This is a genomic window from Bacteroides sp. AR20, assembly GCF_964250605.1.
GTDB lineage: Bacteria > Bacteroidota > Bacteroidia > Bacteroidales > Bacteroidaceae > Bacteroides > Bacteroides uniformis.
This window is the reverse complement of sequence record NZ_CAXUGK010000018.1, coordinates 1-98072: the sequence shown is the minus strand read 5'-3', so window position 1 is coordinate 98072 and position 98072 is coordinate 1. Positions and strand designations below refer to the sequence as shown.

General features: G+C 46.6%; 86 protein-coding genes. 46 read left to right on the top strand and 40 right to left on the bottom strand.

The window, feature by feature from the left end:
- Positions 1-130 precede the first annotated feature (130 nt).
- The 14 genes from ACESTD_RS11045 to ACESTD_RS10980 all read right to left on the bottom strand — a co-directional run bounded on the left by ACESTD_RS11045 (position 131) and on the right by ACESTD_RS10980 (position 15063).
- Positions 131-358: a transposase gene (locus tag ACESTD_RS11045; protein ID WP_373170072.1), complete on the bottom strand. Its 228-nt coding sequence runs from the start codon at positions 356-358 to the stop codon at positions 131-133.
- A gap of 270 nt (positions 359-628) precedes the next feature.
- Positions 629-1465, bottom strand: coding sequence for a glycosyltransferase family 2 protein (locus ACESTD_RS11040; RefSeq protein WP_195288791.1), 837 nt, complete (start codon positions 1463-1465; stop codon positions 629-631).
- Positions 1452-2444: a DUF6625 family protein gene (locus ACESTD_RS11035; RefSeq protein WP_008664405.1), complete on the bottom strand. Its 993-nt coding sequence runs from the start codon at positions 2442-2444 to the stop codon at positions 1452-1454. Before ACESTD_RS11035 ends, ACESTD_RS11040 begins: the two co-directional genes overlap by 14 nt.
- Before the next feature lie 5 nt (positions 2445-2449).
- Entirely contained in the window at positions 2450-3637 is a 1188-nt protein-coding gene (locus tag ACESTD_RS11030) for a glycosyltransferase family 4 protein (RefSeq protein ID WP_008664403.1), read from the bottom strand.
- 11 nt (positions 3638-3648) lie between these two features.
- Positions 3649-4623, bottom strand: a complete 975-nt coding sequence (locus tag ACESTD_RS11025; protein WP_329779489.1) for an acyltransferase — start codon at positions 4621-4623, stop codon at positions 3649-3651.
- An 11-nt stretch (positions 4624-4634) separates the two neighbouring features.
- The gene (locus ACESTD_RS11020) at positions 4635-6017 is read right to left on the bottom strand and encodes an O-antigen polymerase (protein ID WP_008664399.1); all 1383 of its coding nucleotides are present in this window, start codon (positions 6015-6017) and stop codon (positions 4635-4637) included.
- Positions 6014-7210 carry a glycosyltransferase gene (locus ACESTD_RS11015; RefSeq protein WP_195288789.1) on the bottom strand — a complete coding sequence of 399 codons (1197 nt, stop codon included), beginning with the start codon at positions 7208-7210 and terminating at the stop codon, positions 6014-6016. Before ACESTD_RS11015 ends, ACESTD_RS11020 begins: the two co-directional genes overlap by 4 nt.
- 5 nt (positions 7211-7215) lie before the next feature.
- Complete coding sequence (locus tag ACESTD_RS11010; RefSeq protein ID WP_195288788.1) at positions 7216-8760, bottom strand: lipopolysaccharide biosynthesis protein; 1545 nt, start codon at positions 8758-8760, stop codon at positions 7216-7218.
- Between the two features lie 244 nt (positions 8761-9004).
- Positions 9005-10327 (bottom strand): UDP-glucose/GDP-mannose dehydrogenase family protein, encoded by a 1323-nt coding sequence (locus tag ACESTD_RS11005; protein WP_373158858.1) that lies wholly within the window; start codon positions 10325-10327, stop codon positions 9005-9007.
- Positions 10328-10349: 22 nt separating this feature from the next.
- Positions 10350-11402: an NAD-dependent epimerase gene (locus ACESTD_RS11000; RefSeq protein ID WP_373158859.1), complete on the bottom strand. Its 1053-nt coding sequence runs from the start codon at positions 11400-11402 to the stop codon at positions 10350-10352.
- A 425-nt stretch (positions 11403-11827) separates the two neighbouring features.
- The gene (locus ACESTD_RS10995; RefSeq protein WP_195657482.1) at positions 11828-12196 is read right to left on the bottom strand and encodes a hypothetical protein; all 369 of its coding nucleotides are present in this window, start codon (positions 12194-12196) and stop codon (positions 11828-11830) included.
- A 132-nt stretch (positions 12197-12328) separates the two neighbouring features.
- Complete coding sequence (locus ACESTD_RS10990) at positions 12329-13897, bottom strand: ATP-binding protein (RefSeq protein ID WP_373158860.1); 1569 nt, start codon at positions 13895-13897, stop codon at positions 12329-12331.
- 73 nt (positions 13898-13970) lie between these two features.
- Positions 13971-14456: a UpxZ family transcription anti-terminator antagonist gene (locus ACESTD_RS10985; RefSeq protein ID WP_195288783.1), complete on the bottom strand. Its 486-nt coding sequence runs from the start codon at positions 14454-14456 to the stop codon at positions 13971-13973.
- A 70-nt stretch (positions 14457-14526) separates the two neighbouring features.
- Positions 14527-15063: a UpxY family transcription antiterminator gene (locus ACESTD_RS10980; RefSeq protein ID WP_034529747.1), complete on the bottom strand. Its 537-nt coding sequence runs from the start codon at positions 15061-15063 to the stop codon at positions 14527-14529.
- 615 nt (positions 15064-15678) lie between these two features.
- On the opposite strand from ACESTD_RS10980, the gene ACESTD_RS10975 reads away from it, so the two are divergent.
- The 11 genes from ACESTD_RS10975 (at position 15679) to ACESTD_RS10925 (ending at position 26870) form a co-directional block, all read left to right on the top strand.
- The gene (locus ACESTD_RS10975; RefSeq protein WP_373158861.1) at positions 15679-15930 is read left to right on the top strand and encodes a hypothetical protein; all 252 of its coding nucleotides are present in this window, start codon (positions 15679-15681) and stop codon (positions 15928-15930) included.
- 287 nt (positions 15931-16217) lie between these two features.
- Positions 16218-16583: an SH3 beta-barrel fold-containing protein gene (locus tag ACESTD_RS10970; RefSeq protein ID WP_195288782.1), complete on the top strand. Its 366-nt coding sequence runs from the start codon at positions 16218-16220 to the stop codon at positions 16581-16583.
- A 24-nt stretch (positions 16584-16607) separates the two neighbouring features.
- Positions 16608-17309 (top strand): Lin1244/Lin1753 domain-containing protein, encoded by a 702-nt coding sequence (locus ACESTD_RS10965; protein WP_117990768.1) that lies wholly within the window; start codon positions 16608-16610, stop codon positions 17307-17309.
- Between the two features lie 59 nt (positions 17310-17368).
- Positions 17369-18133: a glycerophosphodiester phosphodiesterase family protein gene (locus ACESTD_RS10960; protein ID WP_005837303.1), complete on the top strand. Its 765-nt coding sequence runs from the start codon at positions 17369-17371 to the stop codon at positions 18131-18133.
- A gap of 340 nt (positions 18134-18473) precedes the next feature.
- Positions 18474-19322, top strand: coding sequence for a diaminopimelate epimerase (dapF, locus tag ACESTD_RS10955; RefSeq protein WP_117990767.1), 849 nt, complete (start codon positions 18474-18476; stop codon positions 19320-19322).
- A gap of 27 nt (positions 19323-19349) precedes the next feature.
- A complete protein-coding gene (locus ACESTD_RS10950) occupies positions 19350-20582 on the top strand; it encodes an LL-diaminopimelate aminotransferase (protein WP_117951993.1) in 1233 nt (410 codons plus the stop codon).
- 85 nt (positions 20583-20667) lie between these two features.
- Positions 20668-21393 carry a hypothetical protein gene (locus tag ACESTD_RS10945; RefSeq protein WP_373158862.1) on the top strand — a complete coding sequence of 242 codons (726 nt, stop codon included), beginning with the start codon at positions 20668-20670 and terminating at the stop codon, positions 21391-21393.
- Positions 21394-21471: 78 nt separating this feature from the next.
- Positions 21472-21828: a P-II family nitrogen regulator gene (locus tag ACESTD_RS10940; RefSeq protein WP_005827548.1), complete on the top strand. Its 357-nt coding sequence runs from the start codon at positions 21472-21474 to the stop codon at positions 21826-21828.
- 58 nt (positions 21829-21886) lie between these two features.
- Positions 21887-23155 (top strand): ammonium transporter, encoded by a 1269-nt coding sequence (locus ACESTD_RS10935; protein WP_005837308.1) that lies wholly within the window; start codon positions 21887-21889, stop codon positions 23153-23155.
- A gap of 45 nt (positions 23156-23200) precedes the next feature.
- Entirely contained in the window at positions 23201-25390 is a 2190-nt protein-coding gene (locus ACESTD_RS10930) for a glutamine synthetase III (RefSeq protein ID WP_005837309.1), read from the top strand.
- Between the two features lie 181 nt (positions 25391-25571).
- Positions 25572-26870 carry a S28 family serine protease gene (locus tag ACESTD_RS10925; RefSeq protein ID WP_061412400.1) on the top strand — a complete coding sequence of 433 codons (1299 nt, stop codon included), beginning with the start codon at positions 25572-25574 and terminating at the stop codon, positions 26868-26870.
- A gap of 85 nt (positions 26871-26955) precedes the next feature.
- Here ACESTD_RS10925 and ACESTD_RS10920 read toward each other — a convergent pair whose 3' ends face one another.
- Positions 26956-27531, bottom strand: coding sequence for an HdeD family acid-resistance protein (locus ACESTD_RS10920; protein WP_061412397.1), 576 nt, complete (start codon positions 27529-27531; stop codon positions 26956-26958).
- Positions 27532-28159: 628 nt separating this feature from the next.
- Between ACESTD_RS10920 and trpB the strand changes: the two genes are divergently transcribed.
- The 26 genes from trpB (at position 28160) to ACESTD_RS10790 (ending at position 56345) form a co-directional block, all read left to right on the top strand.
- Positions 28160-29335 (top strand): tryptophan synthase subunit beta, encoded by a 1176-nt coding sequence (gene trpB / locus ACESTD_RS10915; RefSeq protein WP_171030456.1) that lies wholly within the window; start codon positions 28160-28162, stop codon positions 29333-29335.
- A gap of 62 nt (positions 29336-29397) precedes the next feature.
- Positions 29398-30798 carry an anthranilate synthase component I family protein gene (locus ACESTD_RS10910; RefSeq protein WP_061412391.1) on the top strand — a complete coding sequence of 467 codons (1401 nt, stop codon included), beginning with the start codon at positions 29398-29400 and terminating at the stop codon, positions 30796-30798.
- A 146-nt stretch (positions 30799-30944) separates the two neighbouring features.
- Positions 30945-31592 carry an aminodeoxychorismate/anthranilate synthase component II gene (locus ACESTD_RS10905; protein ID WP_061412388.1) on the top strand — a complete coding sequence of 216 codons (648 nt, stop codon included), beginning with the start codon at positions 30945-30947 and terminating at the stop codon, positions 31590-31592.
- A gap of 64 nt (positions 31593-31656) precedes the next feature.
- Entirely contained in the window at positions 31657-32652 is a 996-nt protein-coding gene (trpD, locus tag ACESTD_RS10900) for an anthranilate phosphoribosyltransferase (protein WP_061412385.1), read from the top strand.
- A gap of 4 nt (positions 32653-32656) precedes the next feature.
- Positions 32657-33484: an indole-3-glycerol phosphate synthase TrpC gene (trpC, locus tag ACESTD_RS10895; RefSeq protein ID WP_061412382.1), complete on the top strand. Its 828-nt coding sequence runs from the start codon at positions 32657-32659 to the stop codon at positions 33482-33484.
- A 96-nt stretch (positions 33485-33580) separates the two neighbouring features.
- Entirely contained in the window at positions 33581-34204 is a 624-nt protein-coding gene (locus ACESTD_RS10890) for a phosphoribosylanthranilate isomerase (RefSeq protein ID WP_061412379.1), read from the top strand.
- 191 nt (positions 34205-34395) lie between these two features.
- A complete protein-coding gene (trpA, locus tag ACESTD_RS10885; protein WP_009038310.1) occupies positions 34396-35175 on the top strand; it encodes a tryptophan synthase subunit alpha in 780 nt (259 codons plus the stop codon).
- A 141-nt stretch (positions 35176-35316) separates the two neighbouring features.
- Entirely contained in the window at positions 35317-36357 is a 1041-nt protein-coding gene (gene ansA, locus ACESTD_RS10880) for an asparaginase (RefSeq protein ID WP_005827512.1), read from the top strand.
- Between the two features lie 180 nt (positions 36358-36537).
- Entirely contained in the window at positions 36538-38823 is a 2286-nt protein-coding gene (locus ACESTD_RS10875) for an LruC domain-containing protein (RefSeq protein ID WP_061412377.1), read from the top strand.
- Positions 38824-38854: 31 nt separating this feature from the next.
- A complete protein-coding gene (locus tag ACESTD_RS10870; RefSeq protein WP_016273897.1) occupies positions 38855-39214 on the top strand; it encodes a PleD family two-component system response regulator in 360 nt (119 codons plus the stop codon).
- 18 nt (positions 39215-39232) lie between these two features.
- Positions 39233-40399: a sugar transferase gene (locus ACESTD_RS10865; protein WP_035458053.1), complete on the top strand. Its 1167-nt coding sequence runs from the start codon at positions 39233-39235 to the stop codon at positions 40397-40399.
- Positions 40400-40433: 34 nt separating this feature from the next.
- Positions 40434-41270, top strand: a complete 837-nt coding sequence (locus ACESTD_RS10860; RefSeq protein WP_035449302.1) for a TolC family protein — start codon at positions 40434-40436, stop codon at positions 41268-41270.
- 6 nt (positions 41271-41276) lie between these two features.
- Positions 41277-43436 (top strand): hypothetical protein, encoded by a 2160-nt coding sequence (locus tag ACESTD_RS10855; RefSeq protein ID WP_117703265.1) that lies wholly within the window; start codon positions 41277-41279, stop codon positions 43434-43436.
- 11 nt (positions 43437-43447) lie between these two features.
- Positions 43448-44905 carry an O-antigen ligase gene (locus tag ACESTD_RS10850; protein ID WP_165859890.1) on the top strand — a complete coding sequence of 486 codons (1458 nt, stop codon included), beginning with the start codon at positions 43448-43450 and terminating at the stop codon, positions 44903-44905.
- Positions 44906-44919: 14 nt separating this feature from the next.
- The gene (locus tag ACESTD_RS10845; protein WP_035448697.1) at positions 44920-46146 is read left to right on the top strand and encodes a glycosyltransferase family 2 protein; all 1227 of its coding nucleotides are present in this window, start codon (positions 44920-44922) and stop codon (positions 46144-46146) included.
- On the top strand, positions 46130-47266 hold the full coding sequence (locus tag ACESTD_RS10840; protein ID WP_035448699.1) for a glycosyltransferase family 1 protein: 1137 nt from the start codon (positions 46130-46132) through the stop codon (positions 47264-47266). The genes ACESTD_RS10845 and ACESTD_RS10840 overlap by 17 nt, the downstream gene beginning before the upstream one ends.
- A gap of 15 nt (positions 47267-47281) precedes the next feature.
- Positions 47282-48481 carry a glycosyltransferase gene (locus tag ACESTD_RS10835; RefSeq protein ID WP_044467798.1) on the top strand — a complete coding sequence of 400 codons (1200 nt, stop codon included), beginning with the start codon at positions 47282-47284 and terminating at the stop codon, positions 48479-48481.
- Positions 48478-49425, top strand: a complete 948-nt coding sequence (locus ACESTD_RS10830; protein ID WP_035448703.1) for a phosphoribosyltransferase — start codon at positions 48478-48480, stop codon at positions 49423-49425. The genes ACESTD_RS10835 and ACESTD_RS10830 overlap by 4 nt, the downstream gene beginning before the upstream one ends.
- A 520-nt stretch (positions 49426-49945) precedes the next feature.
- A complete protein-coding gene (locus ACESTD_RS10825) occupies positions 49946-51070 on the top strand; it encodes a DUF4373 domain-containing protein (protein ID WP_044467799.1) in 1125 nt (374 codons plus the stop codon).
- Positions 51013-51204 (top strand): hypothetical protein, encoded by a 192-nt coding sequence (locus ACESTD_RS10820; RefSeq protein WP_133303830.1) that lies wholly within the window; start codon positions 51013-51015, stop codon positions 51202-51204. The genes ACESTD_RS10825 and ACESTD_RS10820 overlap by 58 nt, the downstream gene beginning before the upstream one ends.
- Positions 51205-51298: 94 nt before the next feature.
- Positions 51299-53113: a DnaB-like helicase C-terminal domain-containing protein gene (locus tag ACESTD_RS10815; protein WP_373158863.1), complete on the top strand. Its 1815-nt coding sequence runs from the start codon at positions 51299-51301 to the stop codon at positions 53111-53113.
- A gap of 130 nt (positions 53114-53243) precedes the next feature.
- Positions 53244-53492 carry a DUF4248 domain-containing protein gene (locus ACESTD_RS10810; protein ID WP_005827481.1) on the top strand — a complete coding sequence of 83 codons (249 nt, stop codon included), beginning with the start codon at positions 53244-53246 and terminating at the stop codon, positions 53490-53492.
- Positions 53493-53897: 405 nt separating this feature from the next.
- The gene (locus tag ACESTD_RS10805; RefSeq protein ID WP_005837337.1) at positions 53898-54413 is read left to right on the top strand and encodes an HU family DNA-binding protein; all 516 of its coding nucleotides are present in this window, start codon (positions 53898-53900) and stop codon (positions 54411-54413) included.
- 82 nt (positions 54414-54495) lie between these two features.
- Positions 54496-54609 (top strand): smalltalk protein, encoded by a 114-nt coding sequence (locus ACESTD_RS10800; protein WP_005837338.1) that lies wholly within the window; start codon positions 54496-54498, stop codon positions 54607-54609.
- 33 nt (positions 54610-54642) lie between these two features.
- Complete coding sequence (locus ACESTD_RS10795) at positions 54643-55086, top strand: N-acetylmuramoyl-L-alanine amidase (RefSeq protein ID WP_117589620.1); 444 nt, start codon at positions 54643-54645, stop codon at positions 55084-55086.
- A 107-nt stretch (positions 55087-55193) separates the two neighbouring features.
- The gene (locus tag ACESTD_RS10790) at positions 55194-56345 is read left to right on the top strand and encodes an AAA family ATPase (protein WP_182424322.1); all 1152 of its coding nucleotides are present in this window, start codon (positions 55194-55196) and stop codon (positions 56343-56345) included.
- A 23-nt stretch (positions 56346-56368) separates the two neighbouring features.
- On the opposite strand, the gene ACESTD_RS10785 is transcribed toward ACESTD_RS10790, so the two are convergent.
- The 12 genes from ACESTD_RS10785 to ACESTD_RS10730 form a co-directional block, all read right to left on the bottom strand.
- Complete coding sequence (locus ACESTD_RS10785; protein ID WP_118264506.1) at positions 56369-57436, bottom strand: glycosyltransferase family 2 protein; 1068 nt, start codon at positions 57434-57436, stop codon at positions 56369-56371.
- Entirely contained in the window at positions 57421-58407 is a 987-nt protein-coding gene (locus ACESTD_RS10780) for a glycosyltransferase (protein ID WP_044467804.1), read from the bottom strand. Before ACESTD_RS10780 ends, ACESTD_RS10785 begins: the two co-directional genes overlap by 16 nt.
- A gap of 8 nt (positions 58408-58415) precedes the next feature.
- Complete coding sequence (locus tag ACESTD_RS10775; RefSeq protein WP_118264510.1) at positions 58416-59582, bottom strand: glycosyltransferase family 4 protein; 1167 nt, start codon at positions 59580-59582, stop codon at positions 58416-58418.
- A gap of 153 nt (positions 59583-59735) precedes the next feature.
- Positions 59736-61265: a lipopolysaccharide biosynthesis protein gene (locus tag ACESTD_RS10770; protein ID WP_117703256.1), complete on the bottom strand. Its 1530-nt coding sequence runs from the start codon at positions 61263-61265 to the stop codon at positions 59736-59738.
- Entirely contained in the window at positions 61259-62200 is a 942-nt protein-coding gene (locus ACESTD_RS10765) for a glycosyltransferase family A protein (RefSeq protein ID WP_051642933.1), read from the bottom strand. The genes ACESTD_RS10770 and ACESTD_RS10765 overlap by 7 nt, the downstream gene beginning before the upstream one ends.
- A gap of 17 nt (positions 62201-62217) precedes the next feature.
- Positions 62218-63246: a glycosyltransferase family 2 protein gene (locus ACESTD_RS10760; RefSeq protein WP_373158864.1), complete on the bottom strand. Its 1029-nt coding sequence runs from the start codon at positions 63244-63246 to the stop codon at positions 62218-62220.
- Between the two features lie 6 nt (positions 63247-63252).
- The gene (locus ACESTD_RS10755) at positions 63253-64287 is read right to left on the bottom strand and encodes a glycosyltransferase family 2 protein (RefSeq protein WP_234146026.1); all 1035 of its coding nucleotides are present in this window, start codon (positions 64285-64287) and stop codon (positions 63253-63255) included.
- 16 nt (positions 64288-64303) lie between these two features.
- Positions 64304-66205, bottom strand: coding sequence for an asparagine synthase-related protein (locus ACESTD_RS10750; protein WP_373158865.1), 1902 nt, complete (start codon positions 66203-66205; stop codon positions 64304-64306).
- A gap of 37 nt (positions 66206-66242) precedes the next feature.
- A complete protein-coding gene (locus ACESTD_RS10745) occupies positions 66243-67415 on the bottom strand; it encodes a glycosyltransferase family 2 protein (RefSeq protein WP_288675970.1) in 1173 nt (390 codons plus the stop codon).
- A gap of 640 nt (positions 67416-68055) precedes the next feature.
- Positions 68056-68724 (bottom strand): bifunctional 4-hydroxy-2-oxoglutarate aldolase/2-dehydro-3-deoxy-phosphogluconate aldolase, encoded by a 669-nt coding sequence (locus ACESTD_RS10740; protein ID WP_005827446.1) that lies wholly within the window; start codon positions 68722-68724, stop codon positions 68056-68058.
- An 86-nt stretch (positions 68725-68810) separates the two neighbouring features.
- Complete coding sequence (locus ACESTD_RS10735; protein ID WP_080650799.1) at positions 68811-69176, bottom strand: four helix bundle protein; 366 nt, start codon at positions 69174-69176, stop codon at positions 68811-68813.
- 51 nt (positions 69177-69227) lie between these two features.
- Complete coding sequence (locus tag ACESTD_RS10730) at positions 69228-70253, bottom strand: sugar kinase (protein WP_005837352.1); 1026 nt, start codon at positions 70251-70253, stop codon at positions 69228-69230.
- A 341-nt stretch (positions 70254-70594) separates the two neighbouring features.
- Between ACESTD_RS10730 and ACESTD_RS10725 the strand changes: the two genes are divergently transcribed.
- The 5 genes from ACESTD_RS10725 (at position 70595) to ACESTD_RS10705 (ending at position 76710) form a co-directional block, all read left to right on the top strand.
- Positions 70595-71650, top strand: coding sequence for a LacI family DNA-binding transcriptional regulator (locus ACESTD_RS10725; RefSeq protein WP_005837354.1), 1056 nt, complete (start codon positions 70595-70597; stop codon positions 71648-71650).
- 115 nt (positions 71651-71765) lie between these two features.
- Positions 71766-73277: a UxaA family hydrolase gene (locus ACESTD_RS10720; protein ID WP_005827433.1), complete on the top strand. Its 1512-nt coding sequence runs from the start codon at positions 71766-71768 to the stop codon at positions 73275-73277.
- A gap of 176 nt (positions 73278-73453) precedes the next feature.
- On the top strand, positions 73454-74764 hold the full coding sequence (locus tag ACESTD_RS10715) for a Na+/H+ antiporter NhaC family protein (RefSeq protein ID WP_098032253.1): 1311 nt from the start codon (positions 73454-73456) through the stop codon (positions 74762-74764).
- A gap of 176 nt (positions 74765-74940) precedes the next feature.
- A complete protein-coding gene (locus ACESTD_RS10710; RefSeq protein WP_005837359.1) occupies positions 74941-75489 on the top strand; it encodes a 30S ribosomal protein S16 in 549 nt (182 codons plus the stop codon).
- Positions 75490-75612: 123 nt separating this feature from the next.
- On the top strand, positions 75613-76710 hold the full coding sequence (locus ACESTD_RS10705) for a TlpA disulfide reductase family protein (RefSeq protein WP_005827423.1): 1098 nt from the start codon (positions 75613-75615) through the stop codon (positions 76708-76710).
- A 178-nt stretch (positions 76711-76888) separates the two neighbouring features.
- On the opposite strand, the gene ACESTD_RS10700 is transcribed toward ACESTD_RS10705, so the two are convergent.
- Positions 76889-77860, bottom strand: a complete 972-nt coding sequence (locus ACESTD_RS10700; RefSeq protein ID WP_005827419.1) for a hypothetical protein — start codon at positions 77858-77860, stop codon at positions 76889-76891.
- Between the two features lie 419 nt (positions 77861-78279).
- Between ACESTD_RS10700 and ACESTD_RS10695 the strand changes: the two genes are divergently transcribed.
- Positions 78280-80487 (top strand): anaerobic ribonucleoside triphosphate reductase, encoded by a 2208-nt coding sequence (locus tag ACESTD_RS10695; RefSeq protein WP_098032254.1) that lies wholly within the window; start codon positions 78280-78282, stop codon positions 80485-80487.
- Between the two features lie 137 nt (positions 80488-80624).
- Positions 80625-81131 (top strand): anaerobic ribonucleoside-triphosphate reductase activating protein, encoded by a 507-nt coding sequence (nrdG, locus tag ACESTD_RS10690; RefSeq protein WP_057097859.1) that lies wholly within the window; start codon positions 80625-80627, stop codon positions 81129-81131.
- A 164-nt stretch (positions 81132-81295) separates the two neighbouring features.
- On the opposite strand, the gene ACESTD_RS10685 is transcribed toward nrdG, so the two are convergent.
- Positions 81296-82642 carry a threonine/serine exporter ThrE family protein gene (locus ACESTD_RS10685; protein WP_005827410.1) on the bottom strand — a complete coding sequence of 449 codons (1347 nt, stop codon included), beginning with the start codon at positions 82640-82642 and terminating at the stop codon, positions 81296-81298.
- Positions 82643-82754: 112 nt separating this feature from the next.
- On the opposite strand from ACESTD_RS10685, the gene ACESTD_RS10680 reads away from it, so the two are divergent.
- Entirely contained in the window at positions 82755-83477 is a 723-nt protein-coding gene (locus ACESTD_RS10680; RefSeq protein WP_117963452.1) for a DUF6064 family protein, read from the top strand.
- 28 nt (positions 83478-83505) lie between these two features.
- Here ACESTD_RS10680 and gpmA read toward each other — a convergent pair whose 3' ends face one another.
- On the bottom strand, positions 83506-84252 hold the full coding sequence (gene gpmA / locus ACESTD_RS10675; protein ID WP_373158866.1) for a 2,3-diphosphoglycerate-dependent phosphoglycerate mutase: 747 nt from the start codon (positions 84250-84252) through the stop codon (positions 83506-83508).
- A gap of 36 nt (positions 84253-84288) precedes the next feature.
- A complete protein-coding gene (locus ACESTD_RS10670) occupies positions 84289-84585 on the bottom strand; it encodes a hypothetical protein (RefSeq protein ID WP_005837364.1) in 297 nt (98 codons plus the stop codon).
- 243 nt (positions 84586-84828) lie between these two features.
- On the opposite strand from ACESTD_RS10670, the gene fldA reads away from it, so the two are divergent.
- On the top strand, positions 84829-85335 hold the full coding sequence (fldA, locus tag ACESTD_RS10665) for a flavodoxin FldA (RefSeq protein ID WP_008664319.1): 507 nt from the start codon (positions 84829-84831) through the stop codon (positions 85333-85335).
- A 125-nt stretch (positions 85336-85460) separates the two neighbouring features.
- Here fldA and ACESTD_RS10660 read toward each other — a convergent pair whose 3' ends face one another.
- The 9 genes from ACESTD_RS10660 to ACESTD_RS10620 all read right to left on the bottom strand — a co-directional run bounded on the left by ACESTD_RS10660 (position 85461) and on the right by ACESTD_RS10620 (position 97701).
- A complete protein-coding gene (locus ACESTD_RS10660) occupies positions 85461-88025 on the bottom strand; it encodes a glycosyltransferase family 1 protein (RefSeq protein ID WP_005827401.1) in 2565 nt (854 codons plus the stop codon).
- 30 nt (positions 88026-88055) lie between these two features.
- Complete coding sequence (locus ACESTD_RS10655) at positions 88056-89717, bottom strand: glycogen/starch synthase (RefSeq protein WP_005827398.1); 1662 nt, start codon at positions 89715-89717, stop codon at positions 88056-88058.
- 295 nt (positions 89718-90012) lie between these two features.
- Positions 90013-90432, bottom strand: coding sequence for an ATPase (locus ACESTD_RS10650; protein ID WP_005827396.1), 420 nt, complete (start codon positions 90430-90432; stop codon positions 90013-90015).
- A 33-nt stretch (positions 90433-90465) separates the two neighbouring features.
- Positions 90466-92292: a V-type ATP synthase subunit I gene (locus tag ACESTD_RS10645; RefSeq protein ID WP_008664313.1), complete on the bottom strand. Its 1827-nt coding sequence runs from the start codon at positions 92290-92292 to the stop codon at positions 90466-90468.
- On the bottom strand, positions 92289-92894 hold the full coding sequence (locus ACESTD_RS10640; RefSeq protein ID WP_005827391.1) for a V-type ATP synthase subunit D: 606 nt from the start codon (positions 92892-92894) through the stop codon (positions 92289-92291). Before ACESTD_RS10640 ends, ACESTD_RS10645 begins: the two co-directional genes overlap by 4 nt.
- A 120-nt stretch (positions 92895-93014) precedes the next feature.
- Positions 93015-94340 carry a V-type ATP synthase subunit B gene (locus ACESTD_RS10635; RefSeq protein ID WP_005827389.1) on the bottom strand — a complete coding sequence of 442 codons (1326 nt, stop codon included), beginning with the start codon at positions 94338-94340 and terminating at the stop codon, positions 93015-93017.
- Between the two features lie 140 nt (positions 94341-94480).
- Positions 94481-96235, bottom strand: coding sequence for a V-type ATP synthase subunit A (locus tag ACESTD_RS10630; protein ID WP_005837368.1), 1755 nt, complete (start codon positions 96233-96235; stop codon positions 94481-94483).
- 19 nt (positions 96236-96254) lie between these two features.
- A complete protein-coding gene (locus ACESTD_RS10625; RefSeq protein WP_005837370.1) occupies positions 96255-97094 on the bottom strand; it encodes a DUF2764 domain-containing protein in 840 nt (279 codons plus the stop codon).
- 16 nt (positions 97095-97110) lie between these two features.
- Complete coding sequence (locus ACESTD_RS10620; RefSeq protein WP_005827382.1) at positions 97111-97701, bottom strand: hypothetical protein; 591 nt, start codon at positions 97699-97701, stop codon at positions 97111-97113.
- Positions 97702-98072 lie beyond the last annotated feature (371 nt).

Below are 98072 nucleotides of genomic sequence, written 5' to 3'. Positions count from 1 at the left end.
TATACATAAATTCTAAAATTTTTGTTCGCAGCGAAGATAGAGGTTGCAATCAATAGCCATTTTTTGACTGCTTACAATTATTTTGCAATATTCATTAGCAGAAGTGCCATGTAATCTGTTTCTCCAGATACTAATTTTCGTAAAACATCCGCAATGTATTGTTATCAATTTCCGCCTGACCACTATTGACATAACGGCATATAGCCGCCCATTCGTTCACGGCATAACGAACTGCTTTGATGAAAATATTAGTCGCTAAATCTTGGGGCTCATCATATATCGGCTTGAGAACTTGCCATAATTGGGATAAGAAGAATCTCCAAATTACAGCGGCCTTTACCAAGAAAGATAAAAACATCACCCGTATCAGGAGAATTCTCTTTAGGAACATCGGTTACCGTAAGAGGACTCAAACGAATCTCCTCCATCCATTTGATAACGGAATAAAAATTCACTGTAAAATTCACTCATATTCATAATCTCGAAAAATCAAATTATGAAGCAAAAATTACAATCGATTAAAAAAGAGTCAAGTGCCATACAGTGAGTGATTACCTTTCATCTTACCTCTCTATTATACTCAAAAACAAGAACCATTTGAAATAATTTTGGCTTCATAATTTATTTTCTATATGTTTACACTTACCTCACTCAGCCATAGTTCTTTCGGCAACTGCCTCCTTTTTCTCATACCCACCAAATAATCCATTTTTCCTATAGCAGCAAAGAACAGATAAACAGCATCCTTTATATATGTAGACATAATTGATTTAAGATACCATGCAAATGATTTTCCATATCGCTTGTAACCACGATAGATATAGCGTTGCGCCTGATGAGCTTTCAGATTTTTCTTCAAGGACGGTATACCAAATTCACGGTAGAACAGCAACGGACGTTCTATGTTGTAAAAATTGCTGCTGCCTGCCGTCCGAAGCCAGAGTTCACAGTCTTGGCATCTACGACATTTCTCATTATACTTGTTTCTACGAAACCATTCTGTCCTCCCACAAACCGTAGGATGTATAAACCCAGTAGAAACACCGCTCATATCAGAGGAACGTATAATATTATTTTTATCATCAATTATCATTGCTGACGCCCCCACTACATCAACGTCCGGATGTTCCAACAGGTACTCCACTTGCGTTTCCACTCTGTCCGCAACCATAATGTCATCATCATCCATACGGACATATATCTCACCTTTGGCCAACTCTACACTTTCATTAAGACGAGAGGGAAGCCCGTGATTCTCGTTATCACTAACCAATCGTATTCTTTTGTCTTTTGCTGCAAATTTTTCAGCAATTTTACGTGAACCGTCTGTTCCGTTGTCATCCATCAGCAATAATTCCCAGTTTATATAAGTCTGGTTCACAACTGACTGAATGGCATCAGCAAGGAAACACTCAGAATTATAAAAAGGAATTGCTATGGTTACGAATATATTATGGTCTCTCATGCACAAAAAATCTTTTGATGCTGTTCTTTAATTTGAATTTCAGGTTTTTATATCGTAACTTAAAATATTGCGGATACATGTATCTGCAATATTTTGTATGTTTGCGAACAAAAGCCAAGTCAATCTTATTAGGGGTATCTATATACGCATTCGGTACGATGCAGAATCTGATGGTTTCAGAAACCTTATCCTTCATGCATCTCTTCTGAAAATGCACATAGCCTAATTCCCGAGATGTCAAGGAACCATCTTTATGAAGTATCCAGTCTGTCAGGATTCCTGAATTCCACTCGAAAACATGCTTCCCTTCAGATGGCCCTTTATATATGAAACGTTCATCGTATTTGCCTGTCACAAAATTTTTCTCAGAGGCTTTTATATCAGCGTACATTTCATCAAAACGTTTTATTCTCCATCCGTACTCCATGTATATGGTGTTTATACTTATAGGATTCAGCTCGTCAAAAGCCCAATTACGTTCCGACCCCAAAATTTCTTTTAGATTGTTTTTTCGGAATGACACGTCCTCAAATATTCTATGGTTCACTTCATCGGTGTTCCTATATATGGTCATATGGCCAAGATACAGGAACTTGTCCGCACCAGTAAGGAACTCGTCAGTCAAAAACTTACGCAAATTTCCAAAAATACAATCCGTCATGTCACAGTGTCCCCAATAGTCATAACCTTTGGTGTATTCAGGGAATATATAACCATACGCCGGTTTATAGTCACATAATTTATATGGATGGTCAAGATATATAGGAAAGTCAAACATCTTTTGCACCTGTTGCTTTATAGCTTCCAAGGTTGTATAAACCACCTTCACATTTGACGGGTATTTCAACTCTTCCGTATAATCGTCCGTCAGTATCAACCAATTGATAGTAGGGTTCTTTTCGCATGACAACAACCACAACTTCATGTGAGCAATTGGCAGTTTACCGAAATACGGACATATAAAAAGTATTGTTTTCATATACGCTAATATTTGTTGCTCTTCACTTGTTGCTGCAAAACTTTGTGTATTATACTTTCCATTTTTTTCACAGCTGTACGCCTACGACAATTTTCAAAAGCATATTGCTTTCCTTCTTTACCCAGCCTGGCACGTTCTTTGTCATTACCTAACATTGCATCTATTGTCAAGTGCATATCACGTATGTCATCCACAACTATGCCACCAGGTAGTTGATGAGCATTTCCCACATTAGTACTTATAAACGGCAATGACCTTGCCATTGCCTCTATTACAGATATAGAAAATTCTTCATGTGTACTGGAAACCAAGTAGGCAGAAGCCTTGTCCAAGATGTAGGGAAAATACTTACGGTCTATTCCGGTAAACATAAAGACCGAACGCTCACCATACTGTCTGTCAAATTTAGCTTTTGCCTTTTGCAACTCATAGTAATAAGGAGTTTTCTTTGAACCTATCATGACAAGGGCGTATTCCTTGTGCTTTGATTTGTAGAACTGACGCATCATTTCTATCTGGTTCTTTACCACCGTATAATTGGCTATGCTAATCAGATATGGTCGTCCATCAGTAGGCAATTCATATTGTTCCTCTGCCTTCTCAAAAAATGCGTCATCAGCCGCATTACAAAGCACATAATTACTTTGAATATTCTTAGTGACATAATCAAATCCCGAATCGCAATCAGTCAAGCTAATGGATGCCGCAAAATATTTACATTGACGCTTGAAAGTATAGCCGTAGTAAATCTGCATACGCAACCAATTATATGTGCCGCCAATGGTATGCTTGAAGTCAGACTTTAAGCCGAATGGCTTACAAAGCAATCCCGATAAACCATGGGCGTGAAGAATGCACGGAACTTTTATCTGGCTCATTATGGGCAACAGAGCATCAGTTGTCATTGCCTGTCCACACTCTATTATAACAACATCAAAGGAACCGTTAAGTACAAAACTTCGGATACCCAATAAATCGCCTTTCACCCTCTTGGCTATGTTGTGCCACAGAAGAAAACGCCGGATATGCACCCCATTATATTCATCCCCGACAGGCAATTCTTCTGTCGGAGAAATTGATGTAGCAACAGTTACTTCATTATCAACCGCAAGACCTTCGGCCAGATATTTCACCACCATCGGCACACCACTTTGATATGGATAATAACTTTCGGAAACAAACAGTATTTTCATCTATTTTTGTTTTATTCTAAACCTGTCATGATGCGCAACACCTTAAAACGTTTCTCTACCAATAGAGCTATATACGAGAATAGCGTCATCAAAACAGATATTAACAGCCATTCTACATAGTGGCTGCATGGAAAATCAAGATGCAAGTGCGAAACGATTGCTATCGTCACCATTGCCGTTTGAATATGGTTGAGGTAATATTGCAAAGAATATTTTCCAAAATGAAAAATCCCCAGCTTTCCAAAGACCTTTTTATCCCCCCCATTAAAATCATAAAGTATTGTATAGCACATAGTTACAAACAACACAACACCTGCCATACGACCTATAAACATTTCTTTTTCTTCAAACATATAAGCCAAAACAAAGCCCACCAATGAAACAGCAAAAATTGGCAAACGATATTCTGATACAAACTTTCTGATTACCGAATAGTTTCTACGCATATAGATGCCTGCGATAAAGAATGGGGTATAAAGGAAATATCTCCACATATTGGTCGGCATATCGCTTATTGACAAACGGCATATCACAGCTATCGTTGCAAGCAGTATCAATCCCCCCTTAAAACTACGGAACAACCTTGTTGTAATCATTACCAGCAAAAGGTCGTAAAGAAACCAATAATGACCACCTGTAAATAAAGCCACTATCTCATCGGCAATATCGTAACCCCCCGACCTTGTGAATCCTGCAAGAACAGAATGAGTAAACTGCATGATGCACCAAAACGACACATAAGGTATCATTAGCCGCTTAAATTTCTTACTAAAAAAAGTCCTCCAATCCAACGTTTCTGAAAACAAAAAACCACTTGCAATGAAAAACATCGACATCTGGGGCTCAACGATTATATAGCGCAATATCGGGCTGATTTCAGTGTCTAAGTTTAAAACTGGAGTCAACGAATGCCCCATTATAACAAACAGAATTGCAATACCTTTGAGGCAGGTAATTTCAGGATAATAGGGTTTGGAATTTACCATAGCAACTGACTTTATGTATTATGTATAATTTTCCTTTTTTTATAACATTGAACAAATAGGAATACCAATAAAACGGCATAATCCCAACTTAAAAACAATATAGAAAATGAGCCTCTACAAAGGGAATGAAATTGTGAAAAGACACAAAATGAAAGAATTAAAAAATACGGAGACTTATCAGCCACAAAAGTTCCATATTCCAAATAGTGAATAAATCGACCTAAAAAAAAGAAAATGACTATAATTCCAAGAATTCCGAATGAAATATAAACATCTGCAATACATGAAGAGCCGAATCCCCATCCCCAATCTGGCATATTTTCACCAAAATACATTTTTGTTATCGTTTCTCCAGACGGTTCTGCAACCCCATGTGTAATTCTACTTAAACCAGGTACTAAAACCGAAAAACCATTAATAAACGAAGTTCCCCAATTATAATTTTGTTTAATAGGAACATTTGCTAAAACGAGATGAACCGTATTAACACTACCTGATAATTCAACTGTTAAAGGTGAAATTGTTTCCTTTGCAGAAATCAACGAAGATATTTCATTCAAATTTTTTGTCTCTTGCATTCTTATGATGCCAATAAGAGTCATCGAAAAAGCCCCTATAATAAAAAGCACAAATATTCTCTTATAATTAACACCATCCTTTGCAATGTATACGTAAGATGCTAATAACATAAGACACACTTTTATTGCACCACCTCTATTACCTGTAGCAAAATATACAAAGAGATAAAATAAAATTAATGACAATGGAAATAAAAAATATAAAATTCTTATACTTTTTGCATTGACTTTATTCTTATACTCATAAGAATAAATTACTACAATTGCCAACAAGACAGCTTGAGCAACCATCAAAAAACCCATATTCTCATCTTCTGAATGCTTTGAAAAATCACCAATACCTGTCAATGCAACATATACGAATAGCAACCCGAATCCGCTTGTTACCAAAAAATACTTACTACGAAACTTATATGTGTATATACAGTCCTTCAACAGCCTTGGGCTATAGCAATGATACCCAAACAAAAAAGTACTTAAAGCTAAAAGAGCAAGAGCACTTGCTTTACTGACAACAGAAGGAACGTAAGCCCATATCAAATCGTATACAGAAATCGAATCCTGATCTATTATGCCTAAAGAAAAATCAGTAGCCCTTTGAAAGAATACAATAAAAAAAAATATCAGAAATATAGTAGAATGTCTTAAATAAATTTTCTTTAATTCTTTGTCTGTACAATAGCCTTTTATTTGTAATACAATTAAGAATATGGCTATTATTGTACAAAACCCCATAAATGGTCTTGACGGATAATTAGGGGCCGTATAAAAAAATACTAATGAAATTAATAACACAATTAGAGATATTAGTTTCATCTCAGAATATCTTTTTGATGTAATACCTCTTCAAACACACTTATCCACTTATCAGCAATCTTATCAGCAGCAAAACACTGTGTCTTCTTATAAGCCTCATCTGCCATATCATTCAACTTTTGTGGATTTTCCGCAAGCCACAACACCTTATCTGCCATTGTCTTGCAATCCACGTTTAGTATAAGGCAACCATTCTTACCATCGTCAACAATATCAAAAATACTTGAATAAGTACTCATGACCACAGGTACGCATTTATATTGCATAGCCTCAGTCAGAGTAAGCCCCCATCCTTCATAATCAGAAGTCATCAGGAATATTTTTGAACACTTATAAAAATCTATGGGATTCTTGAACCCATGAAATGTAACACGTTCCAAGTTAAGTTTGTCGGAAAGTCGTTTCAATCGGTCAAGTAAGTTGCCATCACCCACTACATCAATCGACCAGCCAGGCAATTTTTTATATATTTCCTTCCACACATACAAAGCCCTTTCCGGCCTTTTTTGAGGGGACACTCTGGCACAAAAAAGAATTTTATTATCCTTCGTACAATCTACATCTTTCCTCTCAAAAGATAGCATGTTGTTTATTGCACATAGTTTTTTAGTGTTTTTCAACCTGCCAACTTTTGCATACTCCGGAATGTTCCTTTCACTAAGTAGCACTACACGATTACTCTCTTCATACAATCTACGATAATGCTTTTTTACGTTTTTCATTGTGAACAAACAAAATGGATATTTATAGGCAATTCCCTTTAACAGACGAAGACAATTCTCCCTGAACGAAAACATGTTCCAGTCTATAGGATGTCTATATATCAAGTTTCTTATCGTTGGGCAAAAATGCAAGGCTGAAATATATTTCACAGATGTGCCTTGCACCACCTTCCATACGAGTTCGTGCGAAGCCAACGAATGGGCATCTTGATTAAGAACAACATCTATGTTTTGTTCTGCCAATATTCTTTTAAACTCTTTTATATTGTTTACAGATGTAGCATCCTCATCCGGTAGAAAAAACATCGGTACTGGAGTCCTATACTCTATATTGTATTGTGATTTATGCACAGCAACAAAAATCACATTGACATCACGTTTAATCAAACTTCTTGTTAGGGATATTGACACGCGCTCAATGCCACCTATATACTCGTTAAATTCTTGATAATTATAAATAGCTATGTTCATTTTGTCTATGCATTTTGTCTTGTCCAATTAAAATTGAGCCACCGCATCACGGTCTTTATAGGTAGTATCACATCCAAGGCATCCAAATCCTCTGCATTAATGAATATTGGCGCAACACACAAAGCTACTAACAATGCCAACACACCCTCAACCAATAACGTAAACAGATTGGAAGCATTTATAAAGTAATCTATTGCAAAGGAAAGCCCAAATACCAACGCAAAATAAGCACAACACCTCCATAGTCTGACATATACTTTGGGCATAGACTGAGGATAGATGTGGCTGTATATGGCAATGTGAAGCACAGCCCCCTGCATAATTGCAGCTACAGCACCAATAATCAGGAACGCAGTCATATTAACACCAAGTTCCAATAATACTACGCTTGTCCCAACATATATAACGGCAATAGCCAAACTCCACAATGCACTGCTTCTCACATTATTCCAAAGATTATAAATAATACTGTATGTAGACCCAAATGTGGTTATCGGGATTATAAACATCTTGATTACAAGCCATAACCAGTAATGCGAGATTTCATCGTTAAGCCATACTTTCAGAATGGGAACTGATAATCCCATAACTATGCCACAAAGCAAACTTGAAATCAGTCCAACAATATATGCCCCGTCAACAACAGTACGCACAAGATCATCATGTCTACCCTCAGAATAGGCTATAAGCATAAGCGGACGGTACAGTACACCTATAACGCCCGTTATACTTATGCAATAAGACCCGAATTCAGATATAGCCCCCAAAATACCTGTATTATATAGACCAAAATAATTATTTACAAGAATTGCATCAATCTTATAGATAAAAACTCCCGAAAAACTCATCAATGACACCCATGTCAGCATCTTGGCAATCGGCTTCATTGCTTTAAAACTAACGAATCGTCTGCCAAACTGTATTTCCTTACTTTTTGTTATCTTATAGAATATGATACTTATAACCAATACCAACAATTCAGCAAGCACAGATGCCAATCCTACATTCGACACATCTGTTGTCAAAAATGTAAATAGCATAATATTGAAAACTAACTTTGCGAGATTCCTCAGTATTTTAAGATAGTTGATAAGGTCGAGTCGATTGTCTGAATAAATTGTAATATTGACACAATTACTGCAAACTGCCACAAACAGACTTGCTACAGTGTAAGCAATCAATAGTCCAGCAGAATGAAAAAATTTATCCGGAATATGCAGCAAAGCTTCAATCTGCGGCAAAAGACAAAAAATAACAGGCAAAACAATAACAGCAAGCAATATTGTTATAGCTATAGCTGATGAAAAGTAAACCGATGCTTTTTTGTAATTCTTTTGCCTATACTCTAAAGAATAGAACCTCGTAACCGAACTTTGAAGCGAGTCGGTCAAGATAATAATATATTGATTTACCACCAATGCTATCGGTAACACTCCGTATGTGACTACCCCTAACTCCTTTACGAGATAAGGAGTATAAAACAGTCCTACCAATACGTTAGCTATAAGACACATCACATTGGTAATTAAGTTTTTTCTGATTTGTGTCATCTTAACTTTAAACTCGGTTCTCCCAAATCTGGTATAGTAGTTAATCTATCCGTTGATCATTGGGCTTATTTTATCCACAATGTCATCAATTCCGCTAAAAGAGCAACGATTCAGATTAAGTTCCCTTATTTTGTCCCTTATCTTCATCGCTGATTTCTTGCACTCCTCTTATACTCTCACACAAGCGGAAGATTCCTTTCCGCAAATCAGTCTTACCATTAAAAAGGCCAAATATCTAACTTGATTATTTACCGCCATTACCTATACTATAATACTCAAACTCTAATTCCTGCAACTCCGACTTCTCATAAATATTACGTCCATCAACCACCACAGCCTGCCGCATCGTCTTCTTCACTACACCCCAACTCGGCATCCTGAATTCCTTCCACTCCGTTACAAGCAGTAAAGCATCTGCATCCAATACGGCATCATACATATCCGTAGCATAGACGACTTTATCACCTATCCTGCGTTTACACTCATTCATTGCAATAGGGTCATAAACCTTCACTGACGCACCAGCTTCCACCAGCCTATCAATTAAAACCAAGGCGGGCGCCTCCCGCATATCAGCCGTTTCAGGTTTGAAAGCCAAACCCCACAAAGCTATTTGTTTGCCTTTCAAGTCACCTTTATAATGGTTCAACAATTTGTTAAAGAGAATACTCTTCTGACGTCCGTTCACCTCCTCCACTGCTTTCAAAACACGCATCGGATAACCGTTCTTTTCAGCGGTTTTTATCAAGGCCTTCACATCCTTGGGGAAACAAGAGCCACCATACCCACAACCCGGATACAGAAATTTACTTCCGATACGGCTGTCCGAACCGATACCCTTACGAACCATATTCACATCGGCACCTACCAGTTCGCAAAGATTGGCGATGTCATTCATGAAACTAATGCGCGTGGCCAACATCGAATTAGCAGCATACTTTATCATCTCAGCACTCGGGATATCCGTAAATATCAGACGGTAATTATTCATCATGAACGGCTTGTAAAGGCGTTCCATCATCAACTTGGCCTTTTCTGATTCCACACCTACAACCACACGGTCAGGCTTCATGAAATCATCCACCGCATCACCCTCTTTCAGAAACTCTGGATTGGAAGCCACGTCAAACTCTATCTTCGCATTACGCTTGTCAAGCTCTTCCTGAATGGCGCACTTCACCTTTTGGGCTGTACCCACCGGAACTGTGCTCTTCGTCACAACCAATACATACTTGTTCATCGTACGACCAATGGTACGCGCCACTGTCAATACATAACTCAAATCGGCACTACCATCTTCGTCAGGCGGGGTTCCAACAGCACTGAACACAACTTCCACCTCATCCAGACAATCCGTCAAGTTTGTAGTGAATTTCAGACGGCCGGCAGTATAGTTACGATGAACCATATCCTCCAGACCCGGCTCATAGATAGGAATAATACCCTTTTTCAGATTTTCTATCTTACTTTCCTGCACATCTACACAAGTCACATCGACACCCATTTCCGAGAAACAAGTACCTGTAACCAGCCCTACATAGCCAGTACCAACAATCGCTATTTTCATGCTATTTTCGTTTTGCTTTTAACTATAATTTATAAAAAGAGCGATACCACTCTACCGTTTCACGAACTCCGTCCTTAATCGATTTGTTGGGTTTGAAACCCAATTCCTGTTGCAAGGCCGTAGTGTCCGCGTCCGTCTGATAAACATCACCCGGTTGCATCGGAAGATACACTTTCTCCGCCGGATGACCTATCACCTCTTCGATAGCCTGAATAAAATCCATCAGCTTCACCGGATGAGAATTGCCGATATTATAAATCTTATAAGGAGCAGTTGAAGAACTGGGATCGGGAGCTTGTGCACTCCAATGGGGATTGGGAACAGGAATATGGTCTATCACCCGAAGTACGCCTTCAACAATATCATCGATATAAGTGAAATCGCGTAAAATATCGCCATGATTGAAAACCTTTATGGCACGACCGTGCAACATAGCATCGGTGAAAAGGAAAGGGGACATGTCCGGACGCCCCCAAGGACCATAAACCGTGAAAAAGCGCAGACCGGTAGAAGGAATACCATACAAATGGCTGTAAGTATGCGCCATCAGTTCATTGGATTTCTTCGTGGCTGCATAAAGGCTTACCGGATGCGCAATGCTGTCCTTTTCCGAGAAGGGAACTTTTCCATTCAGCCCATAGACGCTGCTGGAGCTAGCATAAACCAAATGTTTCACCTGATAGTGACGACAGCCTTCCAACACATTTAGGAAGCCGTCTATATTGCTCTCCACATAGGCATACGGATTTTCAAGGGAATAGCGCACTCCGGCCTGAGCGGCAAGGTTCACAACCTTGTCAAAATGCTCATTGGCGAAAAGCATCTGCATAACTTGTTTGTCTTCCAGATTCATGCGGATAAAGCGAAAATTCTCAAAAAAATAGATTTCGACAAACTTATACCAGTCCACAAGCTCCTGCTGAATACCTAAGGTAGAAAGACGGCCATATTTCAAACCGACATCGTAGTATGTATTGATATTATCCAATCCTACTACGATATCTCCCCTATCCAGCAAACGTTTACAAACATAGAAGCCTATAAATCCGGCTACACCGGTCACTAAAATTTTCATGATTTATTTAATAGTAAGTACTTAATTTAGAGACAAATACCCTATTTAGGGCATCTCCCGTAAGCACTCACTGCGTGGCTATAATGCCCGTAAAGGTATTGTAGCCCACTTTGAGTTATATTTTTGATTAATAATTAGTTAATTTACCAATGATAAAACAGATTCGGTTCTTTTTCTGCAAGATAGCCCAACCAATAGTGGGCAGCGACCAAGCCTTTTCTCCAAAATCTTTCGTATTTCTTGCTGATAGCAGGCAGAAAACTGGTAAAGAGTACTTTATCCCGTCTGTCTCTTACCACTCTGGGTCTGAAAGTAAAGCCCAAGTAATCTTCAGACTGGCTGATGAAAGAGAAATAATCTTCGTGAATTTTCCCTTCTAACGTCCATATGGGTAAGCTATAATACATTATTTTTTAAATCCAGCATCAATCCTCCCCATCCCAAAAGCGATGCAATGCCATCCGCATCCGGATTTCCTTTGCCGAAGGTATCGGCTGGCCGGCATTTATATAATTCATAAACTGCGGGACAAAGTCCGCGAGGGAATCTCGTACAGAGTCAGGCATCAGCATGTGCCATTCACCTTTAGCATCATCCTCGTATGTCAGCACAAGACCGAACTTCTGGAGTTTATAGAGAGTTTTGCGTATCTTGCGTACCACGTATGCATTGGCACTAGCCGTGACAAACACCTCGAGCAACTGATGTTCTGCCTTGCAAAGGGAACACATGATATTCACCGGAGCAGAAAGAATTCCCTCAGCCACCCGCCGGGCTGTCTCTTCCTTCTTCAAGTTAGGACTTACATACAAGTCCAGTTTCTTCGCAATTCCAGCATCCGCTGCTTTGCCATGCAATTGTAGATGGCGGCAAGGCTAATATTAGAACCGTATTCCTTATTTTTAATGGTAACCATATTTCCAATTTTAGAAAACACAATCTTCCACAATATATCTGTCTACATTCCGCTTTTCCTTACTGAAGTTCACCCCCACCTTGACAAGATGCCTCCCGTCCAGCGTATAAGGAATCAGATACCCTTTTTCGTCAATCTGCCGTAAAGCCTCCTCAGCACTGCCGTTCAGTTTAAACTCAAAAACATAAATGGTATCTTTCGTCTTCACCACGGCATCGGCACGACCGCGGGCACTACGGATTTCCGTTTCAACAAATTGTCCCATCAAAGTGAAAACCACATAAAAGATAGCCTGGTAGTGACGCTCCGTATTATCGCTCAAATCGTATAGCATACCGGCAAAGAACACTTGCAGACGTTCCATGAAAGCATCCACATCACCGGAACGGAGTTCACGCATAAACTTGGCTATGTGGAAACCGGTTTCATCATCAGTCACTCCTGTATAATAAGGTACCAAGAAATTCAAGAAACCATAGCGTACCTCATCATTGGGAAAACCCAAAGTGTACAATAAAACATCCCTATCGTAGTCTTTGATGGTCAGATAACCACTTTGATAAATCATGGGAAGCGGATTCTTTACTTCTGCACGATACTCAAAAAAGGCGGAAGCCGTCACTTCAACTCCCTCAATCAGAAGGCGCAAATCATAATCACTCTCTTTCAATAAATTTACCAAATAGGTAGGAGTACCGGTCTGAAACCAGAAATTATCCAAAATCTTCGACTTGCATGCATTCAACACACTGAAAGGATTAAAAACCCCTTCACAATGAGGGTAAAAATGATAACCGTCATACAGCTTCGTCATCTGCTCCAAAGTTGTATCAAAGTCCATTCCATTGGAAACACCCAAACGTTCTATCTCCGGAGTAAACGTTGTGAGCAGTTCTTCCTTAGTAATACCACATAAAGAAGAATAGTCGGGCCATGTACTGATGTCCTGCAACTGATTTAAATCACTGAACACGCTAATCTGCGCAAACTTCGTCACACCCGTCAAGAAAACAAAACGGAGATAACGGTCGGCACTTTTCAGTACCCCATAAAAGGCTTTCAATATCCGACGATATTCTTCCGTTAGCTTTTCATCCGAAAGAGCTTGAAGCAAAGGCTTATCGTATTCATCAATCAACACTACCACTTGCTTACCCGTCTGGGCATACGCCTGCTCTATCACATAGGCAAAGCGCTCTTCGGGACTACGCTCCTGCTTTTCCGCACCATATTTCAATTCCCACTTTTCCAGATATTGATTAAGCATGGCTACCAAATCTCCGGCTGTTTCATATTTACGGGCATTCAAGTCCAGATGCAATACAGGATATTCCTCCCACCGGGTTTCCAGTTTTTCGATGGCAAGTCCGTGAAACAAATCTTTACGTCCTTGAAAGTAAGCTTCGAAGGTAGATATAAGCAAACTCTTACCGAAACGGCGAGGACGGCTCAAAAAATAGGGAGTGGAATTGGATGCTATCTTATAGACCATTGCTGTTTTGTCTACATAAAGATAATTTTCTTCACGCAGCTTTTCAAAAGTCTGTATACCAATCGGCAGTTTACGCATCTGTTCCATCTTATTTCTCTTTTTTAGAAGCTATATGCAAATATACGTTTTTTCTTCAAAGAGAAATTCTATTTATACATTTTTATTCCATTTCCTCCCATGGATAAGGATTATCCACCACATTCTGAAACTCATCAACTGCTTCCTGCTGCTCGGCAGTCAGTGATGCAACACTCCAGGAAGCAATGATAGAACGGCCCTCGTCGGCCAAAGGCTCATCGAAAACCTCTCCATAACAAGCCGTAAGCAAACGGAGTTTCAACAAAGAGGAAGGAAGGGCATCAAGGGTATCCCAGCAACGCCTCAATACCTCCTGCACATGCTGCTGTTTTTCTCCATGGTCAATGAACGAGGCACTATACCCCTTCAAGAGCGCAAGACATACATTTGCCTGCTCCTCCACCGTGGTGCCCCAGCTGCCGGAATTATACAAAGTTGTGGTTAAGCGATAAACTTCGCTGTTACGACGAGACAAGTCATCACTATAGATAGGACTGCCGTCCATACCCAAATACATCAGATCGTGCGCAGCACGCTGAAGGAGGAGTGCTTCTTCTAAAAGAGACATGCTATTTTGATTTATGATTTCAGAGTTATGATTTATCTATCACCAATGACTAATCATTGATTATCGACGATTATTTGATTACTTCGATGAGGTCTGGATGGATGGTCGCCATGGCAACGGCGATGATACCTTGTATAGCAATCACTACACGACGATCACGGGCACCTTTTACCTTTAGAAAAACACCTTCTTGACCCTCGAAGTCGCCACCGGTGATACGGACTTTCGTACCTTTGGAGAGATTCAGTTCTTCGGGTTGGAAATAGAGAAGATGGTCATTGTAGGTACCGGCGACGGCTATGAAACGCTGCATATCATGGTCGGGAATGATTATTTTCTGACCGCTACGGGTATCAGTAATATATTGCAAATAAGTAATTTGAGACTTAAATCGCTGCACTTCGGAAGGACGTGCGTGGACAAAAACCAGATTACGGATGACGGGAACCAAAGCACGGACTTTCCTGCCCCTACAGATACTTATCTTATATTGCATGGGAATGAAACAGCCAATATTTGCCTTTTCGAGAAGATGCATAGCTTCAAGCTCCCTGCGGTATGTGGCACGCATAGCAAACCAAACTTCGGTCTCTTTATCCATTTCTATTCTTGCTAATTTTACTTAGAAAAAGGTATTCCTTGGGGGCTTTGAACTACTATTACAGAACTGTAGTTCAATCACTTGCGAGCATTTTATGGGAAGTTTGACAAGCACTATGCCCTTCTTGTCAACAGATTCTCTGCGGTTGTTCATTACCTTTTGGTAAGAGACTATAAACAAACGTATTAGAAACAAAAAAGCGTTTTTTAATCGTACGTTTAAAAAACAGCTATTTCGAACTTATACAAGACATACTCAAAGAGCTAAAAATAAGAAGATTTTAACTGATTACATATATTGCATATACTGCTGAAATTCAATGTAATATACTTATCATTATTTATTATTAGGAACATTTTTCTATCAAACATTTTGCCATTACAAAAAACGTCTCTATCTTTGCGTTCATTAAACGTACGTTTTTTAAACAGCATATCATCTTATATATCAACCATTTACAACTCACCCTTCACATTTCCCTCCAAAATTCCCTTATTTCTCCCACACTTTTTATACTTTCGCATTTTTTAACCAGAATAAAAAACAGTTAAACGAACGAAGAATTACACAAATGAAAGAACTCAAAAAAAGAAGCATCTCAACAGTAACGAGCAGAGAAGCATGTCGTATCAATCTGATACACAGAAGATAAGAACAACGAAAGTAAAGGAACACAGCTCCATAGTGGACGAAAAGCTATTGGCAGAACGGGTTTACTACGGAGACCAGACCCATGTTTATGTAGGTTACTTAAGAGCCTTTAAATCAGGCTATTTTGAAGGCACAAAAATTAGAAAAATAACGGATATAGCCAAACTGCTCGTAGCATCCGAAAACTTCACAAGAGAGCCAGAGGAGAGCAAAAGCCTTTGACTTACAGTACGATAATCACCGAATTGGAGAAGGTATGGGCCATCATAAAACGGGAAGACACCACACTGATTGACCCATACGGATATGATGTAAGGATAAATCACTGATAGTTCAGTACCTGGAAAGGCAGTAATTTTGCCGCCGTCAGCAACCGGACAGAAGGGCTACACCTTTCTTGTCGGATGGTGTAGCCTCAACAAGGCAAGGGCGTAGCCATCCGTACTGAAAGGAGTAGCCCTTTTTCATTGCTGATTATCATACATTTACTAACCCTAAAAACATAAAAAATGGGAAAAGAAAAAACTGAATTTGAGGAGAAATTTGTATCCAAAACAGAAAAAACAAAAAAGCTATGGGAAAAACGGATTACGGAAAACACGACATTGAGCATGGAGTCTGTACAATGGATGGCACAACGCATAAATTCCCTATTGGAATACATGCGATACGGATATGCATTGATAGCCTACCGAAAGCAGGACGGCAGCTTCTACATGGGAAGAGGAACCCTTGTTTCCTACGAAAGCGACTTCAAAAAGAAACATGACATGACAAGCATTAAAGTTCACGTAGCCTATTGGGACGCGGAACAACAAGGCTGGCGGACTTTTCTGATTGAGAATTTTATGGAGTGGAGACCGATAGTAAACTAACAAAAAACATCAATATCAAAAGCTATGGAGGCTTATTTACTACATGATGCCAATGCCGGCAGCAACCTAAAATTAATGATTATGATACAAGAAGAAGGTATGAAAGGATATGGCATTTACTGGACAGTGCTCGAATTCCTCAGATTGCAGAATGAATATAAAGCCAGCCTGAAAGTGATTCCCATACTGGCACAAAAAGCAAGGGTGACAACCGCCACACTGAAGCGAATCATCTATGACTATGCGCTGTTCGAGGTGAACGAGACAAGCTTCTCATCCCCCGGACTAAGCCGCCGCATGGAGCCATGGGACGCCCAACAAGAAGCTAAAAAAGAGGCCGGACGTCGCGGTGGACTGGTTAACCAGCAGAGAATCAGGGATGCCAAGGCAAGCAGCGCTTTAGCAAATAAACTAAATAAAGAGAATAAAGAAAACCCCTCTCTATCTCCCCAAGGGGAGACGGGAAGAAAGAAGGAGGAGATTCTTCTGACTCCACCGGAGTACACGCTCAACAGACAGACGCATAATTACCAAGGCCTGATGGAAGAACTGGCAAGGCAGAAAGTAACCGACATCCACGATTTGAATGCCATCCTGAGACTGACGGATTTTGGAAAACTGGGAGGGAAAATCTGGAAAATCCTATATGAGTTGAACAGCTCACCCCAACTGAAAGCCCGCATCGTGATGCCCGGAAAGTATATACTGAAATTACTCAGGGGTTAGATTTAATAAAAGAAATATAATACTTATCTTTGTGTCCATAACAAAACACCCTAATCATTATGAATCTGAAAAAACTATTTTTTGCTTCCGCCCTGCTCTTTGCTGCATGCGGCACTATCCAGGCCCAGGAAGTCATTGCCCACCGTGGTTTCTGGACTACGGACGGCTCGGCCCAGAACTCCCTTGCCGCACTTGTAAAGGCTGATTCTATCCACTGCTACGGCTCCGAGTTCGACGTTTGGCTCACCACAGACAATCAGCTGGTTGTCAATCATGACGCCACCTTTAAAGGCGTAACTATGCAAGATGCCACAGCCAAGGTATGCACCGCCGTACAACTGGACAACGGCGAACAACTCCCTACCCTGCAACAGTATCTGGACAAGGCAAAAAGCCTGAAAACCCGCCTTATCCTCGAACTGAAAGCCCACAAGACCCCCGAACAGGAAACACGAGCCGTAGAGGGTATCGTAAAAATGATAAAGGACAAAGGACTGGAGGACCGTACGGAATATATCACCTTCTCCCAACATGCCACCAAGGAGTTTATCCGTCTGGCACCCAAAGGCACCCCCGTCTACTACCTGACCGGTGACCTTACCCCCAAGGAGTTGAAAGCATGGGGTTGTGCCGGTCCCGACTATCACTTCAGTGTCTTCCAAAAACATCCTGAATGGATAAAGGAATGCCACGACCTCGGCATGAAAGTAAACGCCTGGACCGTAAACGAAGCCAAAGACATGGAATGGCTCATCAGCCAAGGAGTAGATTTCATTACAACCAATGAGCCGGTAGTGCTGGAAGAAATTTTAAAGAAAAAATAGCCGCTCCTTATACATTTAGAAACAAAAACCAAACAAACCGCTTCATTATGTCCGCAATGGAGCGGTTTATTGTTTTCAAAAAGATAGCAATTAGCCCTATAAAAAATCTTTTTTCTTATTTTGAATCAAACTAAACTTTCACATGGATTACAATTTATATAAAAACAAAGCCATATGCTTTTAAATTGAAAGCCTGACAGTAGATATTCTCATTGAATGAAAGTTTCGCTAAAAAATAATAGAAAATAGATATGCTTTACAGTTAATTATAAAACAAAACGTCGTATATTTGCATCGAAATAAAACAAAAGGATATATTAACCAACCGATAAAGGACAAAATGACAAGAGCTATAAAATTCACCAAGATGCACGGTGCCGGAAACGACTACATTTATGTAGATACGACCCAATATCCTATCAGCCATCCGGAAGAACTTGCGAGGGCATGGAGTGCACCGCATACGGGAATTGGAAGTGACGGTCTGGTACTTATCGGTTCTTCGGACAAGGCCGATTTCAGCATGCGGATATTCAATGCCGACGGCTCGGAGGCCCGGATGTGCGGCAATGCAAGCCGCTGCATCGGAAAATATCTTTTTGACTACGGACTGACCTCCAAAACAGAAATCGCACTCGATACACTGTCAGGTATAAGGATGCTAAACCTGCACTTGGCAGACGGAAAGGTCAACTCTGTAACCGTAGACATGGGCATACCTGCCGACGAACCGGCAGACTACGACGGCAAAGGAGCCAAACCGATGAAAGAACAGCCCATCGAAGTGGACGGAGAACGATATGTAGGGACCACCGTATCCATGGGAAACCCGCATCTGGTAATCTTTGTCAATGATATTGAAGCCATCGACCTTACAGTCATCGGTCCCAAACTGGAGAATCACCCTCTCTTCCCCGGACGCATCAATGTAGAATTTGCCCAGATATTGGGAGAAGGAAAAATAAGGATGCGTGTCTGGGAACGAGGCTCGGGCATCACCCAAGCCTGCGGAACCGGAGCTTGTGCCACCGCCGTGGCAGCCTTCCTCACCGAACGCGCAGGAAGGGAATCCATCATCGTCATGGACGGAGGCTCACTCACCATCCGATGGGACATCGCCACCAGGCATGTACTGATGACGGGAGAAGCCACCAAAGTATTCGACGGCAAAATTGAATTAATTGACTAACCACCAACTATCAACCAAGAAAAGATTATGGCATTAGTAAACGAACATTTTTTAAAGCTACCGGGCAGTTATCTGTTTTCAGACATAGCCAAGAAGGTAAATACTTTCAGGATAACACATCCCAAGCAAGAGGTCATCCGTCTGGGTATCGGAGACGTTACCCGGCCACTGCCACCGGTCTGCATCGAAGCGATGCACAAGGCAGTGGAGGAGATGGCTGACGCACGGACATTCCGTGGATATGGTCCCGAGCAGGGATACGACTTCCTGATAGAAGCCATCCTCAAGCACGATTACCTTCCGCGAGGCATCCATTTCGGTCCTACGGAAATCTTCGTGAACGACGGAGCAAAGAGCGACACGGGAAACATCGGCGACATTCTCCGCCACGACAACAGCGTAGGCGTGACCGACCCTATTTATCCGGTCTATATAGACAGCAACGTGATGTGCGGACGTGCCGGAGTACTGGAGGAAAACGGCCAGTGGAGCAACGTCACCTACATGCCTTGTACCGCCGAGAACGACTTCATCCCGGAGATTCCGGACAAGCGCATCGACATCGTCTACCTCTGCTACCCCAACAACCCCACGGGCACCACCTTGACCAAGCCCGAGCTGAAGAAATGGGTGGACTATGCGCTCGCCAACGACACGCTGATTCTGTTCGATGCCGCCTACGAAGCCTTCATCCGCGAAGACGACGTGCCCCACTCCATCTACGAGATAAAGGGAGCGAAGAAATGCGCCATCGAGTTCCGCAGCTTCTCGAAGACTGCCGGATTCACGGGAGTACGCTGCGGCTACACCGTTGTGCCGAAAGAACTCACTGCCGCCACGCTGGAAGGCGAACGCATCCCGCTGAACAAGCTCTGGAACCGCCGCCAATCTACCAAGTTCAACGGCACCAGCTACATCACCCAGCGGGCGGCGGAAGCCATCTACACACCGGAGGGACAGCGGCAGATAAAGGAAACGATAGATTATTATATGGACAATGCCCGGACCATGAAGCAGGGCCTTGAAGCGGCCGGGCTGAAAGTCTACGGCGGTGTGAACGCTCCTTACATCTGGCTGAAAACACCTGACGGAACGGGCTCCTGGCGGTTCTTCGAACAGATGCTGTACGAAGCCAATGTAGTGGGCACACCGGGTGTAGGTTTCGGCCCCAGCGGTGAAGGATATATCCGGCTGACGGCCTTCGGCAAGCACGAAGACTGCGTGGAAGCCATGAAGCGCATCCGGAAGTGGCTGAAATAAAAAAACAATTGAATTAGCGAGGTACTTGCTATAATCGAGTCGGACTGATCATCCGGAATTTTTCTAAACTTAAAGGTAAAAAGGTATGAAAACAAAAAGTGTAAAATGGGGAATAATGGCAATGGCGCTGTTATCAATGGCAATGCCTTTCACGGCAAAGGCTCAGGATAAAGTGGAAGCGTCGGCAGGTGTCGACCTCGTAAGCGGTTACGTGTGGCGTGGCCAGGATTTGGGAGGGGTAAGTCTCCAGCCGAGCGCATCCATCGCCTACAAAGGTTTCTCTCTGGGAGCTTGGGGCTCCGTAGGCATCGAGAGTTCGGACACGAAAGAGTTCGACCTCATACTGGGATATTCAACCGGAGGCTTCAGCGTATCGGTGACGGACTACTGGTACAATGTGACCGGAGATGGGGTGACAGCCAAATACTTCCAGTACGGTGCACACAATGCTGCCAACTCACATCTGTTCGAGGCGCAAATCGGCTATGATTTCGGCCCCGTAGCCGTAAACTGGTACACCAACTTTGCAGGCGACGACGGTGTTGACAAAGACGGTGATCGTGCTTATTCATCCTACATCTCCGTGGCAACCCCCTTCACACTGGGCGGTCTGGACTGGACGGCCGAGATAGGCGCTACCCCTTGGGCCACGGACTTCTATGGAGCCAACGGATTTGCCGTATGCGACGTCAGCCTGGGAGTATCAAAAGACATCAAAATCGCCGATTCCTTCTCCCTCCCGTTGTTTGCCAAAGCAACCTGGAATCCAAGGTCTGAAGGTGCCTATTTCGTAGTCGGACTAAGTTTCTAAGATGAAAAACCTATGATTTACACACACCGAAAGGCAAATAGTAAATCGTAAATTGTCTAATCGTAAATTATTTAAGGTATGAAAAAGATTGAAGCTATTATCCGAAAGACCAAGTTCGAGGACGTGAAGGACGCGCTGCTCGAAGCGGACATCGAATGGTTCTCCTATTATGATGTACGGGGCATCGGGAAATCCAGACAAGCCCGTATCTACCGTGGTGTCATGTACGACACCAGTTCCATCGAGCGCATCCTTATCTCCATCGTGGTGCGCGACAAGAATGCGGAAAAGACCGTACAAGCCATCATCAAATCTGCACAAACCGGTGAAATCGGCGACGGACGTATCTTCGTCATCCCCATTGAGGATGCCATACGCATACGTACTGCAGAGAGAGGCGACATCGCACTCTACAATGCCGAACAAGAAAGATAACGGGCAGCTACAAACCACAACCAAGAAAATACAATACAACTAAAAGCAACAAGAAATTATGGATAAACTTATTTTAAGTGAACTGACCAACGGACTGAACACTGTATGGATGCTGCTTGCAGCCATGCTGGTATTCTTCATGCAGCCGGGCTTTGCACTGGTCGAAGCCGGTTTCACCAGAGTAAAAAATACGGCCAATATCCTGATGAAGAACTTCGTTGACTTCATGTTTGGCAGTCTGCTCTACTGGTTCATCGGTTTCGGACTGATGTTCGGTGCAGGCGGATTCATAGGAATGCCCCATTTCTTCGACCTCTCGTTCTACGACGGCGGCGGGCTTCCCACAGAAGGTTTCCTGGTATTCCAGACTGTATTCTGCGCAACGGCTGCCACCATCGTGTCCGGCGCTATGGCAGAACGTACCAAATTCTCCATGTACCTGGTTTACACCATCTTCATCAGTGTGCTGATTTATCCCGTTTCCGGTCACTGGACTTGGGGCGGCGGCTGGCTGATGAACGGTGAGGCAGGTTCCTTCATGATGGAAACATTCGGAACAACTTTCCATGACTTCGCAGGTTCCACCATCGTCCACTCCGTAGGCGGCTGGATTGCCCTGGTAGGTGCGGCCATCCTCGGCCCGCGCATCGGGAAATACGGCAAAGACGGCAAGTCAAGAGCCATTCCGGGACATAACCTCACGATTGCGGCACTGGGTGTATTCATCCTTTGGTTCGGATGGTTCGGCTTCAACCCCGGTTCACAGTTGGCAGCAGCCACTACAGACGATGCAAGGGCCATCTCGCATGTATTCCTCACCACCAATCTGGCAGCCTGCGCAGGCGGTTTCTTTGCATTGGCGGTAAGCTGGATGAAATATGGCAAACCCTCCTTGTCTCTGACACTGAATGGCATTCTGGCCGGATTGGTAGGCATCACGGCCGGTTGTGACATGGTTTCTCCTTTCGGGGCGGTAATCATCGGCACCATCTGCGGCATCCTGATGATTTATTCGGTGGAATTCATCGACCGGACACTGAAAATTGACGACCCCGTAGGGGCCAGTTCCGTACACGGCGTCTGCGGTTTCACGGGAACCATCCTCACCGGACTGTTTTCCACCAGTGAGGGACTGTTTTACGGTGCAGGCTGGAGCTTTCTCGGAGCGCAGGTATTCGGTGCACTCGTAGTAGGCGCATGGGCAGCAGGCATGGGATTCATCATCTTCAAAGGACTCGACAAAATCCACGGCCTCCGCGTTTCCAAACGTGTGGAGGAAGAAGGACTCGACATTTACGAACACGGCGAGTCTGCCTACGGTGCATAATGATTTCATATTTTATTAAACCAACAATTACAACTCTAAGGTATTATGTCAAAATTGAGATTCAGAGTAGTAGAAACGGCGTTCAAGAAGAAACCCGTTGCAGTGGCAGTCCCGGCGGAACGTCCGTCAGAGTATTTTGCCAAGTATGTATTCAACAAGGAGAAGATGTTCCGCTATCTGCCGAGCAAGGTGTATGCCAAACTGACGGATGTGATTGACAACGGAGCTCCGCTGGACCGCAGCATAGCCGACGAGGTTGCCGCAGGTATGAAGAAATGGGCGGTTGAAATGGGGGCGACCCACTATACGCACTGGTTTCATCCGCTGACCGAAGGTACTGCCGAAAAGCACGATGCTTTTGTGGAACACGACGGCAAAGGCGGCGTGATGGAGGAATTCACCGGCAAACTGCTCGTGCAGCAGGAACCGGACGCTTCCAGTTTCCCGAACGGCGGTATCCGCAATACGTTCGAGGCACGTGGCTACTCGGCATGGGACCCCTCCTCCCCGGCATTCATCGTAGACGACACGCTCTGCATCCCGACTATTTTCATCGCCTATACCGGTGAGTCTCTGGACTACAAGGCACCGTTGCTGAAAGCCCTGCGTGCCGTAGACAAGGCTGCCGTCGACGTATGCCACTATTTCAATCCGGAAGTAAAGAAAGTGGTTGCCTATCTGGGCTGGGAGCAGGAATATTTTCTGGTTGACGAAGGGTTGTACGCCGCACGCCCCGACCTGCTGATGACCGGACGCACGCTGATGGGCCATGACAGCGCCAAGAACCAGCAGTTGGAAGACCACTACTTCGGGGCTATCCCCAGCCGTGTGGCCGCTTTCATGAAGGAACTGGAAATCGAAGCGCTGAAACTCGGCATCCCCGTCAAGACCCGTCACAACGAAGTGGCTCCCAACCAGTTCGAGCTGGCTCCCGTCTTCGAGGAATGCAACCTGGCGGTAGACCACAACATGCTCATCATGGCCTTGATGCGTAAAGTGGCACGTAACCACGGTTTCCGCGTACTGCTGCACGAAAAGCCCTTCAAGGGTGTCAACGGTAGCGGCAAGCATAATAACTGGTCGCTGGGTACGGACACCGGTATCCTGCTCCACGCACCCGGCAAACTGCCCGAAGAGAACCTGCGTTTCATCACCTTCGTAGTGAATACGCTGATGGCCGTATACCGTCACAACGGATTGCTGAAAGCCTCCATCTCCAGTGCGACGAACGCCCACCGGCTGGGTGCCAACGAAGCGCCTCCGGCCATCATCTCTTCCTTCCTGGGCAAGCAGTTGAGCCAGGTGCTGGAACACATCGAAGAGAGCACCAAGGACGACCTCGTCAGCCTCAGCGGCAAGCAAGGCATGAAGCTGGACATCCCGCAGATTCCGGAACTGATGATAGACAATACCGACCGCAACCGCACCAGCCCGTTCGCCTTCACCGGCAACCGCTTCGAGTTCCGCGCCGTGGGTTCCGAGGCCAACTGCGCCAGTGCCATGATTGCGCTGAACTCCGCCCTTGCCGAGCAGTTGGTGGAATTCAAGAAAGATGTGGACGAACTGATTGAAAAGGGGGAGCCGAAAATCTCCGCCATCCTCGAAGTCATCCGCCGGTACATCAAAGTCTGCAAACCCATCCACTTTGACGGCAACGGTTACAGCGATGAATGGAAAGCCGAAGCAGCCCGCCGCGGTCTGGACTGCGAGACAAGTGTTCCCGTCATTTTCGACAACTACCTGAAACCGGAGAGCATCCGGATGTTCGAGTCCATCGGTGTCATGACGAAGAAGGAACTGGAAGCCCGCAACGAGGTGAAATGGGAAATGTACACCAAGAAAATACAGATTGAAGCCCGCGTGCTCGGAGATTTGGCCATGAACCACATTATCCCCGTAGCTACACAGTATCAGTCGGATTTGATTGACAACGTCTACAAGATGAAAGACCTGTTCCCCGCAGAGAAGGCTGCAAAACTGTCTGCCAAGAATCTGGAACTCATCGAAGAGATTGCCGACCGCACCGCCTTCATCAAGGAGCATGTGGATGCCATGATCGAGGCGCGCAAAGTGGCCAACAAAATTGAGAGTGAACGTGAAAAAGCCATCGCCTACCACGACAACATCGTACCGATGATGGAGGAAATCCGTTACCACATCGACAAGCTGGAACTCATCGTCGACAATCAGATGTGGACGTTGCCCAAATATCGCGAGTTACTGTTTATAAGATGAAAAATGAAGGATGAAGGATGAATCCTTAATCCCTATCTCATTCTTTTGTTGGTTGTTTTAAGTTTGCAGGGGGGAGAGGTGCCGCGAGGCAGTTCTCTCTCTTTTTTTCGTCCATGCCAACTGTTGGCGGTAAGCGGGAAATAACCTATCTTTGCCCGTCAGATAAAACAATCCTGTCATCATGAAGAATTTACGTAACTGCTATGCAGCGTTCCTGCTGTTTGCCTTGCTGTCCGTTTCGGCTGCCGCCCCGGCACAAACCGATCTGCAGCAAAAACTGGGTCGGATTTCCACCATTACGGAAACCCGTCCGTTGGAGTCCACCCGGTTCTCCGAGAAGTATGTAACCTATTTTACCCAGCCGTTGGACCACCGTCGTCCCGAAAAGGGCAGTTTCCGCCAGCGTGTGATTGTCTCCCACGTCGGCTTCGACCGTCCCACGGTGATTGTAACCGAAGGCTATGGAGCCGCCTATGCCCTCAATCCCAAGTATCGCGAGGAACTTTCCGAGCTGCTCGATGCCAACATGATTTTTGTGGAATACCGTTATTTCCTGGAATCCACCCCTGAGCCTAAAGACTGGCAATACCTCACCGCCGAGAATTCTGCAGACGACCTGCACGCCGTCCGCAACGCCTTTAAAAGCATCTATCCCGGCAAATGGATTGCGACCGGCATCAGCAAGGGCGGACAGACTACCCTGCTCTACCGCACGTTCTATCCGGACGACGTGGATATTTCCGTGCCTTATGTAGCTCCGCTCTGCTACGGGGCGGAAGACGGACGCCACGAGCCTTTCCTCAGGAAAGTGTCTACTCCGGAGGACCGCAAACGGATTGAGGACTTCCAGTTGGAAGTGTTGAAACGGAAAGCCGCACTGCTCCCCCGCTTTGAGAAATATTGCAATGAAAAAGGACTCAAGTTCCGTGCGCCCGTTGAAGAGATATACGACTATTGCGTGCTGGAGTATTCTTTTGCCCTTTGGCAGTGGGGAACTCCCGTCAGCAGCATCCCTGCCACCACGGCCTCGGACGATGAGATATTTGCCCATCTGCTCGACATCAGTAATCCCGACTACTTCATTGCCGACAGTCCCACAGCCTCATTCTTCGTGCAGGCCGCCCGCGAACTGGGCTATTACGGCTACGATACGAAGCCTTTCAAGAAGTATCTTTCCATCCAATCGAGCAAGGATTACCTGCACCGCCTCATGCTCCCCGAAGAGCTGAAAGACATGCCCTTCGACAAGACCCTAAGCAAGAAAATCACGAAGTTCCTGAAAGAGAATGACCCGAAAATGATATTCATCTACGGCGAGAACGACCCGTGGACGGCTGCCGGAGTGACCTGGCTGAAAGGAAAGAAAAACATCCATGTATTCGTAGAGCCCGGCGGAAGCCATCGGGCACGCATCGGCACACTGCCCGAAGAGGAAAAGAAGCAAGTGATGGAGCTGATAAATGAATGGTTGAAACAATAAAAACGGATGGTCCGTGTGGCATGAACAGACCATCCGTTTACTCCTGACAGACCATCTGTTCAACCTCAACAGATGGTCTGTTTTTTTATTCTATAATTTGTGCATCCTCAATATCGTCCACTGCCTTTACTGAAGCATCCGGTGTCTTCGGGCGGCGACGCGTAAACTTGAACCAGTTCAGCAGTTCCGAAGCCGCATAGACCAGACTGCTGATACCGATAATGATAAATGCCGTGGAGCGTACTCCCGTAGGATTGAACAGCGCAACCAAGCCGGCAAGCAGAATCAATACCGGAACCACATAAAAACCTCCCGGTACCGGCATCCAGCGACGGGCAGCGGAAAGCGAGGCAATCTGTTGCACTCCTCCCATCACCAGGATAAATCCCAATACAAATGTCAGCAAATCGGCAAAGAAACCGGGCATGATAATCAGCCACAAGCCAAACAGCAGGCTGCCCACCCCCTCGACAGGGAAACGGCTGCGCATCTCCGTGCTCTGTGCAAAGTAGCCTATGATGCTGATAAGCGAAGGCACCAGGAAAATGACACCTATCGTAATCACAAAGTAATCACCCGCCTGGTCGGGAAACATCACCAGCACCAAACCTATAACCAGCGCACATATAGCACGCAAAAATGAATAACTTAATCCTTTCATGAGTCTATGTTTTTTTGCGAAGATACATCTTTATCCGAATAACTCCACACGAAAATCCCGAAAAATCAGTTTACATTCAGCCAGGCATTCATATCTTCGGCCACAAAAAGCCAGTATAATAACAACAGTACAGCAATAACCACGCCTATGGCAACTAAATGTTTTCTATTCATAGTTTGTTCCTTTCTTTTTTTGAATGAATATTCGTTTTTACTACACTTATAAGAACAATATTTCAAGAAAAATGTTTTAATCCGGGAAAAAAGTCATATTTATTTTGGCAGTTAAAACAAAGTGCTTATATTTGTCGCGAAAACGAAGACAGGCTGCACCTCAGCATAAAAAATGAACAAGTTCATTTTATTATACATTCGGTTTGTACTGTCTTTGCCCCCGATAAAACAAAAAAAGTCAATGAAAACAATGTTAGTAAATACATATTGGTGGTGGCACCCGTTACAACTCCGACAGTCGTAAGGGAGCAGCGCTCGTATGTATATATGTAATATATAGTAAAAAACAAAAAGAGCCCTGTCGCACCAAGCGACGGGGCTTTTTTCGTTTAAGCAATAATGCGTTTTGATTTCTGAAATAGTAAATAGTAAATCGTCAAATAGTAAATAACATGATGAATTTCTTAGTTGACAAAGAAGGTTATTACGGAGAGTTCGGCGGGGCATACGTTCCCGAAATCCTCCACAAATGTGTAGAAGAGTTGCAGAACACCTACCTCAAGGTGCTGCAAAGTGAGGACTTCAAGCGTGAATACGACCAGTTGCTGCGCGACTACGTGGGACGCCCTTCCCCACTCTACTTGGCACACCGCTTGTCCGAGAAGTACGGTTGCCGGATTTACCTCAAGCGTGAAGACCTGAACCACACCGGTGCCCACAAAATCAACAACAGCATCGGGCAGGTGTTGCTGGCACGCCGCATGGGCAAGCGCCGCATCATCGCCGAAACCGGAGCCGGACAGCACGGTGTGGCCACAGCCACCGTCTGCGCCTTGATGAACATGGAATGCATCGTCTACATGGGTAAGACCGACGTAGAGCGCCAGCGCGTCAATGTGGAGAAGATGAAGATGCTCGGCGCCACCGTCGTTCCCGTCACCAGTGGTAATATGACGTTGAAGGACGCCACCAACGAAGCCATCCGCGACTGGTGCTGCCATCCGTCGGACACCTACTACGTGATAGGTTCCACCGTCGGCCCGCATCCCTACCCCGACATGGTGGCACGCCTGCAGTCTGTCATCAGCGAAGAAATAAGGAAGCAGCTCCTTGAACACGAGGGACGCGAATGCCCCGACTACCTCATCGCCTGCGTAGGCGGAGGAAGCAATGCAGCCGGCACCATCTATCACTACGTCAACGACCCGCACGTGCAAATCGTCCTCGCCGAAGCCGGAGGAAAAGGCATTGAAACGGGAATGACAGCCGCCACCATCGCCCTCGGCAAGATGGGCATCATCCACGGCTCGCGCACCTACGTCATCCAGAACGAGGACGGACAGATAGAAGAGCCCTATTCCATCTCTGCCGGACTGGACTATCCGGGCATCGGCCCCATGCACGCCAACCTTGCCAAGCAGAAACGTGCCATCGTCCTCGCCGTCAACGACGATGAAGCCATCCGCGCCGCCTACGAACTGACCCGGCTCGAAGGCATCATCCCCGCATTGGAAAGTGCCCACGCACTGGGTGCGCTGGAGAAGATGAAGTTCAAGCCGACGGACGTGGTGGTGCTGACGGTGTCGGGACGGGGGGATAAGGATATAGAGACGTATTTGAGTGATGAGTGATGAGTTATAAGTGATGAGTTATTTGAAAATACGAGATACAATGAAATAAAATACAAGATACAATGAAACAATATGATTATAAAACAATCAGCCGCACCATGCTCGGTGACTTGCATACGCCGGTGAGCACGTATCTGAAGGTGCGTGACATCTTTCCGCAGAGCGCACTTATGGAGAGTTCCGACTATCACGGCAGTGAGAACAACCGTTCGTTCATCGCTCTGTGTCCGCTGGCTAGTGTCAGCATAGACCACGGCACGGCTATCTTCCGCCTGCCGGACGACAGCCGCGAAGAGCATCCCATAACCGATGCATACCGGGTGGAGAATGCCTTGAACGATTTCCGCGCCCGCTTCCGCGTGGAGGGCGAATACAGCAATTACTGCGGACTCTACGGATACACCTCCTTCAATGCTGTCCGCTACTTCGAGAATATCCCCGTGAAGGACAGCCGCGAAGCTACCAACGATGCGCCGGACATGCTGTACATATTATATAAGTACCTCATCGTCTTCAACGACTTCAAGAATGAGATGCTGCTCCTCGAGATGCTGGCGCCCGGCGAGACCAGCGAACTGGACCAGGTGCAGAAGGCCATCCATAACCGCAACTACACCGCCTATGATTTCCGCGCCATCGGCCCCACCACCTCTCCGCTTACGGACGAGGAGCACAAGGCGAATATCCGCCGGGGCATCGCCCACTGTCTGCGCGGCGACGTTTTCCAGATAGTCCTCTCCCGCCGGTTCGAGCAGCGTTTCACGGGCGATGACTTCAAGCTCTACCGTGCCCTGCGCAGCATCAACCCTTCTCCCTATCTGTTCTATTTCGACTTCGGGGGCTTCCGCATTTTCGGCTCGTCTCCCGAAACCCATTGCCGCATCGAAGGCCGCCATGCCTATATCGACCCCATTGCCGGAACCACGAAGCGCACCGGCGATGCAGAGCAGGACGCCCTCAATGCCCGGTACCTGCACGACGACCCCAAAGAGAACGCCGAACACGTGATGCTTGTGGACCTTGCCCGCAACGACCTCTCCCGCAACTGCCACGATGTAAAGGTGGACTTCTATAAGGAGATGCAGTATTACAGCCATGTCATCCACCTCGTCAGCCGTGTCAGCGGAACGCTCCGCGAAGAGGCCGACCCCGTCAAGGCCTTCATCGACACCTTCCCTGCCGGTACCCTGAGCGGCGCCCCCAAGGTACGCGCCATGCAACTCATCAGCCAGCTGGAACCGCACAACCGTGGAGCCTACGGCGGCTGCATCGGTTTCATCGGACTGAACGGCTCGCTGAACCAGGCAATTACGATTCGTACTTTTGTCAGCCGCAACGGTGTCCTCTGGTTCCAGGCAGGCGGCGGTATCGTAGCCAAGAGCAACGACGAGTACGAACTGCAAGAGGTGAACAACAAGCTCGGCGCACTGAAAAAGGCGATTGAGATGGCAGAAAAAATGTGAGTTTATGTACGATTTGACGATTTACGATGTACGATTTGCCATGCGGCGTACATTGCGCAGCCAAATCGTACATCGTAAATAAAGTAACTTCAATCGTACATCGTAAATCGTCAAATAGTAAATAAAATAGATTGTAAATACAAAAGATGAAAACAGTTATCATAGACAATTACGACTCCTTCACCTACAACCTTGCCCATCTGGTGAAAGAGCTTGGCGCAGAAGTGGATGTGCTGCGCAACGATAAATTCCGGCTCGAAGAATTGGAGCCATACGATAAAATCATCCTCTCACCCGGCCCCGGTGTCCCCGAGGAAGCCGGACTGTTGCTGGATGTCATCCGTACCTATGCCGGACGGAAACCCATACTCGGTGTCTGTCTGGGCGAACAAGCCATCGGACAAGCGTTCGGCGGAAAGCTGGTCAATCTGAAAGAGGTATTCCATGGGGTACAGACGGAGATAAGGATTAGGAGTGAGGGATTAGGGACGAGGGAGGAAGGATTAGGGATTAGTGATGAAGGATTGGGGGGAAAGGATTATGAAGGTATTTCTCTCGAAGAAGACTATATCTTCTGCGGTTTACCCAATAGGATTCCCGTCGGACGATACCACTCCTGGGTGGTCGATACGGAGGACTTTCCCGAAGCGCTGGCCATTACCGCCATCAGCCCCGAAGGACAAATCATGGCGCTGAAACATCGGGAATATGACATACACGGCATCCAGTTCCATCCTGAATCGGTACTGACACCCGACGGAAAAACAATCGTAAAAAACTGGCTTTTCAAATGAGGCACTTCAGAAAAAGAGTAAATTCAATCGTCAAATCGTAAATCGTCAAATCGTAAATAAAAAGATGAAAGCAATACTCACCCGTCTCTTCAATCACGAAGAGCTCACGTCGGAGGAAACCAAACAAATCCTCCTCAACATCACCAAGGAAATGTATCCTGAGGCGCAGATAGCAGCCTTGCTCACTGCCTTCCAGATGCGGAGCATCACTGTGGACGAGCTTATCGGTTTCCGCGAAGCACTGATGGAGACACGCCTTCCCATCGACTTCGCCCCCTATCGCCCCATCGACATTGTAGGTACGGGCGGCGACGGAAAGAACACCTTCAACATCTCCACCTGCGCTTGCTTCGTGGTGGCGGGAGCCGGCTACAAGGTTGCCAAGCACGGCAACTACGGAGCCACTTCCGTGAGCGGAGCCAGCAATGTCATCGAGCAGCACGGCGTACGCTTCACCAACAACCCCGACACGCTGAAACGCAGCATGGAGGAGTGCAACATCGCTTACCTTCATGCCCAGCTTTTCAATCCGGCGATGAAGTTTGTCGGTCCCGTACGCAAGACGTTGGGAGTGCGCACCTTGTTCAATCTGCTCGGCCCGTTGGTGAATCCATGCTGTCCGGCATACCAGCTGCTCGGTGTGGCAGACCTCTCGCAGATGCGCCTATACACCAACGTATTCTATAAACTCGGCATTGACTTTGCCGTGGTCAACAGCCTCGACAGCTACGACGAAATCTCCCTGACGGACGAGTTCAAGGTGATGACCCGCAGCTACGAGCGCATCTACCGTCCGCAGGCTCTCGGCTTCAAGGATGCCCGTCCCGAAGAACTCTTCGGCGGCGCATGCAAGGAAGATGCCGCCCGCATCTTCGACAATATCCTTACGGGGCATGCCACACCTGCACAAACGCAATGCGTCATTGTCAACGCCGCCTTTGCCATCCAGGTGATGGAGCCGCAGAAAGAGATTGAAGAGTGCATCGCCATCGCACGCGAATCGCTGGATAGCGGACGGGCGCTGGCGACACTGAAAAAATTTATCGAGATTAATAAATGAAGCAATGAAAGATATACTGTCCGAAATCATCGCCCATAAGCAAACAGAGATTGAACTGCAAAAGCAGACCGTCTCTCCGGAACAGTTGCAGGAGCAAGCCGGAATCATCATCCGGGAGAATGCGGCCCACCGCCGCAGCATGAAGCAGGCCCTTGCCGCTTCTCCTACAGGAATCATCTCCGAGTTCAAACGCCGTTCACCCTCTAAAGGCTGGATAAACGAGGCTGCCCAAGCAGAGGAAATACCCGCCTCCTACGAAGCCGCCGGCGCCGCCGCCCTCTCCATCCTGACGGATGAGAGGTTCTTCGGCGGTACGCTGCGCGACATCCGCACGGCCCGTCCGCTCGTCCGCATCCCCATCCTGCGCAAAGACTTCATCATCGACGAGTACCAGCTTCTGCAAGCCTGCATTGTAGGTGCCGATGCCGTATTGCTCATTGCCTCCTGCCTCAGTCCGGAGCAGTGCAGCACCCTCACCGCCCAAGCCCACGAACTCGGGCTGGAGGTATTGCTCGAAATCCACAGCCCTTCGGAACTCTCCTATATAAATAAGGAGGTCGACATGGTGGGTGTCAACAACCGCAACCTCGGCTCTTTCGTCACCGATGTGGAAAACTCCTTCCGGATAGCCCGGCAACTGCGCGAAGCCACCCACGGACCGGCATCCCCGCTCCTTGTCTCCGAAAGCGGCATCTCCGACCCCGAAACCATCTGCCGCCTGCGTGCCGCCGGCTTCCGCGGTTTCCTCATCGGCGAAACCTTCATGAAAACAGCCAATCCGGGCGAAACCCTGAAAGAGTTCATCCAAGACAGTCTCTTAATTGATAATTAAAAGTTGAAAGTTGATAATTGTAAATACAAAAGTCTCTCATACAGCGTTACATCGCGCAGCCAAATTGTAAATAGTAAATTGTAAATCGTAAATAAAATGTCTCCTCTCATCAAAGTATGCGGAATGACCGAAGCAGAAAACATCCGCAATGTAGAACTGCAAGGTGTAGATATGATTGGTTTTATCTTCTACCCCAAATCTCCCCGTTGTCTGTGCCAAATGCCCGGGTATCTGCCAGCCTGCGCCAAGCGTGTCGGTGTCTTTGTCAACGAAAGTAAGGAAAACATCCTGATGTATGCCGACCGTTTCAGCCTGGACTACATCCAGCTGCATGGCAATGAGGCTCCCGAGTACTGCCGTTCCCTGCGCAATGCAGGCCTGCACCTCATCAAGGCTTTCTCCATCTTGCTGCCCAAGGACCTGCTTTCCGTATCTGCCTACAATGGTCTGTGCGACTATTACCTCTTCGACACCAAGACCCCGCAGTACGGCGGTTCCGGCAACCAGTTCGACTGGAACCTCCTGCACCGCTACAACGGTCCCACCCCGTTCCTGCTCAGCGGTGGCATCAACCCCTACAGCGTAAAAGCCCTCCGGGAGTTCCGCCATCCCTATTTCGCAGGTATCGACATCAACAGCCGCTTCGAAACGGCACCGGGAATAAAGGATGTGGAACGCATCGCAAACTTCCTGAAAGAACTCAAGGGAGGTACGATTTGACGATTTACTATTTACTATTTGGCTGCGCAATATACGCCACATGGCAAATTGTACATTGTACATGGTAAATAGTAAATAGTAAATAGTAAATTGTAAAATTGTAAATCGTAAAATTGTAAATCGTACCATGCAGCATATATTGCGCAGCCAAATAGTAAATTGTAAATTGTAAAATTGTAAATAGAAATAGTATGTTGAACCGCATTAACCAACTTTTCCAGGACAGCCCCAAGAATCTGCTGTCCATTTACTTTTGTGCAGGCTGTCCCACCCTCGACGGTACAGCCGACGTTATCCGTGCCCTCGAAAGAAACGGAGTCAGCATGATTGAAATCGGAATTCCGTTCAGTGACCCCATGGCCGACGGCATTGTCATCCAGAATGCCGCCACCCGCGCCCTGCATAACGGCATGTCCCTCCGTCTGCTTTTCGAACAATTGCGCGACATCCGTCGCGATGTCCGCATCCCGCTTGTCCTTATGGGATACCTCAATCCCATCATGCAGTTCGGCTTCGAAGCCTTCTGCCAGAAGTGCGTGGAATGCGGCATCGATGGCGTCATCATTCCCGACCTCCCTTTCCGCGATTACGAAGAGAGTTACAAAGCCATCGCCTCGAAGTATGACATCCGTGTCATCATGCTCATTACCCCCGAAACCAGCGAAGCCCGCGTCCGCGAAATAGACGCCCACACCGACGGCTTCATCTATCTGGTGTCCAGTGCCGCTACCACCGGTGCCCAGAAAGACTTCGACACCCGGAAGCAAGCCTACTTCAAGAAGATAGAGGATATGAACCTGCGCAATCCACGCATGGTAGGCTTCGGCATCAGCAACAAGCAGACATTCGATGCCGCTTGCGCCCACTCATCCGGTGCCATCATCGGCAGCCGCTTCGTCACGCTGCTCAACGAGAAGGAAGGAGATGCGGAAAAGGCTATCAGGCAGTTGAAGGAAGATTTGAAACAGTGAGCTTATTCAAATTTCATACAATATATTTTTCGCAATGAAAAAATAAAAGAGACAAAATCTGCAAAGACTTGTCTCTTTTATTTTCTCCCCATCTCATATTTCACTATCTTTGTACCCGAAAAAAGCTCTAATACGAATATCATGAAAGTCGATTGCCCTTCCGTACTATTGATTTACACTGGCGGAACTATCGGAATGATAGAAAATCCCGAGACCGGTGCGCTTGAGAACTTCAACTTCGACCAACTGCTACAGCATGTTCCCGAACTGAAGCGCTTCAACTACCGCATCTCTTCCTATCAGTTCGACCCACCGATCGACTCTTCCGACATGGAGCCTTCCCTCTGGGCAAAGATTGTAAAAATCATCAACTACAACTACGACAATTTCGACGGCTTCGTCATCCTGCACGGTACCGATACGATGGCCTATACAGCCTCCGCCCTCAGTTTCATGCTCGAGAACCTTTCCAAGCCGGTCATCCTCACCGGTTCCCAGCTTCCCATCGGCACCCTGCGCACCGACGGGAAAGAGAACCTCATCACCGCCATTGAAATAGCCGCCGCCAAGCATCCGGACGGTACTCCTATCGTCCCTGAAGTGTGCATCTTCTTCGAGAACGAGCTGATGCGGGGCAACCGTACCACCAAAATCAATGCCGAGAATTTCAATGCTTTCCGCTCCTTCAACTATCCCGCACTGGCAAAGGCAGGCATCCATATCCGTTATAACGAGCACCTCATCCACCGTCCCGACCCGTCACGCCCCATGAAGCCGCACTACCTTTTCGACACCAATGTCGTAGTGCTCACCCTCTTTCCCGGCATCCAGGAAAGCATCATCAACTCCGTGCTCCATGTTCCCGGCCTGAAAGCTGTTGTCCTCAAGACCTTCGGTTCCGGCAATGCCCCCCAGAAAGAATGGTTCATCCGCCAGCTGAAAGAAGCCAGCGAACGTGGCATTGTCATCGTCAACATCACCCAATGCCAAAGTGGCGCCGTCGAGATGGGACGTTACGAAACCGGTCTGCAACTTCTCCAGGCAGGTGTCATCAGCGGCTATGACAGTACCCCCGAATGTGCCGTCACCAAACTCATGTTCCTCCTGGGGCATGGACTGGACCAAGCCGAAATCCGCCACCGCATGAATTCCGACCTGGCAGGAGAAATCACCAAGATTTAGTAAAGCGGCAATACAGAGGGCATTTAGTAATATTGATAATTTTCAAGACAAACTTGCATTATCTATCCATGCAAAATCGTTAAAAAGCGTTAACCAACACGCTTTTATCCCCCATTAATAAAGCTTATTAGTTTAAATAAACGTACTTTTGCTTACAATCAAGCAAAACAAATGTAAAATATGGGAGAAAATACCCTATACAAACGCTTTCTGCCGCTTGTTATTCTTACAGTAGGCATACTGCTGCAGGGTTGTAAAGACGATGTTTTTAACCCCGAAAAAGTGAAAGCAGCCTATCAGGATAGGTTTCCGGTCAAGAACATAGACCCGGCTATGGATTGGAAAATGACTCAGCAGGTCCGGGTCAATGTTTCTGTATCCGAAGATACCGGCATCGACTATACCATACGTATTTACGACAAGAACCCCTTAATCAGCCGGTCATCTGCCAAACTGCTGGCAGAAGGCACTGCCAATAATACAACAGTATTTACTACCGTCATGGACTGCCCTTCTGTGCTGACGAGCGCTTTTGTGTGCCGCACCGATGCACACAGCCGCAACATAGTAAAATACGTATCCATCCAAAACGGTCAGCTCCACGCCGCTTTCGGCAGTTCCCCTGCAACTACACGTGCCGCATGGACACGCAGTGTCAGCATCGAGACCTATTCACCGGAAAAGTCCGAGGCGGAAATCACCGCAATGCTATCAAGTGCCGAAGAAATAAGGCCGAATACCGATTTTCAAAACGGAAAAGCCTACAAAATCTCCAAAGACAATATATATAGGAATAAAATCAGCAAGGACGGCATGGGAAGTGACAATCCGGCCATCATCATCATTGAAGGCAGCTGGGAACCCAATGGAAACAACATGACCGTTGAACGAGGCTTCGAATTCTATGTGATTGACGGAGGGGAAATCGTGATACCGGACGAGCACACCTTCACTTTAGTGCAATCCAGCCGGTTTATCGTCTACGCGGGTGGAACCATCAAAGGGAACGACATCGAATTGACCAATGCATCCGGAGGCAGCTACAACTACAATGCCGGCACTATGGAAATAGATGATTTCCATGTCAGCCAGGGAGGAGCATTCTATAATTGCGGTACCGTACGTGTCGATGAAATGAATTTCGACAGCGGATGCAAATTCATCAACCAGGGCAAAGCCTATATCGGGAAAACCGACAGCAACATCACTATAGACAACGGATGCTATCTATATGCGGAAGAATTTGTAGGCACACTGAACATGGGAGACACCTCTTCTGCAGAGATAGAGGATTTCGGGGACCATAGCAACAATTACAACACCCAAATCACGATGGGTGACAACTCCATGATAACCGTACTTGATGAAGCAGAATTGTCACAAGCACAATTTATGGGTCCAAACAATGAATATGCACTGGTAAAAATCAATAAAATTGAAGATATAGGGAATTTCTCCAGCCAGGGAAACATTCATTATGAAGTGAAAGAAATTGACGATGATATCACCGAGGACATCTGGTGGGAAGCCAAATTCCTTGATGCCATCAAGAACACCGAAGGAACCATATCCAAATGGGGAGAATCCCCCATCACCATTCCTGCCGGAGACTGTACCGGTGAAGGCAACACTCCCAGCGACTCCGGCTCAGAGACACCTACCGACCCTATCCCTTATACATACGTGTTCGAGGATAATTTTCCGTTGGTAGGCGACTATGACTTCAACGACGTGGTTTTAGACGTAGAAACAATTCTTCATACTGAGGGAAAGACAAACCACATCAAGCGCATCCAGCTCGATGTGACCCTTGCTGCTGCCGGAGCGTCCAAAGCTCTTGGTGTAGGCCTTCGTATAGTAGGTATCAGCAAATCCGACATTAAAGAAATTACCACCGGAGGAGCCGACAGACGATTCCAGACATCGTTCGACGACCCGTACAGTCTGTTTAACTACAACAGTGGCACACACATGGAAGATGGGGATCCCAGTGTCGTTATCCCTATTGCGGGTGAAGTACACAACGTATTCGGTAGAAGCCCCGGAACTATGATTAATACCGGAGGAACCAGTATCACAGCCAATATGTATACCTATGAAATAATCATTGAACTGGCAGACCAGACGAAGACCGAACCCCTGTTTTCCAAAGACAACCTCGATTTCTTCATCTGTTACCAATATAAAAGTATGCAGCAGCGCATGGAAGTCCACCTCTACGAGTTCTGGGGATATGGAGCCACCGCTGCCGGAACCGTACAACAGGAAAATCTTGATTTGGCAGGTAACAACACATGGGCTATCTGCGTACCTTACGGATTCCGTTATCCGATAGAGACTATCAACATTTCACGTACAGACAACCCTACGGCCAGCGCCTATCCGGATTTCATTTATTGGGCAAAGAATCGCAGCAGCCATCAGGATTGGTACACAAATCCGGTGAAAGCAAATGTATATAGATAATATGAAAAACAGCAAACAATTAGCATAAACAATGAAGAAAATATTATTTGTAGATGACAAACCTGCCATAGGCAAGGTACTCTCGGTGTATTTAGGTAAAGAAAACGAACTGGTATATTTTGAAGATCCCCTCCGGGCGATAGAATGGTTGAATGAAGGGAATGAACCTGCTCTCATCATTTCAGACATCCGCATGCCCAGAATGAACGGCAGTGAATTCCTGCACTACCTGAAGGGAAACGCACTTTTCAGACACATCCCGGTCGTTATGCTTTCCAGCGAAGAGAGTACCACCGAACGCATCAACCTGCTTGAAGCCGGAGCTGAAGACTTCATTCTGAAACCCTTCAACCCTATGGAACTGAAAGCCCGTATCAAGAAATACCTCTAACACACACAACAAATGGATATGTTATATTATATTTACATAGGTAATGACCGGTCCACCATCAATCACTTGAGCAAAGTGACAGGAGGCATGTTCATGGCTGTTTCCTCCAGCAACAAGGCAGCAAAGGTCATCGACAGCATACGCGAGCGATATAACACTTCCATTCTTTACGAGCAGAACGAACCTCTAAAAGACAGCCAAGACATTAGCTTCCTGCACAAACGTTTCCCGCGCGTCTATATCATCCTCATCACTCCGGGGCTGCAGACAGAAAGCCGCAAGGTTTATTTGCAGGCAGGGGTCAACAATACCCTCCCCCCCCAAGCTGATGAAGAGAGCATCCGGCAGATGACAAAATTTCTCCAACTGCGCAAAGAACATAAGCTACAAGAGTTCAGCCAGTCGCACCGCAAGATATTCAATACCTTCCACCTGCCTATGTGGAAACGTATCTTCGATATACTGTTTGCGTGTGCAGTACTCATTGTGCTTTCTCCGCTACTCATTGCCACAGCAATAGCTATCCGCATGGAGAGTAAAGGTAAAGTGATTTACAAATCCCAGCGCGTGGGAAGCAACTATCAGATATTCAATTTTCTGAAGTTCCGTTCCATGTACACCAATGCAGACAAGCGCCTGAAAGAGTTGAATGCCCTCAATCAGTATAGGATAGAAGAAACGTTGACGGACGAACAACCGGACATTCGTTTCGACGACCTGACAGGCACTTCTGAAGAAGAGGCTTCATTGCTCATTTCGGATGATTTTGTCATCACCGAAGAAGATTTTCTAAAAAAGAAAGCTCAAGAGAAGCAAAATACATTTATAAAAATAGAAAACGATCCCCGCGTCACCCGCGTAGGCCGTTTCATCCGGAAATACAGTATTGACGAGCTGCCGCAACTGTTCAACGTCCTCAAGGGCGATATGAGTATTGTAGGCAACCGCCCCCTGCCCCTCTACGAAGCAGAACTGCTGACCAGCGACGCATATATCGAGCGCTTCATGGCCCCCGCCGGACTGACAGGGCTGTGGCAAGTGGAGAAACGAGGCGGCGCCGGAAAAATGTCTGCCGAGGAGCGCAAGCAACTGGACATTAAATATACCAAAGAATTTTCATTCTGGCTGGACATGAAGATATTGTGCAAGACGCTGACAGCGTTTGTGCAGAAAGAGAATGTATAAAAATAAAGATAACAGGAATTATATGGCTTTAGAGATGATAAAAAGATATATCACGTCCATCATTTACAGTGTAATCCTCTTAGGATTGTTGGGGGTACCTTTGTCTGTGGCTGCGCAGCAGGAGTTGACACGGGAGGAGCGCATCAAGATATTGGAAGCCTTAAAAGCCGAAGATGAAAAAACAAATATCAGTACAGTTGGTCTGATAACTTCAAGTATGCCTACGGAAATAGACAAATTAGAGCTTCCTCCCCTTTCTGTTTTTTTGGATGCTGTGATAGAAAATGCAACGGTAAAGCGTGCCCAATCACAAGTAGAACAAGTCAGAAACCAATACCGCCTGCAAAAGCGGAATTGGTGGAATTATTTCCGATTCAACGGGAATTATTCTTACGGACGATATAATGTGATTGGTAATGCTAGCGATGAATTCACCCCAATGTACCAAACAACGATGTCAAGTGCCCAACATAATTTTAACGTAGGCGCCAGTGTCGGTATCAGTTTAGGAGAATTGTTCAATCGTCCGTTAAAGCTCAAAGATTACCGTTATCAAATAGAACAACTCCAATATTCACAAGAAGAAGTGATGGAACAACGAAAGCTGAGAGTGTTGGAAGCCTATAATGCAGTTACCGAACAACTGGCAACCATCAAAGCGAAGGCCGAATCGGCTGCATTATACAATGCACAAATGAAGATTTCAGAGAATAATTTCATACAAGGCACTATTGACATAATCTCATTGTCTCTAGAACGTGCCCGCCGTTCCGGCGCCGTTGTTTCTTATGAGCAGGCCCGGGTAGCTTTGCACAACTCTATCGTTCTACTAGAAATGTTGACAAATGTAAAGGTCATTAAAGATAAATAACTCTTTATGGATATAGTACAATTTTTAACCCAATTCTTTTACCGCATCCGTTATTGGTTGCTGTGGGGAAGTCTCATAGTTACCGCATTGGTAATCTATTTTACCCAGTTCCTTCCCTTCAACTATACGGTAAATAGCAGTCTCTATGCTGGTATAACCAACAGCACCAATCTGGATGGAACAGAATTGTTGAATATAAATAGTACCTTTGACAATATCATCAATATTGCCAAATCCAAAAGTACATTGGAAAAAGTTTCCATCCGTCTGCTCGCCACCAACTTGGTCCATGGCGATGAATGGAAAGACAATATGTATATTCAAGCCAAACATTATCGCCAACTCATTCAGGCCACTCCCAAAGAGGTTCTTGCCTTAGTCAATCGTTCGTCTGTAGACAAAACAACAGAAAACCTCACAAAATATCGCAAGGAAAGTGGACAGAATTATATTTATGCAATCTTCAGCCGTCCCACTGCCTACTACAGCTATGCAGCATTGAACACGATTGACGTAAAGCGGTTGGGAACCAGCGACTTGATAGAAATCAATTACACAACTACCGATCCGGGTATTGCCCAAAATACGGTCAAGATACTGGAGGACGAATTAATGAAAGCTTATGAAATTCTGCGTTTCAGTGCCACAAACAATGTCATTGCCTATTTTGAGGAGGAAGTCAGAAAAGCTAAAGCCCTTTTGACAAGAGAAGAAGATGATTTAACTGATTACAGCGTTAAGGAGCAAGTCATCAACTATAACGAGCAATCGAAAGCATTGGCTCTGACCAAATATGCTGCTGATGACCGCATAGAGGCCTCTCAACGTACTTATGAGAGTGCTGTGGCATTACGCAAGATGTTGGAAGAGAAAATGGACATTCGTGCCAAAATAATCCGTACCAATACAAATCTGCTGCAAGAGTTGGAGAAAGTCAGCAATTTGAATCAGAGTATTATGGAGCATGAAATTTTCACAACAGAGAAAAGCCAACAGAGCAGTGAAAAGCTCCTCAAAGAAAAAGAAAATCTTAAAAAGGCGGAAGAGAAAATCAGCCATCTTTCCGACAATTTGAACGAATATAGTTTTTCCAAGGAAGGAGTAGGTATTAAAAACATGGTGGATGAATGGCTTATGGCTTGTATTAACGAAGCAAAAGCTAAAGCAGAATTGCAGGTACTTTCAAATCGCCAAATTGATATCATCAACGAATACGCTCATTTCTCTCCTATAGGTACCCAAGTAAAACGAAAAGAACGTGCCATAGGCATTGCCGAAGATACCTATCGCCAGCAGTTAAAAGGATTGGCAGATGCACACTTGCGTTTGCAAAATATAAAAATGACCACCGCTAACCTACAGATTATTTCAGATCCCAATTATCCGTTGACAGATAACGGTCGAAAAAGAGCCGTTATTATTATAGCAGCATTCTTTGGCAGCCTGATATTTATTACCGCCTACTTCCTGCTCATCGAGTTACTGGACCGTACCCTTCGCGACCCCATACGCAGCAAACGTCTGACGGGATTACCTGTTATTGCTGCCTTCAACGGTATCAGCAATTTAAAATATCGTGGTTTCCTTAAGGCATGCAACCGTTTGGCAGCCGCATACAGTTGTCGTCAATTAAATAACTATTTGCAGCCCGGACGTCCCACTATAATAAATCTGCTCAGCATGAACGCCCGCGAAGGTAAATCATTTCTTGCCAAATACTTTATCCAGTACTGGGAATCGGAAGGTATTCGGGTACGCCTTGTAGAACATAACCATGATTTTGAAATAAAAGACAAAATATATGTACAGGCTCAAGAACTTTCCGATTTTTGGCAATTAAATGAAGCAGAAGAAATACCGGATGTCATACTGGTAGAATACCCTTCCGTCAATGTAGCATCACTGCCTATACCCGTTCTGAAAAAAGCGGATTTTAATCTATTGATAGCCAATGCCTGCCGTTTGTGGGGTAAGGATGACGACAATCGTTTAAAACCGTTGAAAGACGAACTGGCAGACACTCCATTATTCCTTTATCTGAACAATGCCGACCGTGAAGTTGTAGAAGCCTTCACCGGAGAACTGCCTCCGAAGACTCCGGTACACTCCTTCTTCAGCCGATTGGCACAATTAGGCCTGACTTCAAAACCAGCAGCCGTTAAATAATGACCAGAAATATGGGAATTGCAACAAGACACATATCTCCACAAATAGCTTTATCCGCCGTGCTTTTTATCGGTCTGGCGGCTATAGCCTATCATGCACTAAATGACCAATTGCTGAAGGCATTTCTTGTTGTCCTCATCCCCATTGCCATAATTTATATTATATTGTCGATAAAACGTCCTTTGATTGCACTTATCACTTATGGAACGCTCTGCTATTTCTGGGGAGTCATTTATCGCACCTTTATCCGAGTCAACGGCATCAGCATACTCTTGGACATCGGAATGTTATTCTTTCTATTTTGCATGATATTGCATTCCCCTTATTCCAAAGACATCAAGTGGAGACGTTCTTTCAATGTGGTTACGGTAGCTTACGCTATTTGGTTTGTCTTTTGTTTTCTGGAAATAGTCAATCCCAACGGATTGACAGAGGCATGGGTAAACTCCAGAGCCATGTATCCTGCCACACTGATATTCATCATCCTGCTGACAGCTTTCTTTACGCGTTTTAAATTAGTAAAGGCATTGATAATGATTATAGCCATATTTACAACCATATCATTTATCAAGCTAATGATACAAAGATACATAGGCTGGGACCAGTATGAGACAACCTGGCTCTATTCATCCGAAAGTTACCGTACCCACCTTCTCCGCACCGGTATCCGATATTTCTCTACATTTACCGATGCGGGCAATCATGGTTCAAACATGGGCAATATAGCACTGGTATACAGCATCATCTTTTTTTATACCAAAGGGGAAAAAATACGTTGGTTCTATCTGGCAATCGCTATAATGGGAGTTATCGGGCTATTCATGTCCGGCACACGCGGTGCAATGATTGTCCCATTAGGAGGATTAGTCCTTTTCTGCCTAATCAATAAAAGTATAAAGTTCACATTGGCAAGTGCCATAGTAGGAATCGGAATATACATTTTCTTTGCCTTCACCTATATCGGTGAAAGCAATGCTATGATCAGCCGTATGAGAACTGCCTTTAAACCCACCCAGGACGCATCCTTCAATGTACGTATTGAGAACCAGAAGAAGATGGCCGAGTACATGAAAGACAGGCCGTTCGGCGAGGGAATAGGATTGGCCGGAGTAGAAGCGCGGAAATATGGAAACCGATATATCACAACCTTCCCGGTAGATTCATATTATGTCAAAATATGGGTACAAACCGGCATTGTGGGACTTATATTGCATATTGCCGTATTATTAATTTGTCTGTTTTGGGGATGTTATCTCATCATGTTCAAAGTGAGGAATACAGAATTTCGAGGTATACTTACCGCTTTTATATGCGGACTATTTGGATTAATGTTAAGTGCATACGGAAATCAGTTTTTCGGACAGCCCAATACGCAATTTATCCTATGGACATTCTTTGCATGTATCGTCAATAGTCCTTATATTGACAAGCAACTCCTCGAAGAGAAACGACAATTATTAACGAAATAATAAACAGTAACTATATGAACGAAATCTTTTCCATATTCAATCCGGACTGGTGGATGGACGAAAACAACAATGCCCTGCAAATGGGAGATGCTATCTTGTTTTTGATTTTCCTGCTCCCCATTGCCTATTTGTTCATCTATTCTCTCGCTTCTCTGAGAAAGTACAAGAATCCCTATCCCCATGCAAATATACAACACCGTTTTCTTGTTGTATTCACCGTCCTGCGTGACGGCAAAGAGGTTATCAGCAGTATCAACACTTTCCTTGACACGCAAAACTATCCGCGCGAGAAATATGACATTGCGGTCGCTGCCACCCAACTACCCGAGGAGGATCTTATCACACTTCTTCAGATGCCGGTCAATATTGTAGTGCCCGATAAGGAAAGTTGTACCAAAGTATACGCTATCCAGCAGGTCATGGAACGTTATTCTCCACACGAATATGATATGGTAGTTATTTTCAACTCCGACAACCGTGTAGTGCCCAACGCACTTGACTTATTCAACAATGCATATTATTCGGGATGCGATTCCATCCAGGCACACCGTATGGCTGAGAACCTGAATACCAGTATTGCTGTCCTTACGGCTGCCAGTGAAGAAATCAACAACCATATATTCCGCAAGGGTCAAGTAACTCTGGGATTCTCTTCAGCCCTAATCGGTTCGGGGATGGCTTTTGATTTTGCGATGTTCCATGAAATAGCTCCTACATTGAAAGGAAGCGACTTCAGCAAAGCAATGGAAGTAGCTTTGCTGGAACAAAACATATATACAGAATACTTGGAAGAAATTGTCTGTTACAGCAAGAAGAAGGACAATGCGTACGGCTATAACGAAGAGCGCCAGCGCTGGATTGCCTCCCAGTACAGCAGCACTTTCCTGGCATTGAAGCGCCTTCCCCTTGCCTTCCTGCAAGGGCGGTGGGATTATTGCAATAAACTGGTACAGTGGATTATGCCTTCTCGCCTGCTACTTATCGGACTTACCGTCCTCATAGCTATAGGGATGACTTTCTTGGACTGGACACTCTGCTTTAAATGGTATATACTGCTGTTAGCCATTGGCGTCACCTTCCTTATGGCAATGCCCGAAGGGGAAATAGCCCGCCATTTCCGTAAAGCAGTTTGGGCCATGCCTATACTGATATTCTCAAGTATATTCAGCCATATAGGACGCTTTTTCGGCAAAAAAAAGAAAAAGATAACAAGCATCAGTAACCATGAAAATAGCGATTGAAGCTCAACGCATCTTCCGCAGTGACAAGCACGGAATGGACTTTGTCATTCTGGAAACTCTAAAAGAGTTGCAGAAGCGTAAGGACGGGAACCACTATTATGTGCTGGTTTCTGCGGGCGAAGACCGCTGTCTGGAAGAATCGGAGAACCTAAGCATCATAGAAGTGCATTGTCCCTCTTATCCATTATGGGAGCAAGTGGCATTACCTTATACTGTACAGCAATTGCAGGCAGACCTGCTACATTGTACATCCAATACAGCTCCGTTGTGGTGCCCGGTCCCCTTGGTACTGACATTGCATGACATCATCTATCTGGAACCGCGGCAGCACCGCAGCCCTTCGCTCTATCAGGAAATGGGATGGCACTACCGACGGATGGTTGTTCCAAGAATATTGAAGAAGTGTAAAAAGATAATCACAGTGTCACATTTCGAATGCAACCGCATCCGGGAAGCGTTGCACCTGCCGGAGCAACAGATAACAGCTGTATACAACGGATACAATAAACACTTTATCCCTCGGACACCCCACTCCAACATCATCAAAAAATACATCCCACAAGAAGGTTTTCTGTTCTTCTTGGGCAATACCGACCCCAAGAAAAATGCAGCACGCACACTGAAGGCTTATGCCCTCTATCTGGAAAAATCGGCTGTGAAACGTCCGTTGCTGATAGCCGATTTGAAAGAGGAATATATTGACGCCCTCCTCCGGCAAGAGCAAATCACAGAAATAAAGAAACAGTTGTTTTATCCGGGCTACATTGACAACCAAGATTTGGCAGCCCTTTATAATACAGCCTTCACCTTTTTATACCCTTCCCTGCGCGAAAGTTTCGGCATTCCCATACTCGAAGCCATGGCTTGCGGCACTCCCGTCATTACAAGCCACACTTCGGCCATGCCCGAAGTGGCAGGTGAAGGAGCAGTTCTTATCAATCCGGAACAACCGCAACAAATAGCCGATGCCCTGATTAAATTGGAAAATGACGCGGACTTCTATCAAAAACAAGTAGACTATGGGCTGGAACGTGTGAAACTCTTTTCATGGAGGAATACAGCTGAAGCATATTCGAAGATTTATCGCGAAATACAGAAGAAACAATCATTAGAAACCTAAATAAAAGCCATAGGTATGAAAGACTTTATCATTACCAGCCTGCAGACGTGGGACATTGAAATAGGAAGCACCATCAAGAATACGGCGCTAGAAATTTCAAAGCAGAACCGAGTGCTCTACATCAATACACCTATGGACTATTCCACCCGGCTGAAAGGCAACAAGCAAGCTCCCTCCTACATACGCCGTATGTCTGTCATCAAAGGAGAAGCTTCTCCCCTGCGGCAAATCAACAAAAACATGTGGGTACTGGACTGCCCGTTCACACTTTTGTCCGTAAACTTTCTACCCGCTCCCTTGTTCAACTTCTTCAACAGACAGAACAACCGCCGTATCGGCCGGTGGATTGTGCAGCAAGCTGCACAACTCGGTTTTAAGGACTACATCCATCTTATTGATACGGACATCTACCGCAGCCGGTATCTGAAGGAATACATTCATCCGGTGCTATCCATCTACTACCGTCGCGATTACATCATCGGAGAAGCCTATTGGCGCAAGCACGGTACCCGCCTCGAGCCAGAGCTGGCCGCTTCTGCAGACATTGTATTGGCGAACTCCAGCCGCTTCGCTGCAGAATTGCTAGCCTATAATCCGGAGACATATCCGATAGAAACCGGAGTGAACATAGAGCTGTATGATGCTTCCCGAAGCTACGGCATACCCGCCGACATAAAAGGAATTCCCCACCCCATCATCGGATACATGGGTACTGTAAACAGTACCCGCCTGGACGGAGATTTGCTCTATGAAATAATCAGACAACGCCCCGAATACAACTTTGTGTTCACCGGACCGGAAGATAACGGATTCCGCCAACACCGTATCCACACACTGAAGAACGTCCATTTTCTCGGGCAAAAAAAAACAAGTGAATTGCCTGCATATATTGCCACCTATGACGTTTGCATAAACCCACAAATAATAAACGACATCACCGATGGCAACTACCCGCTGAAAATTGACGAATATCTGGCAATGGGCAAACCGACCGTGGCAACCAGTACCCACACCATGCGCAACATCTTTGCAGGCTACACGCACTTGGCCACGAACCCGCAAGAGTGGCTTTCTGCCATTGACCACGCCATAACCGAATCCGATGACAAAAAATTGGCACAACAACGCATATCCTTCGCTGAAACCCACAGTTGGGGGCACAGCGTGAAGAAAATTTATAGAATCATTGAGCATTTCAATAATAGAATATTATGAATTATCGCAACATCGATGACTTGAACCACTGCATCCTGCAACATCTCAGCATACTGCCACGTGATTTTGACCTGATAGTGGGCATCCCCCGCAGTGGCATGTTTCCCGCCAACCTGCTGGCACTCTATTTGAATCTGCCAGTAACAGACTTGGACTCATTCCGCAACGGACACATCTATCAGACCGGAGAACGTGGCAAAACTTTCAACATGACCCACATCCGCAAAGTATTAGTGGTAGATGACAGCATTGCCACCGGAAACGCCATAAATAAATGCCGAACATTGCTGAAAGCTCTCAATGACAACTATGAAATAAAATATTGTGCCATTTACAGTGTGCCTGAACATACCAGAAGCGTGGATTATCATTTTGAGATTCTGGATTATCCCCGTTTCTTCCAGTGGAACATAATGAACCATGGAATCCTGAAAAAAGCATGTTTGGATATTGACGGGGTTCTTTGCGTAGATCCTACTCCCGAAGAAAATGATGACGGACCACGCTACCGCGAATTCCTACTGAACGCCCAACCCTTATTCATTCCCCGTACCGAAGTAGGTACGCTGGTCACTTCACGTTTAGAGAAATACCGCCCGGAAACCATGGCCTGGTTAAAGAAAAACCATGTAAAATATGATAAACTGGTCATGCTAGACCTGCCCAACAAAGAAGCCCGCCAACGTGCCAACTGCCATGCCTCATTTAAAGCCAAAGAATATAAATTATCCACCACCTACATGCTTTTTGTAGAAAGTTCCCTACAACAAGCCATAGAAATCAATCGTCTGACCAAGAAGCCAGTACTCTGTACGGAAACTTTTCAAATGATTTACGATTCAAAATCCATCTACTATAATCTAAAGTCTGGAGAAACTTTCCCTTGGCTACGACGTTTCCTCATCTCAAAGCGTGACAAGCTAAAAAGGCTGCTAAACAAATAAGCTTTATACAATATTATGACTACCTTTGCATCTTTTTAAAAACAAATAATCATGACTAAAAATTTAATTTAGCCCTTACCGTAGATGGGCAAAAGTTCTGGAGTTTTAACGGAACAACCAAACATGCAGAAGAAAGACTGGTAATAGCCGAAGTTATTAAACAAGTCATTCGGACAATCTTCAAGAGTGACCGGAAAGCCAGCTTCAGGGAAAGCAAGGAACTCATCCCCATAGAGAACCGGATAAAAAAAATAAAACAAGTTTCTGAACAAGAGAAAGAATAAAAAGCTTTCAATTTACATTTATTAAGACAAGTACGGTTTCCATAAGTTTAGAAACCGTAACTTGTTGTTTGTCAACAAAAACAACGTATGCAGACCGTACCTATTCGGGCTGCACCACTATTTTATTATCCCTACCTTTGCACCATAAAACAAAGAGAAAACGCTACGAAAAACGCCGTCGCAACAACAAGCAACCACGCTTTACGCAATACTTTTCCTTGCAAAAAACAATTAAAATGAAAAGAAATTTCTATTTACAACATCCCTTGATGGCCATGTGCGACCCCAGAATGCAACAACTGACAGAAAAAGAAGGCTTGAGAGGATTGGGTGCCTATTGGGTCATCATCGAGAAACTGGGAATGCTGCCCGAACCTCGCGCACGACAAGAATACCTCCGTCCCCATTGCGACGGGAAGAAAGTAACGCTTGCCTACCTCCTGAAAATTATCCGGGAATACGGACTCTTCGAACTCGAGGAAGACGGATATTTCACGCCGAAAGAGCTGAATCCCCCACGCAAAAAAGACGAAAAAACGGCAAAAAAGGGGGAGGCAAAGCCGTATTCCAAGGCAAAAAATGACGAAAAATGGCAAAAAACACCGAGGGAAAACGCCGAAAAACAAGCCCTAGAAACAATCAATCCACTAGAAAACAGCGAATTACCGAAAGCGACAGAGGGAAATAATAAAGAGAATATAAATAATCATATAAAAACAACAGCAGCATCAGCAGCAGAAGAAGAAACTGCCGCTGATGCCGATAGGCCTCTTCCGCCGTCGGATGCCGGAGGAGTGCCACCGTCAACGTCCGGAGGAGCGCAGACCACTTGCGACGGCAACGATGACGACGACAACGACGATGGCAGCGACCGGTCGCAAGACCCGGGACACCCCGTACGACCATGGCGCGAAATGGTGGATAACCTCACCCTCGAAAGCTCCTGGCTGGACATCGCCTGCATGAAAAGCGGCTACGGATGCCTGCTGAAACGCCACATCCGGGAAGCGGTGAAAATATTCAAGCAACACATCGAAGCCTACGGCAAAGGAGGTAATCTACTGGAAATAAGTGATGTGCAAGGATATTTCGTCAACTATGTCAGTGCCGGAAGCCGGACCTCACACGCCCTGCACGAGGCTCTCTGCTCCCTGGACACCAAGCAGCAGGCGACAGCACCTCCCGACCCCTACCGCTACGAGCAGCTTGTGGACGGACGGCGCACCTACCTGGGCTGCCCCATCCCCGACGGAGCGCCACCCCGACCGGACAATACCGCCTTCTGGAACGAAACGACCCGTTCGTGGACGTCGCAAACCCCGCCGCCTTCATCGAAAAAGCCGAAACAGAAACCCGGCTGAAACGCCACACTCCGGCATCCGGAATGCCACACCCCAGCGCCCCGGATGCCACACTTCAGCACGTCCCAAGTGTGGCATTCCACCCCGTGAAGTGTGGCATTTCCCCCCGCGAAGTGTGGCTTCGGAAGGGGTGAAACCATTCATGTATAACCATTTACCGGACAAAAGGACAAAGAGACAAAAACGAGAAGACAAGTACGTCCTTCTGTCCAACAAAACAAATCCCATATGAGAAATTTTCATCAACGCGGCATTGACACCCGCGGCCGCATCAGCGGCAAAATCAAGACCATCTGCCCGCAATGCAACGACACCCGCGGACACAAAGGCAACAAGTCACTCTCCATAGACCTGGACAAAGGCCTGTGCTACTGCCACCACTGCGGCTACAAGCTCTACGTGCCCGACGACGCCGAAGAACGCCTCAAGCAGCAGCGCCGCGACATGCACCGGAAGCCCTCCGCACCGCCCCAGCACTTCCGCCGTCCCACCTTCGACCCTGCCCGGATGCAACTCTCCGAGAACCTGGAACGCTACTGGACCACCGTCCGCTGCCTGCCGCAGGAGCTGCTGCGCACCCTGCGCATCACCGAAGAGACGGTGCGCCTCCCGGAGAGCAGCCAGGAGGAGAACTGCATCTGCTTCAACTACTTCGAGAACGGGACGCTCGTCAACACCAAGTACCGCAGCGCCCTGAAACACTTCATGATGGTGAAGGGGGCCGAGCTCATCCCCTACAACGTGGACAGCATCCTCGGCACCCCGGAGTGCATCATCACCGAAGGCGAGTTCGACGCGGCAGCCGTCATCGCCGCCGGACGCAAGGACGTCGTCTCCGTGCCCGCCGGCGCCCAGAGCAACCTCACGTGGCTGGACCGCTTCGTGGAGTCGCACTTCGAAGACAAGCAGGCCATCTACATCGCCGTAGACGAGGACCCGGCAGGGCAGTCGCTCCGGCAGGAACTCACGCGCCGCATCGGAGTGGAACGCTGCCGCATCGTGCACTTCGGCGAGGGCTGCAAGGATGCCAACGAGCATCTGGTGAAATACGGCGCCGAAAGCCTCCGCATCTGCATCGAGCAAGCCGAAGAAGTGCCCCTGGAAGGCATCTTCACCGCCGAAGACTGCCGCGACGACCTGCGCTCCCTCTACGAGAACGGCCTGCAGCGGGGTGCCGACACCGGCTGGGACAACTTCGACGAACACTGCACCTTCGAGCCCCGCCGCCTGCTGGTGATGACCGGACGCCCCGGCGACGGCAAGTCCGAATTCACCGACGAGCTGGTGCTGCGCCTCTGCCTGCGCCACGAGTGGGAAATCGCCTTCTTCAGCCCCGAAAACATGCCCATCGCCTACCACCTGCACAAGCTGGCGGAGAAGCTGACCGGCCACCGCTTCACCCTCGGACCGGGCATGACGGAAGCCGTCTACGGGCAGGCAGTGGGCTGGCTGGACCGCAACGTGTCGCACATCCTGCCCGACGACGGGAGCTACGGCATCGACCACATCCTGGAGAAAGCCCGCCAGGTGGTGCGCCGCAAAGGGGTGCGCATCCTCGTCATCGACCCCATGAACCGCCTGGAACAACGTCTGGAACCGGGGCAGACGGAAATGGACTACATCACCGACACGCTGAACAAGCTGGGACGCTTCGCCACCCGCAACCAGTGCCTCGTCATCCTCGTGGCCCACCCCCGCAAGGTGAACCGCAACGAAAAGGACGGCACCCTGCGCCGCGTCGAGATGAACGACATCAACGGCTCCGCCAACTTCGCCAACATGTCCGACTTCTGCCTCGTGGTAGACCGTAACGACACGAAACAGATAGCCACCATCTACATCGAGAAGGTCCGTTTCAAACACTTGGGCAGTGCCCACACCGAAGCCAAGTTCGTCTACAACCACCTGAACGGACGCTACTGGCCCTGCGAGGAAGACATCATCCACACCCCCCAAGGAGAGCGACCGGGACCGGTGAACACGCAGTTCGACAATGAGAATTGGTTGAAAAATAATGAAGAACAAGGCAGGTTATTCGAATAAAAATCCGTATCTTTACAAGACAGAAAAAGAGAATCCGTGCAAGCATGTGCAAACTGTGCAATCACAGGTTATCCGTGCAATCATGTGTTATCCGTATTAAAGAAAACATACAACCTGAACTTTAAAGAATATGATGAAACAGAATGATTCCTTTGCAGAGCCACGCTTCCCCGTCCGCAGTTACGGGAAAGGCGAACTCGCCATGTACTACCTTCCGGGCATTGCCCAGCAGACTGCCGTCAACCGGCTGAACGAATGGATACGCACCGCCCCCGGGCTGGAACAGCGCCTGCTTGCCACGGGCATGAACCCCTATTGCCGACGGTACACGCCCGCGCAGGTGCAGCTTATGATCAATGTCTTCGGGGAGCCTTCTTAGAAGGTTCCCCACTTTTCACATAAATCCTCACCCCCACTCTGTCTATATGCTCACGCAATGCCTCGTTTTCAAGATTGGCATATACCACCACATCACGCACTTCATCAAAACGAGCTAAAACAGCACATATCCTGATTACTGTTTTCCAACATATTCCATGTCTTTTTATTCAGTTTACGCACATCTATGCGAATACAAATATACCTCCTATTTGTCACAAATCCAAAACAAAAGAAACAATAACCTCCCTTATCCTCTTCCAACCTCCTCCTGCCTCCCCCAACCTCCCTTCTTCCCTGCCCCATGTCCTATCTTTGTATCAACGAAACGGAACAGAGGCCATCGCCGCGGAGACACCTCCTTTCCCCTTCAGAATGAAACATTAACCATTAAACATCAACCATCATGTCAACAGCATTAGTAGTGCGCACACAGCGCCACAAGAAAATCGGGGACAGCAGCTCCCCCATGGTCTACACCCTGAAACGCAAGCCCCAAGATGCCAAAATCTTCGACCTTGCCCGCATCGCAAAAGACATTGAAGCCCTGGGCGCCATGTCGTCCGAAGACGTGGAGCACGTAGGCAAAGCCATCGTACGCCAGATGCGCCAGACGCTGACGGACGGCAACAGTGTCCGTCTGGACGGTTTCGGAATCTTCCACACCACCTTCAAGTGCCGTGCCACCGAACTGGCCAAAGACTGCACCGTAAAAAACATCGAGCGCGTCAACATCCGCTTCAAGGTAGCCAACACCCTGCGCTTAGTGAACGACAGCAACGCCACCACCAAAGGCGGAGCAAACAACCTCGTCTTCGAGCTTGTAACTGCCGACAAGGATAGCACCGGCGGCGGAAGCGGCGACAATAACCCCGATGGCGGAGGTTCCGACGGAGACCAGGGGGAGAATCCGCTGGGATAAAAAAATAGGGGTTAGCGATAAGCGATGAGCTTGTGTTCCCTAACCCCTACCCCTAATCACTAACCCCTAACCATTAACCATTATGAGTACAAAATCATCAACCTGGGACAAGATTCTGAAAGTAATCATCGCTGTAGCTTCGGCACTTTTGGGTGCATTCAGCGCACACGCCATGAACAGCGGTGGTCCCCTTTAGCGCACAGCCCCCAAAGGCAAACAGTAGAAAGAAATGAGAAAAATCAACTTGATTGTGATACATTGCAGCGCCACGTGCGAGGACCGTCCCTTTACCGGGCAAGCTCTGGAAGCCGCGCACCGCCGACGTGGATTTGATGGCACGGGCTATCATTTCTACATCCGCCGTGACGGACAAATCCTGACCACACGCCCGGTCGAGAGGGCCGGCGCCCACGCCCGCGGCTACAATGCCCACTCTATCGGAATCGCCTACGAAGGCGGATTGGACCACTATGGGAATCCCAAAGACACACGCACGGAATGGCAGCGCCACTCGCTTCGCGTACTGGTCCGCGCTTTGCTGATGGACTATCCGGAAGCCAAAGTGGCGGGACATCGCGACCTCAGCCCCGACCGGAACAACAACGGAGAGGTGGAACCGATGGAATGGACGAAACAATGCCCGTGTTTTGAAGTAAAAAAAGAGAAGTGGTAACCAAGAAAAGAGAGGTGACAAAGCATGACAAAAGCTTTGCCACCTCATTTTTTATTCATACATTTGTTCTAATTAAGCAAAATGCGCATCAAACAAAGTTCAGCCGTATGAGGTACCCTATTGGAATACAGAGCTTTGAGAAAATCCGTCTTGGTGAGTACACCTATGTAGACAAAACTGCATTGATTCACCAATTGGTCAATACAAGTAACTACTACTTCCTGAGCCGCCCACGGAGATTCGGAAAGAGTCTGCTCATCAGCACACTGGAAGCCTACTTCAACGGGCAGCAGGAACTGTTCAAGGGACTGGAAATGGAACAGCTTGAAAAAGAATGGACGAAATATCCGGTACTGCATTTGGATTTGAACACAAGCAAATACGATGAGAAAAACAGCCTTATCAATGTATTGAACGATACCCTCTGCCAGTGGGAAAGCATCTACGGAACTGTCCCCAGCGAAGTCAACCCAGAACTGCGCTTCAAGGGAATCATCCGCCGCGCCTACGAGCAGACCGGCCAGCGCGTGGTCATCCTCGTGGACGAATACGACAAACCCATGCTCCAGTCCATAGGCAACGAAGAACTGCAGAACGAATACCGTAACACGCTCAAAGCCTTCTACTCCGTAATGAAGACGCAAGACCGGTATATCCGCTTCGGATTTCTGACGGGGGTGACGAAATTCGGAAAGGTCAGTGTGTTCAGCGACCTGAACAACCTGATAGACCTCTCCATGGACCGACAGTTCCAGACGCTCTGCGGAATGACCGACAAGGAGATACACACCTATTTTGAAGAACCGCTGCACCAGATAGCCGAAAACTACGGTATCACCTACGACGAAGTCTGCCTGCGACTGAAAGAAAGGTACGACGGCTACCGCTTCCGCCAGAACGGAACCAATCTGTATAACCCCTTCAGCCTGCTGAATACGTTCCGTTCCTTGGAGTTCGGCAGCTACTGGTTCGAGACCGGCACCCCCACCTACCTTGTGAAACTGCTGAAAGACAACAACTTCTGTCTGCCCGACCTTACGAGTGAAGGAGTGACTGCAGAGACACTGACAGACGTGGAGTCGTTCAAGGATAATCCCATTGCCGTGATTTACCAAAGCGGCTACCTCACGATAAAGGAATATGACGAAGAATTCAACATCTATCGGCTGGGATTCCCCAACAAGGAAGTGGCCGAAGGATTCATCAAATACCTGGTTCCCTACTACATGCCGATAAAGGACAGTGAGTCCGTCTATTAATAGATGAACAACAATGCCACTTGCTAAAAATGAAGCCAGCGCTTCACCTTATCCTTCAGATTTATATTGACCATGAAGCCAACCATCCACTTTTTAGCGGCCATAGGCATCATATAGAACAGAAGAAAAGGAAGCAGTTTCATCAAATTTTTATCCAAATGCCAATGTGACGGATAGAAAAAATGGCGGGATAAAAGATTTTCCAGATATTGCCGCTTCTTCTCCGGCGAAATACATGCAGAAGCATATACCCGGTTGGCATGATAAAGGCTCATTTTCAAGATGTCGAGCATCAGTCCGTTATAGAAGGGTTCGCCAGTCAAAGAGTGTATATACCCGGACTTCAACAACTGCGTACCGATATATTGTTCTGCCAAGAACTCGGAATACCCTTGCCGCTCTTTCACACTGGTCACCGATTGAGGATTATAAGTAAAGAACAGTGTACAATCCGGCAACAAGCGGCAAGAACGGGCCCGCAATATCACTTGATACGTAAACCAGGGGTCATCAATCAGGTAATGAGGAATACAACGAACCTCGTTCTTGCGCAGAAACTCCGTCCGGTAGAGCTTGTTCCAGGTAGCTACAAAAATATTCTGTCCCCGTCCGTAACGATATTTAGCCACAGCATAATCTCCATCAGCAATCAGAGTATCCGCGTACCGGCATCCACCGGGATACACTTTTCCTTCCAAATCACGCCGGACGAAAGATGCTGCCACAAAATCCACCGGATGTTCCTGCATCTTATTGTATAGTAATTCGATGCACTCCGGTATAAGAACATCGTCGCAATCCATCGTAAACAGATATTCTCCCGTCGCCTTCTCCACAATGGCATTGCGTGCCGCCCCCGTACCCTGATTGACCACTTGGTCGATAATACGGACAGCACTTCCACGTGGATGTTCCCCGACTACCCTGCGAACTATATCCATACTGTCCCCTTTATCATCGACAAAAACAAATTCAATGTTCGGATACGTTTGATTAAGGGCGGACAATAATGTACGCTCTATAAGACTCGCAGCATTATAAATAGGTATTCCCAGCGTTATGAGCGGAAAAGTATTCATCTTTTTATCCATCGTTTCATTGTACGTAAAAAACGTTGCACATCCAGTATCAATAAAGGGGAAAGCGAAGCCAGGCATAAGACAGCATAATCAATGGACAACCGGAAAGGCAACCGCTTCAACGCCGACCTTAGAGCCGACCTCTCCCGGCAAATGAACCCGCTTTTCTCTTTCCTATTACCACAAGCAGTATCCAGCCAAATGTGTACCCGTCGTATATCGTGTACACAAACCCTCATCCAGAAACCAGGGGCCGGATGTTCTTTCATATAGTCACTGTGGCTTTCGAGCCCTTCTAATAAAGACTCTATAATTCTTTTCTGATTATCAACATGATGAGACACCGACTGACTGCGCATCCGATAATAATAAGCATCGACCGGAAGTGAACAGACAGCATTGGCATGATAAAAACAAAGAGGATTCAGCACACAATCCTCTGCCTTATTCCCCGGAATATAACGCAAACGGTGCCTTGTCAGCAGGTCACGGAGTATCAAGCGATTGGTCAGTACCGGATTGTAATAGAAATCCTGATAGAGTTCTATCCCCGTCTTTATCGGTGATTCGGGTACATCAAATCCGACAAAACGCCTGCATTTGCCGTCTTCAAAAGCTACATTATTGAATATCAGCATGTCCAAATGGCCTTCACGGGTCTTCTCATAAAGACGGGACAACAAGCCGGGAGCTATGAAATCATCGCTGTCAACAAACCAGATGTATTTGCCGACTGCCTTTTCAATGGCCTCATTGCGAGTTTCAGCCGCTCCGGAATTCGGATGGGTAAAGACACGGATATTAGCATAATCAGCCCCATATTTCTGCGCTATCCGTAGACTTCCGTCAGTGGACCCGTCATCATAGAGTATTATCTCATATAGCTCTGACGGAACATCCTGATTCAACAAGCTATCTACACATTCAGACAGATAATCTTCCACATTGTATACCGGAACAATAAAACTCAGCCACTTCTCCATAAATTCTGTTACTTTAATAAATCAGAATGTTCTTCCAGCAATTTCTCGAAAAGTTTTTTCCATTGCAAAGCCACCATCTCTATTTGGAAACAACCAACACTTTTAATAGCATTCTGCCCCATCCATTTTCTTTCTTCCTCATGCTCTATCATGTATATAATCTTCTGAGATAGCTCATGGACATTCCCATTCTCTACCAAAAATCCGTTCACCCCTTCCTGAACAAGATTTTTAGGACCACATGGACAAGCATATGAAACAACAGGGAGCCCACACGCCATAGCCTCTGCTATCACCATTGCAAACCCTTCAAAACGAGAACTCAACACAAAAACTGAATTCTCCACGTATTTTTCGGCTACATTATCAGTACGACCTTCCAAAAAGCAGGACTCATCCAATCCCATCCTATCAATTTGGCTTTGAAGCTGCTCTCTCAATTCACCCTCTCCCCAAATATGCAACTTCCAATCAGGGCACACTGCCACAACTTGTGCCCAAGCAGTAATCAACATATCAAAGCCTTTTTGAGGAACATACCTTCCTACTGCTATCACATGATGATTAGTACAAGTGGAAAAAACAGAAGGGACAAAAGCTATAGGATTAGGAATGATTTCTACATTATCCAATTCTGTCCAAAGAACTCTATCCTCTTGGGTAAGAACTACAAAACGAGACAAGCAATTGAGTTTTTTTACAATTTTTTTTATCCAATAGTCCCACATAAACCTGGGTAGAAATCTTGACAGTTGTGGATTTATATGTAAAAAACAATCTTTATAGAAATGACTTTCCGCTATTTTGATGCTTCCATCTGACATACTGGACAAAAATCCCACCTCACGACGTAGCATCGCAATTGTAATATCTGGTTTTATTTTATTTAGACATTGCTCCAAACGCCTTTTATACAAAAAACGTTTATAAGCATACATCAAAAAACGCTTATATTTAGGCATCCATACATCAAAATGGATATTCAAATCATGAACCTGAACAGAAGGATGAAAATTGAAAAAAGGAGTACCTGAAATGCCTTCAGTTGTAATGATATGCACTTCATAACCGAAAGTCTCAACAAAGAAATTCACTTTCAAAGCAAGCACTCTTTCCATTCCGCCCATTTTATAAACAGAAGGAATGCAATACACTATCCTCAATCGTTTTCCCATTTCATATTTCATATTTCATATTCCATGCTATAACACAAATATAGAAGTTTACTTTTAGCCTCACAAATAAAATTATAGAAAAGGCGAACCGATTCCGTAAATTGCCTTCATCGACATGTATCACTTTTATAAATCTGTTTTTATATTCAAAAGTTACCAATGAATAAATCGCCCCAGCAAAGTCCGAATACCTTTTGAAAAATTATAAAATAGAATTGTCAAAATCGACAGAAATAATAACGAAGAAACCAAAGCATACAAGCTCCACTCTAAATAACCTTCCTCTGGTTTTGGCAGAGCCAATGATAAAAGAATACCATCTGTCAAAGCCCAAGAAAAAACAAACATACATAAATACAGCAATACATTTTTCCAATAAATTCCAACAGACATTTTAAAACCGTAGCGATATAAAAAATAAGGTTTCCAAATGCTTATGACAGTTATGGAACTGGCAACATCTCCTAACAAGACCCCTGGAAGTCCCCAATAATATCCTCCAACCAAAGCTGCCAGTATCGTGATACCAAGTGTAGCAATGGGCGCCCAGGTATCTTGAAAAAGACCATAGCCATAAATAAACTGATCATTTGTACCGCGAAACTGACTGATGAAAAAATTGGCAAGAATCACTACCAATACAGAATGAGGCAATACATACTCTGTCCCTAACCATACAACAATAAAGGAATCCATCAGGTGGTATAGAGCAAATGTTAAAAAAGAAGCTACCATAAAGCGTAAAGAGCTGAGTTCCCAAAATACTTGTTGTATACGCTTTGAGTCACCCTCGGCAATCAAATTTCCCACTCCAGCCCCCGTACTTCCTAAGAAATTATTGACGAGCTGGTTCAATTTGGTCAACAGCAACATGTAATTGCTATAATAGGCTACCAATTTTAAGGAAGTAAATGCGTAAACCAAAAAAGGAAGCAGCTGGGAACGCCCCATCCCTGCCAATTGATGTACAAACATCTGACGTGCCTTGCGTACGATTATCTTATTTTCAGGATATTTTCGACGACCTTCAGCAATGCTACACTTCAACCATGGATATACCCTATTTATCTTCCAATTAAGTATGTATGAATACAAAATACCAAAAAGCAGCTCAATGGCAATCCATAGATAAAAACTGCCTATATAGCAAACAAGCATCATCTGCACCAATATCTTTACAATATTTGCAGTCTGGAAATAGGCAGTCACAACATAATTACGCTGATCGGCTCCTAATAAGGTTTGTCGATAATTAATAAAATAACTGATTAGGGCAGAAGACAGAAAAGCAAAATATGCAAAATAGACTACGCCCAAACCAATGCTGATATTTGCAAATATCAAGGGAAGGAAGCAGGCTAATATAAGCCCCACCCCCAAAATTATCAGTCCGACATTGCGATACAGATACCCCAATACAGAAATTATATCCCGTATCTTGTCCTTGTCGCCATTAAATAGAGGTTTGTAAAGAACAAAACCAATAGATGCCCCAATTCCCAATTCGGCCAGATTCAAAAAGCCCAATAAATTTTGCAATGTCCCCATAAGACCTACAAAATCCGCTCCCAACATATCCAGGAATATCTTGCGGGAAAAAAAAGAAATGAATAGGGTAATAAAATAGAAAAGCACGTTTACCCGGGCATTCAAATAGCTTTTTTTAAGACGAGACTCTACCATGATGTTAACTTTTCACAAATATTTTTCACCTTATTCATTAAAATTCCCCTAAAAGTAGCATACACCATATTCCGGTGTTCATTACATACAAAAATCCACAAAGCTTTGTAATATCCTCGCTTTCCAAAATACTTTCTACATTGCATTACACGGTAATAGCTGCTCAAGAGTTTATCCTCACGTCCTATTCTTCTCAAAAAACTATTGCAGCGGCACACCACTCGAACTCTTGCCAGCAAATTATCCAGCACAACGCCATATTGTAAAGAGTCCTTACGTATCGTAGCACAATAAATAGCATCTGAACATACAGTTACATGCTGTGCATAATAATCCAAATAAAAAGAGAACATTATGTCATTGCCAGCCGGTATTTCATCAAATTGAAGCGAATATTTCCGAACCAAAGCTCCGGAAATCATTTTTGCCCAAGGTACATCATTCTTATACTTTAACTTCTCCACATCAATATTTTCAGCTACGTCGAAACCTAAAAATTCAGATTGTCGCGAATGTACTGAAGTTAATGTATCTGATTCAACGCTCGTAGCCCGAAAAGTTATTAAATCATAATCTGTGGAACAATAACGATCCAATGTTTTAAGAAAATCTGGAAGAAAGAAATCATCAGCATCAGCAAACAGCAACCACTTTCCTTTTGCTTGAAGCAATCCACAGTTACGAGCATATCCGGCTCCCTTTCCATCTTTGGTAAAGATAATTTCTACATTCTCACGGTCAGTACCCGGAAAGTTAGTAAAATCTACCACATTGCTGGAACTGCCATCATCAACCACGATAATTTGGACATCATTACGCAAAGGAACAGAGTCCAAACAACGTTGCAACAACAACGGAATATTCTTATGAGGTATAATGATAGTGTAAGTATACTCAAAAGGAATAGTAACAGATGTAGTCAAAACTTCTTTCATGTTTTTATCCATTTATGTCAATGTACTCCGAAACTTTTTTTGAACCGGAGAAAACGTAACAAAGAAATCCAGCAATCAAAGAAACCGCCTCCCATGTGGCAAAGAAGATATTTCGCTATGCAATCTGCTTTATAATCTGGCATGAATCTTTCTTCTATCCATTCCTTTTCCTTGGACAATAAATCTTCCAAACAAGATATCCGTTGCCTGAATGGATAGCAATTAGCATGGAGGGATAGCAATACACGCTGAAAAACCAAACTTACGGAGTGCCTCAAATAGTAGGTAAGCTCATCCGACAAATAATAAATATCCTCAAATCTTTCCATTCTGCCTCTATAAGCTGAAAAAAGATTGTATTCATCGCTGTATGTATTCATACGGGAAGAAAGAGTTTCTGCAGAATATGCTATTCTATAATTATAATCCATGAAATTGCAAAGAAGAATATAATCTGAAAGCAATATATAATCCATCATAAAAATCAAATCTTCCATGCAATGGACATTACAATCAAAACATAATTTATTTTCACGAATCAATTCCGCACTATATAGTTTTGAACAAGAAAATCCAAAACGGTCAAGGCCATACTCCGCAAAACCTTCACCTATATTACTTCCTAATAATATTTCCGGAAGTGCAATCTTTCCTATTAACTTACCATCAATTGAATATTTTAAAGCTCCTCCCATCACCAAACCAATACCCGTATCGGGCAGGCTCTTATATAAATGCAACAAATAATCCGTGGAAACCCAATCATCTGAATCCACAAAAACAATATATGTACCCTTAGCATGCTGCAATCCTATATTACGTGCAGCGCTAACGCCACTGTTCTGTTGATGGAACACCCGTATCCTCGTATCCTTCCCGGCATACTCTTCACAAATCTCCCCGCAACGGTCTGGGCTCCCGTCATCTACCAGCAACAACTCAAAATTCGTAAAGGTCTGTGCAAGAATACTGTCAATGCACTGGGGCAAGTACTCTTCCACCTTATAAACGGGTACTATAATGGATATTTCCGGGACATGATTCATATTCGCTCATTTTGTATGCAACACTGCCTTCATTTTTATAGACAACACCAACAAATAGTAGGCTGACTTTACAAAAGCCTTAAAATACAGATAGCCGGCATACGTAGGAAGCACATAATGGATGTTCTGCAGCATCAGCTTCCATTCGAGGCACAGCCCCGTCATCTCCAACAAAGACGCATACTTTTTGTTCCTGAATACCAAATAACTCTGATAATGAAAGGATGTGTCTTTCGTGAAATACAGAATACGGTCAAAATATTTTGCCTTCAGAGTCTCAAAATAGATATATATATGCCGGTTATCCTGCAAACACCGGGAAGACCGGATAAAATCGTAGATATAACCCAGCACCAGCACACGACATTCCAAATTACGCATAGACGGCGCCCGCATGATGGAGTCTGGCTGCATAGAATAATAGTAAGTGGTCTCACCGACGACATACATACTTTGAGCCATACATGCCAACTTAAATGACCATAAATCATCCTCGTGTACAATGCCCTCCTGGAAGTAGAGTTTATGCTGCAAAACGAGGGGACGACTCACCAGTTTGTTCCATGCCATGACATACCATTTTCCCTGCACATAAGTGGAAAGTACAAGAGCATTCCCTTCATAAAACCCGGTGCCTAATGATAAAGGAGGAGCCCAACGTCTGGCACCGGTCACCTCGTAATTGCCTATCACAAAATCCGGTCGCTTCTGCACCGCTGCATCTGCCAAAAGCTCTATTGCATTCGCAGAAATATAGTCGTCGCTATCCAAGAAGTACAGATAATCGCCAACAGACGCTAAAATACCGGTGTTTCTTGCAGCAGAAAGCCCTCTGTTCTCTTCATGTTCCAGACATCTCACCACCGCTCCGCGCGGATGCGAAGCCACCACCCGTCTGACTATCTCCATAGAGTTATCCGGAGTGCAGTCATTCACAAGAATAACTTCCAAATCCGGCCAGGTCTGGTTCAACACAGACAGCAGACACCGTTCTATGTACTTGGCAACATTATAAACCGGAACAATAATGGAAACTTTCATACTTTCAATCATATTTTCAGAATTTCACCTCATGGCCTTCCACAAACTCTTCCCACCACACAACAAGCGTCAACAGATTGAAATATTGCAAAGCCTTGTTCTGCCTATGCCAGAACCAACCGCCCTCCTTCTCTGCAACTTGTTCATAATCTGTAAGAAACTTCTTCACTGCATCACGACGCAGATAGTTGTCCATAATGCCGGAAGCAAGAATGAATTCCTTAAAGAAAGCACGTCGGGCCCTATCACGGAAGAACAGTGGCATAGGTGCAAAACCGCCCTGCTTCTTCTTCAAGGTAATGGCCTCGGGAAGTAAAGGTTTATAATGGCACTTTAACAGATATTTAGAAACGGAACGACCCCGCGCAATGTCCAGTACACTGTTGCCCCTGCACTTCAACCCTACCGGTAGCTCCTGCAGGAAATGGAAAAGCTCCAGGTCCATAAAAGGATACGTCAGATTGTTACCGAACATGCGTGCCATGCTGGAAGCCTTGAAAAGAATGATACGGTTGATTACAGTCTCCAAATCGGAAAGAATGGCATGCTGCGCATAAAGATGCTCGAAACTGTGGATATCGGGCCGTAGTGATTTTACCGGCTCAAAATCTTCTTTCGGATTTTGCAGAAGGGCACACAAGGCAGAATCGGAGAAGCCGAAACGCTCCCCTTCCAGAATATGAAGTATCTTATCCAAATGGAAATTGATGCGGGAAAGCTTTCCACCGGTATCAAAGGTTTCATGCTCCAGCAGACGGCTGATGCCACGCAGCAAGGGACGCAATCCTATGCGGGCGGATAGATAATGCAACGCCACTTCGCGACCGGAAGTACCGAAATACTGGTCACTGCCGTCACCTCCCAGAATCACGTCGGGCTTGTCATCGCCTATCATGCGCATGGCACAATAGTTTACCATCAGCCCGCCTTCCATAAAAGGCTCACCCAGAAAACGGACAATGTCGGGCAAGGCACTGGTTTCCGTACCGTCAATCTCGTACTCGTGGTGGCGGGTACCAAAGGTTTCAGACATCAGACGGGCCATGGGCAGCTCCGTCCAGGCATCTCCTTTAAAGCCCACGGAATAGGAGTCAATCTGGCCGTCGTAAATGCTGCGCAGCGCAGCAAGGTTTGAACCGGAATCATAGCCGCCACTCAGCAGGATACCTACCCTGCGGCTATGGCCGATACGCCGGCGGATGGCTTGCGCATGCAATTCTCCATAACGGCGGGAGTAGGTTTCTACATCCGGATTCCGTTCAGTCGCCACCTTGGGTTCATGCTCAAAAACGCTGTCGCGCTTCAGACAATAAATGTCATCTGCCACCTTTTCATATAAGCTGGGATTTCTTTCCTTCAGCGAATCAAACATGGAATGTACGTTCGCCTGTGTCTCTAACTTTACAGAAGCCCAAACCGGCATCAGATAACCAAGCTCTGTCAACATGTAGAACTTTTCGCCAGCACCTAAAGAATGAACATCGAATAGGGCGAAATTATTCTTCTTCAAAATGCCACGCTGAAGGAATGTACTCAATGAAACCAGATTAGGCTCGAAATTTTCTTCCAGCTGGTCCTCTAAAAATTGCCAGGAAGTGGCAAAATTACCATCAATGTGACAATAGACGGGATAATGCGTGCCATGATGGTCGCGCACCACTCCGCATTCATTTTCTGAATAATATACTATGGTGAACGAACCGTCCAGGCGTGAAAAGCCATATGCCGGATCGGATAGAAACGCATCGGCAGCAAGCTTGGCATTGGTATCATCCGGAGTTGCCTGCAAGGTGTCCCGATTATACAAAGCTCCGAAAAAGAAAAGTCTCAGATTATAACTTTCAAAAGAAGATTCCGGCTCTTCTCCCTCTACGCAGGCTGTACGCCAATCTTCTAAAGTGATTTTTCCGTATATCATTTGTTTGCTTATAGACTTGTTTATTGTGTATCCCTTTCTATTTTTCCGCCACCCCATGCCTGGTATGTATAAAGGTCTTGTTCGCCCCCCTCAGCTTGAAGATGTTTCCTGCCATCAGCAGGAATGTATAGGGTATCTTTTGCAGGGCCATTGCCAGGCGGCTGGTGCAGAACCTTTTGGGAACGGCAACGAGCAGTGCGACAGCGAGCAACACCAAGAGCAGCCACCACTTCAGCCCCCATGTCCAGCGATAAACCGTAAACAACACGGAGAAGAGGAACGTGAACCCCATCAACAGCAGGCGGGGAATGGAAAGCTGCTGGAAAAGCTTGTCGCAGAAGTCCCAGTTACGCGCAGCAAGCGCCTTCCACAGAAACTTGGCGAAGGTCTGGCAGTAATGCCATTGTGCCGAAAGCCAACGGCGGCGCTGACGGGAGAAATCACCGGTGTTCTGTATCTTCTCATCGAACACAAAGGTTTCGGGCAGATAATAAAAACGTTTGCCGCGATAGAGCAGGGTCAGCTCCAATTCACGGTCGAAACCGCCCACAGCCTTGATATCCGCCATCGTATCACGGAACAAGTCGTAACGGAACGCCATGCCGGAACCGATAAGGGCGGCCGACAAGCCCAGCTTGGCATGCCCCAGACGGAAAATGGTATTGTTGATTTCCTCACTGATGGCATCGAGCAGGGCCATGTCATTGTTCAGGTTCTTGGCACTCCGGTGGGTCTGCACAATCTCGACTTCCGGATTGGCGAAGAGGTCGTTAATATCACTCAGATAATCGTAAGGGATGACATTGTCCGCATCGAGCACCAAAGCGATGTCATAGTCATTGCCGATGGCAGCCATGGCGGCATTCAGAGATTTGGACTTGGTGCTTTTCTCAAAATGCACTTCAACCAGGTGGATAGGAAGCACAGCGAGGGAAGCGTTGGTTTCGGGCTGCATACGGTCTGAAATGACAACCGTATCAAAACAGTCGGCGGGATAATCCTGCTCCAGACATGAATGGACGCACTCGTGTATCACGGCATCTTCGCGGTAGGCAGGAATCAGTATGGCAAAACGCTTGTGTTCCTTGGCTGGAGGGGGCAGAGGCAGGTCACGCCGGCGTGACGCCAGACTGTAAACCAATAGATACAGTATGTTTATTGCAAACCATATGTATAAAAGCCAATCGAGTATATTCAATATATGTTCCAAATTCAGAGCTATTTAAGCTTTAGAGTTGCTGCTTGTTTTTAATGGGTATCCGACACAAAGATACAAAAAAGAAGTAGAGTCTGGACAAAATATACAAAAAATGCGAAGAATATAGGAATAAAAAAACGAGCAAGCTCTCACGAACCCCTCGCCCCTGTAAGAAAAGCCTTTAAGGCTTTTCTTTTAAACTGCATCAATGTTACCTAAAAATCAATCTTTCTCTTTACCTGAAAAATAAAACTTCAATTACCTATTCTGAAAACTTCAAAATCCAATTTTTACCTTTACCTAATTTACCTATTTATTCAAAACATTTAGCTTATGAAAAAAATCTATTTTCAATCCTTTTACCTAACAACTAATATCCTTTATTGAAAACTGTTTTTATTATTTATCAAATCCAAATGCAGTTTCCCAACTGCACTGCAAAGGTAAGTGTTTTATCCGCACGCACAAAACGCCGGCATATTTTTCGCGCGTTTTATAACATTGTTTTAGAGTTTAAGGGTACAGTTTACACTTATAAACATTTTATTGTTCATCGGGAGTATACTTTCCAGTAAAAAACAAACCACCGAAGCGCCGAAACGCTTCGATGGCTGTCCCCTTTAAACACCTTTAAACAAAATGAATTTCTTCTTTATTTTCTTGCTTCGGCAATATAACCTAACGCTTCTTTACATTTTTCCGTAACATAAGTCCAGTCTTCAGCAGCGACCTTATCCTTCGGGAAGAGTTTGGAACCCATACCTACGCAGAACACACCCGCCTTAATCCAGGAGGTCAGGTTTTCCTGAGTCGGCTCCACTCCACCGGTCACCATCAGCTTGGACCAGGGCATCGGAGCCAGCAAACCTTTCACGAGTTTGGCGCCAAGCACGTCGCCCGGAAATATCTTGCAGAGGTCGCAACCTGCTTCTTGCGCGAAACCTACCTCTGAAACGCTGCCGCACCCCGGAGTATAAGCTACCAGACGACGGTTACAAATCTTAGCAATCTCCGGGTTGAACAACGGGCCTACAACGAAACATGCACCCAACTGCAAATACAGCGCCGCAGTAGCAGGGTCAACGATGGAACCTACACCCATAGCCATCTCCGGGCACTCTTTTGCCGCAAACTTCACAACTTCCGCAAACACCTCGTGGGCAAAGTCACCACGGTTCGTGAATTCGAACGCACGAACACCTCCATCGTAACAAGCCTTTACAACTTTCTTTGCAACTTCTGCATCCTTATGATAAAAGACAGGCACCATTCCAGTAGAACCAATCTTATTCAATACTGAGATTTTATCAAATTTACTCATCTTTTTATTTACGATTTGACGATTTACGATTTACGATTAATATTACTTTACTTTATATCTATTCTTTTTATTTACGATTTGACGATTCAAACTTCCTTTGCTAACCGATTTCTTGTAGTGACAATAGAACTCACTATTATTTTATACAATTCATGCGCCTCTTGTTGCAACCCAAGCAGTTTATTAGCAGGAATCATCTCACTTTCAGCAATAATTTCCAACCAGTGTATAGTTTCATCCAGTTCTTCCTCTACCATTTTCAGTTTATTCAGAAAATCCTTATCAGACTTTCCCAAACAAGCTGCCCTATAATTGGCAGCAGGTGAAGTCCCTGAACGTACTATTTGTTTAGCTATAGCCATTGACGAAATCCGATTAGGCATACAATCTACCATCTTGATTATTCTCAAAGAGAACACCTTCAATCGTATTTTCAATTCCTCCGAGTTCACTGTAGAAGTAATTTCAATCGTACATCGTAAATCGTCAAATCGTAAATGAGCTTAGCGTTGTACTCGTCCGCTTGCATCCCCTCCTGCCAGCGCTTCTACCTCTTCTGTGGAAACAAGGTTGAAGTCACCGTTGATAGTGTGCTTCAAGGCGGAAGCGGCTACTGCAAATTCGAGGGCGGCACCCTGGTTGGGTTTTGTCAGCAGGCCGTGGATGATACCACCTGAGAAAGAGTCGCCGCCACCTACGCGGTCGACGATAGGATTGATGTCGTAACGCTTTGACTCGTAGAATTCCTCGCCGTTGTAAATCATTGCTTTCCAGCCGTTGTGGGTAGCGGAGAAAGACTCGCGCAACGTAGAGATTACGTATTTGAAGCCGAATTCCTTCGCCATCGCCTTGAAGATTCCCTTGTAGCCTTCAGCGTCCGTCTTGCCGCCTTCCACGTCTGCATCGGGCTTGAAGCCCAGACAGAGTTCAGCATCCTCTTCATTGCCGATGCAGACATCCACATACTGCATCAAAGGCTTCATGATGGACTGGGCTTTTTCTTTGGTCCAGAGTTTTTTACGGAAATTGAGGTCTACCGACACCGTAACGCCGTGACGTTTGGCAGCCTCGCAAGCCAGGCGGGTCAACTCGGCGGCCTTGTCGGAGATGGCGGGAGTGATACCTGACCAGTGGAACCAGTCTGCACCTTCCATGATGGCATCGAAATCAAAGTCTGCCGCATCTGCCTCAGCAATGGCAGAGTGTGCACGGTCATAGATTACCTTACTGGGACGCATGGAAGCACCGGTCTCAAGATAGTAGATACCTACACGGTCACCACCACGCGCAATGAAATCCGTCTTTACGCCATACTTGCGCAATGCGTTGACAGCCGACTGGCCTATTTCATGTTTCGGCAACTTGGTTACAAAATAAGCATCATGCCCGTAGTTGGCACAGCTGACAGCCACGTTGGCCTCGCCGCCGCCATATACCACATCAAAAGAGTCGGACTGCACAAAACGGGTGTTTCCCGGAGTAGACAGCCTCAGCATGATTTCACCTAATGTAACTACTTTCTTTCCCATAATCTTTCTATGTTTTATTTTAATATGAAATTAATTTGTTTCCTTTCAATTTATCATTTCGAGGTATAAACAGAACCTAAACACCTGAAACTATGGAGAGTAAATCAAAATAATATTCGTTCTTCATAGTCTTCGTGTACGGGCACAAAGATACAACAATTTTTGAAATACAAAAAATTATCATATATTTGTATCGAAAATATTAAGATTATAATTGTGTGCGAGCACAAGAAGATGTACGATGGGACGATTTACGATTAGACGATTGAGATTACATTGTAGAATCGTAGCCAAAGCAACATCAATCGTACATCGTAAATCGTTAAATCGTAAATATACAGATGGAAAGAGTCAGAATAAAGGATATCGCCAAGATGGCCGATGTATCCGTGGGAACCGTCGACCGTGTGATTCACGGGCGTAGCGGTGTGTCCGAGTCCAGCCGGAAGCGGGTGGAAGAAATCCTGAAACAACTGGATTACCAGCCCAATATGTATGCCAGTGCACTGGCTTCGAACAAGAAGTACGCATTTGCCTGCCTGCTGCCGCTACACGAGAAAGGCGAATACTGGACAGACGTGGAAACGGGCATACACAACGCCGTAGAGACTTACTCTGACTTCAACGTGGCCGTGCACCTCTCCTACTATGACCCGTATGACTATCATTCATTCGCGGAAGCCTCCGGACAGATTCTGGCACTGGAGCCGGACGGAGTGATGTTTGCCCCCACCGTTCCGCAATACACCAAGCCCTTCACGGATGAGCTGACGCAACATAATATACCTTATATATATATAGACTCCAACATAAAGGAAGAGCCCGCCCTCTCCTTCTACGGGCAGAACTCGCACCAGAGCGGATATTTTGCCGCCCGCATGCTGATGCTGCTTGCCGGAGAAGACGCGCAGGAAATCGTCATCTTCCGCAAGATAAATGAAGGCATCGTGGGGTCGAACCAGCAGGAACGCCGCGAAATAGGCTTCCGCGAATACATGCAGGAGCATCATCCCGCCTGCCGCATCTGGGAACTGGACCTGCATGCCAAGCGCGACAGCGAGGACACACTGATGCTGGACGAGTTCTTCCAAGAGCATCCTACCGTAAAGAACGGAATCACCTTCAACTCCAAAGCATACATCATCGGGGAATACCTGCTGAAGAAGCAGAAAAAAGACTTCAACCTGATGGGCTACGACCTGCTGCAACGCAACGTAGACTGCCTGAAGCAGGGAAGCATCTTCTTCCTCATAGCACAGCAGCCCACCCTGCAAGGATTCGACGGCATCAAGGCCTTGTGCGAATACCTGATTCTGAAGAAGGAAATCACAAGGGAGAACTTCATGCCGATTGACTTGCTGACGAAGGAGAATATAGAGTTTTATTACAACAAATAGTTGCATGTACAATGTACCATCTACAATGTACAATTCGGCCATGCGGAAGGGGACTAATACTAATGCAGCGCAGCCAAATTGTACATTGTAGATGGTAAATGGAAAATTTTAAAAGATGGAGGCAAAGTACCTGAAAATCAACCCTGCCGACAATGTTGCAGTGGCTATCACAGCACTCCCGGCCGGTGAAAAACTCACGGTGGACGGAAAGGAAATCACTCTGAACGAGGATGTTCCTGCCGGACACAAATTTGCACTGAAAGATTTTGCGGAAGGCGAAAACGTCATTAAATACGGATACCCCATCGGCCACGCCCGGAAAGCGCAGAAGCAGGGGGACTGGATGAATGAAAACAATATCAAGACCAACTTGTCCGGGTTGCTGGAATACACATACAACCCCGTCAACGTAGACCTCAATACTACAACTCTAAACCTCAATACCGGCGCGCCAAACCTGACCTTTAGAGGGTACAAACGTAAGAACGGCGACGTAGGTGTGCGCAACGAGATATGGATTATTCCGACAGTGGGCTGCGTGAACGGAATCATCAACCAGCTTGCCGAAGGCCTGCGCCGCGAAACGGGCGGAAAGGGCGTGGATGCCATCATGGCTTATCCCCATAACTACGGCTGCTCCCAGTTGGGCGACGACCACGAGAATACAAAGAAAATCCTCCGCGACATGGTACTGCATCCCAATGCGGGAGCCGTACTCGTGGTAGGCTTGGGGTGCGAGAATAATCAGCCGGATGTGTTCCGCGAATTCCTGGGAGACTATGACCAGGAGCGCGTAAAGTTTATGGTGACCCAGAAAGTGGGTGATGAATACGAAGAAGGAATGGAACTGCTACGCGAACTTTATGCCAAAGCCATCCAGGACCAGCGCGAGGATATTCCCTTAAGCGAACTGCGCGTAGGCCTGAAGTGTGGCGGTTCGGACGGTTTCTCCGGTATCACCGCCAATCCGCTACTGGGTATGTTCTCCGACTTCCTCGTAGCGCAAGGCGGCACCAGCGTACTGACGGAAGTGCCGGAAATGTTCGGCGCAGAAACCATACTGATGAACCGCTGCCGCACCAAAGAGCTGTTTGAGGACACGGTGAAGCTGATTAATGACTTCAAGGAATATTTCCTCTCACACGGTGAACCGGTAGGTGAAAACCCGTCTCCGGGAAATAAGGCGGGAGGCATCTCGACATTGGAGGACAAAGCCTTGGGATGCACACAGAAATGTGGCACGAGCTACGTGGAAGGGGTACTTCCGTATGGCGAACGCCTGAAAGTAAAGGGACTGAACCTACTGTCTGCTCCGGGAAACGACCTTGTAGCCGCCACTGCCCTTGCCTCTTGCGGATGCCACATGGTGCTGTTCACCACAGGACGCGGAACGCCCTTCGGAACCTATGTGCCGACCATGAAGATTTCCACCAACTCCACTTTGGCAAAGAACAAGCCGGGCTGGATAGACTTCAACGCCGGAGTTATCGTCGAGAACGAACCGATGGAGAAAACCTGCGAACGCTTCATCGAGTATATCATCAAAGTAGCAAGCGGTGAATTCGTGAACAACGAAAAGAAAGGCTACAAGGAAATAGCCATCTTCAAGACCGGAGTAACTTTGTAAATTGAAAATTAAGGGCTGATAGATGGAGGGCGGGACAAAACCATTTTGTGCCGCCCTTTGTTTTTGTTACCTTTGCGGCGAAATTGATTTCACCACAGATTACACCGATTAACATGGAATTGATTGAAAGATAGAAATCTGTGGTGAAACATTAATCTCAACCAAACAATACAACTATGTCAGCAACAACCGATACAACCCCTAAAACCAAAGGCGGCTGGTGGGCACTCAGCCCATTGGCGGTGTTCCTTTGCCTCTACCTGGTGACCTCGCTCCTGGTGAACGACTTCTATAAAGTCCCCATCACGGTAGCCTTCCTCACCTCGTCCTGCTATGCCATCGCCATCACGCGCGGCCTGAATCTGGAACAGCGCATCTATCAGTTTTCCGTGGGCGCCAGTAACAAGAACATCATGCTGATGGTATGGATATTCATCCTTGCAGGAGCATTCGCCCAAAGCGCCAAGCAGATGGGCGCCATTGATGCGACCGTAAATCTGACCTTACATATACTGCCGGACAACCTGCTGCTGGCGGGCATCTTCATTGCCGCCTGCTTCATCTCCCTCTCAATAGGAACAAGCGTAGGAACTATCGTCGCACTGACTCCCGTAGCCGTGGGACTGGCGGAAAAGACGGGCATCGACCTGCCCTACATGGTCGCCATCGTGGTGGGAGGCTCGTTCTTCGGAGACAATCTTTCCTTCATATCCGACACCACCATTGCATCGACCAAGACGCAGGACTGCGTGATGAGGGACAAGTTCCGCGTCAACTTCATGATTGTAGTCCCCGCAGCTCTTGTCGTGCTGGGTCTCTACATCTTTCAAGGACTGTCCGTCTCCGCCCCACCCCAAGTGCAGACCATCGAGTGGATAAAGGTAATCCCCTACCTCATCGTGCTGGGCACGGCCGTAGCAGGTGTCAACGTCATGCTTGTACTGCTGCTGGGCATCCTCTCTACTGGAATTATCGGTATCTATACCGGCACCGCCTTCTTCGACTGGTTCGGAGCCATGGGAACGGGCATCACCGGCATGGGCGAGCTCATCATCATCACCCTGCTGGCCGGAGGCATGCTCGAGACCATCCGCTACAACGGCGGCATCGACTTCATCATCTCCCGGCTGACCCGCCACGTCAGCGGCAAGCGGGGAGCCGAATTCAGCATCGCCGTCCTGGTCGGCATCGCCAATCTCTGCACCGCCAACAACACCATTGCCATCATCACCACCGGCCCCATAGCCAAGGACATCGCCCTCCGCTTCCACCTGGACCGCCGGAAAACAGCCAGCATACTGGACACCTTCTCATGCCTCGTGCAAGGAATCATCCCCTACGGAGCGCAAATGCTGATAGCCTCCGGACTTGCCGGCATTTCACCCATCAGCATCATCGGAAACCTGTATTACCCCTTCTGCATGGGAACATGCGCCATACTCGCCATTCTGCTGAGATACCCCAGGAAATACTCGGGAGAAGGATGAGTGACAAGTGATGAGTTATGGGTGACGTTGTGTGAACATTTTAAAAAAAACACCCCTCGTGCCAACAAATAACTCATAACTCATAACTCAAAACTCAAAATCTTTTCTTACCTTTGCACTCGCTATTACGAGATAGTAGCATAATTCAAATCATTAACTAAAAACATTTTAATTAAATGGCAACAAAAATCAGATTGCAAAGACATGGACGTAAAAGCTACGCTTTCTACTCTATCGTTATTGCAGACGTAAGAGCACCACGTGATGGTAAATTTATTGAGAAGATTGGTACTTACAATCCTAACACCAATCCTGCCACAGTAGATTTGAAGTTCGACCGCGCACTTGACTGGGTGTTGAAGGGTGCACAACCTACTGACACAGTTCGTAACATCCTCTCTCGCGAAGGTGTTTACATGAAGAAGCACTTGCTGGGCGGTGTAGCGAAAGGCGCATTCGGCGAAGCTGAAGCTGATGCTAAGTTCGAAGCCTGGAAGAACAACAAACAAAGCGGTTTGGCTGCTCTGAAGGCTAAGGAAGACGAAGCTAAGAAAGCTGAAGCAAAAGCACGTCTGGAAGCTGAAAAGAAGATAAACGAAGAAAAAGCAAAAGCACTGGCTGAAAAGAAAGCTGCTGAAGCTGCTGCAAAAGCCGCTGCCGAAGCACCGGCCGAAGAGGCTCCTGCCGAAGAAGCCCCTGCTGCTGAAGAAGCTGCTGCCGAATAATAGTAAGCACAGCGTTATCGCTAAAAATGGGATTAAAACTATAAAAATCCTCTCCGGTTCATATCGGAGGGGATTTTTTATTACTATATTTGCAGCTATAATCATTCATTAAAAAAACAAACAATGAAAAAGTTTACTTATCTGCTCGCTGTAGCCGCTGTATTTACAGCTTGTAACAGTGGAAACAACGGTTACACCGTAACCGGAACTGTAGAGGGTGCAGCCGACGGCGACACCGTATATCTGGAAACCGTGGAAGGACGCCAATTCGTAAAATTGGACTCTGCTGTCATCAAAGATGGAACATTTACCTTCAAGGGTACACAAGATACTGCTGTCAACCGCTACATCTCCTACAAAGCCGAAGGAAAAGACGGCGCAGCCATCGACTTCTTCCTGGAAAACGGCAAGATTAAAATCAACTTGTCGCAGGAAAACAACTCTGCCACCGGTACTGCCAACAATGATGCCTACCAGGAAATCAGAGCCCAAATCAACGGTCTGAACAAACAAATGATGAGCATCTACGAATCCATGTCGGACACCACACTGACCGACGAACAACGCGAGGCTAAAGGCAAAGAGATGGAAAATCTGGAAAACAGCATGATATCCGCCATCAAAGCCGGCATCAACAAGAACATCACCAACCCGGTGGGTGTACTCCTGCTGAAGCAGAACTACTACTACATGGATGTGGCAGACCTCGACCCGCTGATGCCCCAAATCCCTGCAGCTTACGACAACGACGAAGCCATCGTCAAGATAAAGAACAACGTTGAAAAGATGAAAGCCACTGCCGTAGGCCAGAAGTTTACAGACTTCGAGATGCAGACGCCGGAAGGAAAAACGGTAAAACTGTCCGACTACGTAGGCAAGGGCAAAGTTGTCCTTGTTGACTTCTGGGCAAGCTGGTGCGGCCCCTGCCGTCGCGAGATGCCCAACCTGGTGGAAGCTTACGCCAAATATAAGAACAAGAACTTCGAGATTGTAGGCGTATCTCTGGACCAGAGTGCTGACGCATGGAAAGAAGCCATCAAGAAGCTGAACATCACGTGGCCGCAAATGTCCGACCTGAAATACTGGAACTGCGAAGGCGCACAGCTTTATGCCGTAAGCAGCATCCCCCACACTGTGTTGATTGACGGTGAAGGAACTATCCTTGCACGCGGACTGCACGGTGACGAGCTTCAGGAAAAGATAGCCGAAGCTGTCAAATAATAAAACCGGACACACCGGAGACTAAAAAAGGAGTGCCACACTTCGTCAATCGAAATGCCACACTTCACGAGGCCCAATCAATGGCATTTGCCTCTGTGAAGTGTGGCATTTCTCTTGCTGAAGTGTGGCATTTCCCTTGCTGAAGTGTGGCATTCGGAATGATGGAATGCGGCGTTTTTCAAGAGAAGATACGCGCAGCCATTTCCATCCCCAACCTTACGGTTTCCCACTGTTTCTCCTCATCGGCCTCCGAAGGCGAAAGAAGCGCATTGGCATCCGGCAGACATAAAGTGAAACGTTTCAAAGGAATATAGTTCAATACACTTTCGGTTTTCGCCTGCAATTCATCCAATTCGTCTTCCTGAGGATAATGGGACAGCACGAAACCGAACACCGCTTCCTTCTCGTGTATGAACCAGAGCAGACGGTTACGGTCGCACGCGCCACAGTCGTAATTCAGGAAATAAGCATCGGCCCCATGCAGTTGCACCAGCATGTCCGTCGGTGCATGGAATGCAACATACATCCCTGCAGGACGCTCGCGCAAAACCCGGTTGTTGAGCCGGATGGTATCTTCCATTATCACCGAATGTACCCCGTCGAACTGGACGTAGCGGCAGCCTGCATCATAAAGTTTGGTAAGCAAAAATTTGTAGCAGGAAGCAATATCATCCGTCAAAAGCCGGATGTCGGAGTAAACGGTTTCTATCTGAGTCCGCTCCACACGTTGAATAATCTGGGTCATAACCTCTGCCGGCGAAGGGATATGCTGTTTTTTCATCACCCCTCCGTCCACAATGGAATCAAGAAATGCGAATTCTTCCAGAATAGGATGCCGTAGCAAACTGAGCCGTCCTGTAATCTCCAAAGGAGAGCCTTCGGAGAAAGGCCGGCCGTCTTTGGAACAAATACCCTCCCAGCTTTCCAAAAAATCGCGACTTCGGAAACCACCATCGGAAACAACCTTCATGCCTCCCAGCTCCAGCCGTTCCACCAGACTGCGCACTTCCGCATCTTCAACAGCCTGCAATATCTGCCGGCTCACCTGCCCGTTCTGATATTGCTCGCGGACATCCTTCAATGCACGAGGTACACAAAAAGCCCCAGCTATATCAATTTTAAACGGAGGAAATACATTTGCCATGTTCATCCTTTCTTTGATTATTATAATAATGATACTTTTGCCCCAATACCATGAGCAGCAAAGCAATACAATCGAATGGCAACAAGAAGTATTATCAAGGACTAAAAACCTTAAATAAACCAATTCGTTGCAAATATAACTAAAAAAATCGAAGATTCACAATCTGCCCAAAAGATTTATCTTCATTTGACACTTCGAAATCAGATGATGCTTATGCATGCAATAATAATCAGTAATGAATAACTTTAAAAGTTATTTTTCATTAGAAGTTTTCCACTTTAAACAATTACATCATTAATAATCAATAGATTAACACTTTTTAAACCACAAAAAGTTTTCCAAAAAGCAAAACCTATCAATAACTATAATATCTTTGTTTCCGCAATTAAACTAAAAAAGACAGTCACATTTAAGCATAAAAGGTTATGATACAGACAGTACTCAAGCGCGACGGGCGCGTCGTCGGATTCAACGAAGAAAAAATAGCAACGGCCATCCGCAAAGCCATGTTGCATACAGACAAGGGGGAAGACCTGCAACTGATACACCAGATTACGGACCGCATCTCTTTCAAGGGAGATTCGCAGATGACGGTGGAAGCCATCCAGGATTTGGTGGAAGTGGAGCTGATGAAGAGCAGCCGCAAGGACGTTGCCCAGAAATACATCGCTTACCGCAACCAGCGAAGCATTGCCCGCAAAGCAAAGACGCGCGACATGTTCCTGGAAATCATCAACATCAAGTCCAACGACATCACACGCGAAAATGCCAACATGAATGCCGATACCCCGGCGGGCATGATGATGAAGTTTGCCAGCGAAACCACCAAGCCTTTTGTGGACGACTATCTGCTGAGTGAAGAAGTTCTGGATGCCGTCACCCAGAACTATCTGCACATCCATGACAAGGATTATTATCCCACCAAGAGCCTGACATGCGTGCAACATCCGCTGGACCATATTCTGAAATACGGCTTCTCTGCCGGACACGGCGAATCGCGCCCGGCCAAACGCATCGAGACTGCCAGTATCCTGGGATGCATCTCGCTGGAAACAGCCCAGAACGAGATGCACGGCGGACAAGCCATCCCTGCATTCGATTTCTACCTTGCCCCCTACGTGCGCAACAGCTTCATCGAGGAAGTCAAGAACCTGGAAGAACTGAATGGAAAAGACTATTCCCATCTCTATCAGAAGGAACTGGCCGACTATCTGCTGCAGCCGTTGGACGGACTGACGGACGAGGACCGCATCGTGCAGCATGCTGTCAACAAGACCGTATCGCGCGTGCACCAGTCCATGGAGGCGTTTATCCATAACATGAACACCATCCACTCACGCGGCGGCAACCAAGTGGTGTTCAGCTCCATCAACTACGGCACAGACACCTCTGCCGAGGGGCGCTGCATCATCCGCGAGCTGCTGAAAAGCACCTATCAAGGGGTAGGAAACGGAGAAACCGCCATCTTCCCCATCCAGATATGGAAAAAGAAACGGGGTGTGAGCTACCTGCCTGAAGACCGCAACTACGACCTCTACCAACTGGCCTGCAAGGTGACGGCACGGCGTTTCTTCCCGAACTTCCTGAACCTGGACGCCACCTTCAACCAAAGCGAGGACTGGAAAGCCGATGACCCGAAACGCTACCAGCATGAAGTTGCCACCATGGGATGCCGCACCCGTGTATTCGAAAACCGTTTCGGACCGAAGACCTCCATCGGACGCGGCAACATCTCTTTCTCTACCATCAACATCGTCCGTCTGGGCATTGAGTGCATGAACATCGAAGACAAGGAACAGCGCATCGCCCGGTTCTTTGCCAAGCTGGATAGTATGCTCGAAGTGACCGCACGCCAGCTGCACGAGCGCATGGAGTTTCAAAAGACCGCCTTCGCCAAGCAGTTCCCGCTACTGATGTCTGCCTTGTGGATAGGCAGCGAGAAGCTGAAACCGAACGATACGATTGCTTCCGTCATCAACCAGGGAACACTGGGAATCGGTTTCATCGGGTTGGCAGAATGTCTCGTGGCATTGCTCGGAAAACATCACGGCGAATCTGGCGAAGCCCAGGAGCTGGGACTGAAAATCGTGACCTACATGCGCGACCGTGCCAACCAGTTCTCGGAGCAATACCAGCACAACTACAGCGTGCTTGCCACTCCTGCCGAAGGGCTGTCGGGCAAGTTCACCCGCATCGACCGTAAAAAGTTCGGCACGCTGCCGGGCATCACAGACCGTGACTACTACACCAACTCCAACCACGTGCCCGTATACTACAAATGCAGCGCCCGCCACAAAGCGGAAGTGGAGGCTCCTTATCATGAACTGACCCGCGGCGGACACATCTTCTATGTGGAGATAGACGGTGACGCCACCCACAATCCGGAAGTCATTATGCGTGTAGTGGACATGATGGACCAATACAACATCGGCTACGGTTCGGTAAACCACAACCGTAACCGCTGTCTGGAGTGCGGCCACGAAAACTCCACCCCAAACCTGGAAGAATGCCCGAAGTGCGGCAGCAAGCATATCGACAAGCTGCAACGCATCACCGGCTACCTGGTGGGGACAACCGACCGCTGGAACAATGCCAAGCTGGCAGAGTTGAACGACAGGGTCGTTCATAATTAAAAATTGAAAATTAAAAATTAAAGGGCTGCGCAGTGCAAAGCGGAGCTTCATTTTTAATGGTTGACGTTTAATTTTTAATGATTAATGTTCAGCTTCCTACCTGCGATGTTTAATTTTTAATTATTAATTCCCTACTCATGCTTTCTATTCTCGACATTTTAGAAGATACCACAGTAGACGGTCCGGGCTTCCGGACCGCCATTTATGCTGCCGGATGCCCCAACGGTTGTCCCGGTTGCCACAATCCGGAGTCGTGGGACATCAACCGCGGGCACTGGATGAGTACGGAAGAGATTCTGGAAAAAGTCCTTGCCGACAACTTTGCAGACGTCACCTTCAGTGGTGGAGACCCGATGTTCCAGCCGGAAGGATTCACCCAACTGGCGCATGCCATCAAGGAGCGGAGCCGGAAAAACATCTGGTGCTATACGGGCTATACTTTCGAAAAACTACTGCGCAACCCGCGCCAAGCCCAACTGCTGAAGTACATCGACGTACTGGTGGACGGCAAATTCAAGAAAGAACTGAGGGATGAGGAACTCTATTTCCGGGGAAGCCGCAACCAGCGTCTGATTGACGTACAAACATCCCTGCAAAAAGACGAAACCGTCATTTACCACTATAATCCGAAAAAGGGCATTTAAAAAAGAAGAGAAGTTTTCAAAAATATATGAGCACTTTTATAATGTTATAATATCAGGCGCGAATTACACGGAATAACACGGATTCAATAAACAAAATCCGTGAAATCCGCGTAATCCGCGCCTAAAAGAAAGTGTTAAGAGTTTTTTGACACCCTCCACCTATATCACCATTCTATAAATTTCCCTCTTTCCCTGCGCTTCTGCAGCTCCTCCTGAAGAAAGCGCTGCCTATCCTTGGCAATATACCGGCGGGCAAAGATATTGGGCACCGCCACTCCCAGCGCTATGCAGAGAATAATCAGTGAAGCCGTGATGCCGTTGGAAACAACCGCCGTCACCTCGCCTACCACACCGTGCATATTGATAAGCCCGAAAAGTGCACGATACATCAGCACTCCCGGAATCATCGGGATGACAGAAGGAATCGTCAGTACGTGATTGGGAACATGGAACCAATGCACTGCCTTCACGGCTATCAGGCTGACAACCATGCTGCCCATGAACGAACCTATCACCGGTCCGTAACCCAATTCGAAATTGACAAAGTTACGTGTACAAACGGCAATGATGCCGCCCACCGCAACAACCCACAACAAACGCCGCTGTATGTTGAATATCATGGAAAATCCCATGGCAGCTATCGCCGCCGCAATGGCATACACCAGATAACTGTCATGAGGCACCATACTCAATTCGCTGAACTTCTTGTCAATCACGACATCCTCCACCGTCAACAGGCGCATGGCTATTACAATGCCGAAGGCCATTGCACAGACCATCAGCACCGTATTCACAGCCCGCACAATGCCCACCTGGATATAATTGTCAATCATATCATCCACAAAGTTTATCAGCGGCACCCCCGGAACGATGAACAGTGCACACGCCAACAACGGATGATAGGGAGTTTCCGAGAGCCCGGCAAACGAAGACACATAGGCCAGGCAGGTAGAAATCAATGCGGCAATGGCAATACTCATATAGTGATTGATGCCGAACTCCATGCAACGGGCACGGACGCGGAAGCCGGCAAAAGCGCAGATAGAGGTAAACAGAAACGCCATCCAGTCACCACCGAACAGTTTGCAGAAACCTCCGCAGGCAAAGCCGGCACCGATGGCAACAACGTATGGCACATAATTCCGCTTCTTGTTTTTGATTCTTTCCAGTTCCTCCTCATACTGGTCGAGGGAATAGTCATTCTCAATAGCCCGCCAGGACAGTTTGCTGATTTCGGAAATGGCAGTCATGTTGATGCCATGCTTTTCACATTTCTGGAATTTGGAGAACGAATGCAGGCCGTCACTCACATTCACCACCAGCATGGTATAACTTACGTCGATGTGGAGCTTTTCTTCCGGCAGCCCCAGATAGGCGGCAACACGGTTCAGGTTACGAACAACACGGTTCGTATCAGCCGCACTCTCCACCAGCAGCTGTCCGGTACGAAGCAATAAATCGAGTTTCCTGCGCAGCAGGGCAATCTCTTGTTCAGTCAAAGTCTTATCCATGAATCTTTTTACCTATTTTTTTGGAGGCACAAAGATAGGCAAAATGTAGAAAACGATTTCATTCTTTCGGCAGAAAACTCTACCTTTGCAGCCGTTTTTTTAATGGACACAAATGGAAATATTCTGGAATACTATCGCACAATACAACGAGGCCACCTGGTGGACACAGCTCCTCATCACCGCAGCAGGTATCCTGCTCACCACGCAGCTCTACCGGAAACCGACCTTATGGGCAAAACGCTCCATGAAAATCTACATGGTATTTCTGAACGGGTGGATATCCGTCGTGTACTACATGATGTATTGCGGAGCGCGCGGACACCACCATATACTCGCCATCTTCTGGGGAGTGATTGCAGTGTTGTGGCTATGGGATTTGTTTACCGGCTACACTCCGTTCGAGCGCAACCCGAAATACAAGGTACTGGTGGGGGTACTCTATGCAATGCCTTTCCTCTACCCGCTCCTTTCGTGGGCACGCGGAATGGAATTTCCCATGATGACTACCACCGTGATGCCCTGCTCGGTAGCAGTTTTCACCATCGGGCTGCTGCTGGCTTTCTCGCGCAGGGTCAACCTGCTCGTCATTCTGTTCCTTTGCCACTGGGCGCTCATCGCCTTTTCCAAAGTCTACATCTACAAGATTCCCGAAGACCTCCTGCTGGCAAGCGCCACCGTACCTGCCATCTATCTGTTCTTCAAGAACTACTTTGAACAGAACTTACACAAGGAAACCAAGCTGGGCGCACGGCTCATGAACTGGTTCCTTATCCTCATCTGTATAGTGGTCGGGGTACTGCTCAGCATGACGCTGCTCCATGGAATGAGAGGATAAAGAAATAGCGCGCTTCCGCGCGCCAAAATCATTTCTTCTTTCCCTGATTGGCCACAGCCTCCATCAATTTCTTTATCTCCTCGGGATCACCCAAGAAATAGTCTTTCGTCAAGTTCAGCTCATCGTCAAACTCAAAGACGTAGGGCACCGCCGTAGGCAGGTTCAGATGCACAATTTCATCGTTCGAAATATGCTTCAGATGCTTGATAATACCCCGCAGGCTATTGCCATGAGCCACTACCAGCAATTCGTCGGCCGTCTTCAGATTCGGGAAGATGACACATTTCCAGTAAGGCATGATACGCTCAATCGTATCTTTCAACGACTCCGTACGGGGCAGTTCGGCATCGGGCACTTCTTGATAACGGTCCTCAAAACGCGGATTACGCGGGTCATCCTCGGCCAATGCATGCGGAGCCACATCAAAGCTCCGGCGCCATACCAACACCTGCTCGTCACCGTACTTGGCAGCCGTCTCTGCCTTGTTCAGCCCTTGCAACTGGCCGTAGTGTTTCTCATTCAACCTCCACGATTTCTCCACCGGAATCCAGTCCTGGTCGAGGCGGTCCAGCACACAATCCAGTGTCTTCACGGCACGCTTCAGATAGGAAGTATACACCTTCTTGAAACGGAATCCCTTTTCTGCCAGCAGCTCACCCGCCCTTACAGCTTCAGCAACGCCTTTCTCTGTCAAATCAACATCCGTCCACCCCGTGAAGCGGTTTTCCTTATTCCATGCACTCTCGCCGTGGCGAAGCAAAACAATCTTTTTCATATAGTCTCCTTTCAGTTTTACCTATAGAACACCCGGCTACCTCCTCTTGTTCATGCAATAGCGGACCACATATACCAAAAGTATCAGAAACGCCACCCACACCATGCTGATGACCGGCAGGTAGCGGTTATACAAATATTCCCCTTCCTTCGGGACACGGTTGAAAGTACAGATTATGCAATTACAGCACGCATCGAGTGCATCATGCGAGAATACCGAAAAAACAATGATAGCCACCCCCGCAAGAAGCATCATCAAAGTCCCCCACACCAGCCACTTACCAGCCACGGAAGGATGGAATTGCGAATGAGTGGAATGTACGAATCTAACCATAAACACTTGTCTATTATTACCGGTACAAATGTCCTTCATTTTTAACAATCCGGCAATACCTACTTTTCATCAAAAAGAGAGTCTGCCATCCCAATTAGTAGGTAGCCGCGACCTCTATAAACCACGCCACAAGCTAACCCGAAATGGGGAGCGGCACAACACTAAAAGCCCTACATGTAGGTATTTCACGTTCTCCGGCAAAGCCTTTACTTTGCAGCAAACAATTTAATCACTTTATTTACAATGAAAAAGACTGGTGTTTTTTATGGTTCCAGTACCGGAACCTGCGAAGAGTTGGCTAACCAGATAGCCGAAAAGTTGGGAGTTTCCTCCACCGACGTACATAGTGTTGACAAGATGACCGCCGATAAAATCAAGGAATATGAAGTGCTGGTTCTAGGTACCTCCACTTGGGGAGACGGCGAACTGCAGGACGACTGGTATGACGGTGTAAAAGTACTGAAGAGCGCCGACCTTTCCATGAAGTTCGTAGCCCTATTCGGTTGCGGTGACTCCGAATCCTACTGCGACACATTCTGCGACGGCATCGGAGTACTCTACGAGGACCTGAAGGATAGCGGGTGTACCTTCTTGGGCAACAAAGTTAGCACGGACGGGTATTCCTTCTCCTCTTCCATCGCCGTGGTAGACGGTGCATTCGTAGGACTTCCCCTCGACGAAGTGAACGAAAGTAACAAAACCGCCGAACGCATTGATGCCTGGACAGCCGAAATAAAAAGCAAGCTCTAGAAAAGAAACAGACCATCCGTTTACTTTAAACGGATGGTCTGCCTGCATCATGCAGATGATATCTTTTATCTGAACAGATAATGTGTTCCGCCATATCCGCAGGCACATTATCTTTTTTTATGCTCTTATACGAACCAGCGAACGTAGCAGAAGTCCTGACGGTGAGGCAGGTCTGCATTCTTCGGGAACATACGGTAAGAAACCTTGAAGCTACCCGCATTTTCCATCTTGTGCTTAGCTTGGAAAGTATAAAGGTTACCTTCTTTCTTCACTACATTGAACGGTTCTACGGAATAAACGTGCTGTTTGCCATCCTGAGCCGTATAAGTAGTCACCAGTTCCAGACCGATAGCATCGTTCAAGCCCTTCTCGTCGATAACGTAAGTAATGGTGTATTCCTTACCGCTCTCGATGGAGCCTTTCACCAGGTCTTCGGTCTTTTCGCAAGACACCACTTCAATGCTGTCCCACTTCTCGGCAACTTCTTCCTTCCAAGCAGCTATTTCCTTAGCCTTGGCACAACCGTCGGCAGCCAGCATCTTGAAACGTTTGGCCTCCTTGATGTAGAACTTGTCGTAATAGTCATCCAGCTGACGCTTCATTGTATAGTGGGGAGCAATCTGTGCGATGGAGTTCTTGATAGTCTTCACCCAACCTTCAGAATATCCCTTCTTGTTGCGTGCATAGAACAACGGCAGAATTTCTTGCTCAAGAATGCTGTAGATAGTAGCGGCATCGAGCTGGTCCTGATGTTCCTGGTTCTGGTAAGTACGCTTTTCGGTCAATGCCCAACCGGCACCTTCACGATAGCCTTCCAACCACCAGCCGTCGAGTACGGAGAAGTTTACAACACCGTTCATCAACGCCTTTTCGCCGGAAGTACCGGATGCTTCGAGCGGACGTGTCGGAGTGTTCAGCCAGATATCCACACCTGAAACGAGGCGACGTGCCAACTGCATGTCATAATTTTCCAGGAAGATAATCTTGCCCAGGAACTCCGGACGACGGGAAATCTCGATGATTCTCTTAATCAAGCCCTGGCCGGCACCATCGTGCGGGTGAGCCTTACCGGTAAAGAGGAACTGTACCGGATAGTCGGGGTTGTTCACAATCTTGGCCAGACGGTCGAGGTCGGTGAACAGCAAGTGTGCACGCTTGTAGGTAGCGAAACGGCGTCCGAAACCTATCAGCAGAGCGTTCGGATTGATTTTGTCCAGCAGGGAAACGATGCGTGAAGGGTCACCCTGGTTCTTCAACCAAGTTTCACGGTATTGCTTGCGAACATAGTCAATCAGTTTGTTCTTCATCACCATGCGCGTCTTCCAGATTTCTTCGTCGGACACGTTATAGATAGCCTCCCAAATCTTGGGGTTGGACTGGTCGTAGAGGAAGTTCTCATCAAAATGCGCAGCATAGAGATGTTTCCACTCCGTAGCGCTCCAAGTGGGGAAGTGTACACCGTTGGTAACGTAGCCCACATGGCTTTCTTCGGGGAAGTAACCCTTCCAGATGGAAGCGAACATCTCCTGGGAAACCTTTCCGTGCAGCCAGCTCACACCATTCACCTCCTGAGAAGTGTTGCAAGCGAATACAGACATACAGAAACGTTCACCCTTGTCGCCCGGATTGTTACGTCCGAGGTCCATCAGGTCGTCCCAGCTGATACCCATTCTTGAAGGATAGCCGCCCATGTACTTGCCGAAAAGGCCTTCGTCGAAGTAGTCGTGACCGGCAGGAACCGGAGTATGTACAGTATAGAGAGAAGAAGCACGTACCAGCTCGATAGCCTGGTCGTAAGTCAGACCTTCGGCCACGTAGTCACAGATGCGCTGTACGTTGATTAAAGCAGCATGTCCTTCGTTGCAGTGATAGATATCTTTCTTGATGCCCAGCTTCTTCAGCGTCAGAATACCACCGATACCGAGCAGGATTTCCTGCTTCAAGCGGTTTTCCCAGTCACCGCCATACAGCTGGTGAGTGATGGAACGGTCGAACTCGCTGTTCATTTCATTGTCAGTATCAAGTAGATAGAGAGAGATACGTCCAACGTTCACTCTCCACACATAAGCATGCACGTAGTAGTCCAGATAAGGAACATCCACTACCATCTGCTCGCCCTTCTCATCCAATACACGGTCGATGGGCAACTGGCCAAAGTTCTGTGCCTCGTAATTGGCAATCTGCTGGCCGTCCATAGACAATGTTTGTGTAAAGTAACCGTAGCGGTACAGGAAACCGATTGCACACAAGTCGGCGTTGCTATCGGAAGCTTCTTTCAGGTAGTCACCGGCAAGTACACCCAGACCGCCGGAATATATCTTAAGTACATGGCTCAAACCATACTCCATACTGAAATAAGCCACGGACGGACGCTTGCTGTCAGGCTTCACATCCATGTATGTGCGGAACTTGGAGTATACGTCATCCATTCTGCGCAGAATAACTTTGTCATTTGCGAGTGCCTCGAGTTTAGCATAACTCATACGTTCCAGCAGAAGTACGGGGTTCTGTCCCACTTCTTTCCAGAGAGCAGGGTCAAGGTCTCTGAACAGTTCGGTGGCTTCATAATTCCATGCCCACCAGATGTTATGTGCCAGTTCAGACAGTTTCTCCAGTTCGGCGGGAATGTGCGATTTCACATTCACATCTTTCCAGTTAGGAGTGTTTACATTACTAACTTTAATCTTCATTGTATGATAACTAATTGATTAATAATTCTTTTATTTTAGTTGACGCTTCATGGCATTGCGCAGTGCAATGTCGTAAGCCTCGTAATAATATTGTATAAAGTGCTTCCACAAAGCCTGCTCTGCCACCTGGCCTGCACGCTTGCGTATTTCCTTGATTTCGGCTTCCGTCTTGGTAGAGAACAAGGCTACGGTGTCCTTGATGCCGTCTGCCACTTCGGAATAGTTATAGTCCGAACGGTGCAGCACTTCCACTCCGTCGTTTATGCCATGCTGGTTTTTCAGACTGTTCACCCAAAGTCCGAAACCGGCAAGGTCGGTGGTGATGGTAGGCACCCGGAAAGCCACGCTCTCCAGCGGGGTATATCCCCACGGTTCATAATAGGACGGATAGACACTGAGGTCCTCGCCTAAAATCAAGTCATAATAATGCTTGTTGAGGATGCCATCGTGACCATCCTGATAGCAAGGTACAAAAATTACTTTCACCTTATCTTCGGGACGATTGCCCATACCGAGGTATTTCAGCATATCCAGCACCTGGTCGTGCGTCATATTGTGCAGCCAGTGGGTGATGAAAGGACACTGCAACGGTTCGGTGAACTTATCTTTGCTCTTCAAGCGCTTCTGCAAGTCCTCGCGGGGGTCTCCCACCCAGCTGGGCACGTTGACAAACGCCAATACTTTCTTCTTTAAATCTTTATCGCGGTTCAGCCGGTTCAATGATTCCAGGAACACATCGATACCCTTATTTTTGAACTCATAGCGTCCGCTGGTACCGATAATCAGCGTATCGTCGCCCAAGTCCTCACCCAGTAGGCAGTTTGCCACACGCAGCATGGTGGAACGGGCACGTTTGCGCTTGCCGGTAAAGGTGGCGCCTTTCGGTACAAAATCATCTTCAAAACCGTTCATCAGCACAACATCCGCAGGCTTGTCAAGCAATTCCCTGCATTCGTTGTTTGTGATTTCGCTCACAGTGGTGAAACAGTCCACATAGTGGGCCGTCTGCTTTTCAATGGAATGTTTGGACTGCATGTTCAGCTCCTCCGCCATCTGGTCGCCGTTGTAGGCGAAAAGATAATCGTAAAGCGGCTTGTTGTTGCCAGCTATGGAGCGGCCGATGGACGTGGCATGGGTGGTGAAGATAGTCCCTATCTCGGGAACGGCAGACTGAAGATAGAGGGCGGCCATGCCGGTCATCCACTCGTGTGCCTGGAACACCACTTTGTCCGTTTCCGTCAAATTATAGCGATAGAAGCTCTCTATCACCTTGCCGGTAGCGAAAGCAAACATGGATGCTTCGTCATAATCACCATATCCATGCAGTGAATCCACCTGATAGCGGTTCCACATTTCTGTATAAATCTCATTTTTTTCTGCAAAGAACGGTTGGAAATCAACCAATATAACAATAGGTTCTCCCGGAATGTTCCAGCGACCTACGCGGACGGAAAGATTGTCTTTCAACGCTGCATGTTTTTTCCACGCTGCACAAAGGTTATCAGACTCAATGAACAAAGGGTTCTCTTTTCCCTGCCAGAAATCCGGCCCTATAAAGAATAATCTATCGCGAAATTTAGTCTGTAAAGTATTTGCCCTTGTAGACAAAACTGTATAGATACCGCCTACTTTATTACACACTTCCCAACTCGCTTCGAAGATGTAATCGGGGGTAAGTAGTTCTTTAGTCATATTATGTTATAATCTCTTTATCTTAATTACGGCTGCAAAAGTACGGATTATTCTTTGAAAAATAGCCTTTTAATCGAAAAAACTGATTAAATATGCATAAACAATCGTTTGCGGAATGTCATAGTTTAGCCACAAAAGCCCCATTGGCTCGCCCATCCATGCATTTTTCGTCTAAAATTCCCGAAGTTTCAAAAAAGAATTCCTGGAGTTTTCAGTTGAAGCCCCAGGAATTTAAACAAAAAACCCCAGGGATTTCAATTGTAAATCCCTGGGGTTTATTTTCTTATAATCCGGATTATACCATCAATGCAGCTACCAGCGCCAAAATAGCGTAGAATTCAGGAAGCGCGGCGTAAATCATTGTATTGGTCTGTACGTCGTGTCCCTGGGAAATACCCACAATACCGCTAGCACAAATCTGTCCCTGACGGATAGCGGAGAACAGGCATACCAGCCCCACACCCAGTCCGATGCCCAGCATCAAAGGGCCGTCCGTAGCAAAATCCCTGCCCATGGACATCAGGAAAGCCACGAAGCCGTAAAGTCCCTGCGTAGCCGGAAGGGCCGACAAAATCATATAACTTGCTGACTTGGAAGGGTCTTTCTTCAACGCACCTTCTGCCGCACTACCGGCGATAGTTGTACCGAAGCAACTGCCAATTCCTGCAAGGGCCAACATCAGGCCCAGACCGAGATAACCTAAAATTTCATTCATAATGTTTCTATTTTTATTTGTTTTTTAATTTGTTTATTTCTTTACTACTGTAAAAGGTTTATAGGCTTCGCCCTTACCTTCGTAACCGGAATTCTTGAAGTATTCCACAAATGTCAGACGGAGCGGGTGTACAAAGGCACTCAGACAAGACATGGCAATGTTCAGCGTATGCCCGAATATCAGTATCAGACCGCAGAACAGCCATCCCAGGGCCGGACCTGCAGCATCGTTCACCATGAAGGCAAGCTGGTTGAACACGCCTCCAAGCATACCGCCTGCCAAGCCGAGGGCATAGAGACGGATGTAGGAAAGTATATCGCCCATCAATCCGGTTGCCATGTTATAGGTATCCCATACTCCGGCACCGATGTTGACAAATACATTCCGGTGGATATTGTTCAGCAGGTAGATACCGATGGCAGAAACACCGCCAATCACGATAAATGCCCACGTAGACACGTCTTCCGAAATTATTTTGAAGAAGGAAAGTCCGCCGGTGCAGATAAATCCCACCACCAGCAACAGCCATCCCCAAGCACTGAGCGACTCCTTGAAGCCGAAACGAACGGTCTGTCCCACGGCCTTCACCGTCATGGCAATGCAGATGTGCACCGCACCGATAATCAACGCCAGCAGCATTTGCTTGTCATAGGTAGTCTCACCTATCTTACCCACAATCATGAATTCCTTCAGTTTGGCGGGTATCTCCAGGTCAAAGAGGCTTACACCGAAGAAGGTTCCCAATATGGCACCGATGACGGACGTAAATATACCCAACGTAATCACCAGGTTCATCATGCCTTTCATGGACTTGGACATCTTCCTTTTCAAAATGAACCCGAGTGCAATCAGTACCAGACCGTAGCCCGCATCTCCCATACAGAAAGCAAAGAAGAGCGAGAAGAATGGCGCAAGTATCGGTGTCGGGTCGAACTCGGCATATTCGGGCATACCGTACATTTTGGTAAGCACTTCGTACATGCGTGTATAGGCGTTGTTTTTCAGCTTGATGGGAGCATTGTCCTCGCGCTTGGCAGCCCTTATCTCATAATAAGTGCCGCTTTCATCGAGAAGTTTCCTCACATCCGCCTCGCAGTCTTCGGGAATCCAGCCTTCCATCAACACTACGGCACCTTCTGCCATATGTTCGCTGTTCAGCTTGACTTTCAGCAGGTCTATCTCTTCCTGGAGCTGTAGGTTGTACTTCTCCAACGTGCAGTAATTCGCTTTGCAGAATTCTTTCAATCCGGCATGTGCCTGCACAAGGGCCTCTTCCGTATCGGCTTTCTTCCGGCTCAGTTCGGAGAGGCTGAGTGAAGGCAGACGGAGCGGTTCCACATCCAGTTCTACCGGTTGGGGAGTGACGGTCACGAAATAAAGATGTCCGCCGTTCTCTTTCACCACGATGGCATTGTAGTCCTCTGCCCACGCTTCGTTATAGTCTTTCTCCGGGCAGGTATAGAACTGCACGAACCAACCAGCATCTTCCAGCTTGCGGATGGCTCTCCAATCGAAATCGCCCCAGACTTCCATCTGCGCCACATCCTTGTCGATGGCGGGAATCTGCTGGTTCAAGTCTTGTATCCGCGCCTGCAAGTCCTCGTAGAATTTCACCAGAGCATCGGCCGACAACTCTTTATGCACCTTTTCTTCCGGCTGTTTGTCTGCCAGGGTGTGCATGCTCTGAAGCATATTCTTGTAGAGCGTACGCTTCTGCATGAATTGCTGCAAGGTGTCGTCCATCTCGCCGCACTGCCTTTCCACAACGTGCACCACGCCCAGTTCCCGGATTTGTGCCAGAAATGCTTCGTACTCCTTATGATACACAAGGAACGTGAGCTTCTTCATTTTCGTAATCATGCCTCTGCCTCCTTCCTTTTCTCCTGATGGGATTTCATGATTTTCTGCGATGACTTGGAAAGGTTCTCCTCGTCTTCCATAAACCGCTTGATTTTGCGCAGAGCATCCTGATAACCCGGAATCTGTACTTTCTCAAAAAGATTCACCTTCTGGGTGGTCTTTTTACGCGCATGTTCCAACAAGTTCAACTTGGCAACAGTAAATTCACGCTCGATGGCAGTATGTGCCAGTGACTTAAGCAAATGCAGCCCGTCTGCATACCATTTGGGCGCATTGAACAAGCTGTAAGGACGTATCTCGAAATCTACATTCTCGAGCAACGGCACCCGTACACCGGCAATCTTCTTTACACCGAGATGAACATCGCTGACCTTTATCAATGAAGCGTCGAACTCATTCCAAAGGGCGAACATGGCTTCGTAAGCTTGGATTTCCTTTTCCAACCTCGCGTCCAACGCGGCAGCGTCTCCCTTGCAGCGCTTCACTTCCATACGCAGGGCACTCTCCTTATTCTTAATAATGGGGAGTGTACGCACGCGCACCTTCAGTTGCTTTTCGAGTTGCTGAAGCGAGGTTTTGTTATATTGAAACTTAATAGCCATTTTATTTACGATTTAACGATTTACGATTAGACGACTGAAGCTACTCAATTTCTCAATTTACAGATTTACAATTTCAGTAATATCAATCGTAAACCGTAAATCGTCTAATCGTACATTTATTTAGTTTGCTTTCGGCCAGAACTGGTCCACAAGCTCTTTCTTGATATTCACCTCTTCCGGACGGAAATACTTGCCGAACAGACTCCATGCCACATCGAGCATCTCTGTGGTATCGAGGTTGACGTCGATGGCCAGCAGTTGGTTGGAGTAATCCTTGGCAAAGGCAAGGGTACGTTCGTCGTAGTTCGTCAGGTCGAAACCGTTTTCAAGCTTGGTTTTGGCGTTGGCGGCATCGGCGTACAGACGTACGGCGGCATTCATCACCTGCGGATGGTCCTTACGTGTCTTTTTGCCCGTAACAAGCTGTTTCAGACGGGACAAGGAACGGAACGGGTCAACGATAACCTTACCGATGTCGCTGTCACGACGGAGGAACAACTGGCCTTCCGTGATATAACCCGTATTGTCAGGCACGGCATGCGTAATGTCGCCACCGGACAGAGTCGTCACCGCAATAATCGTGATGGAACCGCCGCTTGGGAACTGCACCGCCTTTTCGTATATCTTCGCCAAGTCCGAATAAAGGGAACCCGGCATGGAGTCCTTCGAAGGAATCTGGTCCATACGGTTGGATACGATGGCGAGCGCATCGGCGTAGGAAGTCATATCCGTCAGCAGCACCAGCACCTTTTCATTATTGTTTACAGCAAAATACTCGGCCGCCGTCAGTGCCATATCCGGAATCAGCAGACGCTCTACCGGAGGATTCTCGGTGGTATTCATAAAGCTGACGATACGGTCGAGCGCACCGGCATTGGAGAATACGTTCTTGAAGTAAAGGTAATCATCGTTCGTCATACCCATACCGCCAAGGATAATCTTGTCAGTCTCCGCACGCAGAGCCACATTCGCCATCACCTGGTTGAAGGGCTGGTCGGGGTCGGCAAAGAACGGAATCTTCTGTCCGGACACCAGCGTATTGTTCAAGTCGATACCTGCAATACCGGTTGCAATCAGTTCCGAGGGCTGCTTACGGCGCACCGGATTCACGGATGGACCGCCAATTTCCACCTCCTCGCCTTCAATGGCCGGACCACCGTCGATGGGGTCGCCAAAGGCGTTGAAGAAGCGTCCGGCAAGCTGCTCGCTCACTTTGATTGTAGGAGCCTTGCCCAAGAATACTACCTCTGCATTGGTGGGAATACCTTCCGTACCCTCAAACACCTGCAAAGTCACTTCGTCACCGGCAATCTTCACCACCTGGGCCAGCTTGCCGTTTACGGTCGCCAACTCGTCATACCCCACTCCGGTTGCCTTCAGCGAACACGTAGCTTTCGTAATCTGAGTAATCTTGGTATATATTTTTTGAAATGCTTTTGTTGCCATCTATTTATTTACAATTTAGCAATTTACTATTTACTATTTAAATCTCTGCCATCCTATTCTACTATTTTCCTATCTACAACCTCCGTACACCTGCATCCGCAAGGCAAATAGTAAATTGTAAATAGTCACATAGTACATCCTTAGGCTTTACGTTCCTCAACCAGTTCCTGCAACTGCTTATGGAACTTGTCGTATTCTTCCGACTTAAACTTCGAGTAGTTCATCTGCTTACAGATGTTAATCATTTTCTTGAAGTAATCCATTACTTCGTTGAAGTTGTCGAACTCAAATTCTGTATGACAGATTTCTATTACCATATTCAGAATCTCCTCCTGACGCTCCATCGGGGTCACGGCATCAATTTCATCAAAGGCATCCTGCTGCAGAATAACGAAGTCAATCAATTCCGATTTCCAGAAAGTCACGTGATACTCTACGGGCACACCGTCGTCACCCAAGATGTTGATTTGCTCGGCAATCTCCTTACCACGCTGCAAACGGGTCTTGATTTCATTCACCTTGCCAATCCACTCACCATTGATGTGCTTGGTGATATACTCTTCAAATTCAGGGTATTCTATATATTTGGAATACGAGTCAATCGGGTTTACGGCAGGATAACGCTTCTTGTCGGCACGGTCTTGCTCAAGGGCATAGAAGCAGCGTGCCACCTTCTTCGTATTCTCGGTTACCGGCTCCTTCAAGTTACCACCGGCAGGCGATACCGTACCGATGAAAGTAATGGAACCGGACTCGCCGTTGTTCAGCTTCACATAACCCGCACGGCCGTAGAAGTTGGAGATGATGGAGGACAAGTCCATCGGGAAGGCATCGGGACCGGGCAACTCCTCCATACGGTTGGACATCTCGCGCAATGCCTGCGCCCAACGTGAAGTGGAGTCCGCCATCAGCAGTACCTTCAATCCCATGCTTCGGTAGTATTCTGCAATCGTCATAGCCGTGTAGACAGATGCCTCACGGGCAGCCACCGGCATGTTCGAAGTATTGGCAATGATAATCGTACGTTCCATCAGCTTCCGTCCCGTATGCGGGTCAACCAATTCGGGGAATTCTGTAAAGATTTCCACAACCTCGTTGGCACGCTCACCGCAGGCAGCGATGATTACGATGTCCGCTTCCGCTTGTTTTGAAATGGCATGCTGAAGCACCGTTTTTCCAGTACCGAACGGACCGGGGATAAAACCCGTACCACCTTCCACAATCGGGTTTACGGTGTCGATTACACGCACACCGGTTTCCAGCAATTTGAAAGGACGCGGTTTTTCCTTATAGTTGGTCATGGCGCGCTTCACGGGCCATTTCTGTATCATGTTCACCCGGATGTCATTACCTTCGCTATCCGTCAGCACTGCAATGGTATCCTCAATGCTGTAATCACCTTCCTTTGCAATTGATTTCACGGTGCACACACCTTTCTGTTCAAAAGGCACCATGATTTTCAGAGGTTGGAAGTTTTCGTCCACTTGTCCCAGCCAGGCAGCGGCTTCCACTTGGTCGCCCACCTTTGCCAAAGGCACAAAATGCCATTTGCTTCCTTTATCCAGCGGATAGGTATATTGCCCGCGTTTCAAGAAAACACCGTCCATCTTATCGAGGTCGTTTTGCAGACCGTCGTAGTTTTTCGAAAGCATACCGGGCCCCAGTGTTACTTCGAGCATATGTCCGGTAAACGCAGCTTCGGCCCCCACTTTCAGTCCGCGGGTACTCTCAAATACCTGCACGTAGACCTGGGTACCTACTACCTTAATCACCTCCGCCATCAACTTGTCTCCTCCGGTCGAGATATAACAAATCTCATTCTGCGCTACCGGTCCGTCGACGACGAGGGTCACCATGTTGGCTATTACGCCACTAACAGTTCCTTTTGTTGCCATATATTTTTAGTTGTTTATTTTATCTGAATTCTGCGGGTATCTGCACCTCGTCTTTCAAGGCAGCGATAATGCTGCGGAACAGTTGGTTACCCTTCTCTTTATCCAACGAAATCCACCGTTCTATCATCTCCAGCTGTAGCAGGAAGACAAACAGACGTTCCACGGTAAAGTAATCGAAGAATGTGGCCTCCTCCATCCAGTCCCAGCGAAGCTGGTCCAGTTTCTTTTCCCGGTCCACCAGTTCCTCCGTCTCACTGATTTTCACCAGCTGCTCCAGATAATCCACCTCAGTACCCAGACCGAAGTCACGGGCATTGGAAGTACGCAGAGCCTCGCACACTTCCGTATCACCCACAATCAGCGGAGCAATGTCCAGCTTGAACTTACGTGCTGTGAGCGCCACCAATATATTATTGAGAGTGAGGTTGAAGCCAAACCAGGAAGACACAAACTGATTCCTGGATTCCATAGCATAGGCGTAATAGAGCGCTGCCAGGCGGTCTTCATACAAGAAACCGTCCTCGGCAGGCAGGCTGAAGTATTCGGAAATGAACGTAGAGAGATAAGATGGGAATACACTGTCAGAGACTTCGTCGCCATCCTTCAGTTGTGAGATATATTCCACCAGTTCCTCCGACGAATAGTTTCCGCGCGGGTCGATGGCAGCATCCTTATCCTTCAATAGTTTCAAGACATTCGCATTATCGAATTTCAGATAAAACAAATCTATCAACTTTTTATCATCTTCCGACAAGGCAGGATATAGTTCCGTCTTGAAATCGGCTACTGTATAGCTCAGTTTACTGTCTTCCAGAGTAAGTTCAGGCAAACCGGCTACCAAGTAATAGTATTTACTCATAATCCTGTGGGAGTTTTTAGAACAGCATTTCCACTAATTGCGGACGCAGGAATTCCTTGAAGTAATTCATAAATTCTTCTTCGCCAAAGTTCACCTTGTACGAACCATCGGCAGGCGATACGGAGAACAAGGTTTTGATGCCATTCACTTGCTCAATCTTCACACCCTTGTCCAGCAGGTCTTTCGCCTTCGCTGCGAAATATTTTGTCAAGCCTTCCGCATCGGCAGTAGAGATAACGATTGGTTCGTTCACACTCCATTTGGACGCCAATGCAACGATGAAGGCATTAAGATAATCCTTGTTTGCAGCAAATGCCTTTACATCGGCATTCACAATGTTGTCCGTCACCAACGTAGCGATTTCGGACTTCAGAGCATTCACAGCCTGACCGGCAAACAACTTTAATTCAGATTTTGTATTCTCTGCCAGTTCATCGGCAGACTTATGAGCGGTAGCCACGATAGAATCCGCTTCCTTGTGAGCATCCTCTATAATTCTCTTGGCTTCTTCCTGAGCTTTTGCGATAAGTTTCTGTGCCTCTTCGTTTCCTTTCTCTACGCCTTCGCGGTAGATCTTATCGGTCAGCTCTTGAATCTTGTTTTCCATATTTGCAGGAGTTATTATATGATTTATATTACAATATTAATTGCGTGATTTTTTCCCTTCCTATTAGATTCACGCCAAATTTACAAAAATCCATTTGATATTGAATAGAAAGAAAGGAAGAAAAGTTCTTGCTCTTCCAAAAAAAACTCATTTTACACCAACTTTGTTCTGTAATGATAACAAAAGAATGACAAAAGAAGCAGAAAAATACGTCTGCAACAACGCATGACAGGGATTAAGGGGAGCAGTTCCGGAGGTATATAAACGAACAAAGCCTCCGTATCCTTATCAGATACGGAGGCTTCTTCTGAAAACGGCGACTACCTACTCTCCCACTGTTACGCAGTACCATCGGCGTGACCGGGCTTAAC

Excerpts from the sequence above, each read along its gene's own strand:
- ACESTD_RS11045 (WP_373170072.1), bottom strand. The coding sequence starts at position 358 with ATGTTTTTATCTTTCTTGGTAAAGGCCGCTGTAATTTGGAGATTCTTC.
- ACESTD_RS11040 (WP_195288791.1), bottom strand. The coding sequence starts at position 1,465 with ATGAGAGACCATAATATATTCGTAACCATAGCAATTCCTTTTTATAAT.
- ACESTD_RS11035 (WP_008664405.1), bottom strand. The coding sequence starts at position 2,444 with ATGAAAACAATACTTTTTATATGTCCGTATTTCGGTAAACTGCCAATT.
- ACESTD_RS11030 (WP_008664403.1), bottom strand. The coding sequence starts at position 3,637 with ATGAAAATACTGTTTGTTTCCGAAAGTTATTATCCATATCAAAGTGGT.
- ACESTD_RS11025 (WP_329779489.1), bottom strand. The coding sequence starts at position 4,623 with ATGGTAAATTCCAAACCCTATTATCCTGAAATTACCTGCCTCAAAGGT.
- ACESTD_RS11020 (WP_008664399.1), bottom strand. The coding sequence starts at position 6,017 with ATGAAACTAATATCTCTAATTGTGTTATTAATTTCATTAGTATTTTTT.
- ACESTD_RS11015 (WP_195288789.1), bottom strand. The coding sequence starts at position 7,210 with ATGAACATAGCTATTTATAATTATCAAGAATTTAACGAGTATATAGGT.
- ACESTD_RS11010 (WP_195288788.1), bottom strand. The coding sequence starts at position 8,760 with ATGACACAAATCAGAAAAAACTTAATTACCAATGTGATGTGTCTTATA.
- ACESTD_RS11005 (WP_373158858.1), bottom strand. The coding sequence starts at position 10,327 with ATGAAAATAGCGATTGTTGGTACTGGCTATGTAGGGCTGGTTACAGGT.
- ACESTD_RS11000 (WP_373158859.1), bottom strand. The coding sequence starts at position 11,402 with ATGAAAATTTTAGTGACCGGTGTAGCCGGATTTATAGGCTTCTATGTT.
- ACESTD_RS10990 (WP_373158860.1), bottom strand. The coding sequence starts at position 13,897 with ATGGAACAGATGCGTAAACTGCCGATTGGTATACAGACTTTTGAAAAG.
- ACESTD_RS10985 (WP_195288783.1), bottom strand. The coding sequence starts at position 14,456 with ATGTCTCTTTTAGAAGAAGCACTCCTCCTTCAGCGTGCTGCGCACGAT.
- ACESTD_RS10975 (WP_373158861.1), top strand. The coding sequence starts at position 15,679 with ATGTCGTATCAATCTGATACACAGAAGATAAGAACAACGAAAGTAAAG.
- ACESTD_RS10970 (WP_195288782.1), top strand. The coding sequence starts at position 16,218 with ATGGGAAAAGAAAAAACTGAATTTGAGGAGAAATTTGTATCCAAAACA.
- ACESTD_RS10965 (WP_117990768.1), top strand. The coding sequence starts at position 16,608 with ATGGAGGCTTATTTACTACATGATGCCAATGCCGGCAGCAACCTAAAA.
- ACESTD_RS10960 (WP_005837303.1), top strand. The coding sequence starts at position 17,369 with ATGAATCTGAAAAAACTATTTTTTGCTTCCGCCCTGCTCTTTGCTGCA.
- dapF (WP_117990767.1), top strand. The coding sequence starts at position 18,474 with ATGACAAGAGCTATAAAATTCACCAAGATGCACGGTGCCGGAAACGAC.
- ACESTD_RS10950 (WP_117951993.1), top strand. The coding sequence starts at position 19,350 with ATGGCATTAGTAAACGAACATTTTTTAAAGCTACCGGGCAGTTATCTG.
- ACESTD_RS10945 (WP_373158862.1), top strand. The coding sequence starts at position 20,668 with ATGAAAACAAAAAGTGTAAAATGGGGAATAATGGCAATGGCGCTGTTA.
- ACESTD_RS10940 (WP_005827548.1), top strand. The coding sequence starts at position 21,472 with ATGAAAAAGATTGAAGCTATTATCCGAAAGACCAAGTTCGAGGACGTG.
- ACESTD_RS10935 (WP_005837308.1), top strand. The coding sequence starts at position 21,887 with ATGGATAAACTTATTTTAAGTGAACTGACCAACGGACTGAACACTGTA.
- ACESTD_RS10930 (WP_005837309.1), top strand. The coding sequence starts at position 23,201 with ATGTCAAAATTGAGATTCAGAGTAGTAGAAACGGCGTTCAAGAAGAAA.
- ACESTD_RS10925 (WP_061412400.1), top strand. The coding sequence starts at position 25,572 with ATGAAGAATTTACGTAACTGCTATGCAGCGTTCCTGCTGTTTGCCTTG.
- ACESTD_RS10920 (WP_061412397.1), bottom strand. The coding sequence starts at position 27,531 with ATGAAAGGATTAAGTTATTCATTTTTGCGTGCTATATGTGCGCTGGTT.
- trpB (WP_171030456.1), top strand. The coding sequence starts at position 28,160 with ATGAATTTCTTAGTTGACAAAGAAGGTTATTACGGAGAGTTCGGCGGG.
- ACESTD_RS10910 (WP_061412391.1), top strand. The coding sequence starts at position 29,398 with ATGAAACAATATGATTATAAAACAATCAGCCGCACCATGCTCGGTGAC.
- ACESTD_RS10905 (WP_061412388.1), top strand. The coding sequence starts at position 30,945 with ATGAAAACAGTTATCATAGACAATTACGACTCCTTCACCTACAACCTT.
- trpD (WP_061412385.1), top strand. The coding sequence starts at position 31,657 with ATGAAAGCAATACTCACCCGTCTCTTCAATCACGAAGAGCTCACGTCG.
- trpC (WP_061412382.1), top strand. The coding sequence starts at position 32,657 with ATGAAAGATATACTGTCCGAAATCATCGCCCATAAGCAAACAGAGATT.
- ACESTD_RS10890 (WP_061412379.1), top strand. The coding sequence starts at position 33,581 with ATGTCTCCTCTCATCAAAGTATGCGGAATGACCGAAGCAGAAAACATC.
- trpA (WP_009038310.1), top strand. The coding sequence starts at position 34,396 with ATGTTGAACCGCATTAACCAACTTTTCCAGGACAGCCCCAAGAATCTG.
- ansA (WP_005827512.1), top strand. The coding sequence starts at position 35,317 with ATGAAAGTCGATTGCCCTTCCGTACTATTGATTTACACTGGCGGAACT.
- ACESTD_RS10875 (WP_061412377.1), top strand. The coding sequence starts at position 36,538 with ATGGGAGAAAATACCCTATACAAACGCTTTCTGCCGCTTGTTATTCTT.
- ACESTD_RS10870 (WP_016273897.1), top strand. The coding sequence starts at position 38,855 with ATGAAGAAAATATTATTTGTAGATGACAAACCTGCCATAGGCAAGGTA.
- ACESTD_RS10865 (WP_035458053.1), top strand. The coding sequence starts at position 39,233 with ATGTTATATTATATTTACATAGGTAATGACCGGTCCACCATCAATCAC.
- ACESTD_RS10860 (WP_035449302.1), top strand. The coding sequence starts at position 40,434 with ATGATAAAAAGATATATCACGTCCATCATTTACAGTGTAATCCTCTTA.
- ACESTD_RS10855 (WP_117703265.1), top strand. The coding sequence starts at position 41,277 with ATGGATATAGTACAATTTTTAACCCAATTCTTTTACCGCATCCGTTAT.
- ACESTD_RS10850 (WP_165859890.1), top strand. The coding sequence starts at position 43,448 with ATGGGAATTGCAACAAGACACATATCTCCACAAATAGCTTTATCCGCC.
- ACESTD_RS10845 (WP_035448697.1), top strand. The coding sequence starts at position 44,920 with ATGAACGAAATCTTTTCCATATTCAATCCGGACTGGTGGATGGACGAA.
- ACESTD_RS10840 (WP_035448699.1), top strand. The coding sequence starts at position 46,130 with ATGAAAATAGCGATTGAAGCTCAACGCATCTTCCGCAGTGACAAGCAC.
- ACESTD_RS10835 (WP_044467798.1), top strand. The coding sequence starts at position 47,282 with ATGAAAGACTTTATCATTACCAGCCTGCAGACGTGGGACATTGAAATA.
- ACESTD_RS10830 (WP_035448703.1), top strand. The coding sequence starts at position 48,478 with ATGAATTATCGCAACATCGATGACTTGAACCACTGCATCCTGCAACAT.
- ACESTD_RS10825 (WP_044467799.1), top strand. The coding sequence starts at position 49,946 with ATGAAAAGAAATTTCTATTTACAACATCCCTTGATGGCCATGTGCGAC.
- ACESTD_RS10815 (WP_373158863.1), top strand. The coding sequence starts at position 51,299 with ATGAGAAATTTTCATCAACGCGGCATTGACACCCGCGGCCGCATCAGC.
- ACESTD_RS10810 (WP_005827481.1), top strand. The coding sequence starts at position 53,244 with ATGATGAAACAGAATGATTCCTTTGCAGAGCCACGCTTCCCCGTCCGC.
- ACESTD_RS10805 (WP_005837337.1), top strand. The coding sequence starts at position 53,898 with ATGTCAACAGCATTAGTAGTGCGCACACAGCGCCACAAGAAAATCGGG.
- ACESTD_RS10800 (WP_005837338.1), top strand. The coding sequence starts at position 54,496 with ATGAGTACAAAATCATCAACCTGGGACAAGATTCTGAAAGTAATCATC.
- ACESTD_RS10795 (WP_117589620.1), top strand. The coding sequence starts at position 54,643 with ATGAGAAAAATCAACTTGATTGTGATACATTGCAGCGCCACGTGCGAG.
- ACESTD_RS10790 (WP_182424322.1), top strand. The coding sequence starts at position 55,194 with ATGAGGTACCCTATTGGAATACAGAGCTTTGAGAAAATCCGTCTTGGT.
- ACESTD_RS10785 (WP_118264506.1), bottom strand. The coding sequence starts at position 57,436 with ATGGATAAAAAGATGAATACTTTTCCGCTCATAACGCTGGGAATACCT.
- ACESTD_RS10780 (WP_044467804.1), bottom strand. The coding sequence starts at position 58,407 with ATGGAGAAGTGGCTGAGTTTTATTGTTCCGGTATACAATGTGGAAGAT.
- ACESTD_RS10775 (WP_118264510.1), bottom strand. The coding sequence starts at position 59,582 with ATGGGAAAACGATTGAGGATAGTGTATTGCATTCCTTCTGTTTATAAA.
- ACESTD_RS10770 (WP_117703256.1), bottom strand. The coding sequence starts at position 61,265 with ATGGTAGAGTCTCGTCTTAAAAAAAGCTATTTGAATGCCCGGGTAAAC.
- ACESTD_RS10765 (WP_051642933.1), bottom strand. The coding sequence starts at position 62,200 with ATGAAAGAAGTTTTGACTACATCTGTTACTATTCCTTTTGAGTATACT.
- ACESTD_RS10760 (WP_373158864.1), bottom strand. The coding sequence starts at position 63,246 with ATGAATCATGTCCCGGAAATATCCATTATAGTACCCGTTTATAAGGTG.
- ACESTD_RS10755 (WP_234146026.1), bottom strand. The coding sequence starts at position 64,287 with ATGAAAGTTTCCATTATTGTTCCGGTTTATAATGTTGCCAAGTACATA.
- ACESTD_RS10750 (WP_373158865.1), bottom strand. The coding sequence starts at position 66,205 with ATGATATACGGAAAAATCACTTTAGAAGATTGGCGTACAGCCTGCGTA.
- ACESTD_RS10740 (WP_005827446.1), bottom strand. The coding sequence starts at position 68,724 with ATGAGTAAATTTGATAAAATCTCAGTATTGAATAAGATTGGTTCTACT.
- ACESTD_RS10730 (WP_005837352.1), bottom strand. The coding sequence starts at position 70,253 with ATGGGAAAGAAAGTAGTTACATTAGGTGAAATCATGCTGAGGCTGTCT.
- ACESTD_RS10725 (WP_005837354.1), top strand. The coding sequence starts at position 70,595 with ATGGAAAGAGTCAGAATAAAGGATATCGCCAAGATGGCCGATGTATCC.
- ACESTD_RS10720 (WP_005827433.1), top strand. The coding sequence starts at position 71,766 with ATGGAGGCAAAGTACCTGAAAATCAACCCTGCCGACAATGTTGCAGTG.
- ACESTD_RS10715 (WP_098032253.1), top strand. The coding sequence starts at position 73,454 with ATGTCAGCAACAACCGATACAACCCCTAAAACCAAAGGCGGCTGGTGG.
- ACESTD_RS10710 (WP_005837359.1), top strand. The coding sequence starts at position 74,941 with ATGGCAACAAAAATCAGATTGCAAAGACATGGACGTAAAAGCTACGCT.
- ACESTD_RS10705 (WP_005827423.1), top strand. The coding sequence starts at position 75,613 with ATGAAAAAGTTTACTTATCTGCTCGCTGTAGCCGCTGTATTTACAGCT.
- ACESTD_RS10700 (WP_005827419.1), bottom strand. The coding sequence starts at position 77,860 with ATGAACATGGCAAATGTATTTCCTCCGTTTAAAATTGATATAGCTGGG.
- ACESTD_RS10695 (WP_098032254.1), top strand. The coding sequence starts at position 78,280 with ATGATACAGACAGTACTCAAGCGCGACGGGCGCGTCGTCGGATTCAAC.
- nrdG (WP_057097859.1), top strand. The coding sequence starts at position 80,625 with ATGCTTTCTATTCTCGACATTTTAGAAGATACCACAGTAGACGGTCCG.
- ACESTD_RS10685 (WP_005827410.1), bottom strand. The coding sequence starts at position 82,642 with ATGGATAAGACTTTGACTGAACAAGAGATTGCCCTGCTGCGCAGGAAA.
- ACESTD_RS10680 (WP_117963452.1), top strand. The coding sequence starts at position 82,755 with ATGGAAATATTCTGGAATACTATCGCACAATACAACGAGGCCACCTGG.
- gpmA (WP_373158866.1), bottom strand. The coding sequence starts at position 84,252 with ATGAAAAAGATTGTTTTGCTTCGCCACGGCGAGAGTGCATGGAATAAG.
- ACESTD_RS10670 (WP_005837364.1), bottom strand. The coding sequence starts at position 84,585 with ATGGTTAGATTCGTACATTCCACTCATTCGCAATTCCATCCTTCCGTG.
- fldA (WP_008664319.1), top strand. The coding sequence starts at position 84,829 with ATGAAAAAGACTGGTGTTTTTTATGGTTCCAGTACCGGAACCTGCGAA.
- ACESTD_RS10660 (WP_005827401.1), bottom strand. The coding sequence starts at position 88,025 with ATGAAGATTAAAGTTAGTAATGTAAACACTCCTAACTGGAAAGATGTG.
- ACESTD_RS10655 (WP_005827398.1), bottom strand. The coding sequence starts at position 89,717 with ATGACTAAAGAACTACTTACCCCCGATTACATCTTCGAAGCGAGTTGG.
- ACESTD_RS10650 (WP_005827396.1), bottom strand. The coding sequence starts at position 90,432 with ATGAATGAAATTTTAGGTTATCTCGGTCTGGGCCTGATGTTGGCCCTT.
- ACESTD_RS10645 (WP_008664313.1), bottom strand. The coding sequence starts at position 92,292 with ATGATTACGAAAATGAAGAAGCTCACGTTCCTTGTGTATCATAAGGAG.
- ACESTD_RS10640 (WP_005827391.1), bottom strand. The coding sequence starts at position 92,894 with ATGGCTATTAAGTTTCAATATAACAAAACCTCGCTTCAGCAACTCGAA.
- ACESTD_RS10635 (WP_005827389.1), bottom strand. The coding sequence starts at position 94,340 with ATGGCAACAAAAGCATTTCAAAAAATATATACCAAGATTACTCAGATT.
- ACESTD_RS10630 (WP_005837368.1), bottom strand. The coding sequence starts at position 96,235 with ATGGCAACAAAAGGAACTGTTAGTGGCGTAATAGCCAACATGGTGACC.
- ACESTD_RS10625 (WP_005837370.1), bottom strand. The coding sequence starts at position 97,094 with ATGAGTAAATACTATTACTTGGTAGCCGGTTTGCCTGAACTTACTCTG.
- ACESTD_RS10620 (WP_005827382.1), bottom strand. The coding sequence starts at position 97,701 with ATGGAAAACAAGATTCAAGAGCTGACCGATAAGATCTACCGCGAAGGC.